108 protein-coding genes, 3 tRNA genes and 3 rRNA genes (1 of these 114 cut by a window edge) are annotated in these 112,393 nt (G+C 68.4%); 58 read left to right on the plus strand and 56 right to left on the minus strand.

Annotated features, from left to right (window positions below; all coding sequences use genetic code 11):
- On the minus strand, positions 1-2 hold a 2-nt sliver of the coding sequence (locus DOE79_RS10165) for a histidine phosphatase family protein (RefSeq protein ID WP_120338394.1). Its footprint begins 643 nt before the window's first position; just 2 of its 645 coding nucleotides fall inside the window; the start codon is cut by the window's left edge — 2 of its three bases fall inside, at positions 1-2; its stop codon lies beyond the left edge, outside the window.
- A 79-nt stretch (positions 3-81) separates the two neighbouring features.
- Here DOE79_RS10165 and aspS point away from each other — a divergent pair, with 79 nt between their 5' ends.
- On the plus strand, positions 82-1,395 hold the full coding sequence (aspS, locus tag DOE79_RS10170; RefSeq protein WP_120340273.1) for an aspartate--tRNA(Asn) ligase: 1,314 nt from the start codon (positions 82-84) through the stop codon (positions 1,393-1,395).
- A gap of 233 nt (positions 1,396-1,628) precedes the next feature.
- The gene (locus tag DOE79_RS10175; protein ID WP_120338395.1) at positions 1,629-2,315 is read left to right on the plus strand and encodes a hypothetical protein; all 687 of its coding nucleotides are present in this window, start codon (positions 1,629-1,631) and stop codon (positions 2,313-2,315) included.
- A 127-nt stretch (positions 2,316-2,442) separates the two neighbouring features.
- On the opposite strand, the gene DOE79_RS10180 is transcribed toward DOE79_RS10175, so the two are convergent.
- Together DOE79_RS10180 and DOE79_RS10185 are read right to left on the minus strand one after the other, a co-directional pair.
- A complete protein-coding gene (locus DOE79_RS10180) occupies positions 2,443-2,742 on the minus strand; it encodes a Dabb family protein (protein ID WP_066592055.1) in 300 nt (99 codons plus the stop codon).
- On the minus strand, positions 2,739-3,008 hold the full coding sequence (locus DOE79_RS10185) for a glutaredoxin family protein (protein WP_120338396.1): 270 nt from the start codon (positions 3,006-3,008) through the stop codon (positions 2,739-2,741). Before DOE79_RS10185 ends, DOE79_RS10180 begins: the two co-directional genes overlap by 4 nt.
- A 52-nt stretch (positions 3,009-3,060) precedes the next feature.
- Here DOE79_RS10185 and DOE79_RS10190 point away from each other — a divergent pair, with 52 nt between their 5' ends.
- Positions 3,061-3,780, plus strand: coding sequence for an HAD family hydrolase (locus tag DOE79_RS10190; protein WP_120338397.1), 720 nt, complete (start codon positions 3,061-3,063; stop codon positions 3,778-3,780).
- 43 nt (positions 3,781-3,823) lie between these two features.
- On the opposite strand, the gene DOE79_RS10195 is transcribed toward DOE79_RS10190, so the two are convergent.
- The 3 genes from DOE79_RS10195 to DOE79_RS10205 all read right to left on the minus strand — a co-directional run bounded on the left by DOE79_RS10195 (position 3,824) and on the right by DOE79_RS10205 (position 4,730).
- Positions 3,824-3,922, minus strand: a complete 99-nt coding sequence (locus DOE79_RS10195; RefSeq protein WP_003792170.1) for a 30S ribosomal protein bS22 — start codon at positions 3,920-3,922, stop codon at positions 3,824-3,826.
- 60 nt (positions 3,923-3,982) lie between these two features.
- Positions 3,983-4,216 (minus strand): helix-turn-helix domain-containing protein, encoded by a 234-nt coding sequence (locus tag DOE79_RS10200; RefSeq protein ID WP_120338398.1) that lies wholly within the window; start codon positions 4,214-4,216, stop codon positions 3,983-3,985.
- 64 nt (positions 4,217-4,280) lie between these two features.
- The gene (locus DOE79_RS10205; protein WP_066592039.1) at positions 4,281-4,730 is read right to left on the minus strand and encodes an ArsR/SmtB family transcription factor; all 450 of its coding nucleotides are present in this window, start codon (positions 4,728-4,730) and stop codon (positions 4,281-4,283) included.
- Positions 4,731-4,805: 75 nt separating this feature from the next.
- Between DOE79_RS10205 and DOE79_RS10210 the strand changes: the two genes are divergently transcribed.
- Positions 4,806-6,248 carry a TrkH family potassium uptake protein gene (locus DOE79_RS10210; RefSeq protein ID WP_425455644.1) on the plus strand — a complete coding sequence of 481 codons (1,443 nt, stop codon included), beginning with the start codon at positions 4,806-4,808 and terminating at the stop codon, positions 6,246-6,248.
- Positions 6,241-6,912 (plus strand): potassium channel family protein, encoded by a 672-nt coding sequence (locus DOE79_RS10215; RefSeq protein ID WP_066592031.1) that lies wholly within the window; start codon positions 6,241-6,243, stop codon positions 6,910-6,912. The genes DOE79_RS10210 and DOE79_RS10215 overlap by 8 nt, the downstream gene beginning before the upstream one ends.
- A 78-nt stretch (positions 6,913-6,990) precedes the next feature.
- Here DOE79_RS10215 and proC read toward each other — a convergent pair whose 3' ends face one another.
- Entirely contained in the window at positions 6,991-7,839 is an 849-nt protein-coding gene (proC, locus tag DOE79_RS10220) for a pyrroline-5-carboxylate reductase (protein ID WP_120338400.1), read from the minus strand.
- 70 nt (positions 7,840-7,909) lie between these two features.
- Here proC and DOE79_RS10225 point away from each other — a divergent pair, with 70 nt between their 5' ends.
- Together DOE79_RS10225 and DOE79_RS10230 are read left to right on the plus strand one after the other, a co-directional pair.
- Positions 7,910-8,872 (plus strand): cation diffusion facilitator family transporter, encoded by a 963-nt coding sequence (locus DOE79_RS10225; RefSeq protein ID WP_120338401.1) that lies wholly within the window; start codon positions 7,910-7,912, stop codon positions 8,870-8,872.
- Positions 8,869-9,618 carry a glutamine amidotransferase gene (locus DOE79_RS10230; RefSeq protein ID WP_120338402.1) on the plus strand — a complete coding sequence of 250 codons (750 nt, stop codon included), beginning with the start codon at positions 8,869-8,871 and terminating at the stop codon, positions 9,616-9,618. The genes DOE79_RS10225 and DOE79_RS10230 overlap by 4 nt, the downstream gene beginning before the upstream one ends.
- On the opposite strand, the gene tadA is transcribed toward DOE79_RS10230, so the two are convergent.
- On the minus strand, positions 9,545-10,021 hold the full coding sequence (gene tadA / locus DOE79_RS10235) for a tRNA adenosine(34) deaminase TadA (protein WP_120338403.1): 477 nt from the start codon (positions 10,019-10,021) through the stop codon (positions 9,545-9,547). The two genes, DOE79_RS10230 and tadA, sit on opposite strands and share 74 nt — an antisense overlap.
- A 95-nt stretch (positions 10,022-10,116) precedes the next feature.
- Here tadA and upp point away from each other — a divergent pair, with 95 nt between their 5' ends.
- The 3 genes from upp (at position 10,117) to DOE79_RS10250 (ending at position 13,100) form a co-directional block, all read left to right on the plus strand.
- Positions 10,117-10,749 carry a uracil phosphoribosyltransferase gene (gene upp / locus DOE79_RS10240; RefSeq protein WP_066592016.1) on the plus strand — a complete coding sequence of 211 codons (633 nt, stop codon included), beginning with the start codon at positions 10,117-10,119 and terminating at the stop codon, positions 10,747-10,749.
- 590 nt (positions 10,750-11,339) lie between these two features.
- Positions 11,340-12,050, plus strand: a complete 711-nt coding sequence (locus tag DOE79_RS10245; protein WP_120338404.1) for a winged helix-turn-helix domain-containing protein — start codon at positions 11,340-11,342, stop codon at positions 12,048-12,050.
- Positions 12,051-12,518: 468 nt separating this feature from the next.
- Positions 12,519-13,100: a putative glycolipid-binding domain-containing protein gene (locus DOE79_RS10250; protein ID WP_120338405.1), complete on the plus strand. Its 582-nt coding sequence runs from the start codon at positions 12,519-12,521 to the stop codon at positions 13,098-13,100.
- A 25-nt stretch (positions 13,101-13,125) separates the two neighbouring features.
- Here DOE79_RS10250 and DOE79_RS10255 read toward each other — a convergent pair whose 3' ends face one another.
- Complete coding sequence (locus tag DOE79_RS10255) at positions 13,126-13,812, minus strand: response regulator transcription factor (RefSeq protein WP_120338406.1); 687 nt, start codon at positions 13,810-13,812, stop codon at positions 13,126-13,128.
- A complete protein-coding gene (locus DOE79_RS10260) occupies positions 13,809-14,672 on the minus strand; it encodes a sensor histidine kinase (protein WP_120338407.1) in 864 nt (287 codons plus the stop codon). The genes DOE79_RS10255 and DOE79_RS10260 overlap by 4 nt, the downstream gene beginning before the upstream one ends.
- Before the next feature lie 157 nt (positions 14,673-14,829).
- On the opposite strand from DOE79_RS10260, the gene DOE79_RS10265 reads away from it, so the two are divergent.
- From DOE79_RS10265 to DOE79_RS10290, 6 genes are all read left to right on the plus strand, one after another.
- Positions 14,830-15,546, plus strand: a complete 717-nt coding sequence (locus tag DOE79_RS10265; RefSeq protein WP_120338408.1) for an ABC transporter ATP-binding protein — start codon at positions 14,830-14,832, stop codon at positions 15,544-15,546.
- Positions 15,543-16,331, plus strand: a complete 789-nt coding sequence (locus DOE79_RS10270; RefSeq protein WP_120338409.1) for a hypothetical protein — start codon at positions 15,543-15,545, stop codon at positions 16,329-16,331. Before DOE79_RS10265 ends, DOE79_RS10270 begins: the two co-directional genes overlap by 4 nt.
- Positions 16,324-17,076 (plus strand): ABC transporter permease, encoded by a 753-nt coding sequence (locus tag DOE79_RS10275; protein ID WP_120338410.1) that lies wholly within the window; start codon positions 16,324-16,326, stop codon positions 17,074-17,076. Before DOE79_RS10270 ends, DOE79_RS10275 begins: the two co-directional genes overlap by 8 nt.
- 85 nt (positions 17,077-17,161) lie before the next feature.
- The gene (locus tag DOE79_RS10280) at positions 17,162-17,608 is read left to right on the plus strand and encodes a MarR family winged helix-turn-helix transcriptional regulator (RefSeq protein WP_120338411.1); all 447 of its coding nucleotides are present in this window, start codon (positions 17,162-17,164) and stop codon (positions 17,606-17,608) included.
- An 85-nt stretch (positions 17,609-17,693) separates the two neighbouring features.
- Positions 17,694-17,879, plus strand: a complete 186-nt coding sequence (locus DOE79_RS10285) for a DUF1918 domain-containing protein (RefSeq protein WP_120338412.1) — start codon at positions 17,694-17,696, stop codon at positions 17,877-17,879.
- Positions 17,880-17,965: 86 nt separating this feature from the next.
- Positions 17,966-18,541 carry an NUDIX domain-containing protein gene (locus DOE79_RS10290; RefSeq protein ID WP_245976885.1) on the plus strand — a complete coding sequence of 192 codons (576 nt, stop codon included), beginning with the start codon at positions 17,966-17,968 and terminating at the stop codon, positions 18,539-18,541.
- Between the two features lie 13 nt (positions 18,542-18,554).
- Here the strand turns inward: DOE79_RS10290 and glsA are convergent, their stop codons facing one another.
- From glsA to DOE79_RS10315, 5 genes are all read right to left on the minus strand, one after another.
- Positions 18,555-19,493 carry a glutaminase A gene (glsA, locus tag DOE79_RS10295; RefSeq protein WP_120338413.1) on the minus strand — a complete coding sequence of 313 codons (939 nt, stop codon included), beginning with the start codon at positions 19,491-19,493 and terminating at the stop codon, positions 18,555-18,557.
- A gap of 98 nt (positions 19,494-19,591) precedes the next feature.
- A complete protein-coding gene (locus tag DOE79_RS10300) occupies positions 19,592-20,173 on the minus strand; it encodes a hypothetical protein (RefSeq protein WP_120338414.1) in 582 nt (193 codons plus the stop codon).
- Between the two features lie 98 nt (positions 20,174-20,271).
- Positions 20,272-21,903: a hypothetical protein gene (locus DOE79_RS10305; protein ID WP_120338415.1), complete on the minus strand. Its 1,632-nt coding sequence runs from the start codon at positions 21,901-21,903 to the stop codon at positions 20,272-20,274.
- A gap of 215 nt (positions 21,904-22,118) precedes the next feature.
- Positions 22,119-22,191: transfer RNA gene (locus tag DOE79_RS10310), tRNA-Arg, on the minus strand.
- Positions 22,192-22,275: 84 nt separating this feature from the next.
- Positions 22,276-23,661 carry an MFS transporter gene (locus DOE79_RS10315; RefSeq protein ID WP_120338416.1) on the minus strand — a complete coding sequence of 462 codons (1,386 nt, stop codon included), beginning with the start codon at positions 23,659-23,661 and terminating at the stop codon, positions 22,276-22,278.
- Between the two features lie 185 nt (positions 23,662-23,846).
- Here DOE79_RS10315 and DOE79_RS20535 point away from each other — a divergent pair, with 185 nt between their 5' ends.
- Positions 23,847-24,839 carry a hypothetical protein gene (locus DOE79_RS20535; RefSeq protein ID WP_162942704.1) on the plus strand — a complete coding sequence of 331 codons (993 nt, stop codon included), beginning with the start codon at positions 23,847-23,849 and terminating at the stop codon, positions 24,837-24,839.
- A gap of 81 nt (positions 24,840-24,920) precedes the next feature.
- Positions 24,921-26,177, plus strand: coding sequence for a hypothetical protein (locus DOE79_RS10325; RefSeq protein ID WP_120338417.1), 1,257 nt, complete (start codon positions 24,921-24,923; stop codon positions 26,175-26,177).
- 92 nt (positions 26,178-26,269) lie between these two features.
- On the opposite strand, the gene DOE79_RS10330 is transcribed toward DOE79_RS10325, so the two are convergent.
- Complete coding sequence (locus DOE79_RS10330) at positions 26,270-26,854, minus strand: nucleoside deaminase (protein ID WP_120338418.1); 585 nt, start codon at positions 26,852-26,854, stop codon at positions 26,270-26,272.
- A 290-nt stretch (positions 26,855-27,144) separates the two neighbouring features.
- Here DOE79_RS10330 and DOE79_RS10335 point away from each other — a divergent pair, with 290 nt between their 5' ends.
- The 7 genes from DOE79_RS10335 (at position 27,145) to DOE79_RS10365 (ending at position 33,966) form a co-directional block, all read left to right on the plus strand.
- Positions 27,145-27,852, plus strand: a complete 708-nt coding sequence (locus DOE79_RS10335) for a TetR/AcrR family transcriptional regulator (protein ID WP_245976886.1) — start codon at positions 27,145-27,147, stop codon at positions 27,850-27,852.
- Positions 27,842-28,621, plus strand: coding sequence for a hypothetical protein (locus DOE79_RS10340; RefSeq protein ID WP_120338419.1), 780 nt, complete (start codon positions 27,842-27,844; stop codon positions 28,619-28,621). Before DOE79_RS10335 ends, DOE79_RS10340 begins: the two co-directional genes overlap by 11 nt.
- Positions 28,621-29,916, plus strand: a complete 1,296-nt coding sequence (locus tag DOE79_RS10345) for an aminotransferase class III-fold pyridoxal phosphate-dependent enzyme (protein WP_120338420.1) — start codon at positions 28,621-28,623, stop codon at positions 29,914-29,916. Before DOE79_RS10340 ends, DOE79_RS10345 begins: the two co-directional genes overlap by 1 nt.
- Positions 29,913-31,115, plus strand: a complete 1,203-nt coding sequence (locus DOE79_RS10350) for an MFS transporter (RefSeq protein ID WP_220094209.1) — start codon at positions 29,913-29,915, stop codon at positions 31,113-31,115. Before DOE79_RS10345 ends, DOE79_RS10350 begins: the two co-directional genes overlap by 4 nt.
- A 63-nt stretch (positions 31,116-31,178) precedes the next feature.
- Positions 31,179-31,565, plus strand: a complete 387-nt coding sequence (locus DOE79_RS10355) for a hypothetical protein (protein ID WP_120338421.1) — start codon at positions 31,179-31,181, stop codon at positions 31,563-31,565.
- A 32-nt stretch (positions 31,566-31,597) separates the two neighbouring features.
- Complete coding sequence (locus tag DOE79_RS10360; protein ID WP_120338422.1) at positions 31,598-32,335, plus strand: flavodoxin family protein; 738 nt, start codon at positions 31,598-31,600, stop codon at positions 32,333-32,335.
- A gap of 41 nt (positions 32,336-32,376) precedes the next feature.
- Entirely contained in the window at positions 32,377-33,966 is a 1,590-nt protein-coding gene (locus DOE79_RS10365) for a carboxylesterase/lipase family protein (RefSeq protein WP_220094210.1), read from the plus strand.
- 38 nt (positions 33,967-34,004) lie between these two features.
- On the opposite strand, the gene DOE79_RS10370 is transcribed toward DOE79_RS10365, so the two are convergent.
- On the minus strand, positions 34,005-34,472 hold the full coding sequence (locus DOE79_RS10370; protein WP_120338423.1) for a winged helix-turn-helix transcriptional regulator: 468 nt from the start codon (positions 34,470-34,472) through the stop codon (positions 34,005-34,007).
- Between the two features lie 109 nt (positions 34,473-34,581).
- Here DOE79_RS10370 and DOE79_RS10375 point away from each other — a divergent pair, with 109 nt between their 5' ends.
- The 3 genes from DOE79_RS10375 (at position 34,582) to DOE79_RS10385 (ending at position 37,918) form a co-directional block, all read left to right on the plus strand.
- Entirely contained in the window at positions 34,582-35,436 is an 855-nt protein-coding gene (locus DOE79_RS10375) for an SDR family oxidoreductase (protein WP_120338424.1), read from the plus strand.
- Positions 35,437-35,555: 119 nt separating this feature from the next.
- Positions 35,556-36,053: an FBP domain-containing protein gene (locus tag DOE79_RS10380; RefSeq protein WP_120338425.1), complete on the plus strand. Its 498-nt coding sequence runs from the start codon at positions 35,556-35,558 to the stop codon at positions 36,051-36,053.
- Positions 36,054-36,154: 101 nt separating this feature from the next.
- Entirely contained in the window at positions 36,155-37,918 is a 1,764-nt protein-coding gene (locus tag DOE79_RS10385; RefSeq protein ID WP_162942705.1) for a putative bifunctional diguanylate cyclase/phosphodiesterase, read from the plus strand.
- On the opposite strand, the gene DOE79_RS10390 is transcribed toward DOE79_RS10385, so the two are convergent.
- Positions 37,915-38,430 carry a metallophosphoesterase family protein gene (locus DOE79_RS10390; RefSeq protein ID WP_120338427.1) on the minus strand — a complete coding sequence of 172 codons (516 nt, stop codon included), beginning with the start codon at positions 38,428-38,430 and terminating at the stop codon, positions 37,915-37,917. The two genes, DOE79_RS10385 and DOE79_RS10390, sit on opposite strands and share 4 nt — an antisense overlap.
- Positions 38,431-38,483: 53 nt before the next feature.
- Here DOE79_RS10390 and DOE79_RS10395 point away from each other — a divergent pair, with 53 nt between their 5' ends.
- Positions 38,484-39,473, plus strand: a complete 990-nt coding sequence (locus DOE79_RS10395; RefSeq protein WP_162942706.1) for a DUF389 domain-containing protein — start codon at positions 38,484-38,486, stop codon at positions 39,471-39,473.
- 30 nt (positions 39,474-39,503) lie between these two features.
- Here the strand turns inward: DOE79_RS10395 and DOE79_RS10400 are convergent, their stop codons facing one another.
- The 7 genes from DOE79_RS10400 to serS form a co-directional block, all read right to left on the minus strand.
- Positions 39,504-39,809, minus strand: a complete 306-nt coding sequence (locus DOE79_RS10400; protein WP_120338429.1) for a hypothetical protein — start codon at positions 39,807-39,809, stop codon at positions 39,504-39,506.
- A complete protein-coding gene (locus DOE79_RS10405; protein WP_120338430.1) occupies positions 39,806-41,332 on the minus strand; it encodes a class I SAM-dependent methyltransferase in 1,527 nt (508 codons plus the stop codon). Before DOE79_RS10405 ends, DOE79_RS10400 begins: the two co-directional genes overlap by 4 nt.
- Before the next feature lie 194 nt (positions 41,333-41,526).
- A tRNA-Ser gene (locus DOE79_RS10410) sits at positions 41,527-41,617 on the minus strand.
- A gap of 96 nt (positions 41,618-41,713) precedes the next feature.
- Complete coding sequence (locus DOE79_RS10415; RefSeq protein WP_245976887.1) at positions 41,714-42,997, minus strand: LCP family protein; 1,284 nt, start codon at positions 42,995-42,997, stop codon at positions 41,714-41,716.
- Positions 42,998-43,035: 38 nt separating this feature from the next.
- Positions 43,036-43,123: transfer RNA gene (locus DOE79_RS10420), tRNA-Ser, on the minus strand.
- A gap of 129 nt (positions 43,124-43,252) precedes the next feature.
- Positions 43,253-44,065, minus strand: coding sequence for an HAD family hydrolase (locus DOE79_RS10425; protein WP_120338431.1), 813 nt, complete (start codon positions 44,063-44,065; stop codon positions 43,253-43,255).
- A complete protein-coding gene (gene serS / locus DOE79_RS10430) occupies positions 44,062-45,327 on the minus strand; it encodes a serine--tRNA ligase (RefSeq protein WP_120338432.1) in 1,266 nt (421 codons plus the stop codon). The genes DOE79_RS10425 and serS overlap by 4 nt, the downstream gene beginning before the upstream one ends.
- Positions 45,328-45,385: 58 nt before the next feature.
- Here serS and DOE79_RS10435 point away from each other — a divergent pair, with 58 nt between their 5' ends.
- On the plus strand, positions 45,386-46,441 hold the full coding sequence (locus DOE79_RS10435; protein ID WP_120338433.1) for a diacylglycerol/lipid kinase family protein: 1,056 nt from the start codon (positions 45,386-45,388) through the stop codon (positions 46,439-46,441).
- Between the two features lie 19 nt (positions 46,442-46,460).
- On the opposite strand, the gene DOE79_RS10440 is transcribed toward DOE79_RS10435, so the two are convergent.
- Together DOE79_RS10440 and pheA are read right to left on the minus strand one after the other, a co-directional pair.
- Positions 46,461-47,015 carry a hypothetical protein gene (locus DOE79_RS10440; protein ID WP_120338434.1) on the minus strand — a complete coding sequence of 185 codons (555 nt, stop codon included), beginning with the start codon at positions 47,013-47,015 and terminating at the stop codon, positions 46,461-46,463.
- Complete coding sequence (gene pheA / locus DOE79_RS10445) at positions 47,012-47,956, minus strand: prephenate dehydratase (protein WP_120338435.1); 945 nt, start codon at positions 47,954-47,956, stop codon at positions 47,012-47,014. Before pheA ends, DOE79_RS10440 begins: the two co-directional genes overlap by 4 nt.
- A gap of 35 nt (positions 47,957-47,991) precedes the next feature.
- Here pheA and pgm point away from each other — a divergent pair, with 35 nt between their 5' ends.
- A complete protein-coding gene (gene pgm, locus DOE79_RS10450; RefSeq protein ID WP_120338436.1) occupies positions 47,992-49,608 on the plus strand; it encodes a phosphoglucomutase (alpha-D-glucose-1,6-bisphosphate-dependent) in 1,617 nt (538 codons plus the stop codon).
- Positions 49,609-49,699: 91 nt separating this feature from the next.
- Here pgm and DOE79_RS10455 read toward each other — a convergent pair whose 3' ends face one another.
- The 3 genes from DOE79_RS10455 to DOE79_RS10465 all read right to left on the minus strand — a co-directional run bounded on the left by DOE79_RS10455 (position 49,700) and on the right by DOE79_RS10465 (position 52,603).
- Positions 49,700-50,380 carry an amidase domain-containing protein gene (locus DOE79_RS10455; protein ID WP_162942707.1) on the minus strand — a complete coding sequence of 227 codons (681 nt, stop codon included), beginning with the start codon at positions 50,378-50,380 and terminating at the stop codon, positions 49,700-49,702.
- Positions 50,381-50,490: 110 nt separating this feature from the next.
- Positions 50,491-51,591 (minus strand): amidase domain-containing protein, encoded by a 1,101-nt coding sequence (locus DOE79_RS10460; protein ID WP_120338438.1) that lies wholly within the window; start codon positions 51,589-51,591, stop codon positions 50,491-50,493.
- Between the two features lie 202 nt (positions 51,592-51,793).
- Positions 51,794-52,603 carry a M15 family metallopeptidase gene (locus tag DOE79_RS10465; protein ID WP_245976888.1) on the minus strand — a complete coding sequence of 270 codons (810 nt, stop codon included), beginning with the start codon at positions 52,601-52,603 and terminating at the stop codon, positions 51,794-51,796.
- Positions 52,604-52,752: 149 nt separating this feature from the next.
- On the opposite strand from DOE79_RS10465, the gene DOE79_RS10470 reads away from it, so the two are divergent.
- Positions 52,753-53,448, plus strand: a complete 696-nt coding sequence (locus tag DOE79_RS10470) for an NAD(P)H-binding protein (RefSeq protein WP_120338440.1) — start codon at positions 52,753-52,755, stop codon at positions 53,446-53,448.
- A gap of 99 nt (positions 53,449-53,547) precedes the next feature.
- Positions 53,548-55,230, plus strand: coding sequence for an HNH endonuclease (locus DOE79_RS10475; RefSeq protein WP_120338441.1), 1,683 nt, complete (start codon positions 53,548-53,550; stop codon positions 55,228-55,230).
- A 147-nt stretch (positions 55,231-55,377) separates the two neighbouring features.
- On the opposite strand, the gene DOE79_RS10480 is transcribed toward DOE79_RS10475, so the two are convergent.
- The 3 genes from DOE79_RS10480 to DOE79_RS10490 all read right to left on the minus strand — a co-directional run bounded on the left by DOE79_RS10480 (position 55,378) and on the right by DOE79_RS10490 (position 58,742).
- The gene (locus tag DOE79_RS10480; protein ID WP_120338442.1) at positions 55,378-56,283 is read right to left on the minus strand and encodes a carbohydrate ABC transporter permease; all 906 of its coding nucleotides are present in this window, start codon (positions 56,281-56,283) and stop codon (positions 55,378-55,380) included.
- Positions 56,280-57,332 (minus strand): carbohydrate ABC transporter permease, encoded by a 1,053-nt coding sequence (locus tag DOE79_RS10485; protein ID WP_066591905.1) that lies wholly within the window; start codon positions 57,330-57,332, stop codon positions 56,280-56,282. Before DOE79_RS10485 ends, DOE79_RS10480 begins: the two co-directional genes overlap by 4 nt.
- Before the next feature lie 78 nt (positions 57,333-57,410).
- The gene (locus DOE79_RS10490) at positions 57,411-58,742 is read right to left on the minus strand and encodes an ABC transporter substrate-binding protein (protein WP_120338443.1); all 1,332 of its coding nucleotides are present in this window, start codon (positions 58,740-58,742) and stop codon (positions 57,411-57,413) included.
- 274 nt (positions 58,743-59,016) lie between these two features.
- Here DOE79_RS10490 and DOE79_RS10495 point away from each other — a divergent pair, with 274 nt between their 5' ends.
- Positions 59,017-60,045: a LacI family DNA-binding transcriptional regulator gene (locus tag DOE79_RS10495; RefSeq protein ID WP_120338444.1), complete on the plus strand. Its 1,029-nt coding sequence runs from the start codon at positions 59,017-59,019 to the stop codon at positions 60,043-60,045.
- A 51-nt stretch (positions 60,046-60,096) separates the two neighbouring features.
- Here the strand turns inward: DOE79_RS10495 and DOE79_RS10500 are convergent, their stop codons facing one another.
- Positions 60,097-61,023, minus strand: a complete 927-nt coding sequence (locus DOE79_RS10500) for an LLM class F420-dependent oxidoreductase (protein WP_120338445.1) — start codon at positions 61,021-61,023, stop codon at positions 60,097-60,099.
- The gene (locus DOE79_RS10505) at positions 61,020-61,925 is read right to left on the minus strand and encodes a DNA-methyltransferase (RefSeq protein WP_120338446.1); all 906 of its coding nucleotides are present in this window, start codon (positions 61,923-61,925) and stop codon (positions 61,020-61,022) included. Before DOE79_RS10505 ends, DOE79_RS10500 begins: the two co-directional genes overlap by 4 nt.
- Positions 61,926-61,959: 34 nt before the next feature.
- Here DOE79_RS10505 and DOE79_RS10510 point away from each other — a divergent pair, with 34 nt between their 5' ends.
- Positions 61,960-62,280, plus strand: a complete 321-nt coding sequence (locus DOE79_RS10510; protein ID WP_120338447.1) for a GNAT family N-acetyltransferase — start codon at positions 61,960-61,962, stop codon at positions 62,278-62,280.
- Between the two features lie 24 nt (positions 62,281-62,304).
- Here the strand turns inward: DOE79_RS10510 and lplAB are convergent, their stop codons facing one another.
- A complete protein-coding gene (gene lplAB / locus DOE79_RS10515; RefSeq protein ID WP_120338448.1) occupies positions 62,305-63,354 on the minus strand; it encodes a lipoate-protein ligase LplAB in 1,050 nt (349 codons plus the stop codon).
- Positions 63,355-63,363: 9 nt separating this feature from the next.
- Positions 63,364-64,257: an alpha/beta fold hydrolase gene (locus tag DOE79_RS10520; protein WP_120338449.1), complete on the minus strand. Its 894-nt coding sequence runs from the start codon at positions 64,255-64,257 to the stop codon at positions 63,364-63,366.
- 164 nt (positions 64,258-64,421) lie between these two features.
- Between DOE79_RS10520 and DOE79_RS10525 the strand changes: the two genes are divergently transcribed.
- Together DOE79_RS10525 and DOE79_RS10530 are read left to right on the plus strand one after the other, a co-directional pair.
- On the plus strand, positions 64,422-64,892 hold the full coding sequence (locus DOE79_RS10525; RefSeq protein ID WP_120338450.1) for a MarR family winged helix-turn-helix transcriptional regulator: 471 nt from the start codon (positions 64,422-64,424) through the stop codon (positions 64,890-64,892).
- The gene (locus DOE79_RS10530; RefSeq protein WP_162942708.1) at positions 64,889-66,280 is read left to right on the plus strand and encodes an MFS transporter; all 1,392 of its coding nucleotides are present in this window, start codon (positions 64,889-64,891) and stop codon (positions 66,278-66,280) included. Before DOE79_RS10525 ends, DOE79_RS10530 begins: the two co-directional genes overlap by 4 nt.
- Positions 66,281-66,299: 19 nt before the next feature.
- Here the strand turns inward: DOE79_RS10530 and DOE79_RS10535 are convergent, their stop codons facing one another.
- Complete coding sequence (locus DOE79_RS10535; RefSeq protein ID WP_120338452.1) at positions 66,300-67,307, minus strand: LacI family DNA-binding transcriptional regulator; 1,008 nt, start codon at positions 67,305-67,307, stop codon at positions 66,300-66,302.
- 195 nt (positions 67,308-67,502) lie between these two features.
- Between DOE79_RS10535 and DOE79_RS10540 the strand changes: the two genes are divergently transcribed.
- From DOE79_RS10540 to DOE79_RS10580, 9 genes are all read left to right on the plus strand, one after another.
- The gene (locus DOE79_RS10540; protein WP_120338453.1) at positions 67,503-67,847 is read left to right on the plus strand and encodes an L-rhamnose mutarotase; all 345 of its coding nucleotides are present in this window, start codon (positions 67,503-67,505) and stop codon (positions 67,845-67,847) included.
- 66 nt (positions 67,848-67,913) lie between these two features.
- Entirely contained in the window at positions 67,914-69,080 is a 1,167-nt protein-coding gene (gene rhaI, locus DOE79_RS10545; protein WP_120340280.1) for an L-rhamnose isomerase, read from the plus strand.
- A gap of 133 nt (positions 69,081-69,213) precedes the next feature.
- Positions 69,214-71,250: a bifunctional aldolase/short-chain dehydrogenase gene (locus DOE79_RS10550; RefSeq protein ID WP_120338454.1), complete on the plus strand. Its 2,037-nt coding sequence runs from the start codon at positions 69,214-69,216 to the stop codon at positions 71,248-71,250.
- Positions 71,247-72,713, plus strand: a complete 1,467-nt coding sequence (locus DOE79_RS10555; RefSeq protein ID WP_120338455.1) for a rhamnulokinase — start codon at positions 71,247-71,249, stop codon at positions 72,711-72,713. Before DOE79_RS10550 ends, DOE79_RS10555 begins: the two co-directional genes overlap by 4 nt.
- Positions 72,714-72,742: 29 nt before the next feature.
- Positions 72,743-73,138, plus strand: a complete 396-nt coding sequence (locus DOE79_RS10560; protein ID WP_245976889.1) for a DUF3592 domain-containing protein — start codon at positions 72,743-72,745, stop codon at positions 73,136-73,138.
- Positions 73,139-73,264: 126 nt separating this feature from the next.
- On the plus strand, positions 73,265-73,855 hold the full coding sequence (locus DOE79_RS10565; RefSeq protein WP_066591854.1) for a DJ-1/PfpI family protein: 591 nt from the start codon (positions 73,265-73,267) through the stop codon (positions 73,853-73,855).
- A gap of 40 nt (positions 73,856-73,895) precedes the next feature.
- Positions 73,896-74,267, plus strand: coding sequence for a LysR family transcriptional regulator (locus tag DOE79_RS10570; protein WP_120338456.1), 372 nt, complete (start codon positions 73,896-73,898; stop codon positions 74,265-74,267).
- A 317-nt stretch (positions 74,268-74,584) separates the two neighbouring features.
- Positions 74,585-75,406 (plus strand): FadR/GntR family transcriptional regulator, encoded by an 822-nt coding sequence (locus tag DOE79_RS10575; protein WP_245976890.1) that lies wholly within the window; start codon positions 74,585-74,587, stop codon positions 75,404-75,406.
- The gene (locus tag DOE79_RS10580) at positions 75,399-76,673 is read left to right on the plus strand and encodes an alpha-hydroxy acid oxidase (protein ID WP_120338458.1); all 1,275 of its coding nucleotides are present in this window, start codon (positions 75,399-75,401) and stop codon (positions 76,671-76,673) included. The genes DOE79_RS10575 and DOE79_RS10580 overlap by 8 nt, the downstream gene beginning before the upstream one ends.
- A gap of 7 nt (positions 76,674-76,680) precedes the next feature.
- On the opposite strand, the gene rocD is transcribed toward DOE79_RS10580, so the two are convergent.
- Complete coding sequence (rocD, locus tag DOE79_RS10585; RefSeq protein WP_120338459.1) at positions 76,681-77,955, minus strand: ornithine--oxo-acid transaminase; 1,275 nt, start codon at positions 77,953-77,955, stop codon at positions 76,681-76,683.
- Entirely contained in the window at positions 77,952-78,725 is a 774-nt protein-coding gene (ddaH, locus tag DOE79_RS10590) for a dimethylargininase (RefSeq protein WP_120340282.1), read from the minus strand. The genes rocD and ddaH overlap by 4 nt, the downstream gene beginning before the upstream one ends.
- A gap of 308 nt (positions 78,726-79,033) precedes the next feature.
- Between ddaH and DOE79_RS10595 the strand changes: the two genes are divergently transcribed.
- From DOE79_RS10595 to DOE79_RS10605, 3 genes are all read left to right on the plus strand, one after another.
- Complete coding sequence (locus DOE79_RS10595) at positions 79,034-79,471, plus strand: Lrp/AsnC family transcriptional regulator (RefSeq protein WP_120338460.1); 438 nt, start codon at positions 79,034-79,036, stop codon at positions 79,469-79,471.
- 71 nt (positions 79,472-79,542) lie between these two features.
- Complete coding sequence (locus DOE79_RS10600) at positions 79,543-80,514, plus strand: hypothetical protein (RefSeq protein WP_120338461.1); 972 nt, start codon at positions 79,543-79,545, stop codon at positions 80,512-80,514.
- Complete coding sequence (locus DOE79_RS10605) at positions 80,511-80,873, plus strand: GntR family transcriptional regulator (RefSeq protein WP_342767912.1); 363 nt, start codon at positions 80,511-80,513, stop codon at positions 80,871-80,873. Before DOE79_RS10600 ends, DOE79_RS10605 begins: the two co-directional genes overlap by 4 nt.
- A gap of 57 nt (positions 80,874-80,930) precedes the next feature.
- On the opposite strand, the gene DOE79_RS10610 is transcribed toward DOE79_RS10605, so the two are convergent.
- From DOE79_RS10610 to DOE79_RS10655, 10 genes are all read right to left on the minus strand, one after another.
- Positions 80,931-81,371, minus strand: a complete 441-nt coding sequence (locus DOE79_RS10610; RefSeq protein WP_120338462.1) for a YdeI/OmpD-associated family protein — start codon at positions 81,369-81,371, stop codon at positions 80,931-80,933.
- 201 nt (positions 81,372-81,572) lie between these two features.
- Positions 81,573-82,559 carry an NAD-dependent epimerase/dehydratase family protein gene (locus DOE79_RS10615; RefSeq protein WP_120338463.1) on the minus strand — a complete coding sequence of 329 codons (987 nt, stop codon included), beginning with the start codon at positions 82,557-82,559 and terminating at the stop codon, positions 81,573-81,575.
- Positions 82,556-85,396, minus strand: a complete 2,841-nt coding sequence (locus DOE79_RS10620) for an alpha/beta fold hydrolase (protein WP_245977319.1) — start codon at positions 85,394-85,396, stop codon at positions 82,556-82,558. Before DOE79_RS10620 ends, DOE79_RS10615 begins: the two co-directional genes overlap by 4 nt.
- On the minus strand, positions 85,393-86,394 hold the full coding sequence (locus DOE79_RS10625; RefSeq protein ID WP_066591820.1) for a 3-oxoacyl-ACP synthase III: 1,002 nt from the start codon (positions 86,392-86,394) through the stop codon (positions 85,393-85,395). The genes DOE79_RS10620 and DOE79_RS10625 overlap by 4 nt, the downstream gene beginning before the upstream one ends.
- 217 nt (positions 86,395-86,611) lie before the next feature.
- Positions 86,612-87,235: a hypothetical protein gene (locus DOE79_RS10630; protein ID WP_120338464.1), complete on the minus strand. Its 624-nt coding sequence runs from the start codon at positions 87,233-87,235 to the stop codon at positions 86,612-86,614.
- Between the two features lie 36 nt (positions 87,236-87,271).
- Complete coding sequence (locus DOE79_RS10635) at positions 87,272-90,898, minus strand: proline dehydrogenase family protein (RefSeq protein WP_120338465.1); 3,627 nt, start codon at positions 90,896-90,898, stop codon at positions 87,272-87,274.
- On the minus strand, positions 90,895-91,917 hold the full coding sequence (locus DOE79_RS10640; protein WP_120338466.1) for an adenosine deaminase: 1,023 nt from the start codon (positions 91,915-91,917) through the stop codon (positions 90,895-90,897). Before DOE79_RS10640 ends, DOE79_RS10635 begins: the two co-directional genes overlap by 4 nt.
- 193 nt (positions 91,918-92,110) lie before the next feature.
- Positions 92,111-92,227 (minus strand): 5S ribosomal RNA (gene rrf / locus DOE79_RS10645).
- Between the two features lie 121 nt (positions 92,228-92,348).
- Positions 92,349-95,477, minus strand: a 23S ribosomal RNA gene (locus DOE79_RS10650).
- 460 nt (positions 95,478-95,937) lie between these two features.
- Positions 95,938-97,458, minus strand: a 16S ribosomal RNA gene (locus tag DOE79_RS10655).
- Together the 16S, 23S and 5S rRNA genes form the textbook arrangement of a ribosomal RNA operon.
- Before the next feature lie 549 nt (positions 97,459-98,007).
- Between DOE79_RS10655 and DOE79_RS10660 the strand changes: the two genes are divergently transcribed.
- Together DOE79_RS10660 and DOE79_RS10665 are read left to right on the plus strand one after the other, a co-directional pair.
- On the plus strand, positions 98,008-99,588 hold the full coding sequence (locus DOE79_RS10660; RefSeq protein ID WP_120338467.1) for a phytoene desaturase family protein: 1,581 nt from the start codon (positions 98,008-98,010) through the stop codon (positions 99,586-99,588).
- Positions 99,589-99,666: 78 nt separating this feature from the next.
- Positions 99,667-100,254: an SRPBCC domain-containing protein gene (locus DOE79_RS10665; protein WP_120338468.1), complete on the plus strand. Its 588-nt coding sequence runs from the start codon at positions 99,667-99,669 to the stop codon at positions 100,252-100,254.
- Between the two features lie 4 nt (positions 100,255-100,258).
- On the opposite strand, the gene DOE79_RS10670 is transcribed toward DOE79_RS10665, so the two are convergent.
- The 4 genes from DOE79_RS10670 to DOE79_RS10685 form a co-directional block, all read right to left on the minus strand.
- A complete protein-coding gene (locus DOE79_RS10670; RefSeq protein ID WP_245976891.1) occupies positions 100,259-100,834 on the minus strand; it encodes an acyl-CoA thioesterase in 576 nt (191 codons plus the stop codon).
- A gap of 64 nt (positions 100,835-100,898) precedes the next feature.
- Complete coding sequence (locus tag DOE79_RS10675; RefSeq protein WP_120338470.1) at positions 100,899-101,633, minus strand: phosphorylase family protein; 735 nt, start codon at positions 101,631-101,633, stop codon at positions 100,899-100,901.
- Between the two features lie 88 nt (positions 101,634-101,721).
- Positions 101,722-102,795 (minus strand): alpha/beta hydrolase, encoded by a 1,074-nt coding sequence (locus tag DOE79_RS10680; RefSeq protein ID WP_245976892.1) that lies wholly within the window; start codon positions 102,793-102,795, stop codon positions 101,722-101,724.
- 161 nt (positions 102,796-102,956) lie between these two features.
- Entirely contained in the window at positions 102,957-103,496 is a 540-nt protein-coding gene (locus DOE79_RS10685) for a YbhB/YbcL family Raf kinase inhibitor-like protein (RefSeq protein ID WP_120338471.1), read from the minus strand.
- Positions 103,497-103,580: 84 nt separating this feature from the next.
- Between DOE79_RS10685 and trhO the strand changes: the two genes are divergently transcribed.
- The 3 genes from trhO to DOE79_RS10700 all read left to right on the plus strand — a co-directional run bounded on the left by trhO (position 103,581) and on the right by DOE79_RS10700 (position 106,798).
- The gene (gene trhO / locus DOE79_RS10690) at positions 103,581-104,480 is read left to right on the plus strand and encodes an oxygen-dependent tRNA uridine(34) hydroxylase TrhO (protein WP_120340286.1); all 900 of its coding nucleotides are present in this window, start codon (positions 103,581-103,583) and stop codon (positions 104,478-104,480) included.
- A gap of 231 nt (positions 104,481-104,711) precedes the next feature.
- On the plus strand, positions 104,712-105,926 hold the full coding sequence (locus DOE79_RS10695) for an MFS transporter (RefSeq protein WP_120338472.1): 1,215 nt from the start codon (positions 104,712-104,714) through the stop codon (positions 105,924-105,926).
- 47 nt (positions 105,927-105,973) lie between these two features.
- The gene (locus DOE79_RS10700; RefSeq protein WP_120338473.1) at positions 105,974-106,798 is read left to right on the plus strand and encodes an aldo/keto reductase; all 825 of its coding nucleotides are present in this window, start codon (positions 105,974-105,976) and stop codon (positions 106,796-106,798) included.
- Positions 106,799-106,803: 5 nt separating this feature from the next.
- Here DOE79_RS10700 and DOE79_RS10705 read toward each other — a convergent pair whose 3' ends face one another.
- Together DOE79_RS10705 and DOE79_RS10710 are read right to left on the minus strand one after the other, a co-directional pair.
- Positions 106,804-107,280, minus strand: coding sequence for a hypothetical protein (locus DOE79_RS10705; RefSeq protein WP_120338474.1), 477 nt, complete (start codon positions 107,278-107,280; stop codon positions 106,804-106,806).
- On the minus strand, positions 107,277-108,188 hold the full coding sequence (locus DOE79_RS10710) for an LssY C-terminal domain-containing protein (RefSeq protein WP_120338475.1): 912 nt from the start codon (positions 108,186-108,188) through the stop codon (positions 107,277-107,279). Before DOE79_RS10710 ends, DOE79_RS10705 begins: the two co-directional genes overlap by 4 nt.
- Before the next feature lie 67 nt (positions 108,189-108,255).
- Between DOE79_RS10710 and DOE79_RS10715 the strand changes: the two genes are divergently transcribed.
- The 4 genes from DOE79_RS10715 (at position 108,256) to acuI (ending at position 112,367) form a co-directional block, all read left to right on the plus strand.
- Positions 108,256-109,482: a cysteine desulfurase-like protein gene (locus DOE79_RS10715; RefSeq protein WP_120338476.1), complete on the plus strand. Its 1,227-nt coding sequence runs from the start codon at positions 108,256-108,258 to the stop codon at positions 109,480-109,482.
- Between the two features lie 97 nt (positions 109,483-109,579).
- Positions 109,580-110,482: an ATP-binding cassette domain-containing protein gene (locus DOE79_RS10720; RefSeq protein ID WP_120338477.1), complete on the plus strand. Its 903-nt coding sequence runs from the start codon at positions 109,580-109,582 to the stop codon at positions 110,480-110,482.
- The gene (locus DOE79_RS10725; RefSeq protein ID WP_245976893.1) at positions 110,479-111,315 is read left to right on the plus strand and encodes an ABC transporter permease; all 837 of its coding nucleotides are present in this window, start codon (positions 110,479-110,481) and stop codon (positions 111,313-111,315) included. Before DOE79_RS10720 ends, DOE79_RS10725 begins: the two co-directional genes overlap by 4 nt.
- 38 nt (positions 111,316-111,353) lie before the next feature.
- The gene (gene acuI, locus DOE79_RS10730) at positions 111,354-112,367 is read left to right on the plus strand and encodes an acrylyl-CoA reductase (NADPH) (protein ID WP_120338478.1); all 1,014 of its coding nucleotides are present in this window, start codon (positions 111,354-111,356) and stop codon (positions 112,365-112,367) included.
- Positions 112,368-112,393 lie beyond the last annotated feature (26 nt).

Raw genomic sequence — 112,393 nt, forward strand, 5'->3', positions numbered from 1 at the left:
ACGCAGTCCAGTCTACGGAGGGGTCACCCGCGAATTCGCCGAGAGCTGTGCGGCTAAACTTGCCGGGTGAATGCTCGCGTACTGATAAAGAACCTTGCCGCCCTCGACGACGGTCTCGTTTCCGTGTCCGGGTGGGTCGAAACCGTCCGGGACCAGAAGAAGGTGCAATTCGTCGTTCTGCGCGACGAATCGGGCGCGGTGCAGCTGGTCAATCCGCGCACCACGGATGCCGAGGGTGTCGTCGTCGACGACGAGCCCGCCACGACCATCTCCGGCCTGTCGCAGGGCAGCTTCGTCACCGTGACCGGGCAGCTCAAGCACGACGAGCGGGTCAAGCTCGGCGGCATCGAGATCAAGCTCGAGTCTCTCGAGGTTGTCACCCACGCCATCCCGGAGACCCCGATCGCAGCGGACTCCAGCCTGGACAAGCGCATGGACTGGCGCTTCCTCGACCTGCGCCAGCCCAAGTCGAACCTCATCTTCCGCATCCAGACCACGTTCGAGCACGCGCTGCGCACGTACTGGATCGAGCACGATTTCATCGAGCTGCACACCCCGAAGCTGATGGCCAGCGCGAGCGAGTCCCGCGCCGAGCTGTTCGAGGTGGAGTACTTCGACACCAAGGCCTACCTGGCGCAGAGCCCGCAGTTCTTCAAGCAGATGGCCCAGTCCGCAGGGCTAGGCAAGATCTTCGAGGTGGGGCCGGCGTTCCGGGCCGACCCGTCGTTCACCAGCCGGCACGCCACCGAGTTCACCAGCGTCGACTCCGAGATCAGCTGGATCGACAGCCACGAAGACGTCATGCAGCTGCACGAGGACCTTCTCGTGGCCGCGTTCACCGCGGTCAAGGCCAAGCACGGCGAAGAGGTGCTCGCGCTGTTCGGCGTCGAGGTCACCGTGCCGAGCACGCCGTTCCCGCGCATCCCCCTGGCCGAGGCCAAGGAGATCGTGAAGAGCCGCGGCTACGAGGTTCCCCGCGACGACGACGACATGGACCCGGAGGGCGAGCGCCAGATCGCGGCGTACGTCGCCGAGACGTATGGGCACGAGTTCGTGTTCCTCACCGACTATGCGTCGAGCATCCGCCCGTTCTACCACATGCGCCACGAGGGCGACGCGAGCCTGACCAACAGCTATGACCTGATCTTCAACGGCACCGAGATCTCCACCGGCGCGCAGCGTGAGCACCGCATCGACGTGCTCACCGAGCAGGCCATCGAGAAGGGCGTCGACCCGGCCGAGATCGCCGGTTACCTCGACTTCTTCCGCTACGGCGTTCCCTCGCACGGTGGTTTCGGCATGGGCCTGGCCCGCGTGCTGATGCTGATGCTGCACCAGGCGTCCATCCGCGAGGTCACCTACCTGTTCCGCGGCCCGACCCGCCTGGAGCCGTAACCCGCACCCCCGCTCCACAAATCGCGCCTGTCCCCCGGACAGGCGCGATTTTGCGTTACCCGCACGACGACCTCGACTGGCGCGAGGAGCGTGACACACACGCACGTCTCCGGGTCTCGACGAGCGATCGGGGAAAAGTTTTTCAGATCGACCAAACCCTTTCTGTCAGGGGGCCGAACCACCTGCATACCAAGCAACACCCCGCAGGAACCCCCACAGCGAAGGAACACATCATGCGCAGCTTCACCAAGACCGCACTCGGACTGACCACCGCCGGCCTCCTCGTCGCCGGCCTCGCAGCCTGCTCCACGGACGAAGGCACGGCCTCGACGTCCTCCTCCAGCTCCTCCTCGAGCAGCAGCTCCGCCGAAGCCACCCCCACCCCGGTCGCCTCGATCCCCGCCCTCACCGGCGTCGACACCGCCGTCCTCCTGGACGCCGACTTCGCCGCAGCCCTCACCAGCCTCGGCCTGACCCCCGGCACCGTCGGCACCGCCACCCTCGAAGAAGGCAGCCTGCACTTCCCCATCACCGGCGGAAACGTGGACTACTACGACCCGGCCGAAGACTACCGCCCCTACGTCCAGGGCAACATCGAGCACGAAGGAAGCGGCTTCTCCCTCACCGCCGGCGACACCGTCGTCGAACTGACCAACTTCACCATCGACCCCGGCACCTCAGAACTCTTCGGAGACGTCACCGCCAACGGCGAATCCGCCGCCACCCAGGTCAAGCTCTTCGACCTCTACGGCGGAACCCTCAAGCCCCTCCAGATGGACGGCGACAACGCCATCCTCACCGGCACCACCGTGCACATCTCCGCCGACGCCGCCGGCCTGCTGAACACCACGTTCGGCACCGACGCCATCGCCGACCAGCTCCTCGTCGGCATCGCCACCATCACCGTCAACACCAAGTAACACCCCCGCAGCACCCCGCAGTGCACGAGAACGGCCGAGCGAATGCTCGGCCGTTCTTCTGCGTCATGGCACGACCCCCACGCACGTCGCGGGGTCTCGACACGCTCGACCAACGACTCGGGTGCCGCTACACGACGAGGTCGACGGCCATCCGCTCGGCGGTGACCGATTTCACGTAGGCGCCCGCCTCGACGTGGGCCGGATGCACCTGGTAGCGCGCCAACGCCGCTTCGTCGTCGTACTCCGCCACGAGGGCGATGTCCCAATTGGCTCCACCCACCACATCCGGGCCGATGCGCAGGGAGCGGATCTCCTCGATCACACCGACAAGACCGCCGAGCCTGGCCACCATCTGCGCCGCGTGCTCCGCCTTTTCGGCGGGGTCGGTGGCCGCCAGCCGCCACGACACGATATGCAGAATGGTCATCGAACCTCCAGAAGAGCGGTGTGCAGGCGCACCGGATCGATGCGCCAGTAGTTGTGCACCCGGCCGTTGATGAGCAGCACCGGGATGTCCTCGACGAAGCGCTCGTGCAACTCGGCGTCGTCGAGGATCGACTTCTCCTCGAGCAGCACGGTGGGCGCGCCTGCCTCGGTCTGCAGCTCAGCCAGCACCGTCGTCACCACGGCCCGGGCGTCGTCGCAGAGGTGGCAGCCGGGCTTGCCGATCAGGGTGAGATGCGCGGTGGACATGGCTCCAGCCTAAGCCGCGCCGGCGACTGCACCTTGGGTAGACTCGACCGCAATGTCCGAAGAATCCGGCCCCCGCGCAATCGCGTTCTTCGACGTGGACAACACACTGCTGCGCGGTGCCAGCCTCTATCACGTGGGCGTCGGCGCCTGGCGGATGCGGTTCATCTCGCTGGCCGATGTCGTCGCGTTCGGCTGGAGCCAGACCCGCTTCCTGGCGGTCGGCGAGGACGGCGTGAACATCTCCCGGCTCCGGCTGCGCGCGATGGACATCATGACCGGGCGAACCCGTGACGAACTCGTCACCCTCAGCCACGAGATCTTCGACAGCCGACTTATCCAGCGGCTCTGGCCGGAGACCGTGGCCGTGGCCCGCGCCCACCTGACGGCGGGCCGCGAGGTGTGGCTGGTCACCGCGACGGCTCAAGAAGTTGCCGACGTGATCGCGGAGCGTCTGGAACTCACGGGCGCGCTCGGCACTCGGCTCGCGACCGTCGACGGCATCTTCACGGGACAACTCGTCGACGGCATCTGCCACGGCAGCCGCAAAGCCGATGTGGCACGCGAGATCGCCCAAGCGCGCGAGATCGACCTGGCCCACTGCTGGGCGTACTCCGACTCGCACAACGACATCCCGTTGCTCGAGCTGGTCGGAAACCCGGTGGCGGTCAACCCTGATGCGACGCTGCGCCGTTATGCGGTCGCCCGCGGGTGGCCCATCATGCGCATGAAGGTCGCCCAGCTCAAGGCCGCCAGCGCAAGCAAAAAGCGCTAGGTCACAGACCTAGCGCTCAGCTCATAAAAACGGCCGAGACCGTCTACTTCTTGTTACGACGCTGGTGGCGAGTCTTGCGAAGCAGCTTGCGGTGCTTCTTCTTCGCCATACGCTTGCGTCGCTTCTTGATTACAGAACCCACACGGACCTCACAAAGATTTGGTTTAGCCGCGGGATTCGCGACCGACACGAAAACCCCATTCTAACGGATAAAGAAAGTCCCGTCCGACTCACTTCCCCCACGAGTGGGTTCGATGGCCCTCAGAACGGCCGCTTCGGGCACCCGGAACGAGCGTCCGAAGCGCACGGCGGGCAGCTCTCCGGCGTGCACGAGGCGGTACACGGTCATCCGGGAGACCCTCATGACAGCCGCGACCTCGGCGACGGTGAGAAAGCGCAGGTCATCCAACCGCGGGTCGGGAAGCTCGCGTGACATGGGCGGCTCCCTCGAGGCTCGGCGGGGCTGGTGTCGTCACTGTAGAGCGAAGCCCGCCGGCTCGCTAGTCGTTCTTACGCCACTTCTTCACACTCTTGGTCACCGTTGAGTCCTTGACGGCGTGCGACATCTGGAACGACGTGTCGGCGAAGGCCTTGCCGATGGCGGCGGCGAAGGCACGCTGCTCGTCCTTGAGCACCTCGGTCTCGTCGGCGGCGGTGGTGTCGACGTCGATGCTGAGGAACGGGATCAGCCAATCCTCGATCTCCTCGAGCGGCGCGTAGTCGAGGTGGTAGTAGCGGTGCTGCCCCTCTTCGCGCACTCCGACCAGGCCTGCCTCCCGCAGAACCTTGAGGTGCTTGGAGACCGTCGGCTGGCTCAGGCCGAGCGAATTGACGATGTCCGAAACGCTCAGTTCCCCCTGGGCAGCGCTGGACTGGTTGTAGCGCTCGAGGAGAATGCGTAAGATATCGCGTCGGGTCGAGTCCGCCACCACGCCAAAGATGTCTGCCATGCCCCAAGGCTAGTCATTCCCGGTGCGGGTACCATGACAACTTGTCATCGACCACCATCCAGTTCGGGGATTCGAGTGAAGACGCAGACCCCTAACGCACGGTTCAGCAGCCATTCCAACACCTGGTACGGACGCATCCGCGATTCCGTCGACGGGATCGTGCGCAAGTCGCCGTCCCGGTTCGCGCTGTTCGTGTTCACTGCGCTGATCCTGCTCTTCACCCTGCTGTTCTCCTTGCCGATCGCGTCCGCCGGCGACACGGAAACCCCGTTGCACGACGCCGTGTTCACAGCCGTGTCGGTGATTTGCGTCACCGGCCTGAGCACGGTGGACATGGCCACGCACTGGTCCGCGTTCGGCAACGCTCTCGTCGTCGTCGGCGTCAACATCGGCGGCATGGGGGTGCTGACCCTGGCGTCCTTGATGGGTCTGGTCATCTCCCGCCGCCTGGGCCTACGCGCCAAGCTCATGGCGGCGAGCGACTCGAACCCGTCCCGCATCCACATGGGCCCGGTCAATGAGGGTCAGGCCGTGCGGCTCGGTGAGGTCGGCAGCCTGCTGCTCACAGTGGCCATCAGCACCCTGGCCATCGAGGCGGCCGTCGCCCTGCTCTTGTTCCCGCGGATGCTGATCGACGGCGTGCCCACCGGCGAGGCTCTCTGGCAGAGCATCTATTACGCCGCGATGGCCTTCACCAACACCGGGTTCAGCCCGAATGCGGAGGGCATCGGCCAGTTCGCCAATGACTACTGGTTCCTCGGCGCCCTGATGACCGGCGTGTTCCTGGGCAGCCTGGGCTTCCCGGTGCTGATGACCTTCGCCAGGCACTGGCGCACGCCCCGCCGCTGGTCGGTGCACGTGAAGCTCACCCTCTGGACCACGACGGCGCTGATGGTCATCGGCATGATCTTCTACATCATTCTGGAATTCGACAACCCGCTGACCTTCGGGTCGCTGAACGCCGGCGACACGATCTTCCAGTCCCTCTTCATGTCGGTGATGACCCGGTCGGGCGGTTTCGCCACCATCGACATCGCCGACCTGCACGGCTCCAGCCTGCTGCTCAGCGACATGCTGATGTTCATCGGTGGCGGCTCGGCCTCCACCGCCGGCGGCATCAAGGTGACCACCCTGGCGGTGCTGTTCCTGGCCGCCTTCGCCGAGGCCCAGGGCAAGGAACAGATGGAAGCCTTCGGCCGCCGCATCCCCAGCGACATCCTGCGCCTGGCGGTCAGCGTGGTGCTGTGGGGCGCCACCACGGTGGCCGTATCGAGCATCCTGATCCTGCACATCTCCAAGCAGGCGCTCGACGTCGTGCTTTTTGATGTGATCTCGGCGTTCGCGACCGTGGGGCTGTCGACGGGGCTGACCGCCGAGCTGCCTCCCGAGGGGGTTTACGTTCTGGCCGCGACGATGTTCATGGGCCGGGTTGGTACAGTGACTCTCGCGGCGGCGCTGGCAGCGAGCCAAAGCAGACAGTTGTTCAAACGCCCCGAGGAAAGGCCCATCGTTGGTTGACCGGATCAAGCACGACGCCCCCGTTCTGATCATCGGACTGGGCCGGTTCGGTGCCGCGACTGCCGGCAAGCTCGACCGTCTGGGCCGTGAGGTCCTCGCCGTGGACAGCAGCGAGGCGCTCGTGCAGAAGTGGTCCGAGCGTGTCACCCACGCCGTGCAGGCCGACGCAAAGTCCATCGACGCGCTGCGCCAGATCGGCGCCCAGGACTTCTCGGTGGCCGTGTGCGCCGTGGGCTCTTCGGTGGAGGCCAGCGTGCTCATCGTCGCCAACCTCGTCGACCTGCAGATTCCGCAGATCTGGGCGAAGGCCATCTCCCAGTCGCACGGCAAGATCCTCGAACGCATCGGCGCCAACCACGTGATCTACCCCGAGGCCGACTCCGGCGAGCGCGTCGCCCACCTGGTGTCGGGGCGGATGCTGGACTTCATCGAGTTCGATGACGACTTCGCGCTCGTGAAGATGTACCCGCCCAAGCCGATCCGCGGGCTCAACCTCACCGAGTCCGGCGTGCGCACCAAGCACAAGGTCACTGTCGTGGGCGTGAAGAGCCCCGGCCGGCCGTTCACCTATGCCACCGCCGAGACCGTCGTCTCCAACCACGACCTCATCATCGTCGCCGGCACCGAGGGCGACATCGAACGTTTCGCGGCCCTCGGCTCCTAACCACGCGCTGGCTGAGCCTGTCGAAACCGGGCGCGACCACACGCTGGCTGAGCCTGTCGAAACCCGGGGAAGCGGCGCTCAGGACGCGGCGAGCTCCCGGGCCCGCGCGAGCGCGGCATCCGTGGCCCGGTCGAACAGCTGCTTGAGGCCCCCGGTCTCGAGCTGCTGCACGGCCCGCTCGGTGGTGCCCTTCGGGCTCGTCACCTGGCGGCGCAGCTCGGAGGGCGTGAGGTCGGAGACGGCCAGCAACGCGCTCGCGCCGAGGAACGTGCCGTTGACCATGGTGGCCGCCTCGGCCGGGGTGAACCCCTTGTCGATCGCCGTCAGGGTGAGCTGCTCGATGAGGTAGAAAACGTACGCCGGGCCGGAACCGGAGATGGTGCTCAGCGCGTCGATCTTGTCTTCGGACACCACCAGCACCTCGCCCACGGTCTCGAACAGCGCCGTCGCCAGCGCCATCTGCTCGGCCGTGGACCTGGTGCCGGCGCTCAGCCCGGTGACGGCCATGCCCACCACGGCGGGTGTGTTCGGCATCGACCGGATCACGGCCACCGTCGCAGGCAGGTGCTTCTCGAAGGTGGCGATGGTCACGCCGGCGGCGACGCTCACGACGAGGGTGCCCGGCTCGAGGCTGTCGGCGATCTCGGCGAGCAGATCGGGCACCATGGCGGGCTTGACCGCCACGATCACAATGCCGGCCCCGGTCACGGCGAGCCGGTTGGCGTCGGGCTCGGTTTCGGTGGCCCAGGCCGTCACGCCCGCGGTTCCGGCCAGTTCGGCGGCCTTGGCGGCCGACCGGTTGGTAGTGCGGATGCCGCCGGTCACCGTGACCGTGGGCTTGAGCAGGCCAGCGAGGACCGCCCTGGCCATCGATCCGGCGCCCAGGAAGGCGATGGCGGGCAGGGTGACGGGTGCGGTCGATGTCATCTCCCCAGTGTAGTTTTCGGCACGGTTTCCGCGGTTCTCGGGGCTGGGCGACAGTTCTAGGATTGGTCGCATGAGCGCATCAGGCGGAAACAAGGCGATTGTGGCGGCACTGCTCGCCAACCTCGGTATCGCGATCACCAAGTTCATCGCCTGGTTCGTGTCCGGGTCGTCCTCGATGCTGGCCGAGGGCGTGCACTCGCTCGCCGACTCGGGCAACCAGATCCTGCTGCTGATCGGCGGCCGCAAGTCGAAGAAGGCCGCCGACACCGAGCATCCATTCGGTTACGGCCGCGAACGCTACGTGTATGCCTTCGTGGTGTCGATCATCCTGTTCTCCGTCGGCGGCGTGTTCTCGATCTACGAGGGCATCGAGAAGCTGCAGAACCCGCACGAGCTGGAGAACGCCTGGCTGCCGATCCTCGTGCTGCTCGTGGCGATCGGCCTGGAGTCGTTCTCGCTGCGCACCGCGGTGAAGGAGTCCAACCACACCCGCAAGAACGAGAGCTGGGTGCAGTTCATCCGGCACGCCAAGGCCCCCGAACTTCCCGTCGTACTGCTCGAAGACGTCGCGGCCCTCACCGGCCTGACGCTGGCACTGGGCGGCGTGGGCCTCACCGTGGTCACCGGCGACGCCACCTGGGACGCCGTCGGCACCCTCGGCATCGGCGTGCTGCTTGTGCTGGTCGCCATCGTCCTGGGAATCGAGACCAAGAGCCTGCTGGTGGGCGAAGGCGCCAATGCCAAGGATGTCGACGCCATCAAGTCCGCCATCTTGGCCGGCCCGGAGACGAAGAACCTCATCCACCTCAAGACGCTCTACCTCGGCCCGGACGAACTGCTCGTCGCCGCCAAGCTCTCCTTCGACTCGGGCCAGCGGTTCTCCGACGTGGCCGCAGGAATCGACACCATCGAGGCGCGCATCCGGGCGGCCGTTCCGAGCGCTCGGGTGATCTATCTCGAACCCGACCTCTACATCGACCCGGCCACGGTCAGCCCACCCACCGACGCGATCGTCATCAAGGGCCTCGAGTGAGCGGGAACCGCATCGCCCTGGTTCTGCGGCACGCCGACGACATCCACCTGGGCAACCTGGAGCCGGTTCTGATCGAGCACGGCTACACAGTGCGCTACGTCGACACCCTCACCGACGGCGTTCGGCAGATCGACCCGGCCGAGGCCGACCTGCTCGTGGTGCTCGGCGGCGAGATGGGCGTGTACCAGACCGAGCAGTTCCCGGTGCTGGCCGACGAGGTGGGGCTGCTCGCCGGCCGGCTGGCCGCCCGGCGCCCGGTCTTCGGCGTCTGCCTCGGCGCCCAATTGATGGCCAGCGCCCTCGGCTCCCCCGTCTATCGGGGTCCGAGCAATGAGATCGGCTTCCGCCTGGTGAAGCCCACCCAGGCCGGTCTCGACTCGCCCCTGCGCCATGTCAGCGGTATCCCGGTGATGCAGTGGCACAGCGACACCTTCGAACTGCCCGAGGGCACCACCCGGTTGGCCGGGTCGGATGCGTACGGCAACGAGGCCTTCGCCATCGAGGACTGGGCGCTGGCCGTGCAGTTCCACCCCGAGCTGACCGCCGAGATGCACGAGACCTGGCTGGCGTCCTCCACCGCCGAGCTCGACGCGGAGGGACTGGACCCCGACACCCTGCGGCGGGACCGCGCCGAGCACTCCGACGCGATGCAGGCGGCCTCCCGGGCCCTGTTCAGTGAGTGGCTGGCGGCGCTGCCGGGCGGGGCGCAGCCGGGCGGCGCAGCGGATCCTCGAAGAACTCCCTGAGCACCCGACCGCACTCGGCCTCCGCCACGCCGGACACGACCTCGACCCGGTGGTTGAGCCGGCGGTCGCGCAGCACGTCGTAGAGCGACCCGGCGGCGCCGGCCTTGTCGTCCCACGCGCCGAAGACCACCCGGGCCACGCGGGCGGCCACGATCGCGCCCGCGCACATCACACAGGGCTCCAGGGTCACCACCAGGGTGCAGTCGGTGAGGTGCCAGTCCCCCAGCGCCACTGCGGCCTCACGGATGGCCACCACCTCGGCGTGCAGGGTCGGATCCTGGTGCAGCTCCCGCTCGTTGCGCCCGCGGCCGATCACCCGGCCCGCCGGATCCAGCACCACCGCGCCGACGGGAACGTCTCCGCCGGCCAGGGCTCCCTCGGCCTCGTGGAGGGCCAGGCGCATCCATGCTTCGTGTTCGTCGCTGTGCCGCACCACATCACCTCTTCCCGAGCGCCCGACTAGAGCCGCGGGCCCGCGTGAACTAGTAGATTGAGCCTATGCGAGTCCACGTAGCCGACCATCCGCTCATCACCCACAAGCTCACGGTGTTGCGTGACCAGAGCACCTCGTCGCCGATGTTCCGCGCGTTGGTGGAAGAGCTGATGACGCTGCTGGCCTACGAGGGCACCCGTGGTGTTCGCGTGGACGAGGTGACCGTGCAGACGCCCGTGTCGCTCGCCCGCGGTGTGAAGATCAGCGACCCCAAGCCGCTGGTCGTTCCGATCCTGCGCGCCGGGCTCGGCATGCTCGAGGGCATGGTCAAGCTGCTCCCCACCGCCGAGGTCGGCTTCCTGGGCATGGCCCGCAACGAAGAGACCCTGCAGCCCACCACCTACGCCGAGCGCCTGCCCGACGACCTCTCCGACCGCCAGTGTTTCGTGCTCGACCCGATGCTGGCCACCGGCGGCTCTCTGATCGCAGCGATCGAGTTCCTTTTCGACCGCGGCGCCGTCGACGTCACGGCCATCTGCATCCTCGCCGCCCCTGAGGGCCTCGCCGCCGTCGAAAAGGCGCTGGCGGGCCGCGAGGTCACCATCGTGCTCGGCGCGGTCGACGAACGCCTCGACGAGCACGGCTACATCGTTCCCGGCCTCGGCGACGCCGGCGACCGCCTTTACGGCCTGGTCTGACCCAGCCTGCCCCAACGGGCCTGGCTCCCTGCCCGCGGCGGGTGTCGTCACAATCGGTGCGCCCCACCACCGCAGATCCTGCGACTGGCGACGCGCCGACCGCAGTTCGATTCATGAAACTTTGATAATCTTCTTCTGAGGGCCGTTTTCTTTGAGAAAGCGGCCCTTTGTGCGAGATCCTCCGATTTCGTAGATTCCCCGTGAACGTGATGCAGCCGCACGGGCGAGATCCCGCGTAACTGAATTGACACAACTCGTCACAGTCGGCTTTACTCACAGTCATGACTTCCACCACACGCATCCCGACCTCCTTCGAGGCTTTGGGGACTGCCGGCATGATGATGCCCGGCTGCAGCGTGATGGCGTGTTGCCGAATGTGCCGCTAACCCAGACAGGCAATAGCGCCGAGTCGTTCTGTCCTCACCCGCTGGTCCACAGCCGCTGAGGCCGCCACATTCGCGGCGGACCGACTCCAGGGCCCTTCTCTTGCAGGCCGCCCGTTCCCCCGGCCACTCCGGCCGACCTTTTTCGAACCCAGAAGCGCTGAAGCGCCGGGTTTTGCGCATCATCACACCCCAAGGATTTCTCCAATGTCACTCGCACACATCGACTCAGCCCGTTCCGTCCAGTCCTTCCGCCCCGAGCTCACCCTGGCCCCCGCGCCGGCTCCGGCCGCACCGCGCATCCGCGCCGTGCCTGAGGGCACCCAGGCTCGCGGCTTCGTGCTCTACGTGGGCATCGACGAGGCCAAGGCGGCCGCGGCCGGCACGAGCCTGCACCGCATCGTGGAGGAGCTGAAGAAGCTCACCCAGGCCATCGCCCCCTCGGCCGAGACCCACGCCGCCGTCGCCCTGGCGCCGGAGGGCGTCGGCGGCCGCGATGTGGACGTCGTGCGCCTTGCCCTGCAGGACCCGGCCGCCCTGGCCAAGCACCGCAACACGGCCGAGGATGCCGACCGCGCGCCCGGCGGCGTCGTCGTCGACATCTCCCGCAAGCGCGTGATCCTCGACAACGAGACCGCGGCGCTCACCTACAAGGAGTTCGAGCTGCTGCAGTACCTGGTGCTGCGCGAGGGCCGCACCATCGAGCGGGCCGAGCTGATCGCCAAGCTGTGGGATGCCGACAGCGAAGAGGATGCCCCGAACGAGCGCACCATCGACGTGCACGTGCGCCGTCTGCGCTCCAAGCTCGGCCGCTACGAAGACATCGTGCGTACCGTGCGCGGCGTGGGCTACCGCTTCGACCGCCATGCGGATGTGTCGATCCGCCAGGCCAGCACGCCCAGCCCCGACCGCTTCTAGGCAGCGCCCCGCTGGGCGCCCTCGACCACGCACCCATGCGCTGGTCGAGCCTGTCGAGCCCCCGCGAGACGATCTCGACAGCGTGCCCATCGACAACCCCACGACTCAGCGCACCTCACCAGGTCTCGACAGGCTCGACCGACGTGGGGGGCACGACCGACGAGGGGGCGGGATCGGCCGGCGACGCCGCGTATCGCGGTGCGGCGGCTACCGCCCGTTAACGTGATTGAGGGCCGGTCGTAGAGGCAAACGACCGACCCTCTTCCCTTGCACCAAGAGTGTCCTGCAATCACATTCGCATCTTCCGCCACAGCAAACGGTTGATGCACTACGAATATATAACGAACGGATAACGGAGCGCCAGTTATCGGATCGTTATTTTCCTGCGAGTTCACCCAGTGTTCCCTTGGCCGACGCTATGGCCGGCCACCCCGTGACGAATTCCAGGCGCCGGCCTAGGGTCGTGGCATGCAGCTGAAACCCCTGCCGCGACAGGCGAGCTGGCGCCATACCGGCGTCCGACGGGGCTTCGAGGTGCTCTTCACGGGCCCCGGCCCGCGGGGCCACCGGCTGCGGGGCGTCTCCACGGCCGTGGAGGACGCATCCGCCTGGTCGGTGGACTACTCGATCGATCTCGACCTGGCCTGGCGCACACAGGAGGTGCGGGCCGGCGTCTCCACCATCGACGGCGAACGGCACACGGTGCTACGGCGCTCCGCAGACCACGGCTGGGAGGTCGACGGGCTGGCGCGAGCCGACCTCACCGGATGCGTCGACGTCGACTTCGAGTCCTCCGGCGTCACGAATACCCTTCCGCTGCACCGGCTCGAGTTCACAGTCGGGGAGCCGATGCGGGTGCCCGCCGCCTTCGTCCAGGCGAACGATCTCGACGTCATCCGCTTGGAGCAGGAGTACACCCTCGTTGCGGTGTCACCGCGCGGGATGAGCTTCCACTACGAGTCGCGCACGTTCGATGTCGTCTGCGAGCTCACGTTCGACCCGGCCGGCCTGATCCTGGACTATCCGGGCATCGCGGTGCGGGACGCCTGACCGCGAAACCTGAGCCTGGTGCAGCTCAGCGGGTCTTCGGCCGCACCAGACCGTGGTCGTAGGCGGCGATAACCAGGTGCGCGCGGTCGCGGGCCGCGAGCTTGCTGAGCAGGTGTGAGACATGCGATTTCACGGTCTTGACCGAAATGGTGAGGTGCGCGGCGAGCTGATCGTTGGAGAGACCCCGACCGATCAGCCCGAGCACCTCGACCTCGCGCTCGGTCAGCCGGTCCGCCAGTCCCGAAGCGGACGGGCGGCCGAGTTCCCGGGGCGCGCCGCTGACGTAGTGGGCGACGAGGCGCGCGAGAACCGTGGGGGCGAACAGCGACTCGCCTGCATGGGTGCGCCGGATCGCCTCGATGAGATCAGCGGGTTTGCTGTCCTTGAGCAGGAATCCGCTGGCCCCCGCCTGAAGCGCCTGGAACACGTATTCGTCGAGTTCGAACATGCTCAGCACGAGCACCTTCGTGGCCGTCAGGCCCGGGCTGCCGCAGATGCGCCGGGTCGCTTCGATTCCGTCGAGCCGGGGCATTCGCACATCCATCAGAATCACGTCGGGGCAGCCCGTCCGGGCCAGGTCGACGGCCTCGAGACCGTCACCGGCCTCTCCCACCACCCGGAGCCCGTCGGCGCTGTTGATGACCAGCGCCAGGCTCTGGCGGAGCAGACGCTGGTCATCGACCAGGAGCACCCGGACATCCGGCACGCTCATGGCTGCCGCCGCTCATCGGGCAGGCTCGCCTCGAGGACGAACCCGGTGCCTTGCGGTCCGGCGGTCAGGGTGCCACCCAGGCCGTCGACGCGCTCCCGCAGGCCGAGGAGCCCGTGAGCGGCGCCGGGCGCGGCGGACCAGCCGGCGACGGGCCCCGCATCCGTCAGCAGCACGGTGATGACGGCGCCGCAGCGGGAGAGGCGCAATCGCGCGCTGGTGGGCCCACAGTGCCGCATCGTGTTCGCCAGCCCTTCCTGCACGATGCAGTTGATCGCCAGTTGGACTCCGGGCGAGACCCTGCCGAGCTCGTCGCTCTGGTACTTCACCGTGACACCCTGGCGGGCGGCCCCGGCGATGAGGTCCGGCAGCGACGCCAGGCTGCCCGTGGGCAGCCGCGGCGCGGGGTCGTCCGTGCGGCGCAGCACGCCCAGCATGCGGCGCAGTTCCACTGTCGCCTCCCTGCTGGCCGCTTCGATGTCGTCGAGCGCCTCGACAAGGTCGCTCCGGCTCCCACCGCGGGCATCGAGGTACCGGGCCGTGGCTGCCCGTACCGAGACCGTGCCGAGACCGTGGGAGACGATGTCGTGCAGGTCGCGGGCGATCTCGAGGCGTTCGGACAGGACCGCGCGGGCGGCCGCCCACTCGGTGAGCGCCACATCGTGCCGATCCCGTTCGGCACGCAGCCGGATGGCGGCCCAGACGGCGATCGCGCCGGTGGCGGCCACAAGCGCAACCGGGAGGCTCACCGAGAGCGCGCCCGTCACGCCGAACCCGAGGGCCACGAGCAACACCACAAGCAGACCGGCTGCCGCGAGGGGCAGCACCCGCGACCGCCGGGCCGGACGCTCCCCCGCTGTCATGCGCCCGAGTCTACTGACGGCTCGTCGTGGCCACATCGGACCCAGGTCTGACGGCCCACGGTCGGTCACCACGCTGGATGCGCCGCCCTGGGCGGATGCGCTGCCGGGCGCCGGCCGATCGACTGGATACCCAACGACCCGACTCGGAAGGGGACCCATGATCAGCATCGATCGGATTCACAAGTCACACGGCCGCCGGGAGGTGCTGCACGGGATCAGCCTGCAGGCCCGCCCCGGCAGGATCACCGCCTTCCTCGGGCCCAACGGTGCGGGGAAGAGCTCCACCCTGAGGATCCTGCTCGGTCTGGACCGGCCGACATCCGGTCTCGCCCTGATCGACGGACGTCGCTACCGCGAGCTCGACCGACCGATGACCATCGTGGGCGCCATGTTCGACGGCCCCGGCGCGAGCAAGGGCCGCTCGGCGCGGGGTCACCTCAGGTGGATGTGCCGCAGCAACGGCATCCCGGCGACCCGGGTCGCCGAGGTTCTCGACATCGTCGGGCTGGGCCGCAACGCGAAGGACAGGGTCGGCACGTTCTCCCTCGGCATGGGCCAACGGCTCGGTATCGCCTCCGCCCTGCTCGGGTCGCCGGCCACCCTGGTGCTCGACGAACCCACCAACGGCCTCGACCCCGACGGGCTGCGCTGGCTGAGGGCCTTCCTGAGAAGCCAGGCCGACGCGGGCACCACGGTGCTCGTGGCCAGCCACCTGATCGCGGAGATGGCCGACGCCGCCGACGATATCGTCATCATCGGCTCCGGGCACATCCGTGCCGCCGGGAGCGTTGCGGACGTGCGCGGGCGGCACGCGACGTTGCAGGATGCCTTCTTCGCCCTGACGGACCCGGCCGGCGACGGGGAGCCCTCGTGAAGGCGGCCCAGGCCGGATTCGCCGTCGAGCTGTTCAAGTTCGCCACCTGCAGGCCGCTCTGGATGCTGCCCCTGCTCACGATCGGTCTCACCTGGGCGCTGACGTACCTGTCGGGCCTGTCGGAGATCGCGGCCACCGGCGGCGACCTCGCCGGATCCAGCGCCGCCGACAACCCGCTGTTGTACTCAGCCCACCCGCTGCCGGTGGAGTACCAGGGCTTCGACATGATGAACATCGGCGTGGTGCTGATGGTGGCGCTCGGTGCGCTGTACGCCGGCAGCGAGTACGGTACCGGCCTGATCCGGAGTTCCCTGATCGCCGATCCGCACCGGCTGCGACTGTTCGCCACCCGGGCCGCGCTGCTCGGCACGGTGATCGGCGCCACCGCGGTGCTCGCGATGGGGGTGGGCACCGTCATCCGGCACCTGGCGCTCGGCGACCAGGGGCTGAGCCCGCTGGCCTTCCCGCCGCTGGTCTGGCGGAACCTCGCCGGCGTGGCCCTGGTGTGGACCACGCTCGGTCTGCTGGCCTACGGCCTGGGCGTCCTCGCCCGCAACCCGATACTGCCCCTGGTGCTCATCATGCCGCTGGTGGTCGGCCTCGGCGATTTCTTCGCCACGCTGTGGCAGCCGGCACGCTACCTCCCGCCCGCCGCGGGCGCGGCCCTGTTCGGGCCGTTGGACGCCAGCCATCTCGCACCCGGCTCCGGTGCGCTGGTGATGACCGCCTGGGCCGTGGGCGGCCTCGTCCTGGCCGGCCTCGTCTTCTCCAGGCGCGATGTCTGAGTCGCGCGGGGCAGGCCTGGTCCGCGTCGTCGCTGCAGAACTGACCAAGGTCGGCACGTCCAGGGCGGTTCTCCTCACCATCGCGGCGGTACTCGTGCTGCCGCCGGCGCTGGCCGTGGCGATGGGGCTGAACCTGCGCGGCACCTCGGCCGTGACGACCGCCGCCTCGGCGGGGTTCGAGGTCGCCGGGTTCGGCCAGCCGCTCGTCGTCCTGCTCGCGGCGATGATCGTGGGCGGCGAATATCGAGACGGGCTGCTGCGCAGCTCCCAACTGGCCACACCCAACCGGGCGCGCCTCTTCGGCGCGCAGTGCCTCGTCGTCGCAGCGCTCTCTGGCGGCCTGGCCGTCGTCTCCATCGGCACGGCCGTTCTGCTGCGCCACGGCGTCCTCGGCCTGGCGGATGTCCCCGTGTCCGGGCTCACACCTGCGCTGGCGGGCAACCTCTTCGCCGTCGCTCTCAACTGGACGCTCATGGGCCTGATCTCGGCCGCAGTGACGGTGCTGGCACGGTCCGTCCTCGTACCCGTCGTCGTCCTGGTCCCCCTGGTCCTGGGGCTCGGGATCGCGCTGGTCGGTGTTCTCCCGTGGCTCAGGTTCGCCCCCGACCTCGCCGGGCTGCAGCTCATCTCCCCGGTCCCTGGGCTGGGGCTGCTCGACCCGGTCGCCGGCGCCCTGGTCATGGCGACATGGGCCACGGTATTGCTCGGTGCCGCCCAGGCCGTCTTCAGCCATCGGGACCTCTGAACGGATGCGCTAGGCTGCCGCGGGGCACGGCACCAGTCCCATAGTGTTGAACAGAGGATGCCCTGGGGGCCGGCGAGGAGGCAGCATGGTCGATCGAGCGGTGGCAGTTGCCGCCTGGGAGTCGTTGTTCCGCGCCCAGGTCGCCATTATGCGCAGCCTGGCCGAGGAGTTCCCGTCACGGGAAATCTCCTTCAACGAGTACGACGTGATGTTCAACCTGTCCCGGCAGGCGGATCGCAGTATCCGCCTGCGCGACCTGAACAAGCATGTGCTGCTCACTCAGCCGAGCGTGAGCCGGCTCGTGGACCGTCTGGCGTCTCGCGGGTACGTGGCGAAGCACCCCGACCCCGACGACGGCCGCGGCGCCATCGTCGAACTCACCGAGGCCGGCTACGCGCTGTTCCGCCGGGTGGCGCTTGATCACATGGGCTCGATCACCACCCGCGTGGGCGACAGCCTGAGCACCGACGAACTCGTGCAGCTCACGGCCCTCTGCGACCGGCTGCGCCTGGGACCCGACCAGCCCGCCTGACCCTGGCTGCGGAGGCCGGCGCCGGCGGCTGCCCCTGTGCAGGCGCCGAGCGCGAGCGTAACCTGCCCGGCAGGAGGTGAGCGTTATGCGCGCGACAGAGAACGACCGCATCATCATTCGGGGCAAGACCGATTCGACGCCCGACCGGCACGGGACCATCCTGGAGGTGCGCGGTCCGGAGGGGGAGCCGCCCTACCTGGTGTCGTTCGACGACGGCCACGAGACGCTGGTGTTCCCCGGCACCGATTTTGTGGTCGAGCACACCCGCTGACCCCTGGTCCCGCAACGGACGTCTGCACCCGGCACGCCGGGACCGCACGTCCGCACGGGCAACAGTTGTGGCAGCTAACCTCGGATGTGCCCGCTTCCGCTCTGCGCTCCCCCACCGACGACCTGATCGACGGGCTCCGCGCCTGGACGCCCGTCGCGCCCGGTCAGGCACTGCTGCGGGACCAGTACCTCGACTTCGTCACCGAGGCGCCCGGCACGGTGCTGCGCCGCGACGGCGGCCCTGAGCATGTCACGGGAAGCTGCTTCGTCTTCACCCCCGACCTCGCCCAGGTGCTGCTCTGCTTCCACCGCAAGGGCCGGTTCTGGGTGCAGCTCGGCGGCCACGTCGAGTCCGCGGATGCGTCGGTGGCCGCGGCGGCCTACCGGGAGGCCCGCGAGGAGTGCGGCATCGCCGACCTCGTGCCGCTCGGACCCGGCATCCTCGACGTCGACCGGCATGCCCTGGGCGGCGGCTTCAGTTGCAGCGCGCACTGGGACGTCGGCTTTGCGGCGGTGGCCCGGCCGGAGGCGGCGCCTGTGGCCAGCGACGAGAGCGACGCCGTGGCCTGGTGGCCGGTGGATGCCCTGCCCGGGAACGTCCCCCCGCACTTTGACCGCCGGCTGGCCGGCGTCCTCGCCGAACTGGCCCACCGGCTGGGCTGAGGGCCGGGCGCCCTCAGCCCCCGGTCGGTCCGAAGGCGTGCAGGCCGAGGTCGGTGCTGAGTCGCTCGCTCGCGATACGCCCGCGCACGCTGGTGCCCTGAGCGTCAAGCGGAGGGCTCACGATCGCCGCCCCGAGCCGGCCCGGCGCGGCGAGCACGATGGCCCCGGAGACGCTCGATTTGGCCGGGACGCCGACCGTGCGCATCCACCGGCCGGAACCGTCGTAGACGCCGCAGGTGGCCATGACGGACATGACGTCACGTGCCACCGCCGAGGCCACCACACGCTCGCCCGTCACCGGGTTCACCCCGTCGCAGGCGAGGGTTGCGCCCATGACCGCCAGTGCCGTGGCGTCCACGAGCACCGCGCACGCCCGGGCGTACACGGCCACCGCGTCGTCGGCACTGACGCCGAGGGTGCCCTCCGAGCGCATCAGGTGCGCCAGGGCGTGGTTGCGGTCGCCCAGCAGGTGCTCGTCGCGGGCGATCTCCTCGTCCACCTCGAGCGGCCGGGCGGCGAAGGCCGACAGCCCGCGCAGGATGCGGTCGTTGCGGGCATCGACGTCGTCCCCGTCGACCAGGGCGGCCGTGAGCAGGGCTCCGGCGTTGACCATGGGGTTCGGTGGCCGGCCGGTGCCGCTCTCGAGCTTGATGGCGTCGAAGGCCTCACCGGTCGGTTCGATGCCGATGCGGTCGAGCACGGCTCCGTCGGTGTCCTGCAGCGCGAGTGCGAAGAGGAAGGGCTTCACCGCCGACTGCACGCTGAAAGGCAGGTCGGCCTGGGCGCTGGTCCGAATGCTGCCGTCGGGGAGCACCAGCGCAATCCCGCACTGCCCAGGGTCCGCGGCCGCGAGCTGCGGGATGCTGTCATTCACCGCGCCCTCGTCAGCGGGGAGCACCCGGTCGCGGAGCGCATCGAGGTCGTAGGTGCGGGGATCGGCTGAGCGGCGCATCGCTCCATCCTGACACGGTCGCCTTGACGGATGCCGGAAACGGCGACAGCGATACGCCGAACAGGGCGCAGAGGTCGTCCCTGGTGGAACCGCCCTGATCAGCCCTGATCAGACCCCGCCTCGGCGCGGGCCAACGGGCCGAGGTCGCGTTTGAGCATCTTCTCGTTGCGCACCACGACCCAGATCACGACAGCGACCAGAGGAACCACTGCCAGGGCCCAGAGCGAGAACCCGCTCTTCGTCACCGCAAGCAGGCTCCCGCCCACGGCCGTCAACAGGTAGACGGCGACATCGATGTGATGGCCCTTCATGCCGCGCGCCCGCGCCGGCTTTCCGGACGGAGCGGCCGACGTGAACCTCAGGTGTTGCTCCATGCCCAACAGCAGCTCGATCTCGTGGAGCCGGCGCAGCTTCAGGAGGTAGAGCTGCCGGTAATGGCTGGCGAAGAAGAGCCAGCACGACATCAACGCGGCGACCAGCAGCGACGAAACGCCGACAACCTGATCGGACACGGTTGCCTCGATGAGAAAGCCCCAGTAGACGAACACTCCTGCGATCAGGAAGGACCCCGCCTGCCAACGGAATCCGTCGTAGGTGAGGTAGACATCGTTGGCGGCAGAGTACTCCGCGAGGAGCACCTCCCGGGGAACTGAGCCGTGTTCTCTGCCCGCTGTGTTCATGCTGCGCTCTTCCATTCCGTCACCCGAGACCGATGCCAGAGGCATGTCCTCCCTCGAGACTACAAGTGACAGCCGCCACCGGCTTCGGCCCGGTCGGCTCAGGCGTTGGTCGACTCGGAGTCCTGGCTCGGAGCGAGCGCCGATGACGGCTGCCTGGCGCCACGGTGCAGCACGAGGTAGCCGGCCACGGCGACCGCGGCGAAGACCGTCAGGGAGATCAGCCACGGCGTGCCGTGTTCGCCCAGCTGCGCCCAGCTGTTCGGTTGCGGCACCACCACCAGCACGAATACGGCCACGACGGCGACGTAGCTCACCGCCCAGCGCCGACGCGAATGCGCCCAGATGTCCCGTCCGTCGAGGAAGAGGAAGGGCAGCATCGCGATGAGCATCCCGACCAGCCCCTCGGTCGACAGCGCGGCCAGGGAATCGCGGAGGAGCGCTCCCTGGAAGCCGTCGGGTGTCGGCGCGACGGCGATCAGGATGCTGTAGCCCACCCAGGACAACAGGGCCGCTCCGATCACGATGCCGGTGCGAAGCAGACGCACGGCCGCACGGTGTGCGGCCGCGACCCCCGGCGGGAACGAGATGCCGATCATGAGGCCGAACAGGATGCCAGGGGCGAAGTCGATCAGGCGCGACAGCACGATTCCGGCGACTGTCAGGAGCAGTGCCCATGGGCGCATCGCGATCATTGCCGGCACGCCCCAGTGTCGCCGCGCGATGAGGGCGACCACCCCCACACTGCCGAAACCGATCACGAACGCGGCGATCAGGCAGGCGAGGATCAGGCGGAGCGTAGCCAGATCGAAGCCGAAGCCTGGATCGGCCAGCGCCTGGATCAGCGAGGCGGCCAGAATCAGGCCGGCAGCGGCGATCACGGGACGCACCCCGAACCAGGCGACGATCGCGGCCCACCAACCGGGCGCGGGCCGCCGACTCACCGCGGCACGGCGTTGCACCCGCTCCTTGATCGCAGCGGCCAAGAGTTGGGTCGGCAGGGCGCCGAGCACAACGAACATCAACCCGGCCAGCGCCGCCCCACCGACGGCCACGGGGTTCGAGAACACCTCGAGAATCGGTACCAGGCCGCCGGAGAGCACGGTCGGGGCCCCGGGTTGGTCCCGCGGGTTGGCCGCGCCGGCCTCGGCTCCCGGCACCGCGGCGCTTCCTGGCGGTTCAACGGTGATCAGCGGCGGCACGGCCGCCGCCCCCTGCTCGCCCACCCCGCTCAGGGTGGCGACGGGGGCGTCCACGTCGCTGAGAGGCAACCCGGCGGCCGTGACGGCCGCACCGGCGGGCGCCGCCGATTCGTCGGGAGCGGCAGCGGCACCGGCATCCGCCGGCGGAACCGTGAGCACGGCAGTTCCGACGATGCCCGAACTCAAGCCGCTGCCCGTCACGCCGTAGGAGCCCGCGGCGTCCTGCGGCAGGGTGACCCGGAGGGAGACCGCACCGGAATCGTTCGCGGATTTGACGAGCACCGCCGCATCGGCCCTCATGAGCGCGAGGGTCGCCAGTCCGGTCCCCGCGACCGTGAAAGCCACACCCTCGCCCGGTTCGAAATATGCGCCGGCGAACTCGACGAACACGATTCCGCCGGGCGCCGGGGTACCGGAAACCAGGATGGTCCGGCTACCGTCCGGCACGTAGCCGACGGCGGTGGCTGTGGTCGGTACCGCGGCCAGCGTCACGAGCGCGAGAAGCAGGGCAATCCAACCCAAGTGCCGCATCGTGGAATCCCTGCCCGCACCCGTGGTGCCGCTCGCGCTCGCCCGAACGGGGCCCAGACGTCGATCTTGGAAGGTTCCTCCCGATTAGTCCAGCAAACCGGGCATCAATTCACTCGGCGTTAATAATCGAAGGAAAACCAGGTACACAAGGGCCACGACGCAGAAAAACCCCCACGATCTGCACGATCGTGGGGGTTTCTGTGTGTTTCTTTCTGTGCGCCCGAAGGGATTCGAACCCCCAACCTTCTGATCCGTAGTCAGATGCTCTATCCGTTGAGCTACGGGCGCAGTGGTGACTTCTGCAGCGAAACGCTCGAAGACAACTTAGAAACTATAACAGCTATTTGAGGCGCCCACGTGCGCGTGGGGCCACTAGGCCGGCTCCCCGATGGCCGAGGGCGGCAGATCCGCCACCGGCGCGACCCGGCGGATGCCCAACCAGGACACGATTCCGCCCAGGAACATCAGCCCTGCCACGACCACCATCGCCCGCTGGAAACCGGCCACATCGAGGGTGGACCCGACGATGGTGCCGGTCATGGCGATGGCGATGAGGCCGGCCACCCGGGCGACCGCGTTGTTGATAGCCGACCCGATACCGGCCTGACCGGGGTGAATGGAGCCGAGGACCGCAGCGGTGAGCGGCGCGACCGTGATGGACAGGCCCAGGCCCACCAGCACGATTCCCGGCAGCACGTGCAGGGCGAAGTTGATCGGCGGCACCGCCGTGGTCACCAGCAGGAACCCGCTGCCGGCCACGATCGGCCCGACGGTCATGAACAGGCGCGGACCGTACCGGCCGGCCAAAGTGCCGAAGAGTGTGGCGAAAAGCAGCATCATCACGGTGGCCGGGATGCCGGCCAGCCCGGCCAGGGTGGCCGAGAACCCGCCGACCTCCTGCAGGTAGAGCGCGAAGAGGAAGAATCCGAGGTTGAGTGCCGCGTAGATGCCGACGGTGGCGATGTTGCCCACCGCGAAATTACGCACCCGGAACAGGCCGAGCGGCATCATCGGATGCGGAGCCCGCGCCTCCCACCACAGGAACGCGCCGAACGAGGCCAGGCCTACCAGCAGGGGAAGGTAGACCACCGGGCTCGTCCAGCCGAAGCGGCCCTGTTCGATGAGCGCGAATACCGGGCCGCCCAACCCCACCACGGCCAGGCACGCGCCGAGCACGTCCACGCGGGCGCCGGCGGCGGGCCGCAGGGGTTCCTCCACCCGGCGCAGCAGGATCAGGGTGAGAGCGATCGGGATCACATTGATGAAGAACACCAACCGCCAGGTCGCCGCGTCCACGAGAAGACCGCCCAGTAACGGCCCGGCGATGCCGGCCACGCCGGTCCAGCCGGTCCAGGCGCCGATGGCCTTGCCCTGGGCGACCCCGCTGAACCTCGAGGTGATCAGGGCGAGCGAGCTGGGCACCAGCAGCGCAGCGGCCACGCCCTGCAGCACGCGCGCTATGACGAGGAAGAGGCCGGTGGGCGCCAGGCCACAGGCGAGCGAGGTGATGCCGAACCAGATCAACCCGGCCCGCAGCACGCGCACGCGCCCGAAGGTGTCGGAGAGGGACCCGGCCACGAGAATCAGTGCGCCCAGGCTGAGCAGGTAGCCGTCGACGACCCACTGTTGCAGGGGCAGCCCGCCGCCGAGTTCCCGGGAGATGGCCGGCAGCGCCACATTGATGATCGAGCCGTCCAGGAACGCCACGAAGGACGACAGGATGGCGACGATGAGGATGCGTCGCTGCGCGGGAGTCATCCCCCTAGTCAACCTCAATCGGGGGCTTCTCCGTCAGGATGCAGCCCGAACATCGGCGGAATCCTTGGCGGGCGCGACGCGGCCCGGAACGAGACGGATGCGCTGATTGTGCACAATTGCTGGACATCCGGGCGGTCCTGTGGTTCGCTCATATTCAGACGAGCCGCACCGAGGGGGGTGACGACGTGGAGCGAACACAGGGGATTCATCTCGCTTCACCGGCGCGCATCGCCCTGGCGATTGTGGCTGCGGCTGCTGCCTGGCTGATCTTCGACACCCTCACGGCCCCCACCTCGGCCTCAGCGTCGACCGCTTCTGCGTCCTACCGCGACGCCGGCACCGATGACTCGCTCCTGGGCGGCCTGCTGGATTCGACAACGCCGGTGGTCGACACCCTCGACGGATACGTTGACACCGTGGCAGGCACCGTTCCGATGGCCGCACCCGTTGCCGATGTTGTGCAGGTGGGCGACCTGCTCGACGCTGTCGACACAACGGCCACCCAGGTCACGGCGGCCGTTCCCGTGGTGAACGATGTGGCGGTGCCCGTGGTCGCCGCGGTAGCCGAACCCGTCACCCAGTCGGTGGTCGACCCGCTCGTCGACCAGGTCGTCGCCCCCACCCTCGATACCGTCGTGACGCCGGTGGTGCAGGATGTCGTGGCCCCGGTCGCGGCCGAGGTCGTGGCCCCGGTCGTCGCCGTGGTCACACCGGTGCTGACACCCGTCGTCGGCACCGTGCCGTCGCCGAATGAAGCATCGGCCGGCCTGGAGCCCACGCTGAGCTCATCAGCTGCCCCCGGCGAGGCGGCTCAGGCCGTGGTCTCTCCAGGCCGGGCGCAGACCGGCTCCAGTGCGGCCTCGGCGCTACCCGGGTCGAACACCGCGCCGACGTCCTCCGCCCCTGTCACCGCTGCCGAGACGGCTTCCGTCGTCGCAGGATCCCCGGTTCCGGCGGCTCCCGCAGCACCGTTCGGCATCCCGTTCTCCCCGGCCGCGCTGCCTGCGCCGGCCGGCGGTTCGATCAGCGGCTCCGGCCCGGGCAACGGGTCGCCCGTAGCCACCACCACGCCCTCCGGACTTCCGGCCGCGCCCGTGGTCCGATTCCACTCGTCGCCGGACACCGGCGACGAGCTTCCGCTCACCCCCTCGTTCGACCCCGGTTCCACTCCTGATTGATCGGTCGCGCTGCTGAGTTCTCGCAGACCGCGACCACCGCCTCCCCGGAGGCACCACATCAATCATCCAAGGAGAAAAACCATGTTCTCGTTCGTCAAAAAGGGCCTGTACTGCGCCCTCCTCGTCGGCGGCCTCTCGGCCATCGGCGCCGGTGTCGCCAACGCCGCAGAAGCACCCGAAACATCCGGCACCGACGGAATCCTGTCGGGCACCCAAGCGGTGGTCGACACCGTCCTCCCCGTCACCGTGTCCGGCAACGCGATCTCCATCATCGGGGACTCGACCAGCACGGATGCCACCACCACGACCCCGGCCGACCCAGCGGCAGCGGCACCGACTGCCGCTCCGACCACCGACGGAGACGACAGCGTTCTCGGCGGCACCCAAGCGGTCGTCGACGCCGCTGCTCCGATCACCGTCAGCGGCAACTCGATCTCGGTATACGGAGATTCGAGCAGCACGGATGCCACCACCGCCCCGGCCGAGTCCACGTCGGCAGGACCTGAGGTCGCGAGCGCCGACGGAAGCGACAGCACCCTCGGCGGCACCCAGGCCGTCGTCGACGCCCTCGCCCCGGTCACCGTCAGCGGCAACGCGATCTCCGTCCTCGGCGACTCGACCAGCACCGACGCCGACACCACCGTGCCGGCCGGAACCACGACGGCCGACCCCGACGCCGCCAGCACCGACGGAAGCGACAGCACCCTCGGCGGCACCCAGGCCGTCGTCGACGCCCTCGCCCCGGTCACCGTCAGCGGCAACGCGATCTCCGTCCTCGGCGACTCGACCAGCACCGACGCCGACACCACCGTGCCGGCCGGAACCACGACGGCCGACCCCGACGCCGCCAGCACCGACGGAAGCGACAGCACCCTCGGCGGCACCCAGGCGGTTCTCGACCTGCTGATCCCCGTCGCGGCGGGCGGCAACGCGGTCTCGGTGATCGGCGACAGCACGACGTCGGGCACCGGCACCACGGTTCCCGGCACCCCGATCAACCCCGTAACGCCGGTGACGCCGGTGACCCCGGTCACTCCCGTGACCCCGGTCAGCCCGGTCAGCCCGGTCAGCCCGGTCAGCCCGGTCAGTCCCACTAGCCCGGGAGACGCCGTGAGCCCCGCGGGGGCATCCCCGACCGCATCCGTCGCCACGGGCGCCCTGTCGACTTCGGCAACCGCCGGTCTCCTGCCCGTCGCCCTGGCCGACACCGGGGCAAACCCGGCGTTCCTCGCGGCCATCGCCCTGATCCCGGTCATGATCGGGTCGCTGTTGCTCCTCGCACTCGCTGGGCTGCGACGCCGACAGGGGCTGACTGCCGGGCAGGCTAGCGAGAGCTAGACCGGCCCGACCGAATCCCCTCCGACCGGTCGCCGACTGTGAGCCGACGACCGGTCAGAGGCATGCCCGGCTGCGGCAGTGCCTCCGGCGGCTCAGCTGGCCCCGCGCGCGTTGTAGACCAGCACGTCGGCCGCTCCGTACTCCCGGAACACCTGCAGCGCCTCCTCGCGGCCGATGTCCTGCACAACGGCGATGCCGCGCGCCTCGAATTGCTCGGCCCAGTCCTCGCGCATCGGCCCCTCGTCGAAACCGGTGAGCTCCTCCAGCTCGGCCCCGGAGCCCGCCACCACCAGCCGGCGCACGCCCGACCACATCGTGGCCCCGTAACACATCACGCATGGACGCCAGTTGACCACCAGCTCCAGCGGTCGGGTGGGGTCCGCGCCGAGGTCCCAGGTCCCGGTGGCGCGCTGGGCCAGCCCGAGGGCCATGACCTCGGCGTGGGCGCCGGCCACCCCGGAGGAGAGCACCACGTTCACACCCACCGACACCAGGGCGCCGGTCGTGGCGTCGACCACGATGGCCGCGAACGGGCCGCCGTTGCCCTCGCGGTAGTTGCGGGCGGCGAGCGCGTTGACCAGGGTCATCCGTTCGTCGAGGGTCGACAGCACCGTGGGTAGGCCGGGCAGCGCCTCGACGAGCCAAGCCGGGAGGGAGAGGGTGAATTCGGTCTGCATGGTGGCCTCTTCGTTCTGTGGCGCCGCACCGCGCGGCGTCTCGGAGCTCAGCGTACGAGACGGATGTTTCCGGCAGATTGTGCCGTCGGGCCGCGCCCGGCCCCGCCTGGATTTCGGCCGTCGAACGGTTGTGTTTCCGGGCGGTGAAGCCCGTCGAATTCGCTTGCGCCCGCCGGACCGATGGACGAGATTGAGCTAATTGGACAAGCGTCCAAGTCACCTGACCCACTGGAGCTCTCGCGTTGACCCTCGCCCGCTCGTCACCCCCACCGCAGACCGACCGCAGACCCATGACCCGTCTGGCCCTCGCCGATCGCCGCGCGGCACTGATCGATGCGGCCGTGCGCGTGATCGCCCGGTCCGGTTTGGCGGCGGCGACCACCCGAGCCATCGTGGCCGAGGCCGGCATGCCCCTGGGCAGCTTCCACTACGCCTTCGACTCCCGTGACGACCTGCTCGCCGCGGTGATCGACACCGTCACCGATCAGGAGCACGATGCGGCCGTGGCCGCCCTGCCCGGCGGCGACGGCAGCAGCTCCGCCGGCCTGGCCGACACCCTCCGGCAGGGCCTCGACCGGTACCTCGACCTGCTCGTGGCGGAGCCCCAGCGCGAGCAGGCCCTGCTGGAGCTCAGCCTCTACGCGCTGCGCCAGAACCCGCCGACATCCCAACCGAGCGACCAGTACCGGGCGTACTACCGGGCCGCCGAACACAGCCTCCGCCTCGCCGCCACCGCTTGCGGGCGGGAGTGGTCGGTGCCCCTGGCCCGAGCGGCCCGGCTGCTGGTCACCCTCACCGACGGCATCACCAGCACCTGGCTGGCCGATCGTGACACGGAAGCGGCCCGCGAGAGCGTCCTCTTCGCCGCGGATGCCCTCGCCCGGCTGGCCGCACCGGCCCAGCCGGCCGCCACCTCGCCCACCACCGCCACGCCCCGACCACCCTCATCCCCGACACCACCACTCGACCTCGCTGAGGAGCAGCCCCGTGCTGATTGACACCGACCCACGCGTCCAGGCGCACATCAACCTCTTCGCCGTTCTCGGCACGCTGCCACTGCTGGTCGACCGGGTTCCGGCGGCCCGAGCCCTGCTCGCCGACACGGCGACGCCGGTGGGCATCCGTTTCGTCGTGCCCGGCCTGCCGCGAGCGCAGCTCAGCTTCGACTCGGCCGGGGTGCGCTGGGGCCGCGAACCGAAGACGCCACTCGTCACCCTGGCCTTCACCTCGGTCACGCACTTCAACCGGATGATCGACGGCACCGCCCAGCCCATCCCGGTTGCCGCGCCGCACCGGTTGCGCTTCCTCACGCAGGTGTTCGCGCCCCTCACCGACCTGCTCGGCCGCTACCTGCAGCCCACCGAGACCGACCTGGCCGACCCGGAATTCCGTGAGACAAGCACCATCCTCACCCTGCACGTGGCCGCGGCCGCCCTCGCCCAGGTCGCCAACGAAGACCGTAGCGGCCAGTTCAGCGCCCGGCACATCCCCGACGGCGACATCGCGCTCGAGGTCACCGGCGCCCTCGCGTACCACCTGGCGCTCCGCGACCACCGGGCCACCTTCGTCGCGGCGCCCTCGCCGCATCCGCGCGGAGCACTCACCTTCTCCACCCTCGAGGTCACCGGCGGCATCCTCGCCGGCGACCTCTCCGCCATCGCCTGCATGAGCGACGGCCGCCTGGCCATGCGCGGCGTCATCTCCATGGTCGACAACGTCAACCGCATCCTCGACCGTGTCGGTCACTACCTCGGAAAGTCAGCCTGATGAGCCTCGTCCCCGCGCGCACCGCGCCCACCGTTCCGTACACCTTCGAGAAGAGTCGCGCCGCGTTCGCCCGTGCGCTGAACGTCATCCCCTCCGGCATCTACGGGCACCAGGGGCCCACAGAGGGCTGTTACATCCCGCAGACCTCGTTTCCGCTGTTCTCCTCCCGCGCCGAGGGCACCCGGTTCTGGGACCTCGACGACAACGAGTACATCGACTACATGTGCGGCTACGGGCCCAATGTGCTCGGCTACGCCGACCCGGATGTCGACGCCGCCGCCGCCAAACAGGCCCGCCTCGAAGACGTGGTCACCATCCCGTCGGCCATCATGGTCGACTTCGCCGAGCTGCTCGTGGACACCGTGGCGAGCGCCGACTGGGCGTTCTTCGCCAAGAACGGCGGCGACGCCACCACCCTCGCGGTGCTCACCGCCCGCGCCGCCACCCGGCGCAAGAAGATCGTCTTCATCAACGGCTTCTATCACGGCGTCTCACCCTGGGCGCAGAAGCTCGACTACCCCGGCGTGCTGGAGGAGGAGGTGGCCAACAACCTCTACGTCGACTTCAACGACCTGCCCGCCCTTGAGCGCCTGTTCAGCGAGAACCGCGGCACCATCGCGGGCCTCATCGCCCAGCCGTACATGCACGGTAACTTCACCGACAACAGCCTCCCGGAGGCCGGTTACTGGCAGGCAGTGCGTGCGCTCTGCGACGTGCACGGGGTGGTGCTCATCGTCGACGATGTGCGCGCGGGCTTCCGGCTCGACCTGGCCGGCTCCGACCATTACTTCGGGTTCAAGGCCGACCTCATCTGCTTCTGCAAAGCCCTGGCCAACGGGTACAACGTGTCGGCGCTCTGCGGCCGGGAGTCCCTCAAGGACACCGTGAGCAGCCTGCACTACACCGGCAGCTACTGGATGAGCGCGGTGCCGTTCGCCGCCGGCATCGCCACCCTCACCAAGCTCAAGCAGCTGGATGCTCCGGCCCGGTTCGCCCGGCTCGGTACCGAGCTCACCACCGGATTGACGACCGTAGCGGCGGAGAACGGCTTCACCCTGATAGCCTCCGGGGCACCTGCTCTGTTCTACCTCCGCATCGCGGACGACGACTCGCTCATGTTGCACCAGGAGTGGGTGGCCGAGAGCGTGCGGCGCGGGGTGTTCCTCACCTCGCACCACAACCATTTCCTCAACGCCGCTCTCACCTCCGCCGATGTCACCCGCACCCTCGAGATCGCGCACGAAGCCTTCGGCGTCGTGCGGGCCCACCACCCCGAATTGGAGCCGACCGCATGAGCGCACCCACGATGATCCATCCCCCGGTCAGCGTCCGTCGCTCCCGGGTGGCGGTGAGCGCCAGTTACGCCGCCCAGGGCTTCGGCTACGCGGTCGTGGTCACCTCGCTGCCCAACCTCAAGACCCGGTACGGCATCGACGACACCGTGGTGTCGCTGATCGTGCTGCTGGTCTGCCTCGCGGCGGCCGTCGGTTCGCTTGCGGCCGACCGGCTCGCCCTGCGCTGGGGCAGCCGCGTCGCCCTCGTGGTGGGGCTCCTGCTCGAGGCCGTTGCGCTCCCACTGATCGCCTCCCCGATCGGGCTGCCGGCATTCATCGCCGCGTTCGCGATCTACGGCGCGGGCCTGGGCATCGTCGACGCATCCGGGGCCATGCAGGGCGTGCTCGTGCAGCAACGAGTCGGCGTCTCGGTGATGGCCGGCTTCTTCGCCTGGTACACCGGCGCGGCCATCGTCGGCGCCCTGCTGATGTCGGCCGTCGCCGGCACCGCGGCCAACGCGAGCATCGCCCTGGTGACGGGCGCGATCGTGGCCCTGACGATCGCGATCGTGGGGGTGCGCGGCTTCGACGCCCGGCTCACCAAACTGGCCCCGGCCCCGGATGCGGCGCCGCACGGCAAACTGCCCCACCGCGGCATCGCCCTGTTCGGCACCGTGGTGCTGGCCGCGTTCGTGGTCGACTCCGCGGTGAGCACCTGGAGCACCGTCTACCTGCACGACGTGCTGCTCACCGGCGCCGCGATCGCGCCACTCGGCTACGCCGCGTACCAGGCCGCCATCCTGGTCACCCGCATCGGAGCGGATGTGCTGGTGCGCCGGTTCGGCCGCGTGATCCTGGCCGTGGTCACCACGGTGCTGGCGATCCTGGGCTGCCTGCTCGTCGCCACGGTCCCCGTGACCTGGGCCGCCGTCGCCGGTTTCGCCCTGGCCGGCTTCGGGGTGGGCGCCCTGGTGCCGCTCGCGTTCAGCGCGGCGGGCGACCTGCACGAGGCCCGCAGCGACGAGGTGATCGCCCGCGTCAACCTGTTCAACTACGCCGGCGCTGTGCTCGGCGCCGTTCTGGTGGGCCTGCTCGCCGACTCCACCGGGCTCGCGCATGCGTTCCTGCTGCCGATGGCCTTACTCATCCCGGTCTTGTTCCTCGCCCGCCGTTTCGGGCCGCGCCCGCAGCGCGGGCCGGAGGCGAAGCCCGCAGTCTGAGCCGTTTCATTTGCGAGCGCTGTGAACGTCGTGTGGCAGTCCTTCGCTCACTAGGGTGAGGGCATGGCAGGACTGTGGGCACGCATCATCCGCGCAGATGCACGGGTCTGGTTCGGCGCCGCCCTGGTGCTGTCGGCCGCCGGCTACGTGGGCAGCGAAAGCTCACCGTGGCCATGGGTCATCCCCCACGCGCTCATTCTTGCTGCCCTCTGGCGCGGCAGCCAGACCGCCTGGGCGCTTCTGCTCACCGTCAACGCGGTCTTCGCCAGTCTGCTGCTGATCTTCGGCGTCGCCGCAGTGTTCGGCACCGGGTTCCACCTCCACGTCCGCTGGTGGGGTCCGCTCGCGCACGGCACCGCCCTGATTCTCCTGGCGGCGTTCCGGGGCAGCCGGCTGCGCCGCATCCGCCGCATGCCGGCGCACCCGGCACAGGCCTCGACACCGGCCTAGACGAGCCCGGATGCCGGTGCTTGACTACGGGCATGGCGCACAGCACACGCAACACCCAGGCTTCGTTCGAATACCAGGGCCTCCGCGCCCTGTTCATCAACTGCACCCTCAAGCGCAGCCCGGAGATCAGCAACACGCAAGGCGTGATCACACTCAGCGCGCACCTGATGCGTGAGCAGGGCGTGCACGTCGAGGTCATCCGCGCCATCGACCACGACATCGCCACGGGCGTGTACCCCGACATGACCGAGCACGGGTGGGCGACGGATGCCTGGCCGGCGCTGTTCGACAAGGTCGCCGCCGCCGACATCCTGGTGATCGGCGGCCCGATCTGGCTCGGCGACAACAGCTCGGTCACCAAGCGGATCATCGAACGGCTCTACGCGATGTCCGGCGAGTACAACGAGAAGGGCCAGTACATCTATTACGGCAAAGTCGGCGGCGCCATCATCACGGGCAACGAAGATGGCGTGAAGCACTGCGCCTCCAACGTCCTCTACAGCCTGCAGCACATCGGTTACACGATCCCGCCCGCGGCCGACAGCGGGTGGATCGGCGAGATCGGTCCAGGCCCCAGCTACCTGGATGCCGGCTCCGGCGGCCCCGAGAACGAGTTCACCAACCGCAACACCACCTTCATGACCTGGAACCTCATGCACCTGGCGGCCATCCTCAAGGCCAACCGGGGCATCCCCGCCTATGGCAATCTGCGTCAGGAGTGGGACGCCGGCGAGCGCTTCGGGTTCGAACCGAATCCGGAGTACCGGTAGGCCGCCGACGGCCCCGGGCAGTCGCGGGGCAGGAAGGACGCATGATGTTCCGCCCCCTGTCCGAGAATGCCTGGGAGACCGCGCCGTCCACCACCCGGTCCTGGCCGGTCGAGGTGCACGTCACCGGCGGCATGGTGCGCGGCAGCCGGCCCGTCGCCGGCGTGCAGACCTGGCGCGGTATCCCCTATGCGGCCCCGCCTGTGGGTGCGCTGCGCTTCCGCGCACCCCAACCCGTCATCCCGTGGCGGGGCGTGCGGGACGCCAGCAGGTACGGACCCGTCGCCCCGCAGGACCGGGGCACCCAGTTCAAGGGTGTCGACCGCCGCACCCGCATGGGCGAGGACTGCCTCACCCTCAATGTGCAACGCCCCGCCGACCGGCCGGAGGCCGGCAACCTGCCCGTGATGGTCTACATCCACGGGGGCGGTTACACCTCGGGCTCCTCGAACGACTTCACGGAGCGCAGCCAGGCCATCGTACGCTCCGGCGGCACCATCTACGTCGCGATCAACTACCGGCTGGGCGCCCTCGGCTACCTCGACTTCACCCGGTTCAGCACCCGCAGCCGCCTCTTCGAAAGTAATCTCGGGTTGCGCGACCAGGTCGCCGCCCTCGAGTGGGTGCAGGAGAATATCCGGGCGTTCGGCGGCGACCCGCACAGGGTCACGGTGATCGGCGAGTCCGCCGGCGGCAACGCCGTGGTGACGCTGCTGGCCACCCCGGCCGCCGCCGGCCTGTTCGCGCAGGCGATCGCTCAGAGCCCGCCGTCGAATGCCGCCTACTCCCGCACGCTGGCCGGCCGCTGGGCGGTCGATTTCATCGAGGCGCTGCGCCACGGCCGGGCGCCCGAGTTGGCCGGCGGGCGGCGCCCGGCCGGCGAACTGCTCGACACCGCGACCTGGCCGGCGTTGGTGCGGGCAGCCCTGGTCGTGCAACGCAGCACGCCGGACGTCGACCCCGGCACCTTCTGCATGGCCCCCGTCGTCGACGGCGATTTCCTGCCCGAACGTCCCTTGGACGCCTTCCGGCGGGGGCACGCCCACCCGGTGCCGCTGATCATCGGTACCAACGACCGGGAGGGCTCGATGTTCCGCGGCCGGATCGACATCCTGCCGCGGTCGATCCAGCGCATCCAGTCGCTCTTCGACGCAGCCCCGCCGCACTCCCACAAAGGCATGCGGGCGGTGTACTCAGCGTTGCCGCCCGTCCGCGCCGAACTGGACTTCGGCGGGGATTACGCGTTCTGGTTTCCCAGCGTGCAGGTGGCCGACCTGCACTCCAGGACGGCACCGGTCTACCTCTACCGGTTCGATCTGGCTCCCCGGCTGCTGCGCCTCATGGGCTACGACGCCACCCACGGGCTCGAACTGCTGGCACTGTCCGGCTCGGACACCGACCGCCGCGTGCGCACCCTCACCGCGCTGGGTGGCCGTGACAGCTTCCTCAGCACCGGCGAGCGGATGCGGGCGCACTGGCTGCGGTTCGCCTCCTCTGGCCAGGCGGGAGCGGACTGGCCGGTCTACACCGAGGCGGACCGGCTCACCCTGATCTTCGATGAGGCCGACCGGGTGGAGTCCGACCCCCGCGGCGAGCGACGGAAGGCGTGGCTGGAGTTCCTGCCCGACCTCTGACGGCTGGGCTCGGCACTGTCGAACGAAGGAACGAACACTCACCGTCCGCCGACGATGTCGCCGGCATTGGACCCCACCCAGCGCACCAGGGGAATGAGGTGCCCGGCTAGCTCCCGGCCGCGCTCGGTCAGGCTGTAGTCCACTCGCGGCGGGATGGTCGGTTGGGCCGCCCGGTGCACCAGGCCGTCGGCCTCGAGGATCCGCAGCGTCTGCGCCAGCATCTTCTCGCTGATGCCCTCGATACCGCGACGCAGCTCGCCCCAGCGCAGGCTGGTCTCAGCGAGCGCCACGATCACCAGGACGCCCCACTTGCTGGTGACATGGTCGAGGACCACCCGGCTGGCGCATCCCGCCGCGAAAACGTTCGGTGCCGCCGCCCCGTCGGATGCGGGCGCCGGGTCGCCGACCAGCCGGGCCAGGCGGTCCCGCACCGCCAGCTCGGCGGCAGGCAGCGTGGCAGCGGAAGCGGGCTCGGCAGCACGGGTAGCAGGCAAGGTGGTCGACATGGAAAGCAGCTTACCAAAAGGTGGGTACCTGCGGTTGGGAAGTAATCTGAGAAGTCGCTCGTTACATCCCCCAGAAGGCGCGCGACTGTGTGCCACGGAAGGAATCCCCATGTCTATCGTCGTCACCGGAGCCACCGGTCAGCTCGGCCGCCTCATCGTCGAACACCTCCTCAACCGCGGCGTCGCCCCCGCCGAGATCACCGCTGTCGGCCGCAACACCGGACGCCTGGCCGAGCTGGCCGCGTCGGGCGTGGGCACCGCCGTGATCGACTACACCGACCCGGCCAGCCTCGAGGCCGCGTTCGCCGGCGCCGACGTGCTGATGCTCGTCTCCGGCAGCGAGGTGGGCCAACGCGTCGCGCAGCACACCAACGCCATCACCGCCGCCGTCGCCGCCGGGGTGGGCCGCATCGTCTATACGAGCGCCCCCAAGGCCGACACCTCCGCGCTGATCCTCGCCCCCGAACACAAGGCCACCGAGGAGGCCCTGCACGCCTCAGGCATTCCCGTCACCATCCTCCGCAACGGCTGGTACACCGAGAACTACGCGTCCGCGGTGCAGCAGGCCCGCGAGAACGGCGTCTACCTCACCAGTGCCGGCGACGGCCGGGTCGCCAGCGCCTCGCGCACTGACTACGCCGAGGCCGCCGCCGTGGTGCTCAGCACCCCGGGGCACGAGAACGTCACCTACGAACTCGCCGGCGACGTGGCCTGGACCGGCACCGACATGGCTGCCGCCCTCGCCGAGGTCGTCGGCAGCCCGGTGGTCTTCACCTCGGTCACGCCCGAGGAGCACAGCGCCATCCTCACCGGCGCCGGCCTGGACGGCGGCACCGTCGGCTTCGTCGTCGCGCTCGACGGCAACACCCGCGACGGCCTGCTGGCCGGTGGCACGACCGACCTGTCCACCCTGATCGGCCGCCCGACCACCCCACTGATCGATGGGCTGCGCTCGGTCGCCTGATCTCGCACCCGCTTCGTCCGCCCCCGGCCCGCTCGACGCGCCGGGGGCGCTGTGGTCACACGGGCATTGAGGCGTCCGGAGGCCTCGACTACGCTGTACGAATTATCGGAAGGGAGATCATGAAACCGCTTTCCGCTGACGAGATCCGGGGCTCCATCGTGAACGCCACGGCCGAGGAGATCGCCCGGATGCCGTTGCCCGGCTTGCATGAGACCATCTGGGACGAACGCGAATACCTGGGCTGGCGTGATCCGCACTATGCCCAGCGTGGCTACATCGTCTTCTGGCGGGACGACACCCCCACCGGCATGGTGTTGCGCGCCGCGACCCGCGGGCCGGGCCGGTCGATGTCGGCGTTCTGCTCGCTGTGCCGCACCCAGCAGCCGGCCCACCAGGTGAGCCTGTTCAGCGTGCCCAAGGCCGGCCAGGCCGGCCGTGACGGCAACACCGTGGGCACCTACATCTGCTCCGACCTGGCCTGCTCAACGCTCATCCGCATCCTGCCGGCCCCGTCGCAGATGCAACCCAACCCCGCCGAGATGGTCGCCAGCCGGGGTGCCGGACTGCTCTCCCGACTCGCGGGATTCACGAATGAGGTCCTCAAGCCCGCAGAGTGAGCCGGGCAGCCGTGGCACGCATTCGGGGGCGACAGCGCTAGATTGGGCAGGGGTCGGCGATGCAGCCGGCGACACGAGGGGTAAGTGGGCAGGGGGTGCGCATGGCACGCACTGCTCGGCGCCAAGGGGTGGGGTACCACCCAGGACTCTTCACGTCGGCCGGCTCGGGCGGGGCCCTGCTCGGCCTGGCCCAGGTGGGCTTCGGCCTGCCACTGTTCCTCTATGCCGGTTACACCTCGCTTGCCAGAGGCACCCCCGATGCCGTGCTTCTCGGCGTCGGAGTTGCCCTCCTGTGCACCGGCATCCTCACCGCTGTGTTTCGCAGCCGAATGCGGGTGCCTCTGCGCCATGTCGTGCTCTGCTGGATGGGAGCGGCAGGGCTGCTCTGTCAGGTCGCCACGGGCGGCCAGCCCGTTTCCTTCACCTTCGCCTGGACCCCGAGCCTGCTGGCCCTGATCGCCTTCGCGGTGCTCCCCGCCGCCCAGTCGCTGGTCTACCCCACCGTCTTCATTCCGCTCGCCCTGGTGACCCTGGCCGTGAGCCCGGGAACCGCGCCGGCCGACGTTGCCATGGCGGCGCTGCTCATGCTGGCCACTGGTCTGGGGCTCACCTGGTTCGCCCGCAGTGCCCTGCTGGCGGAGACCGACGCTCTTACCGGCATCCCCAACTTCGCCGGCTTCGAGCAAGTGCTCTCGGGTGTCATGCGCGACGCCGGACCGAATGAGTCTCTCGCCCTGGTGCGCCTGGACATCAACGAGTTCGCGCTGGTGAACCGGAGGGAAGGCCAGGAGGCCGGCGACGCCGCCATGGTGACGTTCGTGGGCGGCGTCTCGGCGGCGCTTCCTGCCTCGGCGACCCTGGCCCGGATGGAGGGTGATGCCTTCGCTATCCTGCTGCCGAACTTCACCGCAGCACAGGCGCTCGATCTGCTGGGGCGGGTGCAAGGCCAGGTCGCCGGCTTCTCGGCCGGGATCGCGGTGCGGGAGGGACACGAATCGGAGAGCGAGTTCTTCGGCCGGGCCGGCAAAGCGCTGTTCGAGGCCCAGCGGGTGGGCCGGGGCAAGATCGTCAGCCACGGCGGGTACTACGCGTCCCCGGCGGCCGTGCGGGACGGCCTGGCGAACGGCGAATTCTCGCTGTGGTTCCAGCCCGTCATCGATTTGGCCAGCGGAGTCGCCGCCGGCGCGGAAGCACTCGTCCGCTGGCAGCATCCGACCAGGGGGCCGGTCTCACCGTCCGAGTTCATTCCCCTCTGCGAAGCCAGCGGCTCGATCCAGGTGCTCGGCCGGTGGATCGTGCGGGAGTCCATCATCGCCGCCGAGCACTGGCGCAACCTGGGCGGCCCCGCGGGCCGGCCCCTGAGCGTGTCGATCAACGCATCGGCCCGCGAGCTGGCCTTCAGCGGCTACGGCGCCTACGTTCTCGCCGAGTGCGCCGCCGCGGGCTTCCCGCCCGAGCTGGTACGCATCGAGGTGACCGAGACCGAATTCGGCACGGATGCGGGAGCCGTGCGGGACAATATCCGCCTGCTGCGCAGTGCCGGCGTGCTCATCTCGATGGACGACTTCGGAACCGGGCATTCCAGCCTGTCCCGGCTCACTGAGATCGACCTCGACGTGATCAAGATCGACCGGTCGTTCGTGGATGTGATCGACGTCGAGACCGAGTCGCCCGTCGCCGACCTGGCAATCAAACTGGCCGCAGCGCTCGGCCTCGATGTGATCGCCGAGGGAGTGGAGACCGAGACGCAGGCGCGCTGGCTGCGCGACCGCGGGTGCACCTTCGCGCAGGGCTACCTGTACTCCCGACCGTTGGCAGCCGCCGACTTCGTGGCCAGGTTCGTCGACGCCCGCTCGCCCGCCTAACCGGCCTGATCCGGCGTGACCGCAACGAGGGTCACATCGAGCAACTGCCCCTCGGAAGCGAGCGCCGTGAGATATGTGTGGGCCGGTTGACGGCGCCGGTCGGTGGGCGAGCCGGGATTGAGCAGCCGCATACCCGCGGGCGACACGGTATCCCAGGGAATGTGGCTGTGCCCGAAAACGAGCACATCAGTGTCGGGGAAGGCGGCGTCCATCCGAGCATGGCGGGAGGGGGCGTCGCCCGTCTCGTGCACCATGGCGAAGCGGATGCCCTCGATAGTCTCCCGCATCACCTCCGGCAGCACGCGGCGCAGGGCGTCGCCGTCGTTGTTGCCGTAGACGCCGCGGAGGTCTCGGGCCCGCTGGGACAACTCGTCGAACAGGCTCAGGTCGACCCAGTCGCCGGCGTGCAACACCAGGTCGGCGTCGTCGACGGCGCGCCACACCTGGTCAGGCAGGCGCCGGGCGCGCTGGGGGACATGGGTGTCGGAGATCAGCAGCAGTCGGGTGGCCATGCCCCATTCTGGCCCGGCTACCGGGGTGTGCGCACCGGGGCTAGGTTCGCAGCGTGAGCGACAGATTCAATACCACCGCCGATATGCAGGAGGCCGTCTTCTTCGACGGCCCCGCCGCCGGGGCGCGTTATTCGCGGTTCTGGATGCTGCTGGTGCTCGCCTCGATCATCGCCTCGGCCGGCATCGTCGGGGATTCCACCGCCACGGTCATCGGCGCCATGATCGTGGCGCCCCTGATGACGCCGATCCTGGGCACGATGCTGGCCACGGTGTTGGGTGACCGGGTCAACCTCGCCCGGGCACTGCTTCTCGTGCTGGCCGGCGCCGCAGCCGCGACGGCCATCGGTTTCGCCGTGGGTCTGCTCGTGCAGACGCCGGTGCTTGCCGCCAGCAACGCCCAGGTCTCCGGCCGGGTGAGCCCACGACTGATCGACCTGCTCGCCGCCCTCGGCACGGGGGTGGTGGGCTCGGTGGCACTCGTCCGACGGGACATCGCCGATACCCTCCCGGGGGTGGCCATCGCCATCTCGCTCGTGCCGCCCCTGTCCGTCGCCGGCTTGGTGCTCGAATCCGGGTCGGTGCCGCAGTTCCTGGGCGCCCTGCTGCTCTTCGCCACCAATGTGGTCGCCATCCTCGGTACCGGCATCGTGGTGATGTCGGTCTACGGGGTGAGCCGGCTGACCCGCCGGAGGGTGCCGGGCGATCAGAGCGCCCCGAACCTCCTCGGCCCCGTGACTCTGCTCGCCGGTATGTTGCTGCTCATCGGCATTCCGCTCACCCTCACCAGCGTGGATGTCACCCTGCGCAGCAACACCGAAGGCACCGTGCAGTCGGTCGGCCAGGAATGGGCACGCGGCGTGGGGTGGACCGTCACCGGCGTCTCGACCCACGGCGCCGAGGTGATCCTGCACGTGCAGGGAACACCGCCGATTCCCGCCACAACCGGCCTGGAGACGGCACTGGAGGCTGCTGGCATCGACCCCGGCCTTGTCACCGTGGATCTCTCCCCGGCCACCCTGGTTCCGCTCACGAAGGCGCCGTGAGAAGACGCCGTGAGCGGACGCCGCCGTCGGCTACCGGCGCGCGGGACCGGCCGCTGTGCCGGGAAGGGTGCCCAGCGTCGTGACGACGAGGTCGGTCAGTTCGGCCACGCGCAGGGAATCACGGCGCAGCTCATCCACCGCGAGCGGCACGCCCTCCAGGTCGGCCAACCGGCTCTCCACGGCCTCCATCCGCGTCTGCAGGTCGTCGACCCTCTGCACGACACCAGGCAGGCGTTCGTCCAGCCTCCGAAGGTCACCGGCGTACTCCAGGGTGCGCATGGTCTCGGGGGCCAGCTTGCGCACCACCCTCCCGACAAGCGACTTCACTGCGCTCACTGCACTGTTCCTTTCCGTGCTACGCCGACCGTGGCGATGCGTCTGTCGGTGTGGGTGTCGACCTCGATGAAGCGGATCTCCAAGGCGGGGGCGGATGCCAACAGTTGCCGGAACTGGCTCACCGTGAGGTGCCAGGTCGTGGGGTCGTCCACGCTCAGGCCCGGGGCGGGCACCGTGGCGAAGCTGGCGACCCACTCGCCGCCGCGGCGCAGCAGGAGCTCCACGAGGGTGGGAAGCGTTCGGCGCGCCTCGATGGTGAGGGCCTGCACGATGTTGGCGGAGTAGACATGGGCCGGGCCGGGCACACCCAACTCGGCGACGGCCAGAGCGAGGGTCTGCCGGTGGTCGCCCAGGTCGAGGCGGCGAAGCTCCACCGCGGGGTGGTCTGCCCCCAGCCGGTTGCGGAGAGCCGCCTCGGCAGACGCCGAGAAGTCCACGCCGACGACTCGGTGACCCCGTCCGGCCAGACGCATCAGGTCGTCGCCGCCGCCGTAGGCCAACTCGTAGATCGTCGCCCCGGCTGGCACCCGGTCGAGGAAGCTCCCGACGGCGACGGCCGCCTCGCCGTGCACGCCCGCGCGCGCCGCGTTGAATTCCTCCCAGAAGTGCAGGTGCTGGTTCGTCGTGCCGAACCAGTTCCCGTACCGCCTGGCGGCCTCGGGCGGTGTGATGAAACGGTGACCGGCATCCGGGATGCGCCAGGTGGGCCCATAGTTCGCCTCGAGCCAGCGTTCTGGCGGGTTCGGCGCCGCGAACGACCAGCCCTCGATGGTGATCTCGGTGAGGTTCTCGAAGGTGTCCCGAGGTATCGGTGCGCGCACGTGGAACGGCTGCATGAACATCTCGTCGCGGTAGAAGCCGCCGAAGATGTCGACGTGGAAGGCCGCACCGGCCTGCTCCGGGAAGAGCACCTGGAGTTGGGTGGCGCCGTACCGGATGACGGTGTGGCCGGCCGCCTCGAGGAAACGCTGCAGCGCGTAGCTCTCCAGGGCCACGTCCGCCGGGTGCTCGTGGGCGCTGACGTAGCCGACGTCGGCATCGTCGTCGTGCGGCAGCAGCGCGCCGGAGCGCACAGGGCCGAGCAGGGTGCCGCCCATGATCCACGGGGTCAGGCCGAAGCTGGTGAGGGCGGCGAACACCTCACTGGTGCGCCGCAGCAGGTCGGCGATGATCTCGTCGGCGGCGTCGGCGAAGGTCATCGAGTGGTGCCCCCACTTGTTCAGCACAACGGGGGCGCCGGCGGCGTCGGTGAACCGCAGACCGCCATCGGGGTCGACCACGGACCGCACCGGCGTGCGCGCGAGCTCCGCACCGGTGTCGACGGCGTGCACCACGACATCTCCGGATCCGCGCAGCGTGAGGCCGAAGGCGGGCGGCAGCCGGTACCGGATCACGCCGTTCGCGGCGGACTCGGCCAGCTCGGCGGCGAGAGTGAGCACCCGACGACCCGACACTCGCACCTCGACGGCGCGCGCGGAATCGCCCCCGAGTTCGAGGGCAAGTTCGGTCAGATCGAGTTTCATCTCAGTGCGGCCGTCTGCAGCTCAGCCGGTGAAATGTTCATCGGATGTTCAAGTACCGTCCTCCTGCGCCCCAGCATACTGTCTGAGACTTCTCACAGACAAGCGCAGTCACGGGCGCTTCTTCGGGACCGCGACGGCCCGGGGAAACAAAAAACCCGCTGGATCTCGACGATCCAGCGGGTTTTCACAAAGTGCGGAGACGGAGGGATTTGAACCCTCGGTGCCCCGTGAAGGGCACTCCACCTTAGCAGGGTGGTGCACTAAGCCGGACTATGCGACGTCTCCTGAGCGCCTGCTGTCGCAAACGCACATGCACCATACTAACGGCACCGCGGCATCCGATTGAACATGGGTTCAGCGGATGCCGCGCTGCCGCAGCGGTTACTGGTCTTCGACGGGACGGCCGGACGAACAGGTCTGCTGCGAAGCGTCCTGCCCGTAGACGTTGCTGGGCAGCGCAGACGCGGTCGGTGCCGGGTCGGCCGCCGCAGGATCCTCTGTCACCGGGGCCGCGGGGTCGACCGGCGCGGCGGGGTCAGTGGCGGCGGGGTCAGTGGCGGCGGGGTCGGCCACCGACAGGAAGTCGGCGTCGCCGGGTGCGAGTGTCGGCGAGACGTCCGCGTTGATGGCGGCGATGAGATCGGCGGCAGCCGTCTCGTCCGGCTCGACACCGCCGTCCACGTAGTTGACCGGATACTGCACGAAGACGACCTTGTCGAGCGGGATGTCCTTGAGTGCCATCGCGATGGACACCATGGTGTCCATGCTCTTCAGCGTGTTCGACAGTTCCATGTTGTCGACGGCGGCCTTGGCGATCGAGTAGAGCTTGATCGGGTCGCTGAGGGTGTCGGCGCTCTTGAGGGTGCGCACCAGGGCGGAGAGGAACACCTGCTGGTTGCTGATGCGGCCCAGGTCGCTGCCGTCGCCGACACCGTGCCGGGTGCGCAGGAACTGCAGGGCCTCGATGCCCTTGAGCTCGTGGACGCCGGCAGAGAGGTTGAGGTCGGTCTTGTCGTCGACGATGGGTTCGGCGATGCAGACGGGCACTCCCCCGACGGCCTCCGACATGGCGGCTACCCCGTTGAACTGGACCAGCGCGGCATAGGGGATGGACAGGCCGGTGAGCGCCTCGACGGTCTTGACCGTGCAGGCCAGGCCGCCGTAGTTGAGGGTGGTGTTGATCTTCTGGCTGCTCATGGCGCTGAAGGTGCCGCCCTCGGGATCCGGGCACTCCGGAATCGGCACGAAGGTATCGCGCGGGAAGCTGACCACCGTGGCGCTGCTGTGGTCTTCGGCGATGTGCAGCAACATGGTCACGTCGTTGAGCACGGAGGTTTCCTCTTCGGGATCCCCGAAGCCGTCTCCCTGGCCTGCTCGGCTGTCGCTGCCGACCAGGAGCAGGTTGGCGCCGCCGTCGATCGAGCTGATGGACGGAATCGGGCCGTCGGTCTCGTTGTCGAGCGTCACGCCGGGCTTGACGCCCGCGGCCACATTGAGGGTGGCGAGGGCGGCCACGGAGACACCGCTCACCATGACGACGGCGAGGGTGGCGGCGAGGATCTTGGCGACGTTGGCGAACGCGTTGGAGCGCTTGAGCCGTCCGTGCCGGGCGATCGTGCTGATCTGCTTCGATCGTCTGGAGCGGGGGCGCAACTGGTCGCTCACTCATTTCCTTTCGTCGTGCTGCAGGTACGGCCGCCTGGTGGCGGAGGGCGTGGGATTCGAACCCACGAGACATTTCTGCCCACCAGTTTTCAAGACTGGCTCCATCGGCCGCTCGGACAGCCCTCCAGATTCAGATGGTGGGCCGCGCCGTGACGGCAGGATCCAACATCGAACTGCGCCCGATCTTAGCCGATCACGGAATGTGCAGCCTGACACGCGAGTCTGGCAAGCGACTGCACGAGCACGCTCTGCCGGTTAGAGGCTGCTCAGAACCACGGCCAGGCCGTCGTCCTGCACGCTCACGGTGAGTTCGCTGGCCGCCTCGAGAACGTCATCTGGGGACTGGCCCATGGCCACGCCACGGCCCTCTGAGCCGGCCCAGAGCAGCATGTCGATGTCGTTGCGTCCGTCGCCAACGGCCATCACCCGGCTGCGCGGGATGCCGAGCTCGGCACGCACCCGCTCCATGGCGGTGGCCTTGTTCACGCCGTCCGGCGCGATGTCGAGCCAGGCGGTCCAGCCGATCGCGTAGCTGACCTGGTTCAACCCCATCTGTTCGACCACCTGGAGGAAGTCCTCCATGTCGTGGTCGGGCGAAACTACGACGACGCGGGTGGCGTCGTGCCGCAGCAGTTCCTCGAAGGGAACGTGCTCACTGTCCAGACCGATGGTGGAGTCGGGGAACGCCTCGGTGTACCGGTAGTAGCCGTGCTCGTCTTCCACGGCATAGCGGGCGTTGTTGAGGTGCGAGCGGATGGAGAGGAGCACGTCACTGGGGTTGAAGGTCTCGACCCATTCCCGGCGGTAGCCCATCGGGGCATCCGCGTCGCGGCGCAGGGTGATGGCGCCGTTGGAACAGACCACGAACTGAGGGGTGATCTCGAGGCGGTCCAGAACCGGCAGGGTGGACGCGGCGCTTCGCCCGGTGGCCAGCATGATCTGGTGGCCGGCGGCGGCCACCCGGCGCACCTGCCGCACGACGGCCTCGCTGATGGTGCCGTCCTCGTGCAGCGTGGTGCCGTCGATGTCGAGGGCGACGAGCCAGGGCGCGTCGGCGGTGACGGTCATCGGATAGGCGTGAGGACTTCGAGCCCGCCGAGGTAGGGCCGCAGCGCCTCCGGCACGAGCACCGAACCATCGGCCTGCTGGTGGGTCTCCAGGATGGCGACGATCCAGCGGGTGGTGGCCAGGGTGCCGTTGAGGGTGGCGACCGGGGCGGTCTTGCCGGTCTCCGTGCGGTAGCGGATATCCAGGCGGCGGGCCTGATAAGTGGTGCAGTTGCTCGTGCTGGTGAGCTCGCGGTAGGCGTTCTGGGTGGGCACCCAGGCCTCGATGTCGTACTTGCGGGCGGCGCTGGAGCCGAGGTCACCGGCGGCGACGTCGATCACCCGGTAGCTCAGGCCCAGGGCCTGCAGCATGTTCTCCTGCAGGGCCACCAGGCGCAGGTGTTCGGCCTCGGCGTTCTCCGGCAGCACATAGGTGAACATCTCGAGCTTGTTGAACTGGTGCACGCGGATGATGCCGCGGGTGTCCTTGCCGCCCGACCCGGCCTCGCGGCGGTAGCAGGTGGACCAGCCGGCGTAGCGCAGGGGCCCGTCGGTGAGGTCGAGGATCTCGTCGCTGTGGTACCCGGCCAGGGCCACCTCGCTGGTGCCGGTGAGGTAGAGGTCGTCGGCGGGCAGGTGGTAGATCTCGTCGGCGTGCTCACCGAGGAAGCCGGTGCCGTCCATGATCTCCGGGCGCACCAGGGTGGGCGTGATCATGGGGATGAAGTCGGCCGCGAGCGCGTGGTCGAGGGCCATGTTCATCAGGGCGATCTCGAGCCGGGCGCCGATACCACGCAGGAAGTAGAAGCGGGCGCCGGAGACCTTGGCACCGCGACCCATGTCGATGGCGCCGAGCAGCTCACCGATCTCGAGGTGGTCGCGGGCCTCGAAGTCGAAGGTGGGGATCTCGCCGTGGGTGCGCAGGGTGGCGAAGTTGGCCTCGCCGCCGGCGGGCACGCCGTCGATGATCGGGTTGGCGATGGTGCGCATCACGCTCGTGAAACGGGCCTCGGCCTCCGCGGCGACGGCACCGGCCTCCTTGACCTCGGCGGCGAGGCTCTGCGCCTGGGCGACGAGGGCCTTCTTCTCGGCGGGCGGGGCCTGGGCCACGGTCTTGCCGAAGGCGTTCTGCGAAGCCCGCAGGGCTTCGAAGCTCGTGATGGACGCCCGACGGTCGGCGTCGGCGGCGAGCGCCTCGTCGACGGCCGCGACGGAGTCACCCCGCGCCTCCTGCGATCGCTTGACGAGGTCGGGATTTTCGCGTAGCAGCACCGGATCAATCACTCGGTCAGTCTACAAGCGCCGCATGCTCCGCCCGGCGGTCTGTTGCTAGCCTGAGCGAATGGCCGCCTCCAGTTCAGCCCCGCGTGGCGCCGCATCCGTCGTTCGTCGGGCGGCGGTGGTCTACAACCCGGTGAAGACGGACGTCGTGCGGCTGCGCGCCGGGGTCACCGCCGCTGCCGCCACGGCGGGGTGGGGCGAGACGCTGTGGTTCGAGACCAGCGTGCAGGACCCAGGACAGCGGGTCACCCGCCAGGCGCTACGCCTGGGTGTGGACCTGGTTCTCGTCGCGGGCGGCGACGGCACGGTGCGCGCCGTCGCGGAGTCGCTGCGTTCAGCTGAGGTGCCGCTGGCCGTGCTGCCGGTCGGCACCGGCAACCTGCTGGCGCGCAACCTGCAACTCCCCCTGAACAGCCTCGACGATGCCATCGTGATCGCGTTCACCGGCGACAGCCGGGCGATCGACCTCGGCGTGGCTTCGGTGACCTACGCGGACAACCACATCGAGGACCATGCCTTCCTGGTGATGGCCGGCCTGGGTCTTGATGCACAGATGATCGCCGCGACCCGCCCCGACCTCAAGAAGCAGGTGGGCTGGCTGGCCTACGTGGACGCGGGCATGCGCGCCCTGCCCAAGGCCGAGCAGTTCCGCATCCGCTACAACCTGGGCACCCGCAGCGAGCACCAGGCTCTCGTGAGCACCATCCTGATCGCCAACTGCGGCGTGCTGCCGGGCAACATCCAGTTCCTGCCCGACGCGTTGGTCGACGACGGGATCCTCGACATCGCCGTGCTTCAGCCGCGTGGGGTGCTCGGCTGGTTGAAGATCTGGCGCCGCGTCACCTGGCAGAACGGCGTGCTGCGCCGATTCGCCGTGGGACGGCGCATCATCGAGCTCACCGAGACCGACGACGAGCGGGCCATGACCGTGCTGCGCGCCACCGACATCCGCATCGTTCCCGACAAGCCGCAGGAGTTCGAGCTCGACGGCGACGAGTTCGGGCTGGTCCGCAGCGTCTTCCTGCGCGCGGATGCCGGAGCCCTGTTGGTGCGCGTGCCGGCCGGACGAGCGCCGGTGGTCTCGGTCCCCTCGTCCGGCCGAGGCCCCGCCGGCTGAGGTCCCCCTCCGCCTGGCGTCAGCCGATGTCAGCCCGACGCCGGGCCCGCCAGGAAGCCGCGTGCCAGAAGAGAAGGCCGGCCACGATGATCAGGCCGGCCGTGATCAGGGGCGGCGCGACCAGATAGCTGAACTGCTGCAGCACCATGTCCAGCGGCGGATCCCCGGTGCCGGAATAGGAGGAGCTCCGGAACATATTGCTCACGGCGTGCCACTGCAAGGTGAAGCCACCGGCGGGAAGCACCACACCGATCACCCAGAGCAACGTGATGAACGGGTTCCACCGCTGCCGTTCCGGTTCGTCGTGGAAGACGTCCGAGTCGAAGCCCAGCGGGTCAAGGTCGCCGATCTCGTCGGGTGCGCCGGCGAACGCCGCGACGGCCGGCGAAACGGGTCCGGCAGGCGGGTCGCCGATCCGTGCGGAACCACCCCGCGTGGTTCTGCCCCGGGAGGTGCCGGCCGGCGCCGCACCGGGCTGCGCCGTCTGGGAGTCACCGGCCTGGTACCCCCGTTGGTAGATGGCATCGTGGCGCGGGTCGAAGGCCGGCCGATCGGTTCCCCCCGGGGTGCTCACGCGCCCGGCTCCCCCGAGATCAGACCGCGCAGCCAGTCCCTGGCCTCGATGAAGACCTCGTCGTCGTAACGGGAGGTGAACACATTGGGTTGTTTGTCGGCCCGCGGGTACGAACCCAGGAAGAGCACCTTGGGGCTGAACCGGCGAAGGCCCAACAGGGCATCCGCCACGCGCTCGTCGAAGATGTGCCCGTCGGCGTCGATGACGAATCTGTATCGACCCATGGCATCGCCGATCGGCCGGGATTGGATGAGGCTGAGATTGACACCGCGGGTGGCGAACTGCTCGAGCATGTCGAGCAGTGCGCCGGCCCGGTCCTCCGGCAGTTCCACGATGACGCTGGTCTTGTCCGCGCCGGTCGGCGCCGGGATGACCGTGGTGCGGCCCACGAGCACGAACCGGGTGACGGCGTTGGGGTTGTCGCCGATGTTGCGGGCGAGCACGACCAGGTCATGGTGCTTCTCGATGCCCGGCGGGGCCACGGCGGCGTCGGCAGGGCCGGGCTCGAACAGGGCCGCGGCGGCGGCCACGTTGCTCGACGAGGGGATGTGGCCGTGCTTGGGCAGGGTGCCTTCCAGCCAGCTGCGGCACTGCGCGTAGGCCACCGGGTGGGCGTTCACGATCTTGACGTCCTCGAGGGCGGTGCCTGGCCTGGCCACGAGCACGAAGTTCACGGGCACCAGGTACTCCCCGATGATCCGCAGATTGGGCACGCTCGCGAGGGCGTCCTGGGTAGCGCTGACGCCGCCGTCGACGGAGTTCTCGATGGCGATCATGGCGGCCACGCTGCGTCCGCTCACGACGTCGGCGAAGGCCTCGCCGACGTTGTTGACGGCCCGCCACGGAAGGCCCTGGGCCTCCGGAACCTGGGCGAGGGCGGCCTCGGTGAAGGTTCCCGCCGGCCCAAGGAAGCTGTAGTGCACATCGGGAGTCTCTGGCATGGCTCACAGCCTAGTTGGAGTGCAAGACTGGGGGCATGAACGAACGCGCAGGCACCCCGGCCCAGAAATCCGATCTGATCGACGTCGAAGCCCTCATCAGGGCGTATTACGACCTCAAGCCGGATGTCTCGGTTGCGGCGCAGCGGGTCGTCTTCGGTACCTCCGGCCACCGGGGCAGCTCGCTGAACACCGCGTTCAACGAGAACCACATCCTCGCCACCACCCAGGCCATCGTGGAATACCGCGCCGGCCAGGGCATCACCGGACCGCTGTTCATCGGCGCCGACACCCACGCGCTCAGCGGCCCCGCGACCACGACGGCCCTCGAGGTGCTCGTGGGCAACGACGTGCGTGTGCTGGTCGACGAGTTCGACGACTACGTGCCCACCCCGGCGCTCTCGCACGCGATCCTGGCCTACAACCGCGCCGGCCACGACGACCAGGCCGACGGCATCGTCGTCACCCCGAGCCACAACCCGCCCATGGACGGCGGTTTCAAGTACAACCCGCCGCACGGCGGACCCGCCGACAGCGACGCCACCTCGTGGATCGCCAACCGCGCCAACGAGATCATCGAGGGCGGCATGCGCGACGTGCGCATGGCGGAACCCAGCGCCGTCGAGACCTACGACTTCCGCGGCCACTACGTCGACGACCTCGAGAACATCATCGACATGAAGGCAATCAAGGCCAGCGGCATCCGCATCGGCGCCGACCCGCTGGGCGGCGCGAGCGTGGGCTACTGGGGCGCGATCCGCGACCGCTACGAGCTCAACCTCACCGTGGTCAACCCGCACGTCGACCCCACCTGGGCGTTCATGACGCTGGACTGGGACGGCAAGATCCGGATGGACCCGTCCAGCCCCTCCGCCATGGCCTCTGTGCTGGCGCACAAGGACGAGTTCGACATCCTCACCGGAAACGACGCCGACGCCGATCGACACGGCATCGTCACGCCTGACGCCGGCCTGATGAACCCGAACCACTTCCTGGCCGTGGCCATCGAATACCTCTACAGTCACCGCGACGGCTGGCGGGCGGATGCCGCGATCGGCAAGACGCTCGTCTCCTCCACCATGATCGACCGCGTCGCCGGGTTCCTCGGGCGCGAGCTGTGGGAGGTCCCGGTGGGCTTCAAGTGGTTCGTGCCCGGTCTCATCGACGGCTCGGTCGCCTTCGGCGGCGAGGAAAGCGCCGGAGCGAGCTTCGTGCGCTTCGACGGAACCGTCTGGACCACCGACAAAGACGGCATCCTGCTGGCCCTGCTCGCCTCGGAGATCCTCGCCGTGACTAGCAAGTCCCCCAGCGTGCGATACGCCGAACTCGCCGAGCACTTCGGCGCCCCGGCCTACGAGCGTATCGATGCCGTGGCCACCCCGGCCCAGAAGGCCGCGCTGAGCAAGCTCGACGGAGACGCCATCACCGCCACCCAGCTCGCCGGCGACAAGATCATCGGCGCTCTCAGCCACGCTCCCGGCAACGCCGCGGCCATCGGCGGCGTGAAGGTCTTCACCGAGTACGCCTGGTTCGCTGCCCGGCCCAGCGGCACCGAAGACGTCTACAAGATCTACGCCGAGTCGTTCAAGGGCCCGGAGCACCTGAAGCAGGTGCAGATCGAGGCCAAGGCCATCGTCGACGCCGCGATCAGCTAACGCCCGCCCGCGAGTTGCGCGAAAATGCCCCTTCACGAGCCGTGAAGGGGCATTTTTCCGCAAGTGGGCGTGCCGGTTTTGGCCTAGCGCGCTACGGGATGCTCCAGTAGTACGCGGTGCCGCCCGGGTGCTTCTCGGTGATCGCGAAATCCACCGAGAGGTAGTCGGTGTCGTCGGTGTGCCCGGCGTAGAAGATCTCGATGTCGTCGCCGCTGCCCTCGATGCGCGACACGACAGCGGTGTGGTCGCGGTCGCCGGAGTTGTCCCAGTCGAACTGCACGACGTCGCCGAGCTTCACCTGGTCGCGCTGGTCGTCGGTGAGCGCGGTGGCCCGGCCGGAGTCGGCGATGTAGTTCATGAACGCCGTCGAACTCACCCATGGTGACGAGAAGTCGAAGTCCGAACCGGTGCCGCTGGTCCACCAGTCGTCGTCCATGGCCCAGCCGCGGGCGACAAGCGACTGGCTGGTGAAGTTCACGCAGTCGTTGCCGTCGACAACACCATATTCGTCGGTGTTGTAATCGCTCCAGTAGGTCAGCGCGTAGCTCAGCTGGGCCTGCACCGCGGGGTCGACGTCGACCGGGGCGGCCGTGGTCGCGGGGGTCTCCCTCGGCTCGGATTCCTGCACGGCCGTGCTGGCTGCATCCGCTGCCGTGGAAGCCTCCGGCGACTCACCCTGCTGGGCGCCTGAGGCCAGAGCCACCGACCCGACGACGATTCCGCCGAGTACCAGGGCGACAACGCCGATCCGTGCTGGTCGAGCTAAAGCCACAACTACCTCTATTCGGGGGGACGAATCGTCAAGCAAACCATAGGTTTGTTTGAAGAGTCTGGGACAGACCCATGAGACTCACGATGAGGCCGACTGCGCAAGGTGTCGGCCTAGACGACGCTCCAGTAGCTGACGCTGCCGCCCGACAGGGCCAACGATTCGTCGACCGATCGGTAGTCGGTGTTGTTGGTGTGACCGGCGTAGTAGATCTCGATGCCGGTGGCGGTGTGCTCGACCCGCGTGACGATACCGGTGTGGTCCTTGTCGCCGGAATCGTCCCAGTCGAACTGCACGATGTCACCCACCTTCACCTCGGCGCGCTGGTCGGCGCGAAGCGGCGTGGCCCGCTCCGGGTGGGCGGCGAGATAGGCGGCGAAGGCCGTTGAACTGGCCCAGGCCGGGCTGTACTGGCCGCCGATGAACGACCAGTCGGCGTCCATCGTCCAGCCGCGCGCGATGAGGGATTGGCTGGTGAAGTTCACGCAGTCGTTGCCCGGGATGGCGCCGTACACGGCGGAGTTGTAGAGCTGCCAGTGCGCGAGAACGTAATCGATCTGAGCGGTGACTCTCGGGTCGGGCACATACGTGAAGGTGAGTTCCCGTGCCACGGGGGCGATGGTCACGGTTTCGTCGGCGGCCGCCACCGCGGCGATCGCGACGCCGGCGGTGGGTTCGATGGCCTGGGTGAGCGCGGCCGTCGCGGCGGCGGAGACCGAGGTGCCGTCGGTCGAGGCCGCATCGGTCGTACCCGCGGCTGTGCTGACGTTCGCTCCGCCGACCACCTGTACGGGCGCATCCGTGCCGGCGTAGAGGTTGACGGCGACCGATCCGGTGCCGAGGTCGGTGGCCGCGGGGGTCTGCAGGGTCACGGTGTCGTCGGTCGCCGAGACCACAGTGGCGGGGTTTCCGCCGAAGCTGGCGCTGGTCACGGCGGCGAGGTCGGTGCCGGTGACCGTCACCAGGGTGCCACCGGTGACCGGACCCGCGGGCGTTCCGTCGGCCGCGACGACGGCGCTGCGGATGATCGGCTGGGCCGGCTCGATCACGGTGGGCACGGTGATCGTGGCCGAGGGGGTGGGCGTGGCCGTGGTGGCGGCCGTACTGGCCGCGACGGGCGCCGTCGCCTCGGCGCTGAAGGCACCGCTGTCGACCATGAGGCTGCCGACGATCGTGACGGCCGTGCAGCCGGCGGTGAGGCTTGCGACGATCACCAGGTGGCGCTTGCGCTGCGCCTTTTTCAGTTGGCGTTTGAGTTGTCTACGGGTGGATGTACTGGGGTCTGGCGAAGGAGCGGGGCGCACGAAGTCGTTTCTCGTCGGCTGGGTGGGGACCCGTTAGGAAAACATGCCTACGTGAGTGAAACCTGTGCGGAGCCTCGCAAACAGCCGCACGGGCCCCGTTCCGAGGCGCTGATCAGTTGTACGAGGGCGCCGCCGGCAGACCGAAGAATTCCTCGAGCGTGGCGACACCGGTGTTGTGCATCTCGGTGGCCAGGTCGATGCCGATGTACCGGAAATGCCAGGGTTCGTACTCGTAGCCGGTCACCTCGACCTTGTCGGCCGGGTAACGCAGTAGGAAGCCGAAACGCCAGGCGTTGGCGGCCAGCCACTGGCCGTGCGGAGTGTCGCCGAAGCAGGCCGCGAGGGAGCACTGGCCGGGCTGGGCGCTGATGTCGATGGTGAGCCCGGTCTGGTGCTCGCTGGTTCCCGGCCGGGCCGTGCTGAGGTCGGCGCCGACCTGGCCGAGGTTGGCGATGTCCCTGTTGTAGACGTTGGTCTGGGTGTCGAAGCTGCGGTACGCGCTCTGCGATTGCAGCGCCAGCCCGGTCTCCGCCGTGAAGGCGGCGAAGAGGGCGACGACGGCGTCGGATGCTTCGTGGCGCATCCGCGGTTCGTTCGCGTACGGAACCGGCACGTCGACGAGGTCGTCCGGGCTGTAGTCCACGGGATTCAACGGCCTGAGCTTGTCCACGACCACCCAGATGCTGTCGGGGTCGTCGATCGAGTGGGCCGCGCGGTCGAAGGTAGGTGCCGGGGCGGGCTCTGGGGCGGCCGACGGCGACGGCCGCACCGGCTCGACAGGTGCGGTCGGTTCGGGAGTGCCGGACGGGGTGGCCGGCTGGGCGTGGCCCGTGGAGGTCGACGAGGCCGCGCGCCCGGTGGCTCCGCCCACGACGACGGCCGTGATCCCGGCCGCGACCAGAAGCACCGCAACTGCTCCCACTAGAGCGCGTCTGCGGCGTACTTTCGGTGACGCCCCCCGGCGCGTTTCTCCTGTCACGTTGCCGAGCCTAGTCTGCGGATGTGTCGCTGCGGCGCGCTGCTCAACCGTCGTGAGGGAATTCCGCCGAGCCGACGACTGTTCCCCTAGGTATGCGAATTGTTATAGCAGGTGGCCATGGAAAGATCGCTCGAGCCCTCACCCGGGAGCTGAGCCGTGACGGGCACACCGCCGTCGGCCTGATCCGTTCGGAGGAACAGAGCGCCGATCTTCTGCTGGACGGCGGCCAACCGGTGGTGATCGATCTCGAGGACACCACTGTCGAGAAGCTGGCCGAGGTTCTCGCCGGGGCTGACGTCGCGGTCTTCGCGGCCGGAGCCGGAGCCGGAAGCGGCGATGCGCGCAAGAATTCGGTCGACCTGGGCGCCGCGGTTCTGCTCGCGAACGCAGCAGAGTCCGCCGGTGTGCCCCGGCTGGTGCAGATCTCGTCGACAGGCGCCGACCTCGTGCGCGATGGTGCCACCCCGTCAGAGGTCCCAGACGACTTCGTCGCGTACCTCCGCGCCAAGCTCGGCGCCGAGGAGGACCTGGTGCGCCGTGACCTCGCGTGGACCATCGTGCGGCCTGGAACCCTCACCGACGATGAGGCCACTGGACTGGTACGCCTCGAGCGCACCGGCCCCGACGAAAGCGGCACCGTGCACCCGGAGACCACGGGCAGCATTCCGCGCACCGACGTGGCTGCCGTACTCGCCGAGATGATCCGTACCGGTGCTGGCGCGCGCGCGACCCTGCACCTCATTTCGGGTCCCGCCGGCGTCTCCGAAGCGGTCGCGATCTTCGCCTGACCACGAGGACCCCTCCTCCACAGGGAGGGGTCCGGTGGGGTTCTCCACCGCTGATTCATTGGGATCCGCGGTGTCGGTGGTCGGTGCTTCACTGTCCCTATGGCCACTTCGAATGCCACACCAGGGAACACCCCGGGTGACTCTCCGGACGAGACCTCCGACGGGTTCTCCGAGGACTACGTCGATCCTGTCGCGGTCGATCCTGTCGCGGAAGCGATCAGCGCGGTCATCGACCCGCTTGTGGAGAACGAGAAACTCATCGCGGCCGGATACGCGGAACGCACCCGGTTGTTGGCGCAGCTGGAGGGGCTCGGCCACGACCGGTGGATCATCGCCGGGCTGTGCGGTGACCCGTTGGAGTCCGGTCGGAACGACATCGACACTCAGAACCACGGACCCGCGTGGGATGACGAGGAGCTGGCCCGCCGGAGCATGGCCACCGAGGTCGGCTTCGCCCTGCGACTGAACTCGCAGACCGCGGGCATGATGATCTTCGACGCCGCCCGGCTTGTGGCCCAGCTGCCCCGGTTCCACCGGGCGTTGACCGAGGGTCGGATCGGCTGGGGTCACGCGCTGAGGATGCTCGAGGTCACCGCAGCCCTCCCGGTGGACCTGCCCGAACACGTGCTGCCCAAGCTGGAGGAGATGGTGTTGCCGGCGGCGGAGAAACTCACCGCCACCAAGTTCGCCAAGGTCGCCCGGGAGATCATGGAGTCGCTGCACCCGATCCCTCTCCAGGAGCGTGTCAACGCCGGGGTGAAGGAACGCCGGGTGGTGCTCCGCCCCGATATCAACGGCATGTCCTGGCTGAGCGCCTACCTCAAAGCCGACGAAGCCCAAGCGATCTACGAGCGCCTCACCCAAATCGCCAACACCCTCGACGATGAGGACGCAACCGCAACCGCGGCCGGCACCAGTGCTGATGTCGGAGCGGGAGCTGATGCCGGAGCTGTGGTCGATGCCGATGCCGATGAGATTGGCGAACCTGTCAAGACAGAGCCTGCAGCGGCGACCACGCACGGCACCAACGATGGCGCACCCGGCACCGCCTTCACCGCACCTCAGCCGGACGCACGGATCGTCTGCCGCACCCGTGACCAACGCCGGGCCGACGCTTACCGGGACCTCCTCCTAGACGGTATCGGTGCCGACGGGAAGCTCGGCCGGGGGATCCGCAGCACCGTGCACATCACCATTCCCGTCCTCACTCTGCTCGACCAGGGCGACCAGCCCGCGATCCTGGACGGCTACGGGCCCATCGACGTGGACACCGCGCGCCGGCTCGCGGGAACGGCGACGAGTTTCATCAGCGTCCTCACCCATCCGCACACCGGCTGCGTTCTCTCCATCGGGCGCACCGCCCACGACCCGCCCGCGGATCTGCGGCGGTACGTTCAGATTCGCGACCAAACCTGTCAGGAGCCGGGCTGTAACCGCCGTGCCGTGACCAGCGACATCGACCACACCCAGGCCTGGTCCGCCGGTGGTGACACCAGCGCCGACAACCTCGTCGCCCTCTGCCGAAGCGGCCACCGGTTGAAACACCAAAGCAGCTTCAGCACCAGCCAAGCCCCCGACGGCACCCTCACCTGGACCACGCCCGGGGGCAAGACCTACACCAACATCCGAGCGCAGGATCTCACCCGCGCCGCCCTCAACCCACGGACGGGCGGGGACGCTTCACCTCGCTCCGCGCAACCGGCGAGGCCACAGCCGCCGGGCGAAGCACGTGTGCCAGCGTCTGGACGCGCGGGTCCGGACGACGAGCCTCCGCCGTTCTGACGACTGGACACTCTCGCCCGGAGCGGCGAATGCATCGGCCGACCAGCCCCCGGCCCCGGCCCCCGACGAGGCGCACCCGATAGTTCCCCTGTGGTGCGCCCGTCGTAATCGGTTGGCCGGTCGACTTTCGAGGATGCGTGGCGGGCCCTAGCCCTTGACGGCCCCGGCCATGATTCCGGAGATGAGCTGCTTACCTGCGAGCACGAACAGGATCAACAGCGGGAGAGTGGCCAGCACGGCACCGGCGAGAACGACCGAGTAGTCGATGTAGCGAGCCGACTGCAGCTGGCTGAGCGCCACCTGGAGGGTCGGGTTCTGCGGTGACACGATCATCGGCCAGAGGAAGTCGGTCCAGGCCATCATGAAGGTGAACAGCGACAGGATCGCCATCGCGGGTCGCGCGGCCGGCACGGCCACGTTCCAGAACGTGGTGATCATGTTGGCACCGTCCACCCTGGCGGCCTCGATCAGTTCGTCCGGAATGACATCGACCAGGTACTGGCGCATGAAAAAGACACCGAAAGCCGTGACCAGGGTGGGGATGATGATCGCACCGATGGATCCGGTCCAGCCGAACTGGCGCATCAGGATGAACAGCGGGATGATGCCGAGCTGGGTGGGAATGGCCATCGTCGCGACGACGAACACCATCAGCCCGTTGCTGCCGCGGAACCGGAGCTTCGCGAACGCGTAGCCGGCGAGAGTGGAGAACGACACCACCGAAACGGTGATGATCGTCGACACGATCACGCTGTTGAGCAGGGCCTGCCAGAACGGCACTGTGTCGAAGACCACGGCCACGTTCTCCCAGAACTGCCCGCCGGGCAGCAACGGCGGCCAATCCTGCGACAGCACCGAGGAGGGACTCGCGCCCACCACGACGGACCACCACAGCGGGTAGGTGCCGCCGGCGAACAGCGCGATCAGGATGCCATAGGTGAGGAAGCCAGGCCGGCGGTCGATGCCGAGGCCCTTGTGCTTGGTCTTCTTGGGTGCCGCTGACGCGGATCCGCTGCCGGGCGAGGTCTCGGGGCGGGCAATTGTGTCGGTCATGCGCGGGGCTCCTTTGCGCTGTCTCGGAGCGTTCGGGCGAGCTCGCGTTTGGCTTTTTTGACATCGGAGCGACTATCCGTCGTCGCGATCCGCTGCGAGATCAGGAAGTTGAGCAGGCCGAACGCCACGATGATGAGGAAGAGGATGAAGGCCACAGCTGATGCCTTGCCGAAGTTCTGCCTCTGGAATGCCATCTCCCAGAGGTAGAGCACCGTGGTTTGGAATTGCCGATGCGCTCCGCCCGCGGTCGTGCTCGTCGCGTCGTAGAGGCGCGGCTCGGTGAAGATCTGCAGCCCGCCGATGGTGGCGGTGATGATCACGAAGATCATGGTGGGGCGGATGCTCGGCAGGGTGATCGAGAAGAACCGGCGCACGAAGCCGGCCCCGTCGAGGGCGGCGGATTCGTGGATATCACGCGGAACCGACTGCATCGCGGCGAGAAGGATGAGGGCGTTGTAGCCGGTCCAGCGCCAGTTCACCATGCCGGCGATGGCCAGGTGGCTGGGCAGCACATCCGTCTTCCAACCGATCGGGTCCACGCCGACGAAGCTGAGCAGGTGGTTCACCAAGCCGCTCTGCTCGCTGAACATACTGGAGAAGATCAGGGCGACCGCGACCGGGGTGACGACGTAAGGGATGAGCACGCTCATGCGCCAGAAGGTCTTGGCGCGCAGGTTCTGGTCGAGGATGGCGGCGATGGCCGTGGCGACGACGAGCTGCGGGATGCTCGAGAGCAGGAAGATGCTCATTGTGTTGAACAGGGAGTTCCAGAACAACGGGTCGGCGAGTTCCGCGGTGTAGTTGTCGAAGCCGACCCACTCCCCCGGGCCGCTGAGCAGGTTCCAGTTGTTGAGGGACACCACGAAGGTGTAAATCAGCGGGAACAGTCCCACGAGACCGAACAGCACGAAGAACGGCGAGATGTACAGGTACGGCGAGAGCTTGACGTCGAGACGGCTCAGCTTGTGCTTATAGGTGAGGGCGCTCGCGCGACCGGGGCGCTTGAGAGGAGCGGGAGCGCTGATCTCTGGTTCGAGTGTTCGTGTCATGTGACTTTCTGCCTTCAAGTCGGGCTCCCCGACGCCTGGATTCGGCGGCGGGGAGCCCGGTCGAGCGGATTCTTGCTACTACTTGTTGGTGATGAGCTGGTCGAACAGCGTCATGGCGTCATCCCAGGCCTTGTCGCCTGAGACACCCTGGTCGAGCGAGATCGCGGACGGGCCGAAGACCTGCTCCTGGATCGTCGAGTCGTCCGGGCCCTTGAACTGGGCCTTCACTCCGTCGGCACGCTTGGTGAGGATTTCAGCGATCGGCGCGTCGTTGAAGAACGCGGAAACGCCGGTTGCTTCAGCAAGAGCGGGATCCGTCTGGGCTGCGGTGACGCTCGGGAACGGGCCCTGCGCCTTGAACTCGGCGACCTGCTGGTCAGCGTCGGTCAACCAGGCGGCCAGGTCAGCGGCTTCCTGCGGGTGCTTGGACTGCGTCGGAACGGTCAGGAAGGTTCCACCCCAGTTGGTTGCACCGCCGGGGAAGACGTCGGCGAAGTCCCAGCCGGCGGTCGCGCCGGTGGCGTCGCCGCCTGCGGTCTCAACCTGGCCCTGGACGACTCCGAGCATCCAGCCCGGGCACATGAAGGTCGCGAAGGTTCCGTCGGTGAACGACGCACCCTTGTTCCAGTCCCACTGGGTCTGCGCGGCGGAGAGGCCCTTGCTGTCAGCCGTTGCCAGCTTCGTCCAGGCTGCCTTGAGGTCGGCGTTGTCGACGACGTTGAGCTCGCCATCCGCGGTGTAGTAGCCCTCGTCCATCTGGTTCACCATGGAGTTCCAGATGAAGCCGGACTGGTCGAACCAGGCCTTGCCGGTTGCCTTCTGGTACTGCTCTCCGAGTGCGAAGTAGCTGTCCCAGGTTGCGTCGTTGCCACCGAGTGCTGCGGCAACCTCGGCGCGGTCGGTCGGGAGCCCCGCTGCGGCGAAGGCCTTGCTGTTGTAGCACAGGCCCTCCGGGCCGATGTCGGTGCCGTAGCCGATGATGCGGCCGTCCGCGTCGGTGCCCTGGGCGAGCTTCCACGGAACCCAGCGGTCCTTGATCTTGTCTGCACCATAGTCGGAGAGATCGACGAACTGGTCAGACACATCCATGATCGAGCCGAGCCAGCCCTCTTCCACGGCGGTGACGTCGGACAGTCCGCTTCCGGCGGCGATCTTGGTGAACGCATCCGTGCGGGCGTTGCCACCCGTGTCGATGTTGTTGGCCTTGATCGTGATGCCCGGGTTGGCGGCCTCGTACTCTGCGTAGAGGTCGGCCATTCCCATGCTGCCGAACGTGGTGACGGTCAGCTCGATGGCCTTGTCGCCTGATGCATCGTCGGTGCCGGCTGAGGAACAGCCTGTTGCGATGAGGGCGAAGGATGCGGCGCAGGCTACTGCGGCCCCAACCTTGGTGCGTTGTGAGAACTTCACTTTCACTCCTTTGTGTGCGTGTGCGTGTGCGAATGCAGAACGTGTGTGCGGGAATACGTGTCGTGCCGGCGAACGCCTCCGGGGACACGCTCACCAATCATGTGTGAGAGCGCTCTCATCACCTGCGTGAGAGCGCTCTCATTGATCACCGCCACCTTAGGACACCAGCGGAGCGCTTGTCAAGGCGACCAGCTCGGGCGGCCGCGGACCACCGACTCGGCGACCGCACAGCGCGCTGTCGGCCCCCGTTGGACTTGCGAAATAGAATGACCCCATGACAATGGGAACCCGGAGTGCGCGGCCGCCCCAGCCGACCCTCGAGATGGTGGCCGCCGCCGCGGGCGTGTCCCGTGCCACGGTCAGCCGGGTCGTCAACGGCTCACCGAAGGTGCGGCCGGAGGTCGTGGAGTCGGTTCAAGCGGCCATCGAGCAGCTCAACTACGTGCCCAACCGGGCCGCCAGATCGCTGGCCAGCCACCAGACGCAGTCCGTGGCCCTTGTCGTGCCCGAAGACATGACCAAGTTCTTCGGCGACCCCTACTTCGCCGCCGTCGTGCAGGGCATCACGCAGCGCCTCGACGAGAGCGACTACACGCTCAACCTGCTCGTCGCCTCGAGCGACCCGCGGCACAAGACCATGCGCTACCTGCGTTCGGGCAACGTCGACGGTGCCCTCGTCATCTCGCACCACACCGGCGACGATTTTGTGGCCAACCTCGAGTCCACCATGCCCGTCGTCTTCGGTGGCCGGCCCACCAACCACTCCGGCGCAGACAACTACTTCGTCGACGTCGACAACGTCGCGGGCGCGATCAGCGGTGTGCAGCACCTCATCGACATCGGGCGGCACCGGGTCGGCACCATCACCGGCCCCGTCGACATGCCCGCCGGTATCGACCGCCTCAACGGGTTCCGCCACGCGCTGGGCCAGGCCGGGCTCCCGGCGGATGCGGTGGAGCACGGCGACTTCACGGCCGCCGGCGCCGCCGCCGCCACCCGCCGTTTGCTGGAGCGCAGCCCCGACATCGACGCTCTCTTCGTGGCCAGCGACCTCATGGCCGTCGGCTCCATGGGTGTGCTCGCCGAACTGGGCCGGGCCGTGCCCCGGGATATCGCCGTGGTGGCATTCGACGACAGTCCGGCCGCGCTGTCGGGCCCGATCTCGCTGACCACTGTGAGCCAGCCATCCAAGGAGATGGGCTTCGCCATGGCCGACCTGCTGCTGCGTCTGCTGGCCGGCGATGACGCCGTGCCGCACCACAACATCATGCCGACCCGCCTGGTACTGCGCGACTCGGCCTGAGCCGGCTCAGCCTGAGCCGGCTCAGCCTGACTCGGGTCAGCCTGACTCGGGTCAGCCCAGCTGCGGCACGACCTCGCGCGCGATGAAGTCCAGGTGGTCGAGGTCGGCCAGGTCCATGATCTGCAGGTAGACGCACTCCACGCCGTCCTCGGCGAGCGCGCCGAGCCGGTCAACGATCTCGCTCGTGGTTCCGGCCACCCCGTGTTCGCGGAGCTCACCTGGCTCCCGGCCCACGGCGGCTGCCCGGCGCGCGAACTCGGCCTCATCCGCTCCGGCGACCGCGATGAGCGCGGTCGAGTACACCAGCTCGCGGGGGTCGCGGCCTACCGCTTCGCAGGCTCGGCGCACCCCGGCGAACTTTCCCGGAATGTCGGCGAACTCCGGGAAGGGCAGGTTGAACTCGGTGGCGAACCGCGCGGCCAGCGCCGGGGTGCGCTTGGCGCCGCCGCCGCCCACGATCACCGGCACGCGGGCCTGGCTGGGCTTGGGCAGGGCGGGCGAGTCGATGAGCGCATAGTGCTCACCGGCGAAGCTGTAGGTCTGGCCCACCGGGGTCTCCCAGAGGCCGGTCACGATCTCGAGCTGCTCCTCGAGCATGCCGAACCGCTTGGCCGGGAACTGGATCCCGTAGGCCAGGTGTTCCTGTTCGAACCAGCCGGTGCCCAGGCCGAGTTCCACCCGGCCCTTCGACATCTGGTCCACCTGGGCCACCTGGATCGCCAGGATCCCCGGCGGCCGGTAGGTGACCGACGACACCAGGGTGCCCAGCCGGATGCGCTCGGTCTCGCGGGCGAGGCCGGCCAGCGTGGTCCAGGCATCCGTCGGGCCCGGCAGTCCCGAAACGTGATCCCCCATCGCGAGGTAGTGGTCGGAGCGGAAGAACGCGTCGAAGCCGAGCGTCTCTGTGGCCTGCGCGACCGCGAGGATGTCGTCGTAGCTGGCACCCTGCTGGGGCTCGGTGAAGATGCGGAGTCTCATGCTCCCAGTCTTGTCTCCCGCTCGGCGTCGACGAAATCGACCCCGGGGAGCCCGCCGAGCCGCTCGTGCATCACGGCCAGGGACTCCGGGTTCTGGTCGATGAGCAGGAACCGGCGGCCGAGCGCGGCCGCGACGGCACCCGTGGTGCCGCTACCGGCGAAGAAGTCCAGCACCCAGTCGCCCTCACGGCTGGACGCCTGGATCATGCGGCGCAGGATCCCCACGGGCTTCTGGGTGGGGTATCCGGTCTTCTCCTTGCCCGTGGGCGAGACGATGGTGTGCCACCAGACATCCGTGGGCAGCTTGCCCTTGGCCACCTTCTCGGGCGTCACCAGGCCCGGGGCCATGTACGGCTCACGATCCACCGTGCTGGAGTCGAAGTAGTAGCTCTTCGGGTTCTTCACGTAGACCAGGATCGTGTCGTGCTTGGTGGGCCAGCGGTTCTTGGACTTGGCACCGTAGTCGTAGGCCCAGATGAGTTCGTTGAGAAAGCACTCCCGGCCGAAGAGGGCGTCGAGCAGCACCTTGGCGTAGTGCGCCTCGCGGTAGTCGAGGTGCAGGTAGAGCGTGCCGTCGTCAGCGAGTAACCGCCAGGCCTCGATCAGCCGCGGCTCGAGGAACGCCCAGTAATCCTCGAACTGATCGTCGTAGCCGAGCAGATCGCCCTTGATGCGCTCGTACCGTTGGCCCTTGAAGCCCGTGATGGTCCCGGCCGCATGCGCGCCGCTGGCCTGGGTGCTGCGCACAGACGTGGTGGCCTGCCGCTTCTGCGACCGGCCGGTGTTGAACGGCGGGTCGAGGTAGATGAGCGTGAACGCCCCGTCGGGAAGCGTCGGCAGCACCTCGAGGTTGTCGGCCTCGATGACCCTGCTGGGAGAGGCCTGAGTCCACGCGTTTGGCATTCCCTCATTCTGTCAGTCGGCCTACGCTGTTCCGATGACGACCGACGAATTGACCACAGACGGAACCGGCGCGCGGGTGGAGCACGAGCCCGAGGTCTCGCGCTACACCCTCTGGCAGGATGGCGAGCCCGTCGGCCTGGCCGACTACCGCATCGTGGGCGAGGAGCTGCGCTTCATCCACACCGAGGTGGATCCGGCCCGGCGCGATCACGGCCTGGCGAGCATCCTGGTGGAACAGGCGCTCGATGACGTGCGCACCCGCACGGATTTCACCGTGGTGGCGGATTGCCCGTTCGTCGCGGAGTGGATCGACTCGCACGCGGAGTACCAGGACCTCCTCAGCCGCGGCCGCTAGCGTCTCTGGGCTGTTCGCGGGCCGTTAGGGAACGCGGCCGATCCACTCGTCGGTGCTGAACTTGCTCTCGACCAGGTCGGCGGCCTTGGCATATTCCTCATCGGTGATATCTCCAGGCGTGGCCCCGTACAGGCTCGTGAAGGTCTGCTTCATGCGGTCGATGATCTCGGCCCGGCTGAGCCCGGTCTGGCTGCGCAACGGATCCACGCGCTTGGCGGCGCTGGTGATGCCCTTGTCACTGAGCTTCTCCCGGCCGATGCGCAGCACCTGCACCATCTTCTCGCCGTCCATGTCGTAGCTCATGGTCACGTGGTGCAGCACGGCACCGCTGCCTAGGCGCTTCTGCGCGGCACCGCCGATCTTGCCGGTGGGGCTCGTGATGTCGTTGAGCGGCTGGTAGTGCGCGTCGATACCGAGCGACTTGAGGGCCGTGATGACCCACTCGTCGAGGAAGGCATAGGAATCGGCGAAGGTCATGCCGTGCACGAGCTCGGTGGGCGCGTAGATCGAATACGTGATCACGGAACCGGCCTCCATGAACATCGCGCCGCCACCGCTCACCCGGCGCACCACGGTGAAGCCGTGCTTCTCGGCGTTGACCGCGTCGACCTCGTTCTTGAGCGACTGGAAGCTGCCGATGACGACGGCGGGCTCGTTCCATTCCCAGATGCGCAGGGTGGGCTGGCGACGGCCCTCGCCCACCTCGACGGCCAGGACCTCGTCGAGCGCCATCTGCATCACGGGCGGCACGGCCTTGGCGTGGATGAGCTGCCAGTCGTAGTCGCGCCAGCTGCTCGCGTGGGCGAGTGAACGCCGCACGGCCACGGCGACCGACTCGGGTGAGAAGCCGAGCAGGGTGGCCTCGGGCGGCAGTGCCGCCCGCACGGCAGCGGCGATGGTCGCCGCGTCGCTGTCGGCGGCGAGCCCGTTCACCGCTTGGTTGATGTCCTCGAGGGCATCGTCGGGTTCGAGGAAGAAGTCGCCGGCCAGGCGGAAACCGCTGATGACGTTGTCGACGACCTCGAGGTCGACCACAACGAGCTTGCCGCCAGGAACCTTGTATTCACCATGCATGAGCCCAGCCTAATCGTCGGTCGGGGCCGTCCCTGCGGGCTCGGGAAGGTGCGCATCGAGCCAGGAGACCAGGTCGGCGAGGACCTCGTCGCGGTTGGTCTCGTTGAACACCTCGTGCCGGGCGCCGGGGTAGACGATCACCCGCACATCCGTCAGCCCCGACCGGTGCCGGTAGGCCTCGGCCAGCTTCTGGGCGCTGCGTTCTCCGCCGACCGGGTCGTCGCCCCCGACCTGGATGAGCAGGGGCAGCCCGGCGGGGAGGCCGCGCGCCGGGCGGCCGAGGATGCGGGCGGCATCGCGCAGCCCGAACAACGTGGCCAGCGGCACGCTCGTCGTGAGCGGATCGGCCACGAACGCCGCCGCCACGGCCGGGTCCCGGCTGAGCCATTCGGCTCCGGTCGAGCCCAGGTGCTTGTGTTTGCGGTTGAGGTCGCCGCTGTCGAGGTAGCCGGGCCAGCGGTAGGCGGTGCCGGTGAGAACGACGGCCTGGTAGTCGTCGGGATGCTGGTTGACGAGCATCTGGGCCATGAACGACCCCCAGCTGTGGCCGACGAGCACCAGCGGCAGGGGCGGGACCCCCGGCTCGGCCTGCTCGATCGCTAGGCGGCGGATCTCGGCGGTGAAGCCGTGCACGGCCGCGACAGCGGCGCGCAGGCCGCCCGGGCCGAGCCGGCCGAGCATGTCGGCGTTGCCGCCGTGCTGGCGCATCCCGGTCTGCCCGTGGCCACGGTGATCGTCGGCGTAGACGGTGTACCCGGCCAGGTTCAGCGCGCGCGCCACCTCGCGGTAGCGCAGGGCGTGTTCGCCCACCCCGTGCACGAGCTGCACGATGGCGCGGGGATGGTCGACCGGCCAGGCGTAGTACACGATGGGGACGCCGTATTCGTCAATGAAGGTGGGCACGGGCTCATTCTGCCGTAACTGGTGCCCGTGCGGACATCTGCGCCCGGCACACCGGGTGCAGATGTCCGCACCGGGACCAGTTGTGGGCGCCGCACGGCGCTCCGGAGGCCGCTGGCGGGCCCGCGGGAATCATTAGCATGGCTAATTTGTTAGGCTAAGTAATCATGACTCTCCTTCCTCCGACTCCCCCTGCCGCGGCGGCGCACACCAAGCGCCGCACCGTCGCCGAACTGAGCCACGACTTCCGGCTGGCCAACGGCCGGCTCGCCCGGCGCGTGCGCCAGGAACAGGCCGAGAACGAACTCACCGGCGGCCAGTTCTCAGCCCTCGGCGCCGTCTTCCGGCTGGGGCCGATGACCCTCAGCGCGCTCAGCGAGGAGGAACGGGTCACCCCGCCCTCGATGAATCGCACCGTGAACGCGCTGGTGCAGGCGGGCCTGGTCGACCGGGCCGGCTCGGCCGAGGACGGCCGCAAGGTCATCCTCACCGTCACCCCGGCCGGGCTGGCACTGGTGAAGGAGACTCGCCGCCGCCGCGATGACTGGATCGCCAAGCGCATCCTGCGGCTCACCCCCGAGCAGCGCCAGGTTCTGGCCGCCGCCACCGACATCATGAAGGAGCTCACCGACAGTTGAGTGCAATGTTCCGCTCCCTGAGCGTGGTCAATTACAGGATCTGGTTCGCCGGCGCCCTGGTGTCCAACGTGGGCACCTGGATGCAGCGCACGGCCCAGGACTGGATCGTGCTGACCCAGCTCACCGACTACAACGCCACCGCGGTGGGCATCGTGATGGCCCTGCAATTCGGGCCCCAACTGCTGCTGATGCCGTGGTCGGGTCTCATCGCGGACAGGTTCGACCGGCGCAAGCTGCTGATGCTCACCCAGACCCTGATGGGCATGCTGGCGCTAGGGCTGGGCATCATCACCGTGACGGGCGTGGTCGAGCTCTGGCACGTCTACCTCTTCGCCCTCGGCCTGGGCGTGGTGGCCGCCATCGACGCTCCCGCCCGACAGACCTTCGTCTCCGAACTGGTTCCCGACGACAACCTCTCGAACGCCGTGGCGCTCAACTCGGCCTCGTTCAACGGCGCCCGGCTGATCGGCCCGGCCGTGGCCGGCGTGCTCACGGTGGCGGTCGGCGCCGGCTGGGTCTTCCTGATCAACGCCGTGACCTTCGCCTTCACGGTGTTCGCCATGACCCTGCTCCGCACCAAACAACTCCGCAAGCAACCGCGCGCGCCGCGCGAGCGCGGCCAGCTCTTGGCCGGTTTCCGTTACGTGTGGCAGCGGCCCGATATCGTCGCCGTACTGATCACCGTGTTCCTGGTGGGCACCTTCGGGTTCAACTTCGCGATCTTCACCTCCACGATGGCCACCGTGGAGTTCGGTATGGGTGCCAGCGAGTTCGGCATGCTGAGCTCGATCATGGCGGTGGGCAGCGTGGCCGGCGCCCTGCTGTCCGCACGGCGGAGCCGACCGAGGATGCGCCTGGTGGTCGGCGGCGCGTTCTTCTTCGGCCTCTCCTGCACGGTTGCGGCGCTGATGCCCACCTACCTCACCTTCGCGATCTCACTCGCGTTCGTGGGGCTTGCCTCGCTCACCCTGATGACCACGGCGAACGCCTATGTGCAGACCACCACCGAGCCCGCCATGCGCGGCCGGGTGATGGCGCTCTACATGGCCATCTTCGCCGGCGGCACGCCGCTCGGCGCTCCGCTGGTCGGCTGGGTGGCCGACCAGTACGGTCCGCGCTGGTCCATCGGCGTCGCCGCCGTGTCTGGGCTGCTCGCGGCCGCGGCCGTGCTGTTCTGGATGATCAAGTACCAGCGCCTGCGCGTGCGCATCCGGCCGCGCACCTCACCCCGCACGGCACGATTCAATGTGCGACACCGGGGCGACGGTCGTCCGCTCACCTCGGCCATCCGCGTCGTGTCAGACAGGGCCGCCGCGGCGGAACGCGACCGTGATCGCGAGACCGCGACGCGGGAGATCGCGGTGATCGAGGCGACCACTCCGCGCTGAAGCTGACGCGGTCGCCGGCTCAGCTTCCGGTGGACGCCCGCACCACGAGTTCGGGCTGGAAGACGACCTGCTCGTGCTCGGCCGCGGCACCGCCTGCCGCCTCCCGCAGGAGCAAATCAACGGCCGTGTAGCCGATCAGCTCGCTGGGCTGGCGGATGGACGACAGCGGCACGACGGCCGCCGAGGCGAAGGCGATGTCGTCATAGCCGATCAAGGCGATGTCGCCCGGGACCTGGATACCGCCGCTCATGTTCAGGGCCTGGAGCACGCCGAGGGCGAGCAGGTCGTTCGCCGCGAAGACCGCGTCCGGACGCTCGGCTCGGGGCCTCGCCAGGATGGCTTCTCCGGCCCGGCGGCCTTCCAAGACCGACAACGCGGTGGTCTCGATCACGTTGAGACTCGCGCCGGCCTGCTCGGCCACAGCCCGGCGGGCGCCGGCGAGCCGATCGGTGACCTGGCGAAGGCTCGCGGGTCCGCCGACGAAGGCCAGCCGCCGCCGACCCCGCTCCAGCAGGTGCTTCGCAGCGGCGAAACCTCCGGCCGGGTCGTCTACGGACACCGAGGAGAAACTTCGGTCACCCGCCTCGCGGTCGATCAGGACCGTGGCCGTTCCGCGCTCGCGCAGCCCGGCGAGGCGCTCGTTCGCGTCATCGACCGGCGATACGAGAATCCCGAACACCCGCTGCTCCTCGAACAGATCGAGGTAGGCGTTCTCGCGCTGCACGTCGTCGTCGCTGTTGCCGAGCAGCACGGTGAGGCCCGCCTCGGCGGCGCGCTTCTCCGCGCCGCGCGCCAGGTCGGTGAAGAACGGATTGCCCACGTCGAGAACGACGAGGCCGATGCTGCGGCTCCGCCCGGCGCGCAGCTGGCGGGCGGCGTCGTTGCGCACGAAGCCCAGTTGGCGGATCGCGGCCTGCACCCGCTCCACGGTGTCCGGCGCCACCTTGTCCGGGCGGTTCATCACATTCGACACCGTGCCGACGGAAACCTTGGCAAGGGCCGCCACCTCGCGCACGCTTACCGCCATGTGAGCTCATCCAATCGCTGCTGTCGCTCCACCTTATCCGCCGTCGATGACGCGGCCGGGGGCCGGTGACCCGCGGCCGGGTGCGGCCAGGTGCACCGATTGACAGCCGCCCACTGTCGATCTATGTTCGAGGCCCGGCCATTTAAACGATTCAATGCAACGGCGGGCACCCGCCACCGCCACGAAAGGACCTCCGTGCAACGCGTCTGCTTCCAGCTGCAGGTGAAGCCCGATCGCATCGACGCCTACGTCACTCGGCACGCAGAGGTGTGGCCCGACATGCTCGAGGCGCTGCGCGACACCGGCTGGACTAACTACTCGCTGTTCCTGCGCGAGGACGGACTGCTGATCGGCTACGTCGAGACCGAATCGCTCGCCGCGAGCCAGGCCGGGATGGCCCAGACCTCGGTGAATGCCCGGTGGCAGGCGGAGATGGCCGAGTTCTTCGTCGACCTCGATGGCACTCCCGACCAGGGCTTTCTCCCGCTGCGTGAGGTTTTCAACCTGGAGGACCAGCTGCGCGGCCTCCCGCAGACTTGACTCCATTGAAACGATTCATTTAGACTCGCACACACCGCTCCCGGCTCTCACAGAGAAGTGACCCTCATGACGTCGTTCGATTCCATCACCGCCCAGCTGGCTGCCCAGGCCATCGAACTGCCCTCCTGGGCATTCGGCAATTCCGGCACCCGGTTCAAGGTGTTCTCCACACCTGGCACGCCCCGCACCATCCAGGAGAAGATCGCGGATGCCGCCACGGTGCACAAGCACACCGGGCTGGCCCCCACCGTGGCGCTGCACATCCCCTGGGACAAGGTGGACGACTACGCGGCCCTGCGCGGCTTCGCCGGCGACCACGGCCTCCAGCTCGGCACCGTCAACTCCAACACCTTCCAGGACGACGCCTACAAGTTCGGCAGCCTCACGCACACGGATGCCGCGGTGCGCCAGAAAGCCATCGACCACCACTTCGACTGCATCGACATCATGCACGCCACGGGTTCGCGCGACCTCAAGATCTGGCTCGCCGACGGCACCAACTACCCCGGCCAGGGCGATATCCGCGGCCGTCAGGACAGGCTCGCCGACTCCCTCGCCGCCATCTACGAGCGCATCGGGGCCGAGCAGCGGCTCGTGCTCGAGTACAAGTTCTTCGAGCCGGCGTTCTATCACACCGATATTCCCGACTGGGGAACCTCCTACGCCCAGGTCTCGGCCCTCGGCGAGCGCGCCCTGGTCTGCCTCGACACCGGCCACCACGCCCCCGGCACCAACATCGAGTTCATCGTCGCCCAGCTGTTGCGGCTCGGCAAGCTCGGCTCGTTCGACTTCAACTCCCGCTTCTACGCCGACGACGACCTCATCGTCGGCGCCGCCGACCCGTTCCAGCTCTTCCGCATCCTCTACGAGGTCATCCGCGGCGCAGGCTTCGGCCCGGACTCCCCGGTGGCTTTCATGCTCGACCAGTGCCACAACGTGGAGGACAAGATCCCCGGCCAGATCCGTTCGGTGCTCAACGTGCAGGAGATGACCGCCCGCGCGCTGCTGGTGGACGGCACCGCCCTCCGCTCCGCGCAGGACGCCGGCGACGTTCTCGGCGCCAACGGCATCCTGATGGACGCCTTCTACACCGACGTGCGCGGGGACCTCGCCGCCTGGCGCCAGACCCGCGGGCTGCCAGCCGACCCCATGGCCGCCTACGCGGCATCCGGCTACCAGGCGCAGATCACCGCCGACCGCGCGGGCGGCCAGCAGGCCGGCTGGGGCGCCTGACGCCCACACCTGTTGCCAGTGCGGACAATTGCGCCCCGCGTACCGGGCGCAATCGTCCGGACCGGGAACAGGTGGGCCGCGTTGGCTCGCGGTCCCTCGCTCCACCTCACTCTGACCTCGAAAGAAGTTCGTCATGACCAACCCCACTGCTCTGGAGCTCATCACCCGTTCCAACCGGCTCGGCGCCGACCCTAAGAACACCAATTACGCCGGCGGGAACACCTCGGCCACGGGCACCGAAACCGACCCGGTCACCGGTGAGCAGATCCAGCTGCTCTGGGTCAAGGGCTCCGGCGGCGACCTAGGCACCCTCACCGAGCCCGGGCTGGCCGTGCTGCGGCTGGACCGCATGCGCGCCCTCGCCAACGTGTACCCCGGCGTCGACCGCGAAGACGAGATGGTCGCCGCCCTCGACTACACGCTGCACGGCAAGGGCGGCGCGGCGCCGTCGATCGACACCCCCATGCACGGGCTGGTGGATGCCGCGCATGTCGACCACCTGCACCCGGATGCCGGCATCGCCATCGCGACCGCCGCCGACGGGGAGGCGCTCACCGGAACCATCTTCGGCGACCGGGTGGTCTGGGTGCCCTGGCGCCGCCCCGGCTTCCAGCTCGGCCTGGACATCGCGGCCATCAAGGACGCCAACCCGCAGGCCATCGGTTGCATCCTCGGCGGCCACGGCATCACGGCCTGGGGAGACACCAGCTCGGTCTGCGAGGCGAACTCGCTGTGGATCATCGACACGGCCACCGCCTATATCGCCGAGCACTCGTCGCCCGAACCGTTCGGCGCCGAGTTGACCGGCTTCGGCGCGCTGTCCGAGGCCGACCGCCGCGCCAAGGCGGCCGCGCTCGCTCCCACCCTGCGCGGTCTGGTCTCCACCGACAGCACCAAGGTCGGGCACTTCACCGACGCCCCCGAGGTGCTCGACTTCCTCTCCCGCAGCGAGCACCCGCGCTTGGCCGCCCTGGGCACGAGCTGCCCCGACCACTTCCTGCGCACCAAGGTGAAGCCGCTGCTGCTCGACCTCCCGGCGGAGGCGTCGGTCGAGGACTCGATCGCCCGGCTGCAGGAGCTGCACGAGGCCTACCGGGCCGACTACCAGGCCTACTACGACCGGAACAGGGCCGCGGACTCCCCCGCCATCCGCGGCGCCGACCCGCTCATCGTGCTGATCCCCGGCGTGGGCATGTTCAGCTACGGCGCCAACAAGCAAACCGCCCGGGTGGCCGGCGAGTTCTACCTCAACGCCATCAACGTCATGCGCGGCGCCGAGGGCCTCTCGAGCTACGCCCCGATCGACGAGGCCGAAAAGTTCAAGATCGAATACTGGGCGCTCGAAGAAGCCAAGCTGCAGCGGATGCCTACACCCAAGCCCCTGGCCACCCGGGTGGCGCTCGTCACCGGCGCGGCCTCCGGCATCGGCAAGGCCATCGCCACCCGCCTGGCGGCCGAGGGCGCCTGCGTCGTCATCGCCGACCTCGACCTGGCCACGGCGCAGGCCGCCGCCGCCGAGATCGGCAACCAGGATGTGGCGATCGGCGTGCAGGCGAACGTCACCGTGGAAGCAGAGGTGCAGGCATCCGTGGACGCCGCGGTGCTCGCCTTCGGCGGCCTCGACCTGGTCGTGAACAACGCCGGGCTGTCGCTGTCCAAGTCGCTGCTGGAGACCACGGTGGCCGACTGGGATCTGCAGCACAACGTCATGGCGAAGGGTTCGTTCCTGGTTTCCCGAGCGGCGGCGAAGGTGCTCATCGAGCAGAAGCTCGGCGGCGACATCATCTACATCTCGTCGAAGAACTCGGTGTTCGCCGGGCCCAACAACATCGCGTACTCGGCCACCAAGGCCGATCAGGCCCACCAGGTGCGCCTGCTGGCGGCCGAACTCGGCGAGTACGGAGTGAAGGTCAACGGCATCAACCCCGACGGCGTCGTGCGCGGCTCCGGTATCTTCGCCGGCGGCTGGGGCGCCAAGCGCGCCGCCGTCTACGGGGTGGCTGAAGACGATCTGGGCACGTACTACGCCCAGCGCACCCTGCTCAAGCGCGAAGTGCTGCCGGAGAACGTGGCCAACGCCGTGTTCGTGCTCTGCACGAGCGACCTCAGCCACACCACCGGCCTGCACATCCCGGTCGACGCCGGCGTCGCCGCCGCGTTCCTTCGGTGAGCGCGGCGAACGGCACCGTCGCCGCGGTCGACCTGGGCGCGTCGAGCGGCCGGGTGATGCTCGGGCAGGTCGGCCCGAACCGGCTCGACCTGCACTCGGTGGCCCGGTTCCCGAACAATCCGGTGCGCACCATCGACGGCCTGCACTGGAACATCCTGGAGCTGTACCGCAACTCGCTCGGCGGCCTGCGCGCGGCCACGCGGGAGGCTCCCGAGCTGGCCAGCGTCGGGATCGATTCCTGGGCCGTCGACTACGCGCTCCTGCGCGGCGACCGGATGCTGGGGGCCCCCTTCCACTACCGGGACGACCGCACCGCAGCAGGGGTGCAGGCCACCCACGCCCTGGTGCCGCCGGCCGAGTTGTACGGCCGGAACGGCCTGCAGGTACTGCCCTTCAACACCCTGTATCAGCTGGCGGCGGACCGGGTCGGCGGGGACCTCGCCGTTGCCGACGGTCTGCTGCTGATCCCCGACCTGCTCGGCTTCTGGCTGACCGGCCGGAGGGTCGCCGAGCGTAGCAACGCCTCGACCACCGGGCTGTTGCGTGCCGTCGGGGGCGCCGCCGCCGACTGGGACACCGAGCTGATGGGCCGGCTGAGCTTGCCACGCACACTGTTTCCCGACCTCGTCTCCGCGGGCGAAGCCATCGGGCCACTGCTGCCCGCCGTGGCCGCCGATGTCGGCGCGAACCGGCTCGAACTGGTGGCGGTGGGCTCGCACGACACCGCATCCGCCGTCGTGGGGGTGCCGATGCTCACCGATGACTGCGCCTACATCTCCAGTGGCACCTGGTCGCTCGTGGGGGTCGAACTCTCGGCCCCGGTGCTCTCGGAGGCCAGCCGCGCGGCGAACTTCACCAACGAGGGCGGGGTGGACAATCGTGTGCGCTACCTGCGCAACGTGATGGGCCTCTGGCTGCTCAGCGAGTCGATCCGCACCTGGGAGCGCGACGGCGACCCCGTCGACCTGCCGGCCCTGCTCGCCCAGGCCGCCGCACTGCCCGGAGCGACCACCCTCTTCGACGTCGACGACCCCCGCTTCCTGGCGCCGGGAAACATGCCCGATCGTATCGACGAGTACTGCCGGGAGCACGGCACCCGCCCGCCCGACAGCCGGGCGGAACTGGTGCGTGGCATCGTGGAGAGCCTCGCGGCCGCCTACGCCCGCACCCTCCGCACGATCACCGAACTCTCGGGCCAGCCCGTGCGCACCGTGCACCTCGTCGGTGGCGGATCGCAGAACGAGCTGCTCTGCCAGCTCACGGCCGACTACACCGGGTTGCCGGTGCTGGCCGGCCCGGTGGAGGCCACCGCGATCGGGAACGTACTCCTGCAGGCCCGGGCGCAAGGCTTCGCCAGCGGCAGCCTGGAAAGCCTGCGGGCGCTCGTGCATCAGTCCTATCCGCCCCGCGTCTACTCGCCGACACCGCGGGCACGGGTCGTGCACGCTAACATTTCAGACTAGGTAGAGCGACACGGAAACGGCGGGCACGGGTGGACCTTCACGCGATCATCTCGATGCTCAGCGAGATCCTCACCATCGTGGGCCTGCTCGTCGGTCTTCCGCTCTACATCGCCGGCCTGTCGGTGCGTGGTTTCGGCGGCCGCTGGGTGCAGACCGACGGTGTCGTCGCCGCCACCGCGTCCGGCCCGGTGATCCGCTGGTTCGACAGCACCGGCGAAGTGCACGAAGCCCTGGCCGACAGCCACGAGACGGTACACCTGGAACCCGGCGACGATGTCACCGTGTGGTTCAGCGCCCGCGCGCCCGAGCGCTGCCGCACCCACTCGCCCGACCACGACGGCAAGGCCCTGCGGCTGACCGGATTGATCCTGCTCGCGCTGGGTGTCGCCTCGGCGATCCTGGGGGTCGTGCTGCTGTTCTTCTAGCCGCTCGAGCTGCTCGCCACGACCCGACGGTCACGGCGGCGTGCTGCAGGGGTTGCCGTTAGACCCGCGACGACGGATGCTGGCGTTCAGAACCATATCCAGAATCTCCATACAGAGAGGTATGCCATGGACAAGATCATCATTCTCACCGGAGACGCCGCTGAGACGCTCGAGGTGTTCTACCCGTACCAGCGCCTGCGCGAGGCCGGCTACGAGGTGCACATCGCCGCCCCGGAGAAGAAGAAACTGCAATTCGTGGTGCACGACTTCGTCGACGGCTTCGACACCTACACCGAGAAGCTCGGCCACATGTGGGATGCCGACATCGCGTTCAAGGACGTGAATCCCGCCGACTACCTCGCCGTGGTGGTTCCGGGCGGCCGGGCACCGGAGTACATCCGCAACGACGAGGACGCCAAGCGCATCGTGCGGCACTTCTTCGAGACCAACGCGCCGGTCGCCGCGCTCTGCCACGGGCCCATGCTGCTGGCCGCGGCCGGGGTGCTGCAGGGGCGCACCTCCTCGGCGTATCCCGCCCTCAAACTGGACGTGGAACTGGGCGGGGGCACCTTCGAGAACGGCGCGGCCGTCGTGGACGGCAACCTGGTCTCCGGCCGGGCCTGGCCCGACCACCCCGAGTGGATGCGCGAGTTCATGAAGCTCCTCGACGACGCCCGGGTGCAGAGCCGGCCCGTGGAGGCCGCCGCCACCGCGTAGCCTGTATGCACGTGCGCGATTCCCGCGTGCGGCAGAGAGGATGCCCGTGGACACCACACTGCTCCGGCGTTTTGTCGCCGTCGCCGAGGAACTGGACATCGCCCGCGCCGCGAAGAACCTCAACGTGTCGCGCACGACGCTGATGAAGTCGGTCGCCGCGCTGGAGGCCGAGCTCGGAGTGCCGCTGTTCGAACCCGCCGCCGACAACCCCTTCCTCACCGAAGCCGGGATCGCCCTGTTAGGCGAGTCCAAGGGGCTGCTGGCCCACATGCCACCGGCCGGCGGCCCCTCCCAGGGCTCGGGCAACAGCAGTGGATCCGGCGGCGGCAAGGCCAAAGCGTCAAAGGGGCGTGGTCGCGCACCCGCCGTCAAAGGCCAGTCCGCCCCGGGCAAGCGCCGCCAGTCCCGCTGACTCCGCCGGGGACATGCGGAAGCGGCTGAGCTGCCTACTCGCCGGTCCGGCGTTCGGCCCTGTGGCGGTCGGCTGAACCCCGACGACGGGCTCGAACGCGCCTCCCCTGGCGTCGTCGCTCTCCTACCCGCACAACGGGCCGGGTGCCCAGGGTGGATTTTCGCGCGCCGGCTGGCTAGGCTGTGTGGTCAGACCACATGCTCGACGCCTGCATGGCGTCAGTACCAGCACACCGCACGCCAGCACGCAGCACCCAGCACGCAGCACCCCAGCACGCAGCACGCCAGACCCACAGCCCGCCAATGGAGGAGGACACCGTGACCGTCGACGAACGCCGTGCCTGGGAGATCGTGCTCGCCCACATCGAGGACGACCTGCTCGGCGGCCGGCTGAAGCCCGGCGACCGACTGCCCGGCGAGCGCGCCCTGGCCACCGAGCTGGGTGTGGGCCGTTCGAGCGTGCGTGAAGCCATCCGGGTGCTCGAGGTGCTCGGACTCGTGCGCACCAATGTGGGGTCGGGACCTACCGCCGGTGCGATCATCGTGGCGCTGCCCGGCGGCGGCATGAGCGCCCTGATGCGCCTCCAGGTTGCCGCGCAGGGCTTCCCGGTGGCCGACATCGTGAAGACCCGGCTCGTGCTGGAGACCGCCGTGGCCGCCGAACTCGCCGAGGCAGTACTGTCGGCGGCCCTGCTGCATCCCGACCTGATGCACCCCGACCGGTTGGCCCCCGATCTGAGCCGGTGCGCCCAACTGCTCGCCGCGATGGATGCCGAGGGCCTGACCGAAGACGAATTCCTCGCCCTCGACGCGGCCTTCCACCTGTCGCTGGCCGAGGCCTGCGGCAACCAGGTCGTGATCGCCACCATGTCCGGGCTGCGGAACGCCATCGAGGGGTATGTGCGGGCCGGAGTGGCCCGGCTGGCCTCCTGGCCCGACACCAGCACCCGACTGCGCGCCGAGCACCGCGGCATCCTGGCGGCTATCGAAGCCGCAGACCCGGCCGAGGCCCACAGCCTCGTGCACGCCCATATCTCCGGGTACTACGCCGAGACCCGGCTGACCCCCGAGCGAAGCCGCTCCTCCGCCTTCCCTGCCACCCCGCCCATCCCCGCCGAGACAGGACCCGTCCATGGTTGACCGCCGCATTCCCAGGATCAAAGACCTTGCCCCGCTCATGCAGTTCAAGGTTCCAGAGCTCAACGCCAAGAAGCGCCGCCTCGATGCGGCGCTGACCATCCACGACTTGCGGGCCATCGCGAAGAAGCGCACCCCCAAGGCCGCGTTCGACTACACAGAGGGAGCCGCGGAGGGAGAGATCTCGCTGCAGCGCGCCCGGCAGGCGTTCGAGGACATCGAATTCCAGCCGTCGATCCTGCGTGACGTGTCGACCGTGTCCACCGGATGGGACGTGCTCGGCGCGCCCGTCGCCCAGCCGTTCGGCATCGCCCCCACCGGCTTCACCCGCATGATGCAGACCGAGGGCGAAATCGCCGGCGCCCACGCGGCCGCGAAGGCCGGCATCCCGTTCTCGCTGTCAACCATGGGCACCACGGCGATCGAAGATGTCAAGAAGGCCAACCCGCACGGCCGCAACTGGTTCCAGCTCTACATGTGGAAGGACCGCGACCGGTCGATGGCCCTCGTGGAGCGGGCCGCCGCCGCGGGCTTCGACACCCTGCTCGTCACGGTCGACGTGCCCGTGGCCGGTGCGCGCCTGCGTGACAAGCGCAACGGCTTCTCCATCCCACCGCAGCTCACCCTGGGCACCGTGGTCAACGCGCTGCCGCGGCCGGAGTGGTGGATCAACTTCCTGACCACCGAACCGCTCGCCTTCGCCAGCCTCGACCGCTGGAGCGGCACCGTGGGCGAACTGCTCGACACCATGTTCGACCCCACCGTGACCTTCGAGGACCTCGCCTGGATCAAGGCGCAGTGGCCGGGCAAGGTCGTGGTGAAGGGCGTGCAGAACCTCGCCGACGCGAAGAAGCTCGCCGACCTCGGCGTGGACGGCATCACACTGTCGAACCACGGCGGCCGGCAGCTCGACCGCGCTCCGATCCCGTTCCACCTGTTGCCCAGCGTGGCCCGCGAGGTGGGCAACGATCTCGAGGTGCACCTGGACACGGGCATCATGAGCGGCGCCGACATCGTGGCCTCCGTGGCGCTCGGCGCCCGCTTCACCATGATCGGCCGCGCCTACCTCTACGGCCTGATGGCCGGCGGCGAGGCCGGCGTGGACCGGGCCATCCAGATCCTGTCCGATCAGGTGGCCCGCACCATGCGGCTGCTGGGCGTGAACTCGCTTGAGGAACTCGAGCCCGCCCACGTCACCCAGCTCACCCGACTGGGCCGCATCGACCCGCTGGCCGCGCAGGCCGTGGAGGCCCTGCCCGGCCGCTTCTAGCGGGCGCTCAGGCGGCGAATTCCTCCAGTACGGCCGCGAGCTGGTCCACGGCCCAGTCGAGGTCCTCGGCCGAGACCACGAGGGGCGGGGCGAGGCGGATGGTGGAGCCGTGCGTGTCCTTCGCGAGCACGCCGCGCTCCATCAGGGCCTCGCACACCGCGCGGCCGCTGGCCAGGGCCGGGTCGATGTCGATCCCGGCCCACAGGCCGGCGCCGCGCACCTCGAGCACGCCGTGCCCGACCAGGCCGAGCAGACGCTCGTGCAGGTGGGCGCCGAGCTCCCGCGCCCGCTGCTGGTACTCGCCGGTGGCGAGCAGGTTCACCACGGCCAGGCCCACGGCCGCGGCGAGCGGGTTGCCGCCGAAGGTGGACCCGTGCTCGCCCGGACGCAGCACGCCGAGGATGTCGGCGTTGCCGACCACCGCGGACACCGGCACGATGCCGCCGCCGAGGGCCTTGCCGAGCAGATAGAGATCGGGCACGACGCCGGCGAGTTCGACCGCGAAGGTGGCGCCGGTGCGGCCGAGTCCGGACTGGATCTCGTCGGCGATGAAGAGCACGTTGTGCCGGGTGGTGATCTCCCGCACGGCAGGCAGGTAGTCGGCGGGCGGTACGACGATGCCGGCCTCGCCCTGGATGGGTTCGAGCAGCACGGCCACGGTGTTCTCGTCGATGGCCGCCTCGAGCGCGGCGGCGTCACCGTAGGGCACGGTGCGGAAGCCCGGCGTGAACGGGCCGAAGTCGGCGCGGGCGGAATCGTCGTCGGAGAAGCTGATGATGGTGGTGGTGCGGCCGTGGAAGTTGCCGCCGGCCACGATGATGTTGGCCATCCCCGCGGCGACGCCCTTCACCCGGTAGCCCCAGGCACGGGCGACCTTGATGCCGGACTCCACGGCTTCGGCGCCGGTGTTCATCGGCAGCACCATGTCTTTGCCGGCGAGCTTGGCCAGCGCGGTCACGAACGGGCCCAGCTGGTCGTTGTGGAAGGCACGGCTGGTGAGCGTGATGCGCCCGAGCTGGGCGCGCGCGGCATCCAGCAGCACGGGGTTGGAGTGGCCGAAGTTGACCGCGGAGTACGCCGCCAGGCAGTCCAGGTAGCGCTTACCGTTGATGTCGGTGACCCAGGCGCCGTCACCGGAGGCGACCACCACGGGCAGTGGGTGGTAGTTGTGCGCGGCGTGCGCATTCTCCAGCGCAATGGCCGCCGCCGGGTCGGTCAGGCCCACCTGGGCGGTCAGGCCGGTCGAATCGGCCAACTCGGCCTGGTTGATCGGGGCGCTCATCGGCGCAGCTCCAGGGTGCAGCACTTCACGCCGCCGCCGCCGAGCAGCAGCTCGGACAGGTCCACACCGATCGGGTTGTAGCCACGGTCACGCAGTTGCCGTTCGAAGTCCTTGGCCCGGGCGGCGATCACGACGTTGTAGCCGTCGGAATAGGAATTGAGGCCGAGGATGGCGGCATCCTCTTCGGTGACGATGATCGCGTCGGGGAAGCGCTCGCGCAGGGTCGCCAGGCTCGGTTCGTCGAAGGCGCTGGGCAGGTAGGCGATGTTGGTGTCATCGAGCACGGCCACGGCGGTGTCGAGGTGGTAGAAACTCGGGTTCACCAGCTTGAGGGTGATTACCGGGCGATTGTAGATACCCGAGACCTCTTCGTGGCTGTTCGAGGCGCTGCGGAACCCGGTTCCGGCCAGGATCACATCGCCGACGAGCAGGAAGTCGCCCTCGCCCTCGTTGATCTCGACGGGCTCACGCACGTCGAAGCCGTTGGCGCCGAACCAATCCATGTAGGCCGGGCCCTCGGGCTGGCGCTGAGGGTAGGTGAACTTGGCGCCGTAGGCGATGCCGTCGATGACGAAGCCACCGTTGGCCGCGTAGACCATGTCGGGGAGTCCATCGATCGGGTCGATCAGGCGCACGTCGAAGCCGAGGCCGACATAGGTGTCGTACAGGGTCTGCCACTGGGCGACAGCAAGGCTCGTGTCGGTGGGCAGGGCCGGGTCCATCCAGGGATTGATCCGGTAGACCACCGTGAAGAATTCGGGCTTGCACATCAGGATCGTGCGGGTGACCGGCGTGCGAGTGACCGGCGCGGGCGCGACGGACTCGTTCGGGGTAGCGGATGCGACATCAAGTGACACGGGAGCTCCTCTGTTGGCGATCCGTCGGCGGAGGCCTGGGCGGAACGCGGGTGGGTGGCGGACCAGGTCGCTCTCGAGAGCCCGGCGCGACCGGTGAGACCGTTCGCGCAGGGACGCCGGTTCCAGTCTCACACAGCATGAATCGACGTTTCCTGCGAATCCGCGCATGGAACACGCGTTTCATATGGAAAGCACGCAATTTCGGCGCGTACACTCGAGGGATGGACAACCTCGATCGCGGCATTCTCGACCTTCTCCGCCAGAACGCCCGGGCCGGTTACGGCGATATCGGCTCCGTGGTGGGTCTGTCGGCCTCGGCCGTCAAGCGCCGGGTGGACAAGCTCGTCGCCGACAAGGTTATCCGCGGCTTCACGATCCAGGTCGACCCGTCGATCGACGGGATGAGCACGGAGGCCTATGTGGAGCTGTTCTGCCGCGGAACCGTCGCTCCCGACGAGCTGCTGCGCATCCTCTCCGGCGTTCCGGAGGTCGTGGACGCCGGCACCGTGACCGGCAGCGCCGATGCCATCGTGCACATCCGCGCCCGGGACATCCCGGGGCTCGAGGCCGCGCTGGAGAAGGTGCGCCTAGCGCCCAACGTCGACCACACCCGCAGCGCGATAGTGCTCACCCGGCTGATCCACCGCGGCGCCGAATAGCGCCACGGGGCCTTGACGCGTCCGACCCGGCTTGTTAGCTTGGTACAAACGTCAAACAAAAAAGGATGCCCGTGGACCTGTACAAGATCACCCTGCTGGTCGTGGCCGGGCTGCTGACGGTCGTCTTCGCGTGGCAGCTTCGGCCAGGTGCCGCCATTCGCCCGGATGCACTGCGAGATACCGCCCGCCGCGCCGGCCTGGCCATAACACCCGAGGTCGAGCCGGTCCTGATCGCGCGCATCCGTTCGCGGAACCGCGGCACGCTGATCGGCACCCTGATCGCTCTGATCGTTGCGACAGTTTCTCTTATGGCGCTTCCGCAATCAGCGGACGGCGGCCTGTGGTCCGGGCTGATGATCATCGTCATGACCGGCCTGGGCGGCGCCGTCGGACTGTGCGTGGCGGAGTTCAGGTCGGCGCTCGTCTCGCTCGGCGATCGTCCTCGCGTGGCGCGGGCGCCCACGCCGAGCCGTGCGGATTATCTCTCCACCGTCGACCTCTGGTGTGCTCCCATTGCCGTGGCCGTCAGCGGAGTGGCCCTGGCCGCCGTAGCCTTGGTCATCCTGGTTGATCCCGATGAGGTGCTCCGTGGCGCAAGCATCCCCTCCCTGTGGTGGCCCGGCTTCATGCTGTGGATCGTCTCGCTCGCAGCGGCTGGAGTCGGCCGCATCCTGTCGACTCGCTTGGTGGGTCGGGGTCAACCCGCCGGCAGCGACATGGAGTTGGCGTGGTCCGACGCGCTCCGCAGTTGGACGCTGCGTGCGCTGGTGCAGACTCCCGCGTTGGGGGCGCTCTGCAGTCTGGTCGTGGTGCTGACCTCCGTCAGCTCGGCGGCGTCAGGCCAGTCGGGAATCGGAACCGCCCTATCTGTGGCCTTTTCAATCGTGCCACTGGTCATGGGCATGGTGGGTGTGGCTCTGCTCTCGATGGGGTCACGCCGTCCGCCGCACTACCTCAGCCGGCTCTGGCCGGACGTGGCCGCGGAGCTGCGCCGCGGTGCACATGGAGTAGTAGCCGCTCCGGTCGAGAGCGGCCGCCCGTGAGGCTGGTCATCGACCCGCAGTCCACCACCCCGCCCTTCGAGCAGATCCGGATGCAGGTCATCGACGCCGTGCGCACCGGCACCCTGACGCCCGGCGACAAGCTGCCGACGGTGCGCCGCCTGGCGGAGGACCTGGGCCTGGCTCCGAACACTGTGGCGCGCAGCTACCGTGCGCTGGAGCAGGACGAGGTGATCGAGACCCGCGGGCGGCTCGGCTCCTTTGTGGCTGCGACAGGGGATGCTACGCAACGGCAGATGCAGCAGGCCGCGGTCGTCTACGCCGAGCGAGCGACATCGCTCGGGGTCGACGTCGACGAGGCGCTGGCGATCGTGCAGGCGGCGCTGCGCGCGTCCAGGTGATTCCGACCGGCTGACGGACCAGGTTCACGCCTGTCGCGGGCCCAGGCACCGTATCGCTCAGTCGCCGTGCAACTCGGTCAGAACGGCCTGCACCCGGCGCACCCTGGTGCCGTCGGACTTGGCACCATCGACGGCGAGCACGTGGCGGCGCTGGTTGCTGAAAGAAAGCTTGTCAAAGGCCGCGCGGGCTTCGGGATCGGCGTCCAGCGCCGCCGTGAGAACAGCCGGTTCTTCAACGGTGCGCGGTTGGTCGTCACGTTCGATGGTGACATCCACCTCGTCTCCGCCGGCCACCCCGGCCTTGTCGCGGTTGTCGGCGCTCAGCGCGATCATGTACTTGCCCCGGTAGGGCGCGACCGAGCTGCGGTAGCTGTGCCCATTGATCGTGACGGTGATGGCGTGCCGCTTGCCGGGGCCAAGGGATGCCACCACCTCCTCGGGGACCGGGATGCCCGTTGCGGTGGCACCGGACTGCTCGATCACGGTGCGAAATTCCATAGCCCGAGTATGCAGCCCACCCGCTTGCGTGGCAAGCGGCGGATGGTGCCGCCCGTGACATGCGTCGAAGCGCCCTCTCCAGGCTCGCCCGAGGGCACTTTGCGGCAACTCGCGCAGGGGTGGCACCTCCTCCGGCCTGGTGGCCTGGCAGGGCGGGCGTCAGGCAGCGCGGGCGGGCGCGGGCGGCGCAGCGGGCGGGCGTCAGGCTTCCGGCGCGGCCGCGGACGCGTAGGAGGCCGCCAGGCGGGCCAGGCCCTCGTCGAGGGTGACCGCGGGGGTCCAGCGCAGGTCTTCGCGCGTGCGGCGCTGGTCGAACCAGTGCGCGGTGGACAGCTGCTCGGCCAGGAACCGGGTCATCGGCGGCTCGTCGGCACCGGGGAACGCCCGCCACGCGGCCTCGATGACGGATCCGGCCGCGCGGGCGACGCCGGCCGGAACACTCCAGGCGGGCGTGGGCACGCCGGCCGCCTGGCAGATGCCGGCCAGCAGCTCGGCGACCGGGCGGGGCTCACCGTTGGTGATGACGTAGGCGTTGCCGTGCACGGCATCCACTCGCTCGAGGGCGGCAGCGATGGCGTCGGCGGCGTTGTCGATGTAGGTGGAGTCGATCAGCGCGGCGCCGTGGCCGAGCAACGGCAGCCGGCCGGCGCGGGCACGCTCCACGATGCGGGCGATGAGCTGCGTGTCGCCGGGGCCCCAGACCAGGTGGGGCCGCACCACCACGACCCGCAGATCCTCGGAGTCGGCGGCGAGCGCGAGCAGCTCCGCGGCGGCCTTGGTGCGCGCGTAGTCGCCCCGGGCGTGCTCGGGGTCGGCGGGCAGCGCATCGTCGCCCGTGATGGAGCTGCCGGAGTGCGCGACCGACGGCGATGAGACGAACACCAAGCGTTGTACGCCGGCGGCGCGGGCCGCGGCGATCAGGCTGCGGGTGCCGCTCACGTTGACGGCGGTGAACTCGGCGGCCGAGCCGGCCAACGAGACCTTCGCGGCCAGGTGCACGATGGCGTCGACGCCGGCCACCGCGGCGGCCACCTCCGACGGCTCGGTGATCGAGCCGAGAGCATCCGTGGCGCCGGTCACACCGCTCGGCCGTCGCTGGAAGCAACGGACCTCGTGGCCGGCAGCCACGATCGCGGCCGCGACGGCCCGGCCGAGGAAGCCACTGGCCCCCGTGACCAGGACCTTCATGGCTGGGTCAGCCTGGCGCCCGTGAGGATGCCCTGCGCCCAGCCGGCCAGGCGGGTACGGTCGATCTTCGAGTTGTGACGGATGTCGGTGGGCAGGTGCGGCACGACGAGCACGGCAGCGACCGGATGGCCGGCGACCATCCGCACCTCCGCAGCGAGGCCGGGTCCGGCCAAGCCGACGCGGGCGGCGGCGGGCACGGTCTCGACGACGATGACGACCTGCTGGCTGCCGGCCGGGCCGACGCCCACGGCTGCGGCGCGGCTCACGTCCGTCAGCGCCGACACGGACAGCTCCGGTCCGACCGGAGTGACGACGCCGTGCGCGGTGGTGATGACGTGCGGCAGGCGTCCCTCGACCCAGAGCCGGCCGGCGGAGTCGAGGTGGCCCACGTCTCCCGTGCGGTGCCAGCGTTCGCCCGCTGTCACGGCACGAGTGGCGGCCAGATCGGTGAGCCAGAGCCTGTCGTAGTGGTCCTTCACGTGCGGGGCGGAGACCACGATCTCCCCGGTGACCTGGGCAGCCTCGGAGATCTCGCCGACGGCAGCACCGGTGTCGTCGAGGGCGCTGATGCGCACCCGGGTGGTGGCGGTGGGGCGCCCGACGCACACGCCGCCGGGTCCGCGCGCCACGTCGTCGAGGGCGGCCTCACGGATGCCGTCGAGGGTGATGTCGGTCATCAACAGCCCCTCGGTCATGCCGTATGGCGTGTGGGCCGTGGCCCCGGGCATGAGCGCCGCGGCCGAGGCGAGGAGCGGCTCCGACACCGGCGCTCCGGCGGAGAGGAAGCTGCGCACACCGGCCAGCGCGTCCCGGTCGGCGCCAGTGAGGGCCGCCTGGGTGGCAACGACGTTGGCCAGCGCGGCCGGGGAGAGGAACACGACGGTGGCGTCGATGGCGGCCACCGCGGCTGCCACGGCGGTGGCGGTGAGGGTCTTGGGCGCGGTGACGTCCATATCGGGCGTCACCGACCGGGCTCCGAGGGCCGGGCCCAGCAGGGCGAACGGCGCGAAGCCGGCCACCAGACCGGTGCCGCGGCCCACGCCGTACTGTTCGGTCAATGCCTGGCTCACGGCGGAGAGCTGGCCGTGGGTGTAGACGACACCCTTGGCCGGACCGGTCGAGCCGGAGGTGAAGAGCACCGCGGCCACGTCGTCGGCCTGGGGCGGCTCCGGCAGCTCCTCGTCGCGGCCCAGCGAGATGAGGTCGGCGAGAGCGTAGGAGACGCCGAGGGCGCGGCGGCTGGCGGTGGGGAGCCGGTTGGTCGAGATCTTCTGACCGGGCCAGCCGAGCGCGCGGGCGGCCATCAGGCCGGGCAGCGCGCCGATGACGTGGTCGGGGCGGGCTCCGCGCACTGCACGGGTGAGCCCGGTGAGGCCGAGGCCGGCGTCGGCCACGACCACGACGGCGCCGAGCCGGACACACGCGTAGAGCACCGCGGTGAGGTCGGCGCTGGGCGGCACGAGCAGCGACACGCGGTCGCCACGGCGCACGCCCACCTGGTGCAGGCCGGCGGCGATCTGGCGCACCCGGCGGGAGAGCAGCCGCCAGCTGACCACGCGAGGGCCGTCACCGCCGGTGGGAGCCATGTCGATGAGCGCGGTCTCGTCGCTGTCGTGCAGCTCGTCGAGGTAGTGCCAGAGCGGACGGTAGTCGGGGGCCGTGCGCTCGTCGAGGCCCACACGCTGGTCGAGGCCCACAGGCTGGTCGAGGCCCACACGCTGGTCGAGCTTGTCGAGACCCGGCGAGTCGCTCTCGGCAAGCGGGGTCTCGACAGGCTCGACCGACGCAGGCGGCTCGACCGACGCAGGCGGCTCGACCGACGCAGGCTCAACCGGCGCGGATGCCCCGAGCCAGGTCAGCGCGGCGCCCGCGTAGTCGACGTCTTCGGCGATGAGGTGCCCGGCGCCCTCGAAGCGGTGCACGTCGGCGTGCGGCAGCCGGTCGATGAGGTCGTCGAGGTACCGGTCGCTGAAGATCGGGTCCCGCGGCCCCCAGAGCATGAGGGCGGGAACGGTGAGGGTCCGCAGCGACTCGGCGATGCGATCGAGCTCGGCATGGCTGTCGTGCCCGGCGTCCACGGGGATGTCGGCGACGAATCCACCGATGCCGCCCCTGCGGGCGGGGCCGCGGTAGGGCGCCCGGTAGGCGTTCTTCACCGCGGCGGGCAGGGCCGGGTGCCCGAGGGCCAGGGTGGTGTCCAGGAACGCCGGGGTGAGCACGGTGCCGGCACTGAGCATCCCCCGGGCCAGCGCGAGGCGCAGTGGGGCGGGGATCGCCTCGGTCTCGCTCTGGTGGATCGCGGTGTTCAGCAGCATCACGCCGGCCAGCAGGTCCGGATGGTCTACCGCCCAGCCGAGGGAGACCACGCCGCCCCAGTCGTGGCCGAAGGTGACGACGGGGCCCGCGAGGCCGAGCGTGCGGGTGAGGTCGTCGAGGTCGCGCACCCGCCGGGCGAGCGGCCGGGCGACGCCGGTGCGTTCGGAGTAGCCCATGTCGAGCTGATCGACCGCGATGACCCGCCAGGCCGGTCCGCCGGCGGCCGCGGATGCCGTGGCCTGCGCCACCAGGTCTCGCCAGAGATAGGACCACGTGGGGTTGCCGTGCACGCAGAGCACCGTGCCGACGGGCTCCACGCCCAGTTCGGCCAGTCGCTCCCCGTTGTCGAGCAGGTGCCAGGCGTGGCTGTCCCCGGCGGGGCCGCCGCCGAGACCGTTGTCGAGGGCGCTCTCGGGCACATCCACGATGCGGGACCAGGCCGGGTCGAGCCCGGGGAGGCCGCTCGGCGGAACGCTCGCCGGAGCCAGGGCCGTCGCGACACGCGGCAGCCGGTACCTCACCACTGGATCTCCATCATGGCCGTGTTGAGGCCGGAGCCGACGCCCATCAAGAGCACCCGGTTGCCGGGTTCGAGCTTGGCGGCCTCTTGGGAGAGCGTGATCGGGATGGACGCGGGGCCCACGTTGCCGTAGGTCGGGTACGTCAACGGCACCCGGCTGCGGTCCAGGCCGGTGGCCTTCACAATGGCGTTGGTGTGCACATCCGAGACCTGGTGCAGGATGTAGCGGTCCATGTTCGACCAGCTCCAGTCCCGTTTGGCTTCGGTCCAGGCCGAGACGACCAGTTCCATGCCGCCCTTGAGCAGGGCCTTGGCGTCGGTGAACATGCCGTCGACGCTGCCGACGCAGAGGTCGTTGAACTGGGTCGCGGCGCGGGTGACGCCGCCGAGGATGCGGTGCCCCTCGGGGTGTGCATCCGCCCGGCCGAGCACGGCAGCGGCCGCGCCGGAGCCGAGGGTGAGGCTCGCGAACTCGCTCATGAAATCCTTACGGCCGATGTCGGGCCGGCCGAGGCGTTCGATGGTGTTGGTCTGGATCTCGTCGGCATCTTCACCGTCGATGATCACCGCGTACTTGATCTGCCCGGAGTCGATGAGCTGCGCAGCCAGGGTCATGCCATTGACGAAGCCCAGACAGGCGTTGGCGATGTCGAAGTTCGTCGCCGAGGACGGCAGGCCGAGGCCGTGGTGGATGCGCACGGCCACGGAGGGTTCGAGGTGCTTCCGGGTCACCGAGGTGTTGATCATCAACCCGACCTCGCTGGGGTCGACCCCGGCCTGGGCCAAGGCGCGCTTGCCGGCCTCGACTGCGGCGTCGTCGAATGCCTGGCCCTCGGCCCAGTTGCGTCGCTCGTGCACGCCGGCGACTCGCTGGAGGAGCCCCTTGGGCAGGCGGAGGCGTTTGAGCGCGGGCTGCAGGCGCCGGTCGATCTCCTCCGAGGTCGTGATGCGGGGAGCGATAGTCGTGGCGACCGACAACAACGCGACATTGCGGTGCATCGTTGTTGCGTTTCCGTCCAACGGGTTCCCCTGTCGAGTTATGAGTGGCGACAAATCATGTCCTATCGATTTTCTCCCAGTAGTCTGAGTGGCAACCGTGCGTACGCTGAGGCCTGCGCTGGTCGCCGGAAACCGGCGGCCGTCGAGATGGCTACCCTCCATTATCAGCCTTTCCGTTCATCATGCCGTTACCCGGCACCGCCTCAGGTCGTGCGGCTCAGGTCAGACGTGGGGTGCCGGGCCGGGTCAGGGCCGCAGCCACGAGAAAACAGACACCGCCGGCGATGGTGCCCACCGTGGCCCAGCCGGCCAGGAACTCCACCCCGGTGCCGGGAACCGGGTACGCGCCGATGGCCGCGAGACCGAATGCAACCGAGCCGAGCAGGTTCAGCCAGGTGCTCCGCCAGGTACGCGCATGCGGGTCCCACAGGGCATCCCGACCGCTGGTGGCGACGACCGCGAGGACGCCGGCGACGAGGAAGCAGACCGAGCCGAACGCATCCGGGCGCCAGCCGGTGCGGGTGCCGCCCAGGCTCGCCGAGAGCGCCGTGGCGGTGCTGAGGTTGAAGAAGAGCGTGCCGGCGAACTGGATGGCCGCCGCCCACCAGTCGAACCGGTCGGGCCGGTTGGTCGTGGTGCGTGGTGGCCGCCGACCGCTGAGGTTGAGCTGGATGAATGCCGCGAGGGTGAAGAAGAGCGACCCGATGAAGAAGGTGAGGTTGTCCACGACGGGCCCGACCATGACGAGATAGCCGGGCACGGCGCCCACGATGAACAGCGCCGACCCGACGATGAAGCCCCAGGCTTCACGGCGCAGACGCAGCCAACGTGGTGCCTTCACTGCATCACCTCGCCTCCGGCCGCAGCCATTATGGCGCTAGATGACGTCGTCCGTGAGGGTGCTCGGGTTGCCGAAACGGTGGTTGGTGATGGAGATGGCCTGCTCGCGCAGGAACGGGAGCAGTTCGACCCGGCCGGACTGGGTCACCGGATGCGCGTAAACCGCGATGTCCGGGCTGGCGCCGACCGCGGCGGCGAACGCCGACGCATCTGCGGCCGCGCCGGTGACCGGGTCGCTGCCGATCAGGCGCACCCGGCTCGTGGTCACTCCCCCGGCGGCCACGCGGGCCAGCCACTCGTCGTCGCTTTCGATGATCACGGGGATGTCGCGCGGCGCGAGCACGGCGCGCACCTTGGGCGGTACCGGGATCGCGCTGGAGACCACGAACCGGGACTTCGACACCAGACCGGCCGCGATGACCCGCAAGAGCAGGGCCAGGTTGCCGTCGTCGCCGAGCCGCACGGTGACGGGCAGCGCAGAGTAACGGAACAGGTTGCGCTCCAGGCCGAGCTCCGACACGTCGGTGACGGTGCCGAACTCCTCGCGCCAGGCCAGGGCGTCGCTGAGCGCCGAGCGTCGCAACACGTCGAAGTCCTCGTAGGGCAGGGAGGGCTGTGACGCCTCGATGAGGTCGGTGATGCGCTGTTCGAGACCGCGCAGGTGCAGCGTGGAGCTGTTCTTGCCGGGGTCGGTCACCCAGCCGCCGAGACCGAACAGGTAGTTCGGTCCGCCGGCCTTGCTGCCGGGGCCCACGGCCGAGCGCTTCCAGCCGCCGAAGGGCTGTCGCTGCACGATCGCGCCGGTGATGCCGCGGTTCACGTAGAGGTTGCCCGCCTGCACGGTGTCGACCCACTGGGCGATCTCATCGGCGTCGAGGGAGTGCAGCCCGGCCGTCAGGCCGTAATCGACGGCGTTCTGGTAGCGGATGGCTTCCTCGAGGGTGCGCGCGTGCATGACACCGAGCACCGGGCCGAAGAATTCGGTGAGGTGGAAGTACGAGCCGGGGACCACGCCGGTGCGGATCCCGGGCGACCAGAGCTGTCCGACTCCGGTCTCCAGGGAATCGTCGAGCAGCTTCGGCTCGACCAGCCACTTCTCGCCGGCGCCGAGCTCGGTGAGGGCGTGCAGCAACTTGCCGTTCGCGGGCTCGATGATGGGGCCCATCTGGCTGTCGGGATCGGCGGGCCGTCCCACGCGCAGCGAGGTCGCCGCATCCACGAGCTGTCCGAGGAACCGGGTGGAGCGGGCGACGGAGCCGACCAGGATCACCAGGCTCGCGGCCGAGCACTTCTGGCCGGCATGGCCGAAGGCGCTCTTGATGACGTCGGCGGCGGCGAGGTCGAGGTCGGCAGCCGGGGTCACGATGATGGCGTTCTTGCCGCTGGTCTCCGCCAGCAGCGGGAGGTCTTCACGCAGGCCCCGGAAGAGCTTCGCGGTCTCGTATGCGCCGGTGAGGATCACCCTGTCGACGTCGGGGTGGGCGAGCAGCCTGCTGCCGAGTTCCCGGTCGGGCAGATCGACGAGGGCGAGCACGTCGCGGGGAACGCCGGCCTCCCAGAGGGCCTCGGCGAGCACTGCGCCGGTGCGCTGGGCCAGGGTGGCGGGCTTGAGGATCACGCCGGAGCCCGCGGCGAGGGCGGCGAGCACGCCGCCGGCCGGGATCGCCACGGGGAAGTTCCACGGCGGGGTGACGACGGTAAGCCGGGACGGCACGAAGATGGCTCCCTGCACGGCGTCGAGGTCACGGGCGCGTTCGGCGTAGTAGTGGGCGAAATCAACTGCCTCGCTCACCTCGGGGTCGCCCTCGGCGATGGTCTTTCCGGTCTCGCTGGCCATCACCTCGATCAGGTCGGCTCGGTGCGCGGCGAGGGCCACTCCGGCCCGGTGCAGGATGATCGCGCGTTCCGCGCCGGACTTCCGGGCCCAATCGGCGGCGGCCCGGGTGACGGTACCGATGACCTCGTCGAGCCGGTCGGCATCGGCGATGCGGGCGGCGCGGATGCCGTCGCGGCCGAGCGTGGAGGTCTCCACGCGGGCCAGGATGGCTCGGCCCCAGTCGCGGTTGGCGGGCAGGGACGGGTCGGTGTCCGGCTCATTGTGGAACCCGCCGAGCACCGACTTGCTGCGTGAAACCGAGCCGCGGGTGAGCCCGAGCACCAGGGCGGTGAGGTTGGGGTCATCCGCTTCGGGCGGCGGCATGGTGAGGGCGGGCGCATCGGCCGCGGGCAGCGGTTCGAGGGGCACAATCACCGACCGGTCCTGCCCGCGGTTGGGCGGCGGCGCCTGGATGCTGCCGCGACGCGCATCGGGGCCGGACTCCAGGTTGACCAGGGAAGCCAGGAAGCGTTCCTTCTCCCGGTCGAACAGCGCCGGGGTATCGACGAGCTCGAAGACCGCCGACATGAAGTTCTCGTCGCTCGCGTTCTCCTCCAGCCGGCGGATGAGGTAGCTGATGGCCACGTCGAATTCGGCGGGGTTCACGACAGGGGTGTAGAGCAGCAGGCGGCCGACGTCCTTCTTCACGGCCTCGGCCTGGCTTGTGGCCATGCCCAGGAGCATCTCGAACTCGATGCGATCGTCGACGCCCCGCGACTGCGCCAGCAGGTGGGCATAGGCCACGTCGAAGAGGTTGTGCCCGGCGACGCCGATACGCACAGCATCCGTGTTCTGCGGGGTCAGCGCCCAGCTCAGCACCCGCTTGTAGTTGGTGTCGGTGTCCTGCTTGCTGGAGTAGGTGGCCAGCGGCCAGCCGTGCACGACGGCGTCGACGTGCTCCATGGCGAGGTTGGCGCCCTTGACGACGCGAACCTTGATGGGCGCGCCACCGCCGGCCCGGCGGGCATGCGCCCACTGGGTGAGTCCCTGCAGCGCGCCGAGGGCGTCCGGTAGGTAGGCCTGCAGCACGATGCCGGCCTCGAGGCCCTGCAGGCGGGGCTGGTCCAGGATGCGTTCGAAGACCGCGATGGTGAGGTCGAGGTCGCGGTACTCCTCCATGTCGAGGTTGATGAACTTAGGGGTCGGCGACGCCGCGGCCAGCTCGTAGAGGGGGGTGAGCCGGGCGACGACCCGATCGACGGCTTCGTCGAAGGCCCACATGGATAGCTGGCTGGCGATCGAGGAGACCTTGATCGACACGTAGTCCACGTCATCACGGGCGAGCAGGGCCCGGGTTCCCTCGAGGCGGCGGAGAGCCTCCTTCTCGCCGAGCACGGCCTCGCCGAGGAGGTTGATGTTGAGCCGGTTGCCCGACGCGCGCAGGAGTTCGATGGCCGGGCCGAGCTTGTCGGGGGTGGCGTCGACGACCAGGTGTCCCACCATCTGCCGCAGCACCTTACGGGCCGCGGGGATGACCACCCACGGCAGCACCGGTCCCAGCACACCGCCCACTCCGATGGCCCCGCGCAGGGCCGGCGGCAGGAAAGCGGGCGCGAGTTTGGCCACCCGCTGCAGGTTGTAGCCGGCGACCATCACGTCTTCCGGCCGCATCACTCCGTCGACGAAGCCCACGGTGAAGTCGAGGCCGTTCGGGTCCTTCAGCACTCCGGCCAGGCGTTCCGCCGATACATCCGCTGGAATTGTCGCGCTGTCGGCCAGCCACTTGGTGACGAGGGCTACAGCCTCCGCACCGAGGTCCTGCTGCACGTGAGGAAGGGGATTGCTCATGCTCCCGAGGTTAGTCGCAGCAGGCCCTCGAGGTGCTCGTCCACGGCGGCGATGTGCCGGAGTTTTTCGGCCTCGGGAAGGAAGGACGCCCGGAAGGAATTGCGCGCCAGGGTCGCCATCTGTTGCGGCGACAATGCGAACTCGCTCTGCACGGCGTTCAGGTTGTCGTCGACGTAGCCGCCGAAGTAGGCCGGGTCGTCGCTGCTGATCGTGACGAGCAGACCTTCGGCCAGCATCGCGGGCAACGGATGCACGCCGAGCACTGGGACCGCCCGCAGGCAGACGTTCGAGAGCGGGCACACCGTGAGCGGGATCTGCCGCTCGCGCAGGTGTTCGATCAGGTGGGGGTCTTCGATGGAGCGGATGCCGTGGTCGACCCGTTCGACTCCGAGCAGGTCGAGCGCTTCGCTCACGTAGTCCGGCCCGCCCTCTTCGCCGGCGTGGGCGACCCGGCGCAGGCCCAGAGCAGCGGCCTTGGCGAAGACCTCGGTGAACATCGAGGGCGGGAAGCCGACCTCGGCTGAGTCGAGCCCCACACCGATGAACTGGTCGAGGTAGGGGATTGCCGCATCGAGGGTCTCCAGGGCGGCCGCACCGCCAAGGTGGCGGAGGAAGCAGAGGATGAGGTCGGCGGAGATTCCCAGGCCGGCACGGGCCTCAGTGAGGGCCCGGGTGAGCCCGGCGAACACGACCTCGAGCGGGATGCCGTTGGCCAGGTGGGTCTGCGGATCGAAGAAGATCTCCGCGCGGCGCACCCCCGCCGCCGTGGCCCGGGTGAGATAGGCCATACCGAGATCGTAGAAGTCCTCCTCGGTGCGGAGCACGGCGAGGTTGGCGTAGTAGATGTCGAGGAACGACTGCAGGTCAGTGAATCTGTAGAGCTCCCGCAGCGCATCCGGGTCGTAGCTGGGCAGCAAGACGCCGTTCCGCCGCGCCAGGGTCACCAACAGTTCGGTCTCGAGGGTGCCCTCGATGTGCACGTGCAGTTCGGCGACGGGCCAGGTGGCGTGGGTCTTCAAGGCGTCTCCCGGTCGTTCAAGTTTCGCTCGCCCCAGGGCGATTGTCGGAGTGGGATCCCCACGCTACCGCCTCCCGCCCGGCCCTCCCGCCGCCTCCGATCGGTGGTTGAGCGTGTCGAGGCTTCGGGCTGGGTGGGGGTTAAACGCAGAAAAGCCACCCCGTGGGGTGGCTTTTCTGGTGTTTCTAAGTTAAGTCCGGCGGTGTCCTACTCTCCCACAGGGTCCCCCCTGCAGTACCATCGGCGCAAAGAGTCTTAGCTTCCGGGTTCGGAATGTGACCGGGCGTTTCCCTCTTGCTATAGCCGCCGAAACATCTTTCGATGAATCGAATCTATATTTTTAGTTATAGAGCCCCCGCGTGGAGGGCGTTTGTTCTCGACCGTACATCGAGAACCACATAGTGGACGCATAGCAGCTTATTCAAACTGAGTGTTATCAAATTATCGGCTTATTAGTACCGGTCAGCTCCAAGAGTCTTTAGTCCTCTCTTCCACATCCGGCCTATCAACGCAGTAGTCTAGCTGCGAGCCTCTCCCCCTAAGGGATGGAAATCTCATCTCGAAGCCGGCTTCCCGCTTAGATGCTTTCAGCGGTTATCCGTTCCGAACGTAGCTAATCAGCGGTGCTCCTGGCGGAACAACTGACACACCAGAGGTTCGTCCATCCCGGTCCTCTCGTACTAGGGATAGATCTTCTCAAATTTCCTGCGCGCGCAGCGGATAGGGACCGAACTGTCTCACGACGTTCTAAACCCAGCTCGCGTACCGCTTTAATGGGCGAACAGCCCAACCCTTGGGACCTACTCCAGCCCCAGGATGCGACGAGCCGACATCGAGGTGCCAAACCATGCCGTCGATATGGACTCTTGGGCAAGATCAGCCTGTTATCCCCGAGGTACCTTTTATCCGTTGAGCGACAGCGCTTCCACAAGCCACTGCCGGATCACTAGTCCCGACTTTCGTCCCTGCTCGACTTGTCAGTCTTACAGTCAAGCTCCCTTGTGCACTTACACTCGACACCTGATTGCCAACCAGGTTGAGGGAACCTTTGGGCGCCTCCGTTACTTTTTAGGAGGCAACCGCCCCAGTTAAACTACCCACCAGGCACTGTCCCTGAACCGGATCACGGTTCGAAGTTAGGTATCCAATATGACCAGAGTGGTATTTCAACGATGACTCCACCTGAACTAGCGTCCAAGCTTCACAGTCTCCCACCTATCCTACACAAGCCACACCGAACACCAATACCAAGCTGTAGTAAAGGTCACGGGGTCTTTCCGTCCTGCTGCGCGTAACGAGCATCTTTACTCGTAATGCAATTTCGCCGAGTTCGCGGTTGAGACAGCTGGGAAGTCGTTACGCCATTCGTGCAGGTCGGAACTTACCCGACAAGGAATTTCGCTACCTTAGGATGGTTATAGTTACCACCGCCGTTTACTGGGGCTTAAATTCTCAGCTTCGCCTTACGGCTAACCGTTCCTCTTAACCTTCCAGCACCGGGCAGGCGTCAGTCCGTATACATCGTCTTGCGACTTGGCACGGACCTGTGTTTTTAGTAAACAGTCGCTTCCCACTGGTCTCTGCGGCCTTCGAACGCTCCAGGAGTAAATCCCTTCACGCCTCAGGCCCCCCTTCTCCCGAAGTTACGGGGGCATTTTGCCGAGTTCCTTAACCACGATTCTCTCGATCTCCTTAGTATTCTCTACCTGATCACCTGAGTCGGTTTGGGGTACGGGTGACTAAAACCTCGCGTCGATGCTTTTCTTGGCAGCATAGGATCACTGATTTCACCCTTACGGGCTACCCATCGGGTCTCAGCCTTATATGAGAGACGGATTTGCCTATCTCTCGGCCTACATCCTTAGACCGGGACAACCATCGCCCGGCTCAGCTACCTTCCTGCGTCACACCTGTTAATACGCTAACCGCACCAGCATAGGGTCGCACGCTAGGCCTCACGCTTCACCCCGAAGGGATCCATCTAGAGGATTCAGATGCTTAGCATTACTGGATTAGCTTGGACGGTTTTTCATCAGTACGGGAATATAAACCCGTTGTCCATCGACTACGCCTGTCGGCCTCGCCTTAGGTCCCGACTTACCCAGGGCGGATTAGCCTGGCCCTGGAAACCTTGATCTTTCGGAGGACGGGTTTCTCACCCGTCTTTCGCTACTCATGCCTGCATTCTCACTCGTGTAGCCTCCACGGCTGGTTTACACCGCCGCTTCGCTGGCCACACGACGCTCTCCTACCCATCAACACGGCTGAACCAACACCACAAGGGTGCGGCTTACCAAAAATATCAATGCCACAACTTCGGTGGCGTGCTTGAGCCCCGTTACATTGTCGGCGCGGAATCACTTGACCAGTGAGCTATTACGCACTCTTTCAAGGGTGGCTGCTTCTAAGCCAACCTCCTGGTTGTCTATGCAACTCCACATCCTTTCCCACTTAGCACGCGCTTTGGGACCTTAGATGGTGGTCTGGGTTGTTTCCCTCTCGACGATGAAGCTTATCCCCCACCGTCTCACTGCTGCGCTCTCACTTACCGGCATTCGGAGTTTGGCTAACGTCAGTAACCTTTTAGGGCCCATCGGCTATCCAGTAGCTCTACCTCCGGCAAGAAACACGCAACGCTGCACCTAAATGCATTTCGGAGAGAACCAGCTATCACGAAGTTTGATTGGCCTTTCACCCCTATCCACAGCTCATCCCCTCCATTTTCAACTGAAGTGGGTTCGGTCCTCCACGACGTCTTACCGTCGCTTCAACCTGGCCATGGATAGATCACTTCGCTTCGGGTCTAGGACATGCGACTGAATCGCCCTATTCAGACTCGCTTTCGCTACGCATTCCCCTCTCGGGTTAAGCTCGCCACATATCACTAACTCGCAGGCTCATTCTTCAAAAGGCACGCTGTCACACCAACAAAGGGTGCTCCAACGGTTTGTAAGCAAACGGTTTCAGGTACTATTTCACTCCCCTCCCGGGGTACTTTTCACCTTTCCCTCACGGTACTTGTTCACTATCGGTCATGTAGGAGTATTTAGGCTTATCAGGTGGTCCTGACAGATTCACACGGGATTTCTCGGGCCCCGTGCTACTTGGGATACTCTTCGGGCGATTGCTGCATTTCGACTACGGGGTTCGCACCCTCTATGACCAGGCTTTCAATCCTGTTCGTCTATACAACGTTCTAACCCTCACTGTTCGGCAGAAGCAGCAGAAAAGTCCCGCAACCCCGACCATGCAACGCCTGCCGGCTATCACACATGATCGGTTTAGCCTCTTCCGGGTTCGCTCGCCACTACTAACGGAATCACTATTGTTTTCTCTTCCTGTGGGTACTGAGATGTTTCACTTCCCCACGTTCCCTCTACCCGCCCTATATATTCAGGCGGGAGTCACCAGGTCACCTTGCGGGCCTGGCGGGGTTTCCCCATTCGGACATCCTCGGATCACAGTTCGTTTATCAACTCCCCGAGGCTTATCGCAGATTACTACGTCCTTCTTCGGCTCTACATGCCAAGGCATTCACCGTTTGCTCTTAGAAATTTGAAATCACATGAGTTTGAATCGATTAAGTGTCACGAACAAAGTCCGTGACCGAAATTGACCAATGATCACACACTTCGAAAAGTGTGTTGATCTTTGTAATTTGACCCCGAAGGGTTCAAATTTAAGATGCTCGCGTCCACTGTGTAGTTCTCAAAGTACGGGCGGTACCCCTCCAAGCCAGCGACCCCGAAGAGTACGACTGCTGACAAGAAAAGGTCCAGAGGAAAAGTCCAACCAGGTTGCCCCGATCGTTCCGGTCCCTCAGGACCCAACAGCGTGCATATGCGTTTCATGCCGGCGCAAACTTTTCCAACCCCCGAAGGAGCGTACTTGGTTCAGACCATTACTCTGCGCATCAATGTCAATGTTCCACCCATGAGCGCCATCGAAGAACATTCGTCTTCGTATGACTTGGCACCTGTTGATCTCCCTGTATACAGAGGAGAGGTGCTGTGCTCCTTAGAAAGGAGGTGATCCAGCCGCACCTTCCGGTACGGCTACCTTGTTACGACTTAGTCCTAATCACCGATCCCACCTTCGACAGCTCCATCCCTTGCGGGTTTGGCCACTGGCTTCGGGTGTTACCGACTTTCATGACTTGACGGGCGGTGTGTACAAGGCCCGGGAACGTATTCACCGCAGCGTTGCTGATCTGCGATTACTAGCGACTCCGACTTCATGAGGTCGAGTTGCAGACCTCAATCCGAACTGAGACCGGCTTTTTGGGATTCGCTCCACCTTGCGGTATTGCAGCCCTTTGTACCGGCCATTGTAGCATGCGTGAAGCCCAAGACATAAGGGGCATGATGATTTGACGTCATCCCCACCTTCCTCCGAGTTGACCCCGGCAGTATCCCATGAGTTCCCACCATTACGTGCTGGCAACATAGGACGAGGGTTGCGCTCGTTGCGGGACTTAACCCAACATCTCACGACACGAGCTGACGACAACCATGCACCACCTGTATAGAGACCTTGCGGGGCGACTGTTTCCAGCCGTTTCCTCTATATGTCAAGCCTTGGTAAGGTTCTTCGCGTTGCATCGAATTAATCCGCATGCTCCGCCGCTTGTGCGGGCCCCCGTCAATTCCTTTGAGTTTTAGCCTTGCGGCCGTACTCCCCAGGCGGGGAACTTAATGCGTTAGCTGCGACACGGAGACCGTGGAATGGTCCCCACATCTAGTTCCCAACGTTTACGGCATGGACTACCAGGGTATCTAATCCTGTTCGCTCCCCATGCTTTCGCTCCTCAGCGTCAGTTACGGCCCAGAGATCTGCCTTCGCCATTGGTGTTCCTCCTGATATCTGCGCATTCCACCGCTACACCAGGAATTCCAATCTCCCCTACCGCACTCTAGTCTGCCCGTACCCACTGCAGGCCCGAGGTTGAGCCTCGGGTTTTCACAGCAGACGCGACAAACCGCCTACGAGCTCTTTACGCCCAATAATTCCGGACAACGCTTGCACCCTACGTATTACCGCGGCTGCTGGCACGTAGTTAGCCGGTGCTTTTTCTGCAGGTACCGTCACTTTCGCTTCTTCCCTACTAAAAGAGGTTTACAACCCGAAGGCCGTCGTCCCTCACGCGGCGTTGCTGCATCAGGCTTGCGCCCATTGTGCAATATTCCCCACTGCTGCCTCCCGTAGGAGTCTGGGCCGTGTCTCAGTCCCAGTGTGGCCGGTCACCCTCTCAGGCCGGCTACCCGTCGTCGCCTTGGTGAGCCATTACCTCACCAACTAGCTGATAGGCCGCGAGTCCATCCCAAACCGAAATTCTTTCCAACTCCTAGCCATGCGGCTGAAGCTCGTATCCGGTATTAGACACCGTTTCCAGTGCTTATCCCAGAGTTTGGGGCAGGTTACTCACGTGTTACTCACCCGTTCGCCACTGATCCAAGGAGCAAGCTCCTCTTCACCGTTCGACTTGCATGTGTTAAGCACGCCGCCAGCGTTCGTCCTGAGCCAGGATCAAACTCTCCGTAAATGTTTAATAGCCTCACCACGCAAGCGCGATGGGCACATCTAGTGCTGAAAGCCACCGGAATAGGCGAACAATCAGCAAGTTTGAAACTGACAGAACAAATCATTACTGACTTGCTTTGTTGTTTAAATGTTTTCCAAAGGAATCTCTTCCGCGGTACTCCCTAGAAAGGAGCCCTACGACCGAGGTTTTTGGCATTTGACATTGTGCACGCTGTTGAGTTCTCAAGGATCGGACGCACCCGACTTCAGGCCTGAAAGGCTGTCGCTCCGGGGCACTTCGATGTTGTTCTTGTTGCCCGCTTGGTTTCCAGTTACTGGATTCGAAGCGAACTTCATCAAGCTGTACAAAGCGAAGAATCGCTTTCTTTTCTGCTTGGAGTTGGTCCCGCTTGAGGCCGGAAGCTCTGCGGCTTTCCGAACCTGTGGGGTGACGAGAGATGACTATACGTGGGTTTCGGAGGGGGTCGCAAATCGCATTTGCATCCCGGGCGTGTCGCCCGATGGCGTTAGGGTCGAGGCACCTACATCGGCGCGGACGGAAGGCCTCTCCATGGACAACACACACGACATCGTCATCGTCGGCGGCGGCCACAACGGACTCACCGCTGCGGCCTATCTGGCCCAGGCCGGACGCCGGGTCCTGCTGCTCGAGCGGGACGACCACGTGGGCGGAGCGGCGGTGTCGGCAGCCGCGTTCGCGGGGGTGGATGCCCGGCTCTCCCGGTACTCCTACCTGGTGAGCCTGCTGCCCCGGAGAATCGTCGACGAGCTCGGCCTCGACATCCGCCTGGCCCGGCGCCGCTATTCGTCGTACACCCCTGACCCGGCGCATCCGTCGACCGGACTGCTCGTGGACGCCGGCGACCCGGAGGAGACCCACGCCTCGTTCGGTCGTATCGGCGCCGAGGCGGATGCGGCCGCCTGGCAACAGCTGGGCGACGACCTCGGACACCTGGCCCGGGCGCTGTTCCCCACGGTGTGCGAACCGTTGCCCACCCGTTCCGAGGCCCGCCGCCTGGTCGGCGACGACAAGCTGTGGGCCGAGCTGATCGAGCGTCCGCTCGGCGACATGCTCACCCGGCGCTTCAGCAACGACCTGGTGCGCGGGGTCGTGGCCACCGACGGCCTCATCGGCACGTTCACATCGGTGCACGACGCCTCCCTCGACGCCAACCGGTGTTACCTCTACCACTCGATCGGCAACGGCACGGGCGACTGGGATGTGCCCATCGGCGGAATGGGCGCCGTGACCGGCGAGCTCGAACGGGTCGCCAGGGAGGCGGGCGCGCGCATCCTGACCGGTGCGGAGGTGACCGGCATCACTGCCGACGGCACCGTGCGGTACCGGCAGGACGGCGTCGACCAGACCGTGGTCGGCTCCCGGGTGCTGGCGAATGTGGCGCCGTGGGTGCTGGACGGGCTCCTCGGCGACAGGCCGGCCGGCACGGTGAAACCGGAGGGCGCCCAGGTGAAGGTGAACCTCCTGTTGTCCCGACTCCCCCGGTTGCTCGACCCCGCGGTCTCCGCGGAAGCCGCGTTCGGCGGCACCTTCCACATCAACGAGACGCTCAGCCAGTTGGAGACCGCCTACCGGCAGGCCAGCGCCGGCACGGAGCCCGAGCTGGTCTCCTGCGAGATCTACTGCCACTCGCTGACCGATCCGAGCATCCTCTCGCCCGACCTCGTCGCGGCCGGCGCGCAGACCCTCACGGTTTTCGGCCTGCACACGCCCGACCGGCTCGCCCAGGAGGACAACGCCGGCCTGCGCGCTCGACTGCAGACGGCGGTGCTGGCCTCGCTCAACTCGGTTCTCGCCGAACCGATCGAGAGCCTGTTGCTGACGGATGGCGCCGGTGCCCCCTGTATCGAGACGAAGACCACCGCGGACCTCGAGGAGGCGCTCAACCTGCCGGGCGGGGACATCTTCCACGGCCTGTTGTCCTGGCCCTTCCTGGAGGACGACGCGCCACGGGACACCGCGGCCGAGCGCTGGGGCGTGGCCACCCGGCATCCGCGGATCCTGCTCTGCGGGGCCGGTGCCCGCCGCGGCGGCGGCGTGAGCGGGCTCGGCGGGCACAACGCCGCCATGGCGGTGCTCGAGGCCGAGGTCACGGAGGGCTCCGGGGCATAGCTCGCGCTCTGGCGGCGGCCTCGAACTAGGCATAGCCTCAGAGGGAAGGCTCGTGTTTCACTCACCGTGGAGGTCACTATGCCCACCCAGCCCCTGCCTGGTCCGCCGGACGTCGCCCATGCCACCGGACGTTTCGCCCACCGGGACGACGGGCTCTACCTGCTTTTCGACCGGATCTTCACCGCGGCCCCCGAGTACATCTGGGAGGGGCTGACGAAGCCCGAGGCCCTGCACGGCTGGATCGGCACATACACAGGCTCCCCACTGACCGGGGCCGTGCGCTTTCGCATGGAGTCCAAGAACGATTCGCAGTGGGAGTACGTGAGCATCCTCGAGTGCACGCCGCCCACCCGTCTGGCGCTCGACATCGGGGAGGGAGAGGACGCCTGGCGGGTTCTCGCCCACCTCAGCGAGGGCTCGGGCAAGACCGTGCTCACCTTCGGGCTGCGCCTGCACTCTGCGGCGGAAGCAGCCACCTTCGGGCCGGTCTGGGACTACTACCTCGATCGCCTGGTCGCCTCCCGCACGCACCACACCCTGCCGCCGTTCAGCAGGTATTACCCCGCTCTGAAGAAGCACTATCAGGAGCTGATCGTGCCCAAGCGCACCCAGCAGACAGCCACTGCGCCGGTGGACATCGAGCTGGGCAGCACCGACTCGGTGTGACCGGTCACTCCCAGATGCTGGGGGCCGCAGCGCGGGTGGCCGGCATGGCGACGTCGGCGCTCCAGTCGAGCAGCCAGGACGGCACCGTCAGGTCGTCGGGTACGGCCCCGACGGCGTCGATGAGCTCGTCGATGGTCACGACACCGCCGGTGCGCTTGAGGAACCGGCCGCGGATGAACCCGCGGGCGTACACCTCGACGGCGCCGCCGGCATCCGCATCGGCGACGGGTCGTACGAAGCGCTGCTCCACGTAGACGGCCTTCTCGTCGAAGCCCAGGATGCGTGACTCCACAGTGAAGCGCTGGCCGAGGGTGAGCGACTTGCGGAAGCTGATGGTCTCGGACACCACGACCGGGTACCAGCCCTTGGCTTGGAAGATCGCCCAGATGCCCGTGCGGTGCAGCATGTCGAACCGGGCGATGTCCATGATCGACAGGTACACGCCGTTGTTCATGTGCCGCAGGATGTCCTGGTCGGTGGGCAGGGTGATGAAGCGGGTACGGGCCACGTCATAGTGCCCGAGCCTGGTGCCGAAGCGCGACAGCAGCGAGTGGAGCAGGGTTCGAAAGAACATGTGCACCCGATGATGCTAACCGCCGGCGGCCCCGGGCGGGGCGATCGGCCGATACTCGCCCGGTTCTGCCTCAGGCGTCGGGCAGGTCGACGAGCGCGTCGAGAGCCACGGAGGCTCCGCGGGTGAGGTGCGCGGGGTCGGCGACGGTGCCGGCGCCCTCGATCACCAGGCAGCCGCCGGCCCGCACGCCGCGGGTGGACGCGAGCACGAGCAGGGCCGCGAGTTCCATCTCGAGGGCGAGGACGCCCAGCGCCACGTAGCCGGCCTGGTGGAGGTCGACGATGCCGGGGAAGGATGCGGCCCGGCTCCAGACGACGCCGCGGTGGTGCGGAGCGTCCTGTCGGTGAGCGGATGCTGCCAGCGCCAGCACCACCTCGGGGCCGGCGGTCGCCGGGTACCCCGCTGGCACGAGTTGCCCGGTCACGCCGTCGTCGCGCACGCAGGACTCCGCCACGATGAGATCGCCCGGGCCGATGCCGCGCAGCAGGGCTGCCGCGGAGCCGAGCTTGATGATGGTGTCCGCTCCGGCATCCATCAGCTCCTGGTAGAGCCGGATGGCGCCGGGAGCCCCGGCGCCATGGCAGGAGACGACGATCTCGGTGTCGTTCCAGGTGCCCGTGAAGGTGCGGTATTCACGGTGCCGGGCGACCTCGCGCACATCGGTGAGCCGGTGCAGGATGTGCTCGGCGAGCTGGGGGTCGTCGACCGTCAGTGCCCGCGGCGGCAGCCCGGTGCGCGGCAGACCGGTGAACGGGAGGCCGTCGCTCGGGTGGCCGGTGGTCGGGAACGGGTGGGCCTGGTTCATGTCTTCCCTCGGAGCCGGCGTGGCCCTGCCCGGGTGTGCGGCAGGTCGATCCTGTCTACCACGGGGCACGCCGGGCCCGGCGCGGGAATCAGGCCAGGGCGGGTTCGGCCGGAGCCGAGCGGGCGAGCGCGTGCGCAGCCTGGGTGGGCAGGGCGGCCACCTTGCGCACGAAGGTGCCCAACCGGCGATAGACCTCCTGCGATTCGGGGTGGCTGGCATCCTGCTGCCAGGTGTGCCGGGTGTTGGTGCGGTGCCGGCCGTAGATCACGGTGTCGACGAGGACCGAGCGGCGCCGAAGGGCCTCGATGAAGTTGAGGTTGGCGCGGTAGAAGTAGTCCCGCTCCGAGGTCGTGACGAAGACCGGCGGGAAGCCCTTGCCCAGCCACTCGATGGGTGACAGGAACCGGGCGGCATCGCGCAACGACTGGCCGCGACCTCGCTCGGGGAGCAGCATCCGCAGGAAATTGAGGCTGAGTACGAAGCCGCGCTCGAACATCACCGAGAAGTCGGCGATGCTGCAGTGCTGCACGAGGCCACGCAGGTGGCCCGGCTCGATCTGCAGGTCGATGTCATGGTGCGCGGCGAGAGCCTCGTCGTTGGCAGCGGCTGTGAGCAGCGCCGCAATGTGACCGCCGGCGGAGTCGCCGCCGATCACGATACGGGTGGGATCGCCGCCGTACTCGAGGATGTTGCGCTTGACCCAGGTGAGCACGTCATTGGCGTCGTGCAGCATGTGCTTGATGCCGAACCGGGTGGCCATGCGGTAATTCGCGTTGACCACGACCATGCCCTCGACGGCCTGGCTGGCGGCGTACTTGGTGAGCGGCGCCTTGTCGCCGGAGGTCCAGCCACCGCCGTGGAAGTACACGTAGACCGGCAGCGGAGCAGCGGCCTCGACGGCGTCGTGCGGTACCAGGACGTCCAGTCGGTGGTCGCGGATACCGTCGCCCACGTAGTCGAGGTCGAAGTGGTAGTCGACGGCGTCGATGGGGTCCGCGTTGAACTTGTGCAGCTCACCGGGAGCGAGCCGCGTCATCAACGCCCGCCAGAGCCAGACCGGCACCCGCGCCAAGCCGGTCTCCCGGTGGGTGAGGTGGGAGTCCCTGGCGGGTCCCGCGGTGGAATCGAATGCGCTGCTGGTGAGGGGGGAAATCTGGAACATGGTGCCTTACTGCCGGTGTGGCTCTGCCGAGAGCGGCAGGGTCAGACCGATGTCACCCTGGAGGCGCTTGCATCAGAATTTTGCCGCCTGCTGACGATAGTCGTCACACCCTGAGATAACCTGAGAATCATTCACCTGCATGAATCTGGCGGTTCCCCAACTCAGGAGGTGGCGCCTCCGGCGACTCCCGTGGCCTCGAGAACGGCGCGGGCCAGCGTGTGGAAATGCACGTTGAAGCCCATCACGGCGGGGGTGGCCTGCGGGTCGACGCCGAGGTCGGCCACGTCCAGTGCGTGCAACACGAACTGATAGCGATGGGTTCCCGTTCCAGGAGGCGGCCCGGCGCCGATGAAGCTGGGCTGGCGACCCTCGTTGGGCATCACGACGGCGCCCGCGGGCAGCAGCACCGAGTTCTCCGTCCCGGCGCCGGTGGGCAGGCTCACGGTCTCGGCGGGAATGTTGAACAGCGCCCAGTGCCAGAAGCCCGAGCCTGTGGGCGCATCCGGGTCGTAGACGGTGAGAGCGAAGCTCTTGGTCTCGGCGGGGAAGCCCGTCCAGTGCAGGTCGGGCGACACATCCTGTCCACCGGCACCGGCGCCGTACTGCGCGGGCGCGAGGGGCCCGCCGTCGATCATGACGGAACTGGTCAGGCTGAACAGTGGCACCTCGCCGAAGCGGGCGAAGGGATCGGTGCTGGGCATACACACTCCAAGGTCTGGCTGGTGGTCTGGTGTTTCAGCCTACGTGGCCGCTGCCCGGAAAGCACCGACGCCTAAAATGTGGAGGTGGCCATTCCGAAGATCCTGCTCTACTACGTCTTCACCCCGCTCGCCGACCCCGAGGCCATCCGCCTGTGGCAGCGTGACCTCTGCGAGTCGCTCGGCCTGCGCGGGCGCATCCTGATCTCCCAGGACGGCCTCAACGGCACGGTCGGCGGCGACCTACCGGCCCTCAAGCGTTACGTGCGCAAGACCCGGCAGTACGCGCCGTTCGCGAACATCGACTTCAAGTGGAGCGAGGGCACCGGGCTCGACGACAACGGTGCGAGCCTCGACTTCCCCCGCCTGGTGGTCAAGGTGCGCGACGAGATCGTGAGCTTCGGCTCCCCCGGGACACTCACCGTACAGGCCGGCGGCGTGGTCGGCGGCGGCACCCGCCTGGCCCCGGCCGAGCTGCATGCCCTGGTGGCCGAGCGCGGTGACGACGTGGTGTTCTTTGACGGCCGCAACGCCTTCGAGGCCGAGATCGGCCGATTCCGGGGCGCGGTGGTGCCGGATGTGGCCAACACCCGCGAGTTCGCGGCCGAGCTCGACAGCGGCAAGTACGACCACCTCAAGGGCAAGCCCGTCGTGACTTACTGCACGGGCGGCATTCGCTGCGAGGTGCTCTCGTCGCTCATGAAGGACCGTGGTTTCGGCGAGGTCTACCAGCTCGAGGGCGGCATCGTGCGGTACGGCGAGGCCTACGGCGACGACGGCCTCTGGGACGGCTCGTTGTATGTGTTCGATCAGCGGATGTCGGTGGACTTCAGCGACCACGCGGCCGTGCTCGGCCACTGCCGGGTCTGCGGTGACCCCACCAAGAACATGCTCAACTGCCGCGACCTGTCGTGCCGGGAGCAGCTCGTGGTGTGCGCAGCCTGTGCCGCCCTGGCCGCGCCGGCCTGCGAGAAGCACGCGGCGTAGCCCGCCGCACGCCGCCGGATCTCGGGACCGTTCACGGCGGGACGCGACACGGTGAAAGTAGTTGCTTGCGCAGTTACCTAGCGTGTGCAATCATTTATCACGCGCCTGCAACTACCTCCTGGGTCTCGACGAGCTCGACCACCGGGGGGGGGCTGGGTCTCGACTGGCTCGACCACCGGGGAGATCAGCGATGAGGACGGGCGCACACACCGCACACACCTAAGGATTTTCATGCCCATTGGATTGATCGCACTCGCCCTCGGCGGCTTCGGGATCGGCCTGACCGAATTCGTCATCGCCGGCCTCCTCCCCGAGGTGGCCGCCGACTTCGCCGTCTCGGAGGCGGCCGCCGGCTGGCTCATCTCCGGCTACGCGCTCAGCGTCGCCGTCGGCGCCATCCTGCTCACCGCCGCCGTGACCCGGCTGCCCCGCAAGCACGTTCTGGTCGGGCTGATGGTGCTCTTCATCATCGGCAACCTGGTCTCCGCGCTGGCCCCGACCTACTCGCTCATGCTGCTCGGCCGCATCATCGCGGCCCTCTGCCACGGCGCGTTCTTCGGCATCGGCGCTGTCGTCGCGGCCAGCCTGGTGCCGCAGAGCAAGAAGTCCGGCGCCATCGCCATCATGTTCACCGGCCTCACCCTCGCCAATGTGCTCGGGGTGCCGTTCGGCACCTTCATCGGCCAGAGCTTCGGCTGGCGCGCCACCTTCTGGGCCATCACCGTGATCGGCGTCATCGCGCTGGCCGGAATCGTGGCGCTCGTGCCCCGGGCCACCGACGACACCGCCCACGTGAGCAACCTGCGCGGCGAGCTCCGGGCGTTCCGCTCTGGCCAGGTCTGGCTGTCACTCGTGGTGACTGTGCTCGGCTTCGGCGGCATGTTCGGCGCCTTCACGTACATCGCCTTCACCCTCACCGAGGTCAGCGGCTTCGACAGCGCGGCCGTGCCGTGGCTGCTCGTGGTGTTCGGTGCCGGGCTCTTCGTCGGCAATATCCTGGGCGGCAAGGCGGCCGACCGTCGCCTCGACCGCACCCTGATCGTGTTGCTGTCCGGCCTCACCGTGGTCATGGTGTTCTTCGCCCTCACCGCCGCCAACCCGGTCGCCACCGTGGTCGCGCTCGTGCTGATGGGCGGTTTCGGTTTCGGCACCGTTCCCGGCCTGCAGACCCGCATCATGCTCTACGCCGACACCGCGCCCACCCTGGCCTCCAGCGCCAACATCGCCGCGTTCAACGTGGGCAACGCCCTCGGCGCCTGGATCGGCGGCATCACCATCAGCGTCGGCCTGGGCTACACCTCGCCGATCTGGGCCGGCGCCGTCATCACAGCGGCCGCCGTGGTCGTGATGATCGTGGCCGCCACCCGCCGCAGCGTGCTCGCCCCGGCGAGCGCCAGCGAGACCGAACCCACCAGCGCCGCGCCGGTCGTCAAGACCTCCCACTGACCTGCCCGCACTCAGATTCACCGCACTTCGATTCAAAGGACTACCGCATGAGCATCCCCACCATCACCCTGAACAACGGCGTCGAGATCCCGCAGCTCGGCTTCGGCGTCTTCCAGGTTCCCGACGCCGAAACCACGGATGCGGTGGCCGCCGCCCTGGCCGCCGGGTACCGCAGCATCGACACCGCGGCCATCTACGGCAACGAGGCAGGCGTGGGCCGTGCCCTGACGGCATCCGGTATCCCGCGCGACGAACTGTTCATCACCACCAAGCTATGGAACAGCGACCAGGGCTTCGAGTCCACGATCGCCGCCCACGAGGCCAGCCTCGCCGCTCTCGGCCTCGACCATGTCGACCTGTACCTGATCCACTGGCCGGCCCCGGCCAACGACCTCTACCTCGAGACCTGGCGGGCCATGGAGCAGCTCCTGGCCGACAACCGGGTGCGCGCCATCGGCGTCTCGAACTTCGAGCCGGAACACCTGGAGCGCCTCGTGGATGCCTCGCTGATCGTGCCGGCCGTGAACCAGGTGGAGCTGCACCCGCGGCTCACGCAGAGCCGGGTGCGGGCCGCCAACGACGCTCACGGCATCCGCACGGAAGCCTGGAGCCCGTTGGCCCAGGGCAGCCTGCTGGCCGACCCTGTCATCGTCGAGATCGCGGGCCGCAGCGACCGCACCCCCGCCCAGGTCGTGCTCCGCTGGCACCTGCAGCAGGGCCGGATCGTGATCCCCAAGTCCGTCACGCCCAGCCGCATCGCCGAGAACCTGGCGGTCTTCGACTTCGACCTCTCCGCCGACGATCTGCGACACATCGACGCTCTCAACACCGACTCCCGCATCGGGCCCGACCCCGTCGAGTTCGCCGGCTGAGCGGCTCAGCGCCCGGTCCGGGCCTTTCCCCGCGCCCTGGCGTAGTGCCGGGCGCTCGCGCTGGAGAGGGCGAGCAGGATCAGGATGTCGATCGTGACGCTGACCAGCGATGTGCGCAGGGTGATCTGGGCACCGTTGAGAGAGTAGTCGGCGAAGGAGATCAGGATGCTGAGCGAGGCGAACGACATCGCCACCACCCGGGACCAGTTGTGGCCGCGGAGTACCAGCAGGGCCAAGCCGAGGTAGAGCGCGAGGTACAGCCCGTACACCGCCAGTCCCCACCCGAGCACGAGACCGGCCGTCTGCGGATCGCCCCGCCCGATCCGTTCCCCACCCAGAACAATCGTGGCCGCGTAACTCTGCCAGGACAGGACCACCGTGAGAATCGCGACCGCGCCGGTGAGCACCCGCACCCCCATCAGTACCACCCCGCCGACCAGCGACGACGGCCGTTTGACGAGCAGGGGACCGCCGGCGGTCACGAGAGCCCCGTCACTTCGGTGACGGCGCCGGGCTCGCCGGGAACCCGGCCGTCGCCCGCCCCGGCGGCCGACTCCCCCGGCCCCACCAGGCCCCGCAAGTCGATCACCGGCAGATCGCCATCTGTTTGGATGGTGTCACCGCCGCCGTTGCGGGAGTGATAGCCGGTGGCGAAATCCCGGATCACCACCACCCGGGTCTGCGGCACGGCCTGGCGGATGCTTGCCACGATGTGGTCCCGCTCCACATCGGTGTGCTCGTCGATCTTGTGGGTGACCTGGAGAGTGAAGAGGCTGAGCCCCACGGCCCTGTCGAAGGTGCCGGCAGCCAGCCAGTCCACGCGGTGGCCGCCGGGCAGCATCCAGCCGTCCGGGCAGCGCCAGAACCGCACGTGGTGACGCTTGGCCGGGTTGTTCTCGACCTCCTGCTGGTATGCGAAGTCCTGGATGCGGTCGAACAGGAGCAGCGGGCTCACCGGGGCCCGCAGGTAGCTGCGCCGACGCACGGTCGACGTCACGATGCGCCAGCTGGAGGCGAGGGTCACGTCGTCAGCCCGGGTCCAGCCCGCCGCGGCGAGCGCCGCGTGCACCTGGTCGGCGCTGCCGGTGAGGGCGAGGTTGACCGGGTCGCCGAGCAGGCCGTCACTCGTGCGGGTGCGGCCGATGAAGTAGTCGGGCACGTAGAGCCTGGTGAGGATGCGGTGCAGGCGCGGCAACACGAGGTAGGCCAGCAACGCCCAGAACAGCACCGCGAACCAGATCAGTCCCCAGCCCAGACCCAGACTCTCGGTGGCCAGGAGCACGGCGAGCCAGACCGACGCGAGGCCGGCGAGGACGAAGAAGAACGAGTCGAGCACGGCCCCGAACGACACACGCCGACGCACGGAGGGCCCCGCCGTGGTCTCTGGCATGCGCCCATGCTAGTTCGGTCGCCCCGCGCGCGGCGGGGTACCGGCAGATCAATGCTTGGATGGCAGGGTGACCTACGACGTCGAAACGATCCGCGCCCATTTTCCCGCCCTCTCCGCCGGCTCCGTGCACTTCGACAGCCCGGGCGGCACGCAGACTCCCGCGAGCGTCGGCCAGGCGATCATGGACACCCTCACCGGCCCGCTGTCGATCCGCGGCCGGCGCAGCCCCTCCGAACGCAACGCCGACGACGCCGTCACCGGCTTCCGCACCGCGATGGCCGACCTGCTCGGCGCCGACCCGCTCGGCATCGTCTACGGCCGCAGCGCCACCCAGCTGACCTACGACTTCTCCCGTCACCTCGCCCGCGACTGGGCGCCAGGCGACGAGATCGTGGTCTCCCGCCTCGACCACGACTCCAACATCCGCCCGTGGGTGCAGGCTGCCACACACGTCGGCGCCACCGTGGTGTGGGTGGACTTCGATCCGAGCACGGGCGAGCTGCCCGCATCCGCTGTCGCCGCGGTGCTCACCGATCACACCCGCCTGGTCGCGGTCACCGCCGCCTCCAACCTGATCGGCACCCGACCGGCCATCGCGGAGATCGCCGAGGTGGTGCACGCGGTCGGCGCCCAGATGTTCGTCGACGGTGTGCACTACGTGCCGCACGCCTTCGTGGACTTGGCCGCGCTCGGCGCCGACTTCTTCGTCTGCTCCCCGTACAAGTTCTTCGGCCCGCACTGCGGTGTCCTGGCGGCCGATCCCGCCCTCCTCGAGGGGATCCGCCCCGACAAGCTGCTGCCCTCCACAGATGTGGTGCCTGAGCGCTTCGAGCTCGGCACCCTGCCCTACGAGACCCTCGCGGGCGTCACGGCCGCCGTGGACTTCCTCGCCGGCCTGGGCGACCTGGCCGGCGGCAGCACCTCGCGCCCCAGCGTCAGCCGCCGCGAACGCCTGCGCGCGTCGCTACGGCAGGTGGAGGCACACGAGGATTCCCTCCGCGCGCGGCTCGAAGCCGGACTGGCCGCGCTGCCCGGGGTGACCCTGTATTCGCGGGCCGCCGATCGCACCCCCACGGTTCTCGTCGGCTTCGCCGAACGCACCGCCGCCGACGCGGCCCAGTTCCTCAGCGAACGGCGGATTCTCGCTCCCGCCGGTTCGTTCTACGCGCTCGAGGCGTCCCGCCATCTGGACCTCGGCGATGCGGGCGGGCTGCGGGTGGGCCTGGCCCCGTACAGCACGGCCGCGGAGATCGACGCTCTGCTGGCCGCGATCGCCGAATTCCTGTCCGCCTAGCCGATTTTGGGCGCACTGGGCCGGCATCCGCGCAAAAAACCCGGGCGGACCGGCCCGTTTTCCCCATAAACTGGCGCAAGCGACAGAGGGGACACGGATGCCAATCGGCTCGGTCATCGAATTCAGCAATATCACCAAGAGGTTTGGGCAGGTCACGGCCGTCAACGACCTCTCCTTCACGGTCGAGCCCGGCCGGGTGACCGGATTCCTGGGCCCGAACGGCGCCGGCAAGACCACGACCCTCCGGATGCTGCTGGGCCTGGTGGCCCCCACCTCCGGCACCGCCACCTTCGGCGGGCTGCGCTACCGGGACCTGCCCCGCCCGCTGGCCACCGTGGGAGCGGCCCTCGAAGCCGCCAGCTTCCACCCCGGCCGCTCGGCCGCCAATCACCTCGGCGTGTACACGATCGCCGCCGGGCTGCCCCGCACCCGGGTCGCCGAGGTGCTGCACCAGGTGGGCCTGGCCGAACACGCCGACCAGCGCGTCGGCGGCTACTCCCTGGGCATGCGCCAGCGCCTGGGCCTGGCCTACTCACTGCTCGGCGACCCCGGCGTGCTCGTGCTCGACGAGCCGATCAACGGCCTGGACCCGGAGGGCATCAAGTGGATCCGCGGGTTCCTCAGCAGCATGGCCGCCGAGGGCCGCACCGTGTTGGTGAGCTCGCACCTGCTCAGCGAGGTGCAGCAGAGCGTCGACGACGTGATCATCATCGCCAAGGGCGAGCTGGTGCACTCCGGCCCGTTGTCGAGCTTGGACACCAACATCGCCCCACAGGTCATCGTGGACTCCCCCGACCGGGACGCCCTCGTGGCCGCGCTCACCGCGGCGGACCTGCAATTCACCTCGGGCCGCACAGGCCTGATCGTGGCCGTGCCCGACCCCGGCCAGGTGGGCCACATCGCCTTTGTCGCCGGTGTGGAACTGAACGTGCTGCATAGGCAGAAGGCCGGCCTGGAGGACTCCTTCCTCGCCCTCGTCGACGGAGGCGAATCGCTGTGAACCTGATCCTGCGCCCCGTGGCCGCCGAATTCAGCAAGATCCTCACCACCCGCATGTGGTGGATCCTCGCCCTGGTGCTGTTCGGCTACATCGCCCTCCTGGCCGGCGGCCTCTCCGCCCTGTTCGGCGGCATCGACAGCGGCGCCATCAGCTCGGACTCCGTGAACACCGGCGGTGGCGGCAGCCTGGCCGGGCTCGGCAGCCTGCCCCCGCTCATCTACAGCTTCGCCGCCTCGGTCGGTTACGTCTTCCCGGTGCTGCTGGGGGCCCTGGCCAGCACCGGCGAGTTCCGCCACCAGACCCTCACACCCACCTTCCTGGCCACGCCCCGTCGTGCCCGGGTGCTCGGCGCCAAGACCATCGCCCTGTTCGTGGTCGGCGCGGCCTTCGGCGTCGTCGCTCTGGCGGCATCCGTGGGCATCGGCGCCGTGGTCTTCAACGGCTTCGGCATCGACCCGCTGCTCGCCGACTCGGCGACCTGGGCGCTGATCGGCCGCACCGTGCTGGCCATGGCGCTCTGGGCCGTCATCGGCGTGGGGCTGGGAGTTCTCGTGCCCAGCCAGGTGGCGTCGATCGTGATCGTGCTCGCATTCACCCAGTTCGTCGAACCGCTGCTGCGCTTCGCGTCGTCGTTCACCGAAGTGACGGCGGATGTGGGCAAGTTCCTGCCCGGCGCCGCCTCCGACGCGCTCGTGGGGGCGAGTTTCTTCACCCTCGCCAGCCCGGGCGGGGCCGTGCTGGAGAGCTGGCAGGGCGGTCTCGTGCTGCTGGCCTACGGGCTGCTCGCCACGGGCTTCGGCTACCTGGTGAGCTGGAAGCGGGACGTGACCTGATCCGGCCGGCACCACCTGGCCAGGTCTAGGGTGAAGGCATGCCTGCTCCCGAGTTCCGCGCCATCGTCGTCGACCGTACCGAGGATGAATCGGGCAAACGCAGCCAATCCGCCGCGCTGACCACGGTGACCGACGCCATGCTCATGGACGGCGACGTCACCGTGGCCGTCGAGTTCTCCAGCATCAACTTCAAGGACGGCCTGGCTCTGATGGGCCGGCCCGGCGTGGCCCGGGTCTGGCCGTTGATCGCCGGCATCGACTTCGTGGGCACCGTCGAGTCGAGCAGCGACCCCCGCTGGGGCGTCGGCGACCGGGTCATCCTCAACGGGTCGGGTATCGGCGAGAGCCACCACGGCGGCCTCGCGGAACGTGCCCGGGTCTCGGGCGCTTCGCTGGTGCGGCTGCCGGAGGCCCTGAGCCCCGTGCGCGCGGCCGCCATCGGCACGGCCGGGTTCACCGCGATGCTCGCAGTGCTCGCGCTCGAGCGCGGCGGAGTGCTGCCCGAGTCCGGCGACGTGCTCGTCACCGGCGCGGCCGGCGGGGTCGGGTCCATCGCCATCGCCCTGCTCGCCGCCCGCGGCTACCACGTCGTCGCCTCCACGGGACGAGGCGACGAACTCGGCGATTACCTGCGGGGCCTCGGCGCCGCGGAGATCCTCGACCGGCACACCCTGGGCGAGCCCGGGAAGCCGCTGCAGACCCAGCGCTGGGCCGGTGCCGTCGACTCCGTCGGCAGCCACACCCTGGCCAACGTGCTGGCCCAGACGCATCAGGGCGGGGTCGTGGCCTCCTGCGGCCTGGCCCAGGGCGCCGACCTGCCCACGACCGTGATGCCGTTCATCCTGCGCGCCGTCACCCTGGCCGGAATCAACTCGGTCGAGGCGCCGCTGGACCGCCGCGAAGAGGCCTGGAGTCGCCTGGCCACCGACCTCGACCTGGGGCTGCTCGACGGCCTCACCGAGGTCATCGCGCTCGACGAATCTTTCGCAGCCGCCGAACGCATCCTGGCCGGCCGGATCCACGGCCGCACGGTGGTGGACGTACGCCGCTGAGGTGAGGAACCGGGCGGCTAGGCTTC

The organism is Cryobacterium soli (assembly GCF_003611035.1).
Classification (GTDB): Bacteria; Actinomycetota; Actinomycetes; order Actinomycetales; family Microbacteriaceae; genus Cryobacterium; species Cryobacterium soli.

Coding starts and splice junctions, on each gene's coding strand:
- DOE79_RS10175 (WP_120338395.1), top strand. CDS start 1,629: ATGCGCAGCTTCACCAAGACCGCACTCGGACTGACCACCGCCGGCCTC.
- DOE79_RS10180 (WP_066592055.1), bottom strand. CDS start 2,742: ATGACCATTCTGCATATCGTGTCGTGGCGGCTGGCGGCCACCGACCCC.
- DOE79_RS10185 (WP_120338396.1), bottom strand. CDS start 3,008: ATGTCCACCGCGCATCTCACCCTGATCGGCAAGCCCGGCTGCCACCTC.
- DOE79_RS10190 (WP_120338397.1), top strand. CDS start 3,061: ATGTCCGAAGAATCCGGCCCCCGCGCAATCGCGTTCTTCGACGTGGAC.
- DOE79_RS10200 (WP_120338398.1), bottom strand. CDS start 4,216: ATGTCACGCGAGCTTCCCGACCCGCGGTTGGATGACCTGCGCTTTCTC.
- DOE79_RS10205 (WP_066592039.1), bottom strand. CDS start 4,730: ATGGCAGACATCTTTGGCGTGGTGGCGGACTCGACCCGACGCGATATC.
- proC (WP_120338400.1), bottom strand. CDS start 7,839: ATGACATCGACCGCACCCGTCACCCTGCCCGCCATCGCCTTCCTGGGC.
- DOE79_RS10225 (WP_120338401.1), top strand. CDS start 7,910: ATGAGCGCATCAGGCGGAAACAAGGCGATTGTGGCGGCACTGCTCGCC.
- tadA (WP_120338403.1), bottom strand. CDS start 10,021: ATGCGCCTGGCCCTCCACGAGGCCGAGGGAGCCCTGGCCGGCGGAGAC.
- upp (WP_066592016.1), top strand. CDS start 10,117: ATGCGAGTCCACGTAGCCGACCATCCGCTCATCACCCACAAGCTCACG.
- DOE79_RS10245 (WP_120338404.1), top strand. CDS start 11,340: ATGTCACTCGCACACATCGACTCAGCCCGTTCCGTCCAGTCCTTCCGC.
- DOE79_RS10250 (WP_120338405.1), top strand. CDS start 12,519: ATGCAGCTGAAACCCCTGCCGCGACAGGCGAGCTGGCGCCATACCGGC.
- DOE79_RS10255 (WP_120338406.1), bottom strand. CDS start 13,812: ATGAGCGTGCCGGATGTCCGGGTGCTCCTGGTCGATGACCAGCGTCTG.
- DOE79_RS10260 (WP_120338407.1), bottom strand. CDS start 14,672: ATGACAGCGGGGGAGCGTCCGGCCCGGCGGTCGCGGGTGCTGCCCCTC.
- DOE79_RS10265 (WP_120338408.1), top strand. CDS start 14,830: ATGATCAGCATCGATCGGATTCACAAGTCACACGGCCGCCGGGAGGTG.
- DOE79_RS10275 (WP_120338410.1), top strand. CDS start 16,324: ATGTCTGAGTCGCGCGGGGCAGGCCTGGTCCGCGTCGTCGCTGCAGAA.
- DOE79_RS10280 (WP_120338411.1), top strand. CDS start 17,162: ATGGTCGATCGAGCGGTGGCAGTTGCCGCCTGGGAGTCGTTGTTCCGC.
- DOE79_RS10285 (WP_120338412.1), top strand. CDS start 17,694: ATGCGCGCGACAGAGAACGACCGCATCATCATTCGGGGCAAGACCGAT.
- glsA (WP_120338413.1), bottom strand. CDS start 19,493: ATGCGCCGCTCAGCCGATCCCCGCACCTACGACCTCGATGCGCTCCGC.
- DOE79_RS10300 (WP_120338414.1), bottom strand. CDS start 20,173: ATGAACACAGCGGGCAGAGAACACGGCTCAGTTCCCCGGGAGGTGCTC.
- DOE79_RS10305 (WP_120338415.1), bottom strand. CDS start 21,903: ATGCGGCACTTGGGTTGGATTGCCCTGCTTCTCGCGCTCGTGACGCTG.
- DOE79_RS10315 (WP_120338416.1), bottom strand. CDS start 23,661: ATGACTCCCGCGCAGCGACGCATCCTCATCGTCGCCATCCTGTCGTCC.
- DOE79_RS10325 (WP_120338417.1), top strand. CDS start 24,921: ATGTTCTCGTTCGTCAAAAAGGGCCTGTACTGCGCCCTCCTCGTCGGC.
- DOE79_RS10330 (WP_120338418.1), bottom strand. CDS start 26,854: ATGCAGACCGAATTCACCCTCTCCCTCCCGGCTTGGCTCGTCGAGGCG.
- DOE79_RS10335 (WP_245976886.1), top strand. CDS start 27,145: ATGACCCGTCTGGCCCTCGCCGATCGCCGCGCGGCACTGATCGATGCG.
- DOE79_RS10345 (WP_120338420.1), top strand. CDS start 28,621: ATGAGCCTCGTCCCCGCGCGCACCGCGCCCACCGTTCCGTACACCTTC.
- DOE79_RS10350 (WP_220094209.1), top strand. CDS start 29,913: ATGAGCGCACCCACGATGATCCATCCCCCGGTCAGCGTCCGTCGCTCC.
- DOE79_RS10355 (WP_120338421.1), top strand. CDS start 31,179: ATGGCAGGACTGTGGGCACGCATCATCCGCGCAGATGCACGGGTCTGG.
- DOE79_RS10360 (WP_120338422.1), top strand. CDS start 31,598: ATGGCGCACAGCACACGCAACACCCAGGCTTCGTTCGAATACCAGGGC.
- DOE79_RS10365 (WP_220094210.1), top strand. CDS start 32,377: ATGATGTTCCGCCCCCTGTCCGAGAATGCCTGGGAGACCGCGCCGTCC.
- DOE79_RS10370 (WP_120338423.1), bottom strand. CDS start 34,472: ATGTCGACCACCTTGCCTGCTACCCGTGCTGCCGAGCCCGCTTCCGCT.
- DOE79_RS10375 (WP_120338424.1), top strand. CDS start 34,582: ATGTCTATCGTCGTCACCGGAGCCACCGGTCAGCTCGGCCGCCTCATC.
- DOE79_RS10380 (WP_120338425.1), top strand. CDS start 35,556: ATGAAACCGCTTTCCGCTGACGAGATCCGGGGCTCCATCGTGAACGCC.
- DOE79_RS10385 (WP_162942705.1), top strand. CDS start 36,155: ATGGCACGCACTGCTCGGCGCCAAGGGGTGGGGTACCACCCAGGACTC.
- DOE79_RS10390 (WP_120338427.1), bottom strand. CDS start 38,430: ATGGCCACCCGACTGCTGCTGATCTCCGACACCCATGTCCCCCAGCGC.
- DOE79_RS10405 (WP_120338430.1), bottom strand. CDS start 41,332: ATGAAACTCGATCTGACCGAACTTGCCCTCGAACTCGGGGGCGATTCC.
- DOE79_RS10425 (WP_120338431.1), bottom strand. CDS start 44,065: ATGACCGTCACCGCCGACGCGCCCTGGCTCGTCGCCCTCGACATCGAC.
- DOE79_RS10435 (WP_120338433.1), top strand. CDS start 45,386: ATGGCCGCCTCCAGTTCAGCCCCGCGTGGCGCCGCATCCGTCGTTCGT.
- pheA (WP_120338435.1), bottom strand. CDS start 47,956: ATGCCAGAGACTCCCGATGTGCACTACAGCTTCCTTGGGCCGGCGGGA.
- pgm (WP_120338436.1), top strand. CDS start 47,992: ATGAACGAACGCGCAGGCACCCCGGCCCAGAAATCCGATCTGATCGAC.
- DOE79_RS10470 (WP_120338440.1), top strand. CDS start 52,753: ATGCGAATTGTTATAGCAGGTGGCCATGGAAAGATCGCTCGAGCCCTC.
- DOE79_RS10475 (WP_120338441.1), top strand. CDS start 53,548: ATGGCCACTTCGAATGCCACACCAGGGAACACCCCGGGTGACTCTCCG.
- DOE79_RS10480 (WP_120338442.1), bottom strand. CDS start 56,283: ATGACCGACACAATTGCCCGCCCCGAGACCTCGCCCGGCAGCGGATCC.
- DOE79_RS10485 (WP_066591905.1), bottom strand. CDS start 57,332: ATGACACGAACACTCGAACCAGAGATCAGCGCTCCCGCTCCTCTCAAG.
- DOE79_RS10495 (WP_120338444.1), top strand. CDS start 59,017: ATGACAATGGGAACCCGGAGTGCGCGGCCGCCCCAGCCGACCCTCGAG.
- DOE79_RS10500 (WP_120338445.1), bottom strand. CDS start 61,023: ATGAGACTCCGCATCTTCACCGAGCCCCAGCAGGGTGCCAGCTACGAC.
- DOE79_RS10505 (WP_120338446.1), bottom strand. CDS start 61,925: ATGCCAAACGCGTGGACTCAGGCCTCTCCCAGCAGGGTCATCGAGGCC.
- DOE79_RS10510 (WP_120338447.1), top strand. CDS start 61,960: ATGACGACCGACGAATTGACCACAGACGGAACCGGCGCGCGGGTGGAG.
- lplAB (WP_120338448.1), bottom strand. CDS start 63,354: ATGCATGGTGAATACAAGGTTCCTGGCGGCAAGCTCGTTGTGGTCGAC.
- DOE79_RS10525 (WP_120338450.1), top strand. CDS start 64,422: ATGACTCTCCTTCCTCCGACTCCCCCTGCCGCGGCGGCGCACACCAAG.
- DOE79_RS10535 (WP_120338452.1), bottom strand. CDS start 67,307: ATGGCGGTAAGCGTGCGCGAGGTGGCGGCCCTTGCCAAGGTTTCCGTC.
- rhaI (WP_120340280.1), top strand. CDS start 67,914: ATGACGTCGTTCGATTCCATCACCGCCCAGCTGGCTGCCCAGGCCATC.
- DOE79_RS10550 (WP_120338454.1), top strand. CDS start 69,214: ATGACCAACCCCACTGCTCTGGAGCTCATCACCCGTTCCAACCGGCTC.
- DOE79_RS10565 (WP_066591854.1), top strand. CDS start 73,265: ATGGACAAGATCATCATTCTCACCGGAGACGCCGCTGAGACGCTCGAG.
- DOE79_RS10570 (WP_120338456.1), top strand. CDS start 73,896: ATGCCCGTGGACACCACACTGCTCCGGCGTTTTGTCGCCGTCGCCGAG.
- DOE79_RS10580 (WP_120338458.1), top strand. CDS start 75,399: ATGGTTGACCGCCGCATTCCCAGGATCAAAGACCTTGCCCCGCTCATG.
- rocD (WP_120338459.1), bottom strand. CDS start 77,955: ATGAGCGCCCCGATCAACCAGGCCGAGTTGGCCGATTCGACCGGCCTG.
- ddaH (WP_120340282.1), bottom strand. CDS start 78,725: ATGTGCAAGCCCGAATTCTTCACGGTGGTCTACCGGATCAATCCCTGG.
- DOE79_RS10595 (WP_120338460.1), top strand. CDS start 79,034: ATGGACAACCTCGATCGCGGCATTCTCGACCTTCTCCGCCAGAACGCC.
- DOE79_RS10610 (WP_120338462.1), bottom strand. CDS start 81,371: ATGGAATTTCGCACCGTGATCGAGCAGTCCGGTGCCACCGCAACGGGC.
- DOE79_RS10615 (WP_120338463.1), bottom strand. CDS start 82,559: ATGAAGGTCCTGGTCACGGGGGCCAGTGGCTTCCTCGGCCGGGCCGTC.
- DOE79_RS10625 (WP_066591820.1), bottom strand. CDS start 86,394: ATGCACCGCAATGTCGCGTTGTTGTCGGTCGCCACGACTATCGCTCCC.
- DOE79_RS10635 (WP_120338465.1), bottom strand. CDS start 90,898: ATGAGCAATCCCCTTCCTCACGTGCAGCAGGACCTCGGTGCGGAGGCT.
- DOE79_RS10660 (WP_120338467.1), top strand. CDS start 98,008: ATGGACAACACACACGACATCGTCATCGTCGGCGGCGGCCACAACGGA.
- DOE79_RS10665 (WP_120338468.1), top strand. CDS start 99,667: ATGCCCACCCAGCCCCTGCCTGGTCCGCCGGACGTCGCCCATGCCACC.
- DOE79_RS10675 (WP_120338470.1), bottom strand. CDS start 101,633: ATGAACCAGGCCCACCCGTTCCCGACCACCGGCCACCCGAGCGACGGC.
- DOE79_RS10680 (WP_245976892.1), bottom strand. CDS start 102,795: ATGTTCCAGATTTCCCCCCTCACCAGCAGCGCATTCGATTCCACCGCG.
- DOE79_RS10685 (WP_120338471.1), bottom strand. CDS start 103,496: ATGCCCAGCACCGATCCCTTCGCCCGCTTCGGCGAGGTGCCACTGTTC.
- DOE79_RS10695 (WP_120338472.1), top strand. CDS start 104,712: ATGCCCATTGGATTGATCGCACTCGCCCTCGGCGGCTTCGGGATCGGC.
- DOE79_RS10700 (WP_120338473.1), top strand. CDS start 105,974: ATGAGCATCCCCACCATCACCCTGAACAACGGCGTCGAGATCCCGCAG.
- DOE79_RS10710 (WP_120338475.1), bottom strand. CDS start 108,188: ATGCCAGAGACCACGGCGGGGCCCTCCGTGCGTCGGCGTGTGTCGTTC.
- DOE79_RS10720 (WP_120338477.1), top strand. CDS start 109,580: ATGCCAATCGGCTCGGTCATCGAATTCAGCAATATCACCAAGAGGTTT.
- acuI (WP_120338478.1), top strand. CDS start 111,354: ATGCCTGCTCCCGAGTTCCGCGCCATCGTCGTCGACCGTACCGAGGAT.